A 114611-nucleotide genomic window follows, 5' to 3' on the forward strand; every position below is an offset into this window, starting at 1 on the left:
CGTGGTGTCGAAGGCGCACATCCAGCGCACCACCCCTGCCGCCTCGTCCCAGAAGTAGAACCGGAACCGCTTCTGCAACCGCTCGGCCACGTCGTGCGGGAGCCGGGCGAAGACCCCGTTGGCCTGCACCGGATGGAGGATCTCCACGCCGTGCACGGCCCGCACGCCCTCGGCGAGCCGCTGCGCCATCTCGTTGGCGTGGCGGGCGTTGCGCAGCCACAGGTCCTTGGCCAGCAGGGCCTCCAGCTGCACCGACACGAAGCGCATCTTGGAGGCGAGCTGCATGGACAGCTTGCGCAGGTGCTTCATACGGCCGACGGCGTCCTGGTCGATGACGACGACGGCCTCGCCGAAGAGCGCGCCGTTCTTCGTGCCGCCCAGGGAGAGGATGTCGACGCCGGCCGCGTTGGTGAACGTCCGCATCGGCACGTCCAGCGAGGCCGCCGCGTTGGCTATCCGGGAGCCGTCGAGGTGCACCTTCATGCCGTGGGCGTGGGCGTGGTCGCAGATCGCGCGGATCTCGTCCGGCGTGTACAGGGTGCCGAGCTCGGTGCTCTGGGTGATCGACACCACCTGCGGCATCGCCCGGTGCTCGTCCTCCCAGCCGTACGCCTGGCGGTCGATCAGCTCGGGGGTGAGCTTGCCGTCGGGCGTGGGGACGGTGAGCAGCTTGAGGCCGCCCATGCGCTCGGGCGCCCCGCCCTCGTCCACGTTGATGTGCGCGCTCTCGGCGCAGATCACCGCGCCCCAGCGGTCGGTGACCGCCTGGAGCGCGACGACGTTGGCGCCGGTGCCGTTGAAGACCGGGAAGGCCTCCGCCGTGGGCCCGAAGTGGCTGCGGACGATCCGCTGGAGGTTGCCGGTGTACTCGTCCTCGCCGTAGGCGACCTGGTGGCCGCCGTTGGCCAGGGCGAGGGCGGCCATCACCTCCGGGTGGGCGCCGGCGTAGTTGTCGCTGGCGAAACCGCGGACCTGCGGGTCGTGGTGGCGACGCGCGTCGGTCTTCGGTGGGTTCACGGCTTCTCGGTGAGCCACAGACGGTGTCCGTTCACTTCGGCGGCGGGCTGCTCCCAGACTCCGGCGATGGCCTCGGCCAGGTCCCGCACGTCCGTGAAGCCCGCGAACTTCGCGTTGGGTCGGTCGGCGCGCATCGCGTCGTGCACCAGCGCCTTCACCACCAGGATCACAGCCGCGGAGGACGGTCCGGCGGCGCCCCCCGCCTTGCGGAAGGCGTCGGCCAGCGCGAGCGTCCAGGCCTCGGCGGCGGCCTTGGCCGCGGCGTACGCGGCGTTGCCGGCGGTGGGCTTGGAGGCGCCGGCCGCGCTGATCAGCACGTACCGTCCGCGTTCGCTCGCCTGGAGGGCCTCGAAGAAGGCCAGCGAGGTGTGCTGCACGGTGCGGATGAGGAGCAGTTCGAGGAAGTCCCAGTCGTCGAGGCTGGTCTTGACGAAGGTCTCGCTGCCGCGCCAGCCGCCGACGAGATGGACGAGACCGTCGATCCGGCCGAACTCCTTCTCGATGTGGGCGGCCCACTCGCGGGTGGAGCGCAGGTCGAGCAGGTCGACCGGTTCACCGGTGACGGTGGCGCCGCCGGCCGCGTAGCGGGCCGCGTCGACGGCCTCCGCCAGGCGCTCGGGGTCGTTGTCGGCGGCGACGACCGTCGCGCCCGCCTCCGCGAGGCGGAGCAGTGCCGCCCGGCCGGCGGGTCCGCCCGCGCCGGCCACCGCGATCACCGCACCGCTGAGAGCCCCGTTCCCCATGTCCTTCGCCTCCTGGTCAGCCGTGTTCCCGGTACGGCGGTCGCTCACGCGGCGATCCGCTCGGCGCCGCCCGCCGTGATGCCCTTGGTGGAGGCGATCACGTTCTTCAGCTTCTTGGCCAGTGCCTCATAGAACATGCTCAGCGGAAACTCGTCCGGAAGCACGTCATCGACGAGTTTGCGCGGCGGCTGGGTCAGGTCCAGGGCGTCGGGGCCCTTGGCCCACCGGGATCCGGGGTGCGGGGCGAGGTAGGCGGAGACCAGCTCGTAACCGGCGAACCAGTGGACGAGCTTGGGGCGGTCGATGCCGTCGCGGTAGAGCTTCTCGATCTCGGCGCACAGTGCGTTGGTGACCTGCGGGGCGCGCTGCCAGTCGATGTGCAGCTTGTTGTCCGTCCAGCGGACCACGTCGTTGCGGTGGAGGTGGGCGAAGAGGAGCTGGCCGCCGAGGCCGTCGTAGTTGCGGACCCGCTCGCCGGTGACCGGGAAGCGGAACATGCGGTCGAAGAGCACCGCGTACTGCACGTCGCGGGCCTGCGGGACGCCGTCGGCCTGGAGCTTCACGGCCTCCTTGAAGGCGGTGAGGTCGCAGCGCAGCTCCTCCAGGCCGTACATCCAGAACGGCTGGCGCTGCTTGATCATGAACGGGTCGAAGGGCAGGTCGCCGTGGCTGTGGGTGCGGTCGTGGACCATGTCCCACAGGACGAAGGCCTCCTCGCAGCGCTTCTGGTCGTGGATCATCGCGGCGACGTCCTCGGGCAGCTCCAGGCCCAGGATGTCGACGGCGGCCGCGGTGACGCGGCGGAATCGGGCCGCCTCACGGTCGCAGAAGATGCCGCCCCAGGAGAAGCGTTCCGGCGCCTCGCGCACGGCGATGGTCTCCGGGAAGAGGACGGCCGAGTTGGTGTCGTAGCCGGCCGTGAAGTCCTCGAAGGTGATGCCGCAGAACAGCGGGTTGTCGTAGCGGGTGCGCTCCAGTTCGGCCAGCCAGTCGGGCCAGACCATGCGCAGCACGACCGCCTCCAGGTTGCGGTCGGGGTTGCCGTTCTGCGTGTACATCGGGAAGACGACCAGGTGCTGGAGGCCGTCGGCGCGGTGGGCCGCGGGCTGGAAGGCCAGCAGCGAGTCGAGGAAGTCCGGCACCTCGAAGCCGCCGTCGGCCCAGCGGCGCAGGTCCCGCACCAGGGCGTGGTGGTAGTCCGCGTCGTGCGGGAGCAGCGGGGAGAGCTCCTCGACGGCCTCGGCGACCTGGCGTACGGCGTGCTCGGCGTCGGCGCGCCCGGGGGCGCCCTCGGCGGAGAAGTCGATCGACCCGTCCTTCGACTGCCAGGGGCGGATCCGCTCCACGGCACCCTTGAGCACGGGCCACGCCGAGTGCTCCACCACCCTGGCCGCGGGAGGAACCTGATCCTCCGAACCCACCTGCACAAGAATTTCCGTCATGACCCATCCTCCACGGGAGAACCTCGCGTAGGAACACCGTATGCGGAGGGGCTTTCCTCCAGCAAGAGGATCATCCGGAAATTATCCTGCTCACACCCATGGTCACCGCGTTTTTTCCTGTCACACCCAGGATGCTCGACGACTTTCGTCAGGGCGTCGCGGGTAGGGGAACCGTCGGCGCAGACACATGTCCATGTCGGCCCGGGGCGACTAGGCTGCGGGCTCTTCCAGCGCCGCCGACGACGGAAGCGAGTCGAGTCGTGAACCTCCTCACCATCGGTCACCGCGGAGTCATGGGCGTCGAGCCCGAGAACACCCTCCGGTCGTTCGTCGCCGCCGAGCACGCCGGCCTCGACGTCGTCGAACTCGATCTGCACCTGAGCAAGGACGGCGCGCTCGTGGTCATGCACGACGCGGACGTGGACCGCACGACCGACGGGAGCGGGCCGATCGCGGACCACACGCTGGCCGAGCTGCGCGCCCTCGACGCGGGGCGCGGCGAGCGGGTGCCCGTCTTCGAGGAGGTCCTGGAGGCGGTGTCGCTGCCCCTCCAGGCCGAGATCAAGGACGTGCAGGCGGCGCGGGCGCTCGCCGCGGTGATACACGAGCGGAACCTGGTGGAGCGGGTGGAGGTGTCCTCGTTCCACGACGAGGCCGTCGCCGAGATCGCCCGGCTGGTGCCCGGCGTGCGCACGGCGCTCATCGGCAGCCGGTACGGCCTGGACATCGTGGACCGGGCGGTGGCGGTCGGCGCGGCGACCGTGTGCCTGAACATCCGGCGGCTCACCCTGGAGACCGTCGAGCACGCCCGCGCGCACGGCCTGCGGATCATCGGCTGGGTGGTCAACACACCGGACCACCTGCGGCTGGTGCGGGCCCTGGAGCTGGACGGCGCCACCACCGACCACCCCGGGACCAAGCGCGCCGGCCGCTTCACGGCGTGAGCCGCCCGGCGTCCCGTCGTGACGCGTCCCCGGCGGCCGTCAGGCCAGGGGCTTGACCAGCAGCTCGAACCGGAGGTCGTCGCGCTGCGGGATGCCGAAGCGCTCGTCGCCGTACGGGAAGGGCGTCGTCCGGCCCGTCCGGCGGTAGCCGCGGCGCTCGTACCAGGCGATGAGGTCCTCACGCACGGAGATCACCGTCATGTGCATCTCGGTGGCGCCCCACTCCGTGCGGGCCCGGCGCTCGGCCTCCGCCAGGACGCTCCGGCCCAGACCGGCGCCCTGCGCCGCGGGACTGACCGCGAAGAGGCCGAAGTAGGCGTGGGCGCCGCGGTGCTCGAGCTGGCAGCAGGCGACGGTCCGGCCGTCCCGCTCGGCGGTGATCACCAGTCCGTCGGGCGACGTGACGATGTCCAGCACGCCCTCGGGGTCGGTCCGCTGCCCGTGGAGGATGTCCGCCTCCGTGGTCCAGCCGGCCCGGCTGGACTCCCCGCGGTAGGCCGACTCCACGAGGGCGACGAGCGTGTGCACGTCGGCCTCGGTGGCATCGCGGAAGACGAGGTCGGTGGCGGTGGCGTCCATACGGGCTTCTCCGGGGTGAGCGGGGGGTGCGGCGCGGCTCGGGCTCCGCAGAGCCTAACTCTGTCCTAATCTCCGTATGCATGGTGCATGTACTCAGCAGCCGGATCCTCCTCCGCCCCGTCGACCCCGAGCGGTCCCGCGCCTTCTACGGCGAGCAGTTGGGCCTCCCCGTCTACCGCGAGTTCGGTACGGGGCCGGAGCGGGGCACCGTCTACTTCCTCGGCGGCGGCTTCCTGGAGGTCTCGGGCCGCTCGGAGGCGCCGCCGGACCCCGCCGTACGGCTGTGGGTGCAGGTCCCGGACGTCGCGGCGGCCCACGACGAGCTGCGCGCGAAGGGCGTCGGGATCGTCCGGCCGCCGGTGCGGGAGCCGTGGGGCCTGCTGGAGATGTGGGTCGCGGACCCGGACGGGACCCCGATCGTGCTGGTGGAGGTGCCGGCCGACCATCCCCTGCGGTACCGGCCGGGGATCTGAGGCCAGCGGATGCCGGGGCCGGGGCCCGGGCTTAGCGTGCTGGAGGGGGTGCTCCCTTCGGAAGGAACGCGATGAAGCTCGACGCGCCCGTGCCCGGCGGGCCCTGCTGGGCCGAGCTGGGCACCAGTGACCTGGAGGCGGCCCGGCGGTTCTACGGGGAACTGTTCGGCTGGCGGTGCGAGACGGATCCGCGGCAGGAGGCGGGCGGCTACACCGTCGCGTACCTCGGTGACGCGGCGGCCGCCGCGCTCAGCCCCCTGTACCAGGAGAGCCGGCCCGTCGCCTGGAGCGTCTCGTTCGCGGTCTCCGACGCCGATGTCACCGCGCGGCTGATCGAGGAGGCCGGGGGCAAGGTGCTGGTCGGCCCGATGGACGTGTTCGACGCGGGCCGTTTCGTGGTCGCCCTCGACCCGGGCGGCGCCGCCTTCCAGCTCTGGCAGGCGCGGGCCTTCCCGGGTGCCGGGGTGTTCGACGCGCCCGGCTCCCTGGGCTGGGTGGAGCTGATGTCCCGCGACCCGAGACGGGCGGAGACCTTCTACACGACGGTGTTCGGCTGGACCGTGCGCCCCTCGGAGCACTACACGCAGTGGGGCGTGGGCGGCGCGGACTTCGGCGGCATGGTCACGATGGACGACAAGTTCCCGCCCGAGGTGCCCCCGCACTGGCTGCCGTACTTCGCGGTCGCCGACGTGGACGCCGGCGCGGCGACGGCGGAGCGGGCGGGCGGCACGGCGCTGATGGAACCGACCTCGCTGCCGGACGGCCCGCGGATCGCGGTGCTGCGCGATCCGCAGGGCGCCGTGTTCGGGGTGTACCGGGCCGGTGACGAGGGCTAGTCGGCCACGGGCGGTGCCCGCCCCGGACCCTCCTCCGCGCCGGGAGGCCCCGCCGAGGACCGCGCCGGTGGTCCGCCGGCGGTCAGACCCGCAGCGCCTGCATGTGTCCTTCCAGGCGGCTCAGCAGGTCCCCGAGCAGCCCCGCCAGCTCGCCCTGCCGGTCGGCGTCGAGGGCGGACAGGACGGCGGTCTCGTAGGCGAGCTGCTCGGGCATGATGCCGTCGACCAGGTCACGGCCGGCGTCGGTGAGGCGCACATGGGCGACGCGGCGGTCGCGGGTGTCGCCCCGGCGCTCCACGAGGCCGCGTTCGGTCAGTTGCTTGAGGCGCTTGGTGACGGCGGCGCCCGACGAGAAGGTCTCGCGGGCCAGGTCGCCCGGCGTCAGCTCGTGACCGGTGCGGCGCAGCGCGCCGAGCAGGTCGAACTCGGGACGGCTCAGACCCGCCCGGCGCAGGGGGGCGTCCTCGGCCTGCTGGAGCAGGGCAGCGCAGCGGTTGACGCGCCCGATGATCTCCATGGGGGCGGTGTCGAGGTCCGGGCGGACGGACCGCCACTGCCGTACGACCGCGGCGACGGTGTCGCCGCCGGCCGGTTCCCCGGTTCCCCCGTGGCGGGCGGCGGCGGACCGTTCCCGTGCCGGGCCGTCCTCGCCGGCAAGCCGTCCCCGTGCTGCGCCGTCCCCGTCGGCAGGCCGTCCCTGCGTCGCCGTCATGGCCGTACGCCCTCCGCTCTCGTGCTGGTGTCCCGGGCCGGGAGGAGTCCCTGGCGCCGTACCGTAGCGGCGAGCGTACGGTGTCCGGACTGTTCGGCCGCGACGACCCTCTCCTGGGGCAGCGCCCGCTGCCACCATTCGCCGGAGGCCGCGTCGGCGGTGGCGCGCAGGTCGACCAGGGCGGCGGCCAGAGCACGGCGGGCGGACTCCAGGACGCCGGGGGCGGGACTCGGCTCGGCCAGCAGGCGGGCGGCCCGTTCGCGGGCGCGTTCGGCGGCCGTCAGGGCGTGTCCGAGGCGGTCGCCGGCGCGGCGGTTGGTGACGACGACCGCGGCGGCGAAGCCGACCAGGGCGCCGACGACGGTGTCCACGACCCGCTCGGTGATCAGCGTGCCCGCGTCCTGGTAGTGGGCGAACTCGCTGATGAGCAGGGCCATGGGGGTCACGCAGACGCTGCCGAGCCAGTAGTTGCGGCCGATCAGCGCCTCCGCGCCGAAGTTGAGCGCGACGCAGACGAGGACCAGGGCGGCCTGGTGGAGGTGGGCGAGCGGGACGAGCACGGCGAAGGCGAGGACCCCGACGAGGTTGCCGACGACGCGCTGGACGCCGCGGCTCCAGGTGAGAGTGAGGTTCGCCTGGTAGAGGGAGGCGGCGGTGACCAGGGCCCAGTAAGGGCGGCCGATACCGAGGGCGAGGGAGGCGTATCCGGCGAGGGCGCAGCCGAGGGCGGTGCGGACGGCGAGCGGGGTGAGCGGCCGGAGGCGGCTCCACAGCGGGGGCCGTCCGGCGGCCCGCTCGGCGTCGACGCCGAGCAGTTCGTCGTCTTCGCCGAGGCCGCCGCGCGCGGGGCCGCCGGGGCCGTCGTGCCCGGGGCGGCCGTCGGGGGACGCGAGGTCGTCGGGGCGCGGGACGCGGCCGGTGCCGCGCAGTGCGCGGGCCCAGGTGCGCAGGCGCTCCGGGTCGGTGTCGGCGGGGGCCGCGAGGGCCACCTCGGCGCCGATCACGAGCCTCTCCAGGGCGCGGTTCGTCTCCCCCTCGCGGGCCGACAGCAGGGTCTGCCAGGCGGCCTGGACGGCGGCCGCCGCGGCGGCGCGGGCGCGGGAGTGTCCGTCGCCGGTGCCGCGGGTGGCGGCGTACGCGGCGGCCGCGTCGAGGGCCTGGGCGGTGGCCCGGCGCTCGGGGCCGTGCGGGCGCAGCAGCCCGGGGGCCATGCCGATGAGCCAGGACCAGGCGCCCGCGGCGAGGGCCAGCCCCAGGTGGCCGGGGATCTGTCCCAGGGTCTGGGAGGCGAACAGCGACGCGGAGGTGATGAAGGTGAGCACGACGTTGCCGGGCGGGCCGAGGCGGGTGACGTCGCAGAGCACCTTCTGCGCGGCGGCAAGCAGGGCGCCGACGGTGACGAGGACGACGGCGTCCGTGGTGAGCGCGGCAGCGAGCAGGGCGACGGCCAGTCCGCCGGTCATGCCCAGCACGACCCAGGCGAGGACACGGGCGCGGACGGCGTACGGGCGGTTGTGGGCGTACAGCGCGCACAGGGATCCGGCCATCGTGTACATCGCCAGGTCGAGGCGGCCCAGCGCCAGCAGGATCAGGTTCGGCGGGGCGACCGCGGCGACCACGCTGAGAGCGGGCTTGAACCAGATGTCGGAGGGCCGGCCGAGGCGCAGCACACCGGCGAGCGGGAGTCGGGTCGCACTTCTCATGTCCACTAATTTAGCATGTGTTTTACTCGTAAAACATCAACCGTGACGCCCGTCACCCGGCGGCGTGCTCCGCCGAACGCTCCCCGCGTACCCCCTTGCGCTCGCGTGCGCACCGCGTGTCCTGGGCATCGCATCCCTCGACCGACCGTCGAGCGGGGAGGTGCGCGTGCACGGACCGGCTTCGCCCGGCTGGCTGCTGGTCGCGCTGTGTGCGGCGACCGGCGCCTACTGCCTGCTGCGGATGCGCAGCAGGGACGACGAGCAGCGCCGGGCCGCGGGCGGCGAGGCGCTCATGGGCTTCGGCATGGCGGTGATGGCGGTGCCCGCGGCGGTGTTCACCCCGCCGGAGTGGGCGTGGGGGGCGTACACGGCGGTCTTCGGCGCGGCCGCGCTGCACGCCCTGTGGGCGGCCCGCGGCGGTGTCCACCATCTGCACCACCTGGTGGGCGCCTCGGCCATGGTCTACATGGCGGTCGTGATGGCCGCCGCCCCCGCGGCCTCCACCGGCGCCGGCGGGCACGTCCACGGCGGCGCCGGGAACCCGCTGCTGACGGGCGTGCTGCTGCTGTACTTCACCGGGTACGTCCTCGTCTCCGGGGTGCGGCTGCTGCCCGCGGGGGCGGCGGCCGGAGGGACCCTCGCCTGGAGCGACCGGCCCGAACTGGCGCGGGCCTGCCGGCTGTCGATGGGGATCGGGATGCTCGCCATGCTGCTGACCATGTGAGGGGCCGGCCCGTCCGGCGGACTCACGGGGCGGACGTCGCCGGCCCGACGGACCGTGCCGGGTCCGGGCCGGGTCGGGCTGGGTCGGGCCGGGTCGGGCCGGGTCGGGCGGTGGTGGCCTGCGTCACTTGACGTGACAAGCCGTACCCCTGAGCGGTGCGCCGCTCATAGGGTGCTGTCCATGGTGGTCCCCGCGGTCCTGCTGCTGCTCGGCGTTCTGACCGCTGTCGTCGCTCCCCGGCCGCTCACCCGGGCCGACTGGCCGGACCGGGAACCGGTCGTCGCGCTGTGGATGTGGCAGTGCGTGGTGGCGGCGGTGCTGCTGTGCTGCGCGCTGTCGATGACGCTCAGCGCGGCGGCGGCGTGGCAGGCGGTGCGCGGGCACGTCTTCGCGCCGGCCCCGCGCGCGGTCGTCGAGGCGTACGCCCTGGGCCCGTCGGGCCCCTGGGCGGCGGCGACCGCGGTGGCCCTGGCGAGCGCCGGGCTGTGGAGCGGCGCGATGCTGGCGCGGGAAGTCGCGCGGGCGGGCTCCCGGCGCCGGCGCCGACGGGCCGAACTGCACGCGCGGGCACCGCTGTTGCCGGGCGAGGAGCCCGCGGCGGGACGGCTCGTGGTCCTGGAGGGCGAACGGCCCGACGCCTGGTGGCTGCCGGGAGGGGCGCCCCGGCTGGTGGTCACCACCGCCGCGCTGCGCCGCCTGAAGGGCCGTCAGCTCGACGCGGTCCTCGCGCACGAGCAGGGGCACGCCAGGGCCCGGCACGACTGGCTGCTGCACTGCTCCTCCGCGCTGGCCGACGGGTTTCCGCAGGTGCCGGTGTTCGCCGCGTTCCGGGACGAGATGCACCGGCTGGTCGAACTCGCCGCCGACGACACGGCCTCCCGGCGCTTCGGCCGGCTGACGACCGCGCTGGCGCTGGTGGAACTCAACGAGGACCGGGGCGTGTTCGGCCCCTCCCCCGCTCCGCGGGCGCACGTGCCGCAGCGCGTGCACCGCCTGCTCACGCCCCCGGACCGGCTCACCGCGGCCCGTCGGCTGCGGCTGACGGCGGCCGCCTCGCTGGTCCCCGTGATCCCGGTGCTGGTGACACTGGTGCCGGCGCTCCGGGCGCTCGGCTGACCCGGCGCGGGGCCACGGGCCGCCTTCCGGGTTGGCTTCGAACGCCGCTGTTCGGCAAGGATCACCTCATGCACGACCCGTACGCCGACTCCCCGCCCGCCCCGTCGCGCTTCCGCACCGCCGTCCGCGCCGGCCTCGCCCTGGGGCTGTGCTCCCTGCTGCTCCTGGTCCCGGTGTGGGCCGAGTGGCACCCCCTGCTCTCCGCCGACCGCGACATCTCGCGCACGACACACCGCTGGGCCGTCACCGAGCACGGCCTCACCCGGGTCTGCCGCGTCCTCAGCGACTGGGTCTGGGACCCGATGACGATGCGGCTGCTGTGCGCGGCCGTCGCGGCCTGGCTGGTGTGGCGGCGCTCGGCGTGGTGGACGGCGGCGTGGCTGGTCACGGTGTCGGCCGTGGGCACCGTCCTCCAGCAGGGCCTCAAGGCGGCGGTCGGCCGCGAACGCCCCCGCTGGCCCGACCCGGTCGACTCCGCCCACTACGCGGCCTTCCCCTCCGGACACGCCCTCACGGCCACGGTCGTCCTCGGCCTCCTGCTGTGGCTGCTGTACCGCCACGGCGTCCGCCCCGCCGTGTGGCGTACGGCGGTGGCGGTGGCCGTCGTCTCGGTGGCGGGCGTGGGACTGACCCGCGTGTGGCTCGGGGTCCACTGGCCCTCGGACGTCCTCGGCGGCTGGCTCCTGGGCATGACGCTGGTGGCACTGGCGATCGCCGCCCACCTGCGCTGGCGGCCGTGAACTCCTACCGGGCCGGCGGTCCCTGCGTGTGCCGCGACGCCGGGCTCCCGCTTTCGGGGAACGTCGACGCGGGGCGTCCGTAGGATCCGTGCCATGACCTCCGCCGTGCTGTTCGACTTCTCCGGGACCCTCTTCCGCATCGAGTCCGCGGAGTCGTGGCTGCGGGCCGTGCTCGACGCGGCGGGTGCCGAACTGACCGGGACGCACCTGGCCGCCGCCGCGCGGGCGCTCGAAGCGGCCGGTGCGCTGCCGGGTGGCGCGCCGCCCGGCCGGGTGCCCGAGGAACTGGCCGGGCTGTGGCGGGTGCGGGACGCGAGCGCCGAGGCGCACCGGGCCGCGTACACCGGGCTCTCCCGTCAGGTCCCGCTGCCCGATCCGACGCTCCACGACGCGCTGTACGACCGGCACATGACGCCGGCCGCCTGGGCGCCGTACCCCGATGCCCTGCCCGTACTGGGCGCGTTGCGCGAGCGCGGGATCCGGGTGGGCGTGGTGAGCAACATCGGCTGGGACCTCAGGCCGGTGTTCCGCGAGCACGGCCTCGATCCGTTCGTGGACACGTACGTGCTGTCGTACGAGCACGGCGTGCAGAAGCCGCACCCGCGGCTGTTCGCGACGGCGTGCGAGGCGCTCGGTGCCGATCCGCGGACGACGCTGATGGTGGGAGACGACCGGCGCGCGGACGGCGGGGCGGCGGCGCTCGGCTGCGCGGTGCACTTCGTGGACCACCTGCCGGCGGCGGAACGGCCGGACGGGCTGCGGCCGGTGCTGGATCTGGTCGGCTGAGACGCGTGGACCCGCGTCCGCCGTGGGCCCGGGGCCCGGTGGCCGCGGGCCCCTCGGCGGGGAGCACGCCGACTCTGGACGATCCCCCGTGTCGCCCAGAGAAGGCGGCCGCCCGGCCCGGCTCACGCACGGAACCGGCGGGGATGCGCTGAGTATAGTTGGCTGTCGGCCAGTCAACGCAGGAGTTACAGCATGTCCCCGCGCAGCGCCTCGGTCAATGAAGAATTGCGGCGGCGTTCCCGGGAGCGACTGCTGCACGCCGCCGTCGAGTTGGTGAGCGAGCGCGGGTACGAGGCGACGACGCTCGGCGACATAGCGGACCGGGCGGGTTCGGCGCGCGGACTGGTGTCGTACTACTTCCCCGGCAAGCGCCGGCTGGTGCAGTCGGCGGTGCACCGGCTGATGCACCGCACGCTGGAGGAGGCACTGGAGCGGGAGCCGCGCGCGGAGGACGGCCGGGAGCGCATGGCGCGGGCCATCGACGCCGTCCTGGGCCTGGCGCGGGACCGGACGGTGCTGATGCGCCAGCACATGGCGGGGCTGCTCCAGGCGGAGGGCTTCGTCCCGTGCACGGAGCAGCGGCGGCTCGCGGAGCTGCTGCGGGACACCGTGGCACGGCACGGATCGCGGGACGTCGACGCCGACTACCCCGTGCTGCGCGCCCTGCTGATGGGCTCCGTCTACGCGATGGTGCTGCCCGCCGCGGGGGTACCGCTCGCCCGGGTGCGGGCCGAGCTGTTCGCCCGTTACCGGCTCGGCTGGGAGCAGGGGTTCCCGCCGGACGCCGGGGCGCCCGGCGGGAACGGTGACGTCGACCTGTCCCGCTTCTTCGCGACGGGACGGCCCGCCGGCGATCAGCCGAAGTAGTCCGGCTGCGTCTGCACGTTGAGCTCGGGCAGGCGGACCCGCTGGGCCGGATCCGTGCGCCGGTCGTCGATCCGCAGCACGTCGAGGCCCTTGGCGATGTCGTTCGAGTAGATGTAGCCGTTGTAGTAGTACGCCGACCAGGAGCCGGCGGTGGTCAGCCGCTCGGTGTCCACCGGGCCGCGCTCGAAGTAGGCGATCTCCTTCGGGTGGGCGGAGTCGGTGAAGTCCCAGACGGAGACGCCGCCCTGGTACCAGGCCTGGACCATGAGGTCCCTGCCCTTGACCGGGATCAGTGAGCCGTTGTGCGCCACGCAGACCTCGGTGGCCGCCTGGGGCCGGTCGATCTTGAAGTAGCTGCGGAGGACGAGCTTGCGGTGGTCGCCCTTGCCGACGATGTCGTAGATGCCGTCGGCGCCCTTCTCCGGGCCGATCTCCGGGGTGCAGGTGGCCGCGCCGCCGCCGCCCAGTTCGTCGGTGAAGACGACCTTGTCCGCCGTCTGGTTGAAGGTCGCCGAGTGCCAGAACGCGAAGTTCACGTTGTCCTGGACCTGGTCGATGACCTTCGGGTTCTCCGGGTCCTCGATGGAGAACAGGATGCCGTCGCCCATGCAGGCGCCGGCCGCGAGGTCCTTCTCCGGGAGCACCGTGATGTCGTGGCAGCCGGTCGTCTTGGAGACGCCCGGGTTGGTGGGCCCGCCCGGGTTGCCGCCGCCGTCCGGTCCCGCACCGGGGAAGAGGACGGGGAAGTTCACGACCGCGGCCTGCTCCGGCGCCTTGCGCGGCACCTTGATGATCGAGATGCCGTCGTGCGGGGGCTGGCAGTCGGGGTAGGCGGCGTTGGGCGAGTACGAGGAGACGTACACGTAGACGTTCTTGCGCTCAGGCACCAGGGTGTGGGTGTGCGAGCCGCAGGCGGTCTCGACGGCGGCGACGTACCGCGGGTTCCGCTTGTCGCTGATGTCGAAGATCTTCATGCCCTCCCAGGAGGACTTCTCGGTCACGGGCTGCGTGGTGCTGTTGCAACTGCTGTCGCTGCGCGAGGAGTCGGTGGACAGGAAGAGCAGGTTGCCGGAGACGGAGATGTCGTTCTGCGAGCCCGGGCAGAGCACCTGGGCGACGGTCTTCGGGGACTTCGGGTCACTGATGTCGAAGACGCGGAAGCCGTCGAAGTTGCCGGCGAAGGCGTACCTGCCCTGGAAGGCGATGTCCGAGTTGAGGCTGCTGAGCGCGTCCTTGGGCACGTTGGCGAGGTGCTCGATGTTGGCGGAGTGGACGATCTCGTCCTGTCCCGGCACCTCTCCCGCGGCTATCGCCTCGGCCACCTCGGTCCGTACGTCCTGGGACACCTCGGGCTCCGCGGCCGGGCCGTCCCCCGGGTCGGGGGTCGCGGCCGCCGGGATGGCCGTGAGCAGTGCGGCCAGGATGCCGGCACAGGCCGCGACCACCGCCGACCGTCTGCGCCGCCTTCGGGGATCGTGTAACAGGGTCACTGCTTCCTCCCTTGCTGCCGTTCACGGGGAACGGTTCACGGTCCTCCGAAGTATCGTCTTCATCATGCACATATCAAGAGTTGGCAACACACTCGTCACGAAGGTCCGCGGCCGGCCGGGACAGGATTCGTGCTAGGACGGTCACGCATGCCCCTGCCCGCTCCCGACAGGGTGTCAGACCCGCCACGACAGGAGGTCGTTGTGCTCTTCCGCCGCGCGTCCCTCACCCGTGCCTCGCTGCCGGCGCTCGTCCTCGCGGGCTGTCTCGTCCTCGCGGGCTGCGACTCCGGGACGGACGGCACGCCCGAGGGGGCGGGCGGACCCTCGGTGCTCGTGCCGGGGAAGCCGGGCGAGGAGAACCGGACGCTGTCCGCCGAGGACGCCGCGGAGCAGCGCGCCGAGGACGACACCCCGAACTCGGCGGACGTCTCCTTCGCCCGCATGATGATCGAGCACCACGGCCAGGCCCTGGAGATGACCGCCCTCGCACCGAAGCAGGCGAACTCGGCGCAGGTCAAGGCGCTGGCCTCGCGCATCGCCGCCACCCAGGGGCCGGAGATCGAGGCCCTGCGGAGCTGGCTGTCGGCCCACGGGGAGGACGACGGGAGCACGGCGGACGGCGCGAGCCCGGGGAGCACGGCGGGGAACGGAAGCGCGGCGGACGGCGGGCACGATCACACCGCGATGCCCGGGATGGCCACGGAGGCGCAGATGGGGAAGCTGCGGGCGGCCCGCGGCAAGGCCTTCGACGAGCTCTTCCTCACCCTGATGATCACCCATCACGAGGGCGCGCTCACCATGGCCGCGGACGTCAAGGCGCAGGGGAACAACATCCGCGTCGAGGAGATGGCGGACGACGTGGTGGCGGAGCAGACGACGGAGATCACGCGGATGAGGGCGATGCTGTGACCCGCCGGCCCGCCGTCCCCCGCCGGGCCGGCGGGGGGGCGGGGGGGGACGGCCGGCCGACGGGGGACGGCACCGGCCGGGCCCGCATGCCTTCGCCGCAGAAGCGTGCAGTTTGTGGCACGCGGGCCGTGCCGGCGTGGGCCGGGGAGCGTGGCTCGGGGGGCCGGGGCTCGGGGGCCGGGGGCCGTGGCGCGTGGCTCGGGGGCCGGGGGCCGTGGCCCATGAGGTCCGTGGTCCATGAGGCCCGTGGCTCGTGGCTCGTGGGCCATGGCGCGTGCCGTGCCGGGGCCCGTGGGCCATGGCGCGTAGCGCGTAGCCCGGGGGCCTGTGGCCCGTGAGCCCCCGTGCCGCCGTAGCCCCGGCGCGTGCCGTGGCCCGGGGGCCCGTGAGCCGTGGGCCGTGGGCCGTGGCGCATAGCCCGGGGACCGGTGGCCCGTGGCGCGCAGTCCGGGGGCCTGTGCCCCGTGGCGCGTGGCCCGTGGGCCCGTGCCGCACGCCGCACGCCGCACGCCGCACGCCGCGAAGAAACGACCCGCCCAGCCCGCACGCCGCGTAACCGCGCGATCACCCCCCTCGCAGGCCGACACGCGCGTGTCCTCGGCGTCCGGTACCTGTCTGCGCGGCGGGAGCGGTGCCATGCTGGAAGCGTCAGCGCTCTCCTGCGCCTGCCGGGGGTAAGGAGTTCGGCCGTGCTCCGTGTCGCCGTCGTCGGCTCCGGGCCGAGTGGGGTCTACACCGCCCAGAGCCTGGTCCAGCAGGACCCCGAGGTGCTCGTGGACGTCCTGGACCGGCTGCCGTGCCCGTACGGGCTGGTGCGGTACGGCGTCGCCCCGGACCACGAGAAGATCAAATCGCTCCAGCAGAACCTGCGCACGGTGCTGGAGCACGAGCGGGTGCGCTTCCTCGGCGGGGTGCGGGTCGGGGCGGGCGGGGTGCCCGTCGAGCGGCTGCGGGAGGTGTACCACGCGGTCGTGTACTGCGTCGGCGCCGCGGCGGACCGACGGCTGGGGATCCCCGGGGAGGACCTGGCCGGCAGTTGGTCGGCGACCGACTTCGTGGCCTGGTACAGCGCCCACCCGGACGCCGTCGTCGACGGCTGCCTGTCGGGTGCCCGCTCGGCCGTGGTGATCGGCGTGGGGAACGTCGCGGTGGACGTCACGCGGATCCTGGCCCGGGGCGCGGCGGAGCTGACCGCCACCGACATGCCGCAGGCGGCGCTGGCGGCCCTGGCCGCGAGCGAGGTGACCGAGATCCACATGGTCGGGCGGCGCGGCCCCTCGCAGGCGCGGTTCACCACCAAGGAGTTGCGGGAGCTGGGCGGTCTGCCGGACACCGATGTGATGGTCGACGAGGCGGAGCTGGCGCTGGACCCCGCGTACCGCGACCCGTCCGCCCTGCCGGCGGCGCAGCGCCGCAACATCGAGGTGCTGCGCGGCTGGGCGGCCGCGCCGCCACGGGGCCTGCGGCGCCGGATCCGGCTGCGCTTCTTCCTGCGGCCCGTCGAACTCCTCGCGGCCGGCGGCCGGGTGCGCGCGGTGCGCTGCGAACGCACCGCTCCCGACGGGCTCGGCGGGGTGACGGGAACCGGCGTGCACGAGGACGTCGACGCACAGTTGGTGCTGCGGTCGGTGGGCTACCGCGGAGTACCGCTGGAGGGGCTGCCGTTCGACGCGGAGCGGGGTACGGTGCCGCATCTCGCCGGACGGGTGCTGCGCGACGGCGCCGTGGCGCCGGGCGAGTACGTGGCCGGCTGGATCAAGCGGGGCCCGACGGGTGTCATCGGCACCAACCGGCCGTGCGCGAAGGAGACGGTGACGTCCCTGGTGGAGGACGCCCCCGTCCTGCTGCGGCGGGAACTCGGGGAGCCGCTCGCCCTGTTGCGGGCCGCCGGGGCGGAGCCGGTCGAGTGGGCGGGATGGCTGGCCATCGAGCGCGCCGAGGCGGAGCTGGGGGCCTCCCTGGGGCGGGGCGTGGTGAAGCTGCCGGACTGGGCGGCCCTGCGGGCGGCGGCGGGCACGGCCGGGTCCGGCGGGCAGGACACACACCGGCAACACCGGTGAAATCAACAAACTGTTTAAGGCTCGTACGGTCTCGTGCTGTCCGGATGTCGCCACCCCCTCAAGCCCGCCCTCCCTCGCCGCCTTGGAGTGCCCATGCCCACGCCCCCACCCGTCCACCCCGTCGACGAAGTGCCCCCCGCACGGCAGTTGGCCGCCTTCGGCCTGCAGCACGTGCTCGCGATGTACGCCGGCGCGGTGGCCGTACCGCTGATCGTGGGCGGGGCGATGAAGCTGTCGCCCGCCGACCTGGCGTACCTGATCACCGCGGACCTGCTGATCTGCGGCATCGCCACGCTCATCCAGTGCGTGGGGTTCTGGCGCTTCGGCGTACGGCTGCCGATCATGCAGGGCTGTACGTTCGCGGCCGTGTCGCCGATGGTGCTGATCGGGACGACGGGCGGCGGACTGCCCGCGATCTACGGCTCGGTGATCGTCGCGGGACTCGCGATCGTGCTGCTGGCACCGGTGTTCGGCCGGCTCCTCCGGTTCTTCCCACCGCTCGTCACCGGCACGGTGATCCTGGTCATCGGCATCTCGCTGCTGCCGGTCGCGGGCAACTGGGTGGCGGGCGGCGCCGGTGCGGAGGACTTCGGGGAGCCGAGGAACATCGCGCTCGCCGCGTTCGTGCTGGCGGTGGTGCTCGGGGTGCAGCGGTTCGCGCCCGCCTTCCTCAGCCGGGTGGCGGTGCTGATCGGCATAGCGGTGGGCCTCGCGGTCGCCGTCCCCTTCGGCTTCACGGACTTCGGCGGGGTCTCGGACGCCGACTGGGTCGGGATCAGCACGCCGTTCCACTTCGGGGCGCCCGTCTTCGAGGCGTCGGCGATCATCTCGATGCTGGTGGTGGCCCTGGTGACGATGACCGAGACGACGGGTGACCTGATCGCGGTCGGCGAGATGACGGGCCGCAAGGTGGAGCCGCGCTCCCTCGCGGACGGTCTGCGCGCCGACGGTCTGTCGACCGTCCTCGGCGGTGTCTTCAACACCTTCCCGTACACGGCGTACGCGCAGAACGTGGGTCTGGTCGGCATGACCCGGGTGCGCAGCCGCTGGGTGGTCGCCGCGGCCGGCGGCATCCTCGTCCTGCTCGGTCTGCTGCCGAAGCTGGGCGCGGTGGTCGCGGCGATCCCGGCGCCCGTCCTGGGCGGCGCGGGCCTGGTCATGTTCGGCACGGTCACGGCGAGCGGGCTGCGCACCCTGGCCGAGGTCGACTTCAAGGGCAACCACAACCTGACGGTGGTGGCCGTGTCGGTGGCGATGGGCGTGCTGCCGGTCGGCGTCCCGACGCTCTACGAGAAGTTCCCCGACTGGTTCCAGACGGTGATGAACAGCGGGATCAGCGCGGGCTGCGTGACCGCGATCGTCCTGAACCTGCTCTTCAACCACCTCCCCGGCAAGAGCGGTCCGCCGGCCGCCGAGGCGGACGCGTCGACGACTGGGTCGACAGCTGGGTCGACGACTGCGTCGACGGCTGTGTCGACGGCTGCGCGGGCGGACGGCGGCGCCGACGCGGGCGTCGGGAAGTCCCGGGAGGAGGTCGCCTAGGCCGTCCGCCCGGAGCAGTCGCGGGAGAGCCCGTCGCCGTCGGCGGCGGGCTCTTGCCCGGCCTGCCGGCCTGCCGGCCTGCCGGCCTGCCGGGCTGCCGGGCTGCCGGGCTGCCTCAGCCGGGCGCGGCCGGTCGGACGGGCGTCCGCCCGTGGACCGCTTCCGTCAGCTCCCGCCGGTAGGCGGTGTACGCGGCGCGCAGAGCGGCGCCCGGCCAGTCGGCGGGCAGGAGTTCGGGCGGCAGGACGGGGTCGGCGAGCAGGTGCCGTACGGCGGCCGCGTGGGCGGTGAAGCGGTCGGCGGGCCGTTCGGCCCGCGCGATGTGCGCGAGCAGGGCCCGGGCCGTGCCTTCTGCGCCACCCGGCTCGGCGGCGACCGGGGGTACGCCTTCGGCACCCTCCCCGACGGCGCCGACCTCGACGGCATCCTGGAGCGGGCACCGACGGGCGGGCTCTGACGAGCGGACGCTGTGACGGACGGGCTCTGACCAGGCCATCTGCCCTGGGACACGCACCAGGGCCGTGCCGCACGACCGTGCCCCTCGAGGCGGGACCTCCTCATCGAAGCGGCGCCCCGTACCCTCCGGCGGGCGGCGCCCCGGGGGCCATCACCGCCGACGTGACCTGCGGCGACGCCGCTTCCGGAGGTGACTGTCAGTGGCGGGGTGCAGACTGGCCGTTGGCTGGGACAGCGCCGTCCCGTCCAGCACAGCGGAGGTGACCGGCATGACCGAGGTACTGCTCGCCGTGGGCACGCGCAAGGGCCTGTTCATCGGGCGCAGACGCACGGGCACATGGGAGTTCGACGCATCCCCCTGTTTCAACGCGCAGGCGATCTACTCGGTGGCCATCGACACCCGCGGTGACCGGCCGCGGCTGCTCGCCGGTGGTGACAGCGCCCACTGGGGCCCGTCGGTGTTCCACTCCGACGACCTCGGCCGGACCTGGACCGAACCGGCACGGCCGGCCGTGAAGTTCCCGCCGGACACCGAGGCCTCGCTGGAGCGGGTCTGGCAGCTGCACCCGGCGGCCGCCGAGCCGGACGTGGTGTACGCGGGCACGGAACCGGCCGCGCTGTACCGCTCCGAGGACCGCGGGGAGAGCTTCGAGCTGGTCCGCCCTCTGTGGGAGCACCCGACGCGGTCCCGGTGGGTGCCGGGCGGCGGCGGTGAGGGGCTGCACACGGTGCTCACCGACCGGCGCGACCCGAGGGCGGTCACGGTGGCGGTGTCGGCGGCGGGCGTGTTCCGCACCACCGACGGCGGCGCGAGCTGGACACCGTCCAACTCCGGTGTCTCCGCGGTGTTCCTGCCGGACCCGAACCCCGAGTTCGGGCAGTGCGTGCACAAGGTCGCGCGGGACGCGGCCACCCCCGACCGCCTGTACCTGCAGAACCACTGGGGCGTGTACCGCAGCGACGACGCCGGCGCGCACTGGACCGACATCGGCGAGGGACTGCCCTCCACCTTCGGATTCGCCGCCGCCGCACACCCCCGCCGGGGCGACACGGCGTACGTCTTCCCGATCAACGCCGACGCGGACCGGGTGCCCGCCGGCCACCGCTGCCGGGTCTTCCGCACGGCGGACGCGGGCAGGAGCTGGGAGCCGCTGTCGGCGGGACTTCCGCAGGAGGACCACTACGGCACCGTGCTGCGCGACGCGCTCTGCACGGACGACGCGGACCCGGCGGGCGTCTACTTCGGCAATCGCAACGGCGAGGTGTTCGCGTCGGCCGACGACGGGGACACCTGGCGGCAGTTGGCCTCCCACCTGCCCGACGTGCTGTGCGTGCGCGCCGCGGTGGTCGGGTGAGCCCTGCCGCCGCCGTAAGCCGTACGGCAGTAGGGTCCCTTCGACGAGGTCCGCGTCCTGATCGTCGGGCAGGCCCCCTACCCGACACCGGGACACACCGGTGGGAGCTACTTCTCCGTGTGCGCCGCCGAACCGTTGGAGTCCCCGAGCCCGGCCGAATAGATCAGAGGGTGGGTCTTCCGTCCCTGCATCCGAGCACGTGACAGGAAGCGTTCGCCAGGTGCTCGTCAGCCCTATCGGCTGTCTGCCCGGTGGCCGGACGCTTTGCCTGCCGGCCGGGGTGAGCCTCCGTGAGCACCACTCGCGCCTTCCCACGCGTCGTGATCTACGGTGTCATCAACCACGTACGACGGGGGAGGGGCCGTGGAGCAGGCAAGGACGGCGCTGGCCGAGCGGATCGCCGAGCGGAGAAGGGGAGTCGGTGACCCTCGGGCACTGGTCGGTGAGATGAGACGCTCGGTCCTGCTGGTGCCGACGGCCCATGGAGGGCTGTGGTCGGTGCGTTCGGGCGGTGTGCGGTGGATCTGCGGGTTCACCGACGAGGCCGCGCTGGCACGGTTCGCCCTGCGGCACGGGTCAGGTGGTCAGCCCATGGACTACGCGGCGCTGTTGGGCGCGCGTGTCGTGGACGAGGTCGTGCCGTCGCTGGACGAGCCCGCCGGTCTCGCCGTGGACATCGCCACGGAGGACGGGTCGATGTTCTTCCCGCCAGCCGTCGGCATCGTCCCGGACACGGTCGCCGTCGATGCCGGTCGGTCGGGCGAGGGGCGCGGGCATGGGTGGTGACGGTGCGGACCTGCATCTCGGCACGGAGGCCGTGGCCAAGTTCACGCAGGGCGTGGGCGCGACCATCGACCAGCTCGGTGAACTCGGTGGTGCCACCGGTTCGGTGATGGGAAAGGGCTTCTCGGAGCTGGCGATGACCGGGATGGAGGCCGGGCACCACGGCCTCTCGGTCGACTTCGAGGACTTCTGCGAGCGCTGGGAGTGGGGAGTGCGCGCCCTGGTGAGCGACGCCAGCGCGCTCGCGAACCGCCTCGGCCTGGCGGCGGGCACCCAGTGGGAGAACGACCAGTACGTCGCGGGCGCGCTGAAGGTGGGTGTCAACTCCGTGATGGGCGGCAATCCGCATGCCGGCGAGGAGGAGATCGCCCAGCAGGACTGGGGCGATGTGTTCACGCCGGACTTCCTCGACCCGGAGTGGAGCGCCGAGTCGTTCGACAAGGCCGATCAGGACATCACGCAGACCTGGAAGGACACCGGCCGCACGGTTCTCACCGAGGGCCAAGGCGGCCAGCGGTCGCAGATGGTCAACGACGCGCTGGGCATCTCCGACGACCAGTGGAGCCAGGCGCTGGACGAGACCTTCGGCCCGTCGCCGGAGGAGCGCGCCCAGCAGGCGCGGCAGCAGGGTGAGTCCGGGGAGAACTGACCGTGGGTATCGGCGACTTCATCAGTGACATCACGCCCGACTCGGTCGAGGACGTGGTCGAGGACGGCGTCGAGTGGGTCGGCAGCCGGGTCGAGGACGCCGGGAACTGGACGGCCGACCGTCTGGACGACGTCGGCTGGGAGTCGGGCGCGGACTGGGTGCGCGAGCAGTCACGTTCGGTCGCCAACCGGTTGGGCGCCGAGGTCGACGAGATGGATCTCGGGCAGACCGAGGACAAGACCGAACTGATCTACGGCAGCCCGGACGAGATCCGCTCCACCGCCGAGAAACTCCGCGGCTTCCGAAAGTCCCTCGACGATGCCGGCGACGGTCTCAGGGGCCTCGACTCGTCCGGGCTCAAGGGCGAGACGGCCGAGGCGCTGCGCACTGCGGTGAGCACCCAGCCGCCCAAGTGGTTCACCGGTGCCGACGCCTGTGAGAAGGCGGCCACAGCGCTGGAGGCGTTCGCCGGTACGGTCACCTGGGCGCAGGGGCAGGCGCAGACGGCGATCGACACGTGGAAGGAGGGGGTCAAGGCTTCTGAGAAGGCCGCCGACGCCCATCGCAGGAAGGTCGACGACTACCAGAGCGCGGTCGATCGTTCCTACGCCCAGCCCGCTGACAAGCGTGACCCGTCCGCGCTCCCGCCTTGCCCTGCCGACACGTTCGACGACCCCGGCAAGAAGCTGATGCAGGATGCGCAGGACATCCTCGCCGAGGCCCGCAAGCAGCGGAATGCGGCGGCGGAGACCGCGCGTTCCGCGATCCGGGCCGCCCGTGACCTGGCGCCGAAGAAGCCGTCCTACACCGAGCAGTTGGGCGACGGCATCCAGGAGCTGAAGATCATGGGTGACCATGTCGAGGGCGGCCTCATCAAGGGCACGGCCGGCATCCTGAACTTCGTCCGCTCGGTCGACCCCATGGACCCGTACAACATCACGCACCCGGCCGAGTACGCGATGTCCCTCAACAGTCTGGCCGCGGGGCTGGTGGTCGCCGCCAACGACCCGGTGGGCACCGGCAAGCAGATGATCAGCGACTTCATGAAGGACCCGGCCGAGGGCTTCGGCCGTCTACTGCCCGACGTCGCGCTGACCGTGGCCACCGGCGGAGGCGGCGCCGCGGTGAAGGGCGTGCGGATCGCCGAGGAGGCGGCCGACCTCGCACGGGCGCGCAGGCTGCTCGACGACGCCCCGGAGGGAACCCACAACCGTGTGGACGGGGAGCGCACCACCGACGGCTCCGACCCGGTGGACCTCGCAACGGGCCGGATGTTCCTGCCCCAGACCGATGTGGAGATCGCCGGTGTCCTGCCGCTGGTCTTCACCCGTCGTACCGAGTCCGGCCTCACGATCGGCCGCTTTCTGGGACCCTCCTGGTCGTCCACGGTCGACGAGCGGCTGGAGATCGATGCCGTCGGAGTCGTCCATGTCACCGCCGACGGCCTGCTGATCACCTATCCGCACCCAGTACCCGGCGACCCCACCCGGCCGGAGACGGGCGCCTCCCGCGCCCTCCTGGCCCGGGACGGGCACGGCGACTACACCGTCACCGACCCCGACACCGGCCTGACCCGCCACTTCACCGCCCCTCCCGGCAGCGAACCGGGTGGCGACGGAGCCGCCTGGCTGACCGGCATCACCGAACCCAACGGCCACACCATCACCGTCGACCGCACCGAGGACGGCCTGCCGCTGGCACTGATCCACTCGGCAGGCCACCAGGTGAAGCTGACCACCGCCGACGGCCGGGTCACCGGGCTCTTCCTGGCCGGTGCGGGAGAGGGAAGCGCGGATCTGCCCCTGATGGGCTACGGCCACGAGGACGGCAACCTCACCACCGTCACGAAGCCGTCGGGTGCCACCACCACCTTCCTCTACGACGACCGCTGCCGCGTCATCGCCTGGATCGACTCCAACGGAAGCCGCTACGACTACGTCTACGACGACCGCGACCGGGTCGTCGCCGAGGGCGGCGAGGCCGGCCACGTCCAGATCACCCTGACCTACACCGAACCGGATCCCGAGACCAGCCACCGCACCACCACCCTCACCACCGCCGAGGGGCACACGACCCGCCACCTGATCGGTGCGGGCTGCCGCGTCCTGGCCACCACCGACCCCCTCGGCCACACCACCCGATTCACCCACGACTCCCGCGGCAACCTGCTGACCCGCACGGACCCACTGGGCCGCACCACCGCGTACTCCTACGACGAGGAAAGCCGACTCGTCACGGTCACCCGCCCCGACGGCACCGAGCTCCGTGTCACACGCGGCCCGTCCGGCCTGCCCACGGAGCGTCACGACCCGGACGGCGCCCGATGGCTCCAGGAGTTCGACGAGCGGGGCAACCGCACGGCGCTCACCGATCCGGCCGGCCGCACCACCCGCCACGCCTACGACGAATCCGGTCTCCTGACGTCCGTCACCGATGCCCTGGGAGCCACCACCGTCGTGTGCTGCGATGCCGCCGGCCGCCCGGTTCAGGTGACCGACCCGGCCGGCGGCACCACCCGATTGGAACGCGACGCCCTCGGCCGTCTGGTCCGTATCTCCGATCCGGTGGGCGCCGTCACCCGCCTGGAGTGGCACGCCGACGGGCAGCTCGCCCGGCGCATGGGCCCCAACGGCGCCACCGAGTCGTGGACCTACGACGGCGAGGGCAACTGCCTCACCCATACCGACGCGGCGGGCGGGGTGTCCCGCTTCGAGTACACCCACTTCGACCTCCTCTCCGCCCGCACCCAGCCGGACGGCGCACGGTACGAGTTCGAGCACGACGCCGGCCTGCGGCTCACCCGGGTCACCGACCCGCAGGGACTCGCCTGGACGTACGGGTACGACCGGGTCGGCCGACTCGTCTCCGAGACCGACTTCGACGGCCGCACCCTCACCTACGGCCTCGACGCCGCCGGACAGCTCATCACCCGGACCGATCACCTCGGCGGCGTGGCCGCGTACACGTACGACGAGCTCGGCCGGTTGGTCCGCAAGGAGGTCGCGGGCCGGGTCACCGTCCACACCTACGACCGCGCCGGACGCCTTGTCCAGGCATCGAGTCCGGACAGCGAACTGGTGCGCCGCTACGACCGGTGCGGCCGCTTGAGGACCGAACTCGTCGACGGCCGCGCCCTGGACCACGCCTACGACGCCGCCAGCCGCCGGATCCGTCGCGCCACCCCCACGGGACTGGTCACGAACTACGCCTACGATGCCGCGGGCCGCCCCACCCGGGTGTCCTCCGGCGGCCACGACATCACCTTCACCCACGACGCGGCCGGACGCGAAGTGGAACGCGTCTTCGACGACATCGTCAGCCAGGCCTCCGCCTGGGACGAGACCGGCCGGCTGTCCGCCCAGCACCTCTCTGCCGGTTCCCGCACGCTCAACGAGCGTACGTACACCTACCGCGCCGACGGCCGTCTCACCGCGATGTCCGACCGGACGTCGGGGACGCGCACCTTCGACCTCGACCCGGTCGGCCGGGTCACCGCCGTCCACGCGCGCGGCTGGAGCGAGCGGTACGCCTACGACGCGAGCGGCAACCAGACCTCGGCCGCCTGGCCCGACTCGCACCCCGGCCACGAGGCCGCCGGCCCCCGCGCCTACACCGGCACCACCCTCACGCGTGCGGGTGACGTCCGCTTCGAGCACGACGCCCTCGGCCGCGTCACCCTGCGCCAGAAGACCCGGCTCTCCCGCAAACCGGACACCTGGCGCTACACGTGGGACGCCGAGGACCGCCTCACCTCCGTGGTCACCCCGGACGGCACCCGCTGGCGCTACCGCTACGATCCCCTGGGCCGGCGCACCGCCAAGCAGCGGCTGGCGCCGGACGGCGAGACCGTGGCGGAGGAGATCCGCTTCACCTGGGACGGCCTCACCCTCTGCGAACAGACCACCGTCTCCGGCGACCTGCCCCGTCCGGTGACGCTCACCTGGGAGCACCGCGGCCTGGTGCCCCTCGCGCAGACCGAACGCATCCTCACCCCGGACGCCCGCCAGGAGGAGATCGACCGGCGCTTCTTCGCCGTGGCCACCGACCTGATCGGCAGCCCCACCGAACTGGTCGACGAGTCCGGGCACGTGGCCTGGCACACCCGCACCACTCTGTGGGGAACCACTGCCTGGTCCCGCTCCAGCACGGCCTACACCCCGCTCCGTTTCCCCGGCCAGTACTACGACCCGGAGACCGGCCTCCACTACAACCTCTTCCGTCACTACGACCCGGAGACCGGCCGCTACACGTCCCCGGACCCGCTGGGGCTCTCACCGGCGCCGAATCCGGTCGCCTACGTGACCAACCCACACACCGTCTGCGACCCCTTCGGACTGTCGCCGTACCCGAACAGCGACGGCCCGACCATCGGCGAGTACACCTCCAAGGGCGAAGGGCAGGACCTCAAACGCTCTGCCATGGTGGGCGACGACCAGTGGAACTTCAACACCGGCCACGGGTACGACCGAGCCCACACCGGACCCGACGGAACCACGAACGATCTGCGCACCACCGACTTGAAGCCCGACCAGATCGAACAGGCGATCGTCTCCGACGTGTACGCGTACATCAAGGACGGCGGGGTCGTTCCCCGCCCCGGCCCCGGGTTCACCGGCCCACTCGACAGATCGGTGCAGATCGACGGGCACGACATCGGCTACCGGGTCATCCAGCGGCCCGATGGCGCCTACCAACTGTCCACCTACTGGCTCAACCCGTAGCGACCGGTTCCCGGTCCCGACACCGCACCGGCCGCCCGGGCGGCGCCGGGATCGACTGCTAAGGTCTGGGCGCCCGTACCGCCCGCGACCACCCCGGCCCTGCGGGACGCCGGAAGAAACCAGAAGAAGCCCCTCAGGAGAACCGACAGATGCCCGATCCGACCCACGCGGCCAGGAGCCTCAGCCAGGCGATCGACGGCGCCGACAGCCAGCAGGTCAACGAAGCGGCCCGTGACTACGTCGAGAAGCTCACGTTCGCGACGGCCGACGAGATCCTCGCCATGCTCCGGGACGTCCTCGCCGAGGACTGGATGGCCCTGCCGCCCTGGGCCCGGAATCTCGCCTACCGCCTGGCTTGCCTGCAACGTCCTGACGACCCACGACTGCTCCGGGAGGCGGCCGCGGACCTGCTGTGCTTCGGACCCGACTGGGACACGTTCGCCGAGGACCTCAAGAGACGTGCGGCAGAACTGGAGTAGGGCCTGGACCGACCAGCTCCAAGAACTCTCACTCACCCGGCTCGGGCACCGGACGGGCTGCAGAACCCGGCATCTCGCTGCCGGACACCCCACACCCCCGAGCCGACGACGATGACGGCATCCGGCTGCGCCTGGGCCCCGACACCCGCGGGTACCGCTACCTCAAGGAAGCAACGCGGGCCGTGCCTAGGGAAGTTGCCAGTCCACCGGCTGGGCACCCTGCCGCAGCAGCAGGTCGTTGGCCCGGCTGAACGGACGCGAACCGAAGAAACCCCGGTCCGCCGACATGGGGGACGGATGAGCCGACTCGATCGCCGGAAGATCCCCCAGCAGCGGGCGCAGATTGCGGGCGTCGCGGCCCCACAGGACGGACACCAGCGGCTTGCCGCGCGCGGCCAGTGCCCGGATCGCCTGCTCGGTGACCTCCTCCCAGCCCTTCCCGCGGTGCGCGCCCGGCTTGCGCGGGGCCGTGGTGAGCGCCCTGTTGAGCAGCAGCACCCCCTGCCGGGTCCAGGGCGTCAGATCGCCGTTCGACGGCCTGGGCACCCCGAGGTCGGAGTGCATCTCCCGGAAGATGTTCTCCAGGCTTCCCGGCAACGAACGCACCTCGGGCGAGACCGCGAAACTCAACCCGATGGCCATTCCCGGTGTGGGGTAGGGATCCTGGCCGACGATCAGGACGCGAACATCATCGAAAGGCTGTTGAAAGGCCCGCAGGACATTCGCTCCGGACGGCAGGTACGTCCGGCCGGCCGCTATCTCGGCCCGGAGGAAGTCCCCCATCGCAGCGATACGTTCGGCCGCAGGTTCAAGAGCCTTCGCCCAGCCTGCTTCAACAAGTTCATGCAAGGGTCGTGGTGCCACGGCGTCACCCTACTGGCAGGCACCGGGCTCCCGCACGATCGCAGACGCCCCCACGCGCGGACGCCGCAACCGGCGCTACTCTTGCTCCTCATCGAGGTCACCGAGCCGGCCCAGTAGATCGCCCAACCGGTCGCCGGGAAGGAGGGGAGCCTGTTGCATCCAGTGATCAAGCCACTCCGCCATGGCCATCACAAGCTGTCAGCCTCTCGTCGCCGGTCCCCGGATCTCGGAACTCACGCGCACGCGGTGGGCCTGTCGTTCTCGGTCGCGCCGGACGTGCGGCCGCTGCCCGGCAGCCTGATCAACATCTACCGGGAGCTGACCACCGACCTGGGCCTGCCCCAGCCGTCCGACGGCGATCTGACGCCCTGGACCCGGCAGGGGGTGCTGCTGCTCAACAGGGCGCTCACCACGGCCCCGCGCAAGCCGGGCGCGCACCGCGGGAAGGGCTGGGAGGAGGTCACCGAGCAGGCGATCCGGGCACTGGCCGCGCGCGGCAAGCCGCTGGTGTCCGTCCTGTGGGGCCGCGACGCCCGCAATCTGCGCCCGCTGCTCGGCGATCTGCCCGCGGTGGAGTCGGCTCATCCGTCCCCCATGTCGGCGGACCGGGGCTTCTTCGGCTCGCGCCCCTTCAGCCGCGCCAACGACCTGCTGATCCGTCAGGGGGGTCACCCCGTCGACTGGCGCCTGCCGTGACCGATCCCGCCGGCCCGCGCCCCTCCCCCGGCGTCCTCGCCGTGGACTCGGGCGGCTCCGGGCTGCGGGTCGCCCTCGGCACCGCCGGACACGGCGCGCCGGCGCGCCGCTCCTCCCGGGTGCCGGTGCGCACCTACGCGCGGGGCATCGACCCGGCACATCTGATGGAGCAGTTGACGCCCATGGTCCGGGCCCTGACGGCGGAGACCGGCGTCCGCCGTCCCGTCGCCGCGGCCGTCGGCGCCGCCGGGTTCGGCACCCTGGGCGAGGCACTGCGCGCCGAACTCCCGGCCGCGCTCGCCCGGGAGTTCGGCGTGCGCGGCATCGCCCTCGCCGCCGACGCCGTCACCGCCTACGCCGGCGCCCTCGGGTGCCGGCCCGGGGCCGTGGTCGCGGCCGGCACCGGCCTGATCGCCCTCGGCACGGACCTGACGGCGTGGCACCGGGCCGACGGCTGGGGCCACCTGCTGGGCGACTGCGGCGGCGGCGCCTGGATCGGGCGGGCGGGGCTGGAGGCGGCCCTGCGCGCCCACGACGGCCGGCCCGGCGGTTCCGTGCCGCTCCTCACCCGTGCCGAGGAGCGGTTCGGACCGATGCCCGGCCTGCCCGGCCTGCTCTACCCGCGCTCCGACCGGCCGGCCGTCCTCGCCTCGTTCGCGCCGCAGGTCGCCGCGTGCGCACCCGGCGACCCGGTCGCGGCCGGCATCCTGCGGGCGGCCGCCCGGCACATGGCCGACGCGGCCGCCGCCGTCTGCCCGACCGGCGGGGAGCCCCGAGTGGCCCTGACCGGCGGTCTGTTCCTGCTGGGCGACGCCCTGCTCGCCCCCGTGGAGGAGGAACTGGCACGGCGGCTGCCGCACGCGCGGCGGACAACGGCCGCCGGCGATCCGCTGGACGGCGCGATCCGGATCGCCGCCGACCTGGCGGCGGGCACGCTCACGCTGCCGGACGACGAGACCGTGCTGTACGTGGTGAACCGCACACCATGACACGAAAGGGGGATTACCCCCTCCGCGGGCAAGTCGCCCGGAAAACACGCTGATCACTTCTGATCCGTACGTAACTCATCAGACAAAAGCGGACGGATACCGCTCACCTGCACCCTCCCCGAACAGGGGAGCCCAGGAAGCCAGTAACATGCGGCGCCATGAGCTCCCCCACTGGGCCCGCGTCCGGCCTGCCTGTACGAATGCCGCGCCCCCGCCAGCCCGGGCGGCACCGCCGACCCGAGCCCCTGGCGGCTCCCGAGGGCGCGCCCGCGCTCGTCCTCGCCGTGCCGGGCACGCCGAGCGCCGCCACCCGCGGCCTCGCCGAGGAGATCGTGAGCATCGCCCGCTCGGAGCTTCCCGGCCTCGACGCGCGCATCGGGTACCTCGACGGGGACGACAGCGACTTCCCCAGCCTCCAGTCCGTGCTGGCGTACGCCGGTGAGGAGCGCACCGCCCGCTACGAGCAGGCCCTCGCCGCCGGGCTGGACGTCAAGGAGCCGGACGGCCCCGTCGCGGTCGTCGTGCCGCTGCTGGCCGGGCCGGACAGCGCACTGCTGCGCCAGGTCCGCCAGGCCGTCATGGACAGCCGGGTCGCCGCCGACCTGACCGACGCCCTCGGCCCGCACCCCCTCCTCGCCGAGGCGCTGCACGTGCGCCTGTCCGAGGCGGGCCTGGCCCGCGCGGACCGCGCGCGCCTGTTCACGGTGGCCACCGCCGCGGACGGCATCATCCTGGCCTCCGTGGGCGGCGACGAGGCCGTGCAGGCCGCCGGCATCACGGGCATGCTGCTCGCCGCGCGCCTCGCCGTGCCGGTGATGGCCGCGGCCCTCGACCAGGAGGGCTCGATCGCCTCCGTCGCCGAGCAGCTGCGCACGTCCGGCTCGCAGCAGCTTGCCCTGGCGCCGTACCTGATCGGTCCGGAGATCGACGCCTCGCTCATCGAGGAGGCGGCCAAGGAAGCGGGCTGCCCCGCCGCCGAGGCCCTCGGCCCCTACCCGGCCATCGGCAAGCTCGCCCTGGCCAAGTACACGACGGCCCTGGGCATCGCCCCCCAGCAACCGCAGGGAACGCCGGTCCGCTGACCGCCCGTTTCCGGCGGCCCCTGCGTCGCGCGTACGGGCCCACGGCACGTCCGTACGGGCCCACGGCACATCGCGGTTCGTCGCGGCACATCGCGGTTCGTCGCGGTTCGTGGTTCGTCGCGGTTCGTCGCAGCAGGTTGCAGGTCCTGGCAGATCGTGGCAGAGGGATCGCAGAACGCCGAAAGGGCCCGCTCCGGGTGCGGAGCGGGCCCTTCGTCGTGCGGGGCGGCCGGTGATGCGCTGTGTCCGACGCGCCCGACGTCCCCGGTGCGCCCGGTCGGGCGGGTGAGCGGGCGCCGGTCAGCCGAGCACCACGCAGGAGGCCGCCGCCACCTCGATCGAGCCGGCCCGGCGGGGCAGACCGGTGGCCGGGTCGAGGGCGAACCAGGTGACGTCGCCGGAGCGTTCGTTGGCGACGTAGAGGAATCCCGCGGAGACGGCGAGCGCGCGCGGCCAGTGGCCCCCGCACGGCACGGTGCCGACCAGGCGCAGCGCCTCCCCCTCGCCCTCCACGGCGAACACGGACAGCACGTCCTCGCCACGGGTGGCCGTCCACACGAACCGGCCGTCGGGCGAGACGGCGATGCCCGAGGGGTAGGCGTCCCCGGCGGGCGCGTCGGGCAGCACGGGGACCTCCACCAGCGGCTTCAGCGAACCCTCCGGGGCGTCCCAGCGGCAGGCGGTGACGCTCGGCGTGAGTTCGTTGACGACGTACGCGTACGAGCCGCCCGGATGGAAGGCCAGGTGACGCGGGCCGGAGCCGGGGCGCAGGGCGACCTCCCGGTGCAGCAGGGGGCTGCCGTCGCGCAGGTCGCACACCCGTACCGAGTCCGTCCCGAGGTCCACGCTGACCACCCAGCGCCCCGTCGGGTCCGGCTGGACCTGGTGGGCGTGCGGCCCCTGCTGGCGCTTCGTGTGCGGCCCGGATCCGCTGTGCCGCAGGACACCGGAGGCGGCCCGGGCCAGGGTGCCGTCCGCCCGGACCGGCACCGCGGTGACGCTCCCGGACCCGTAGTTGGCGGTCAGGACGTGGCCGTCGAAGACGCTGAGGTGCGTGGGGCCGTTGCCGTCGACCGGCACGGGCGCCCCCGCCGGCTCGGGGACGTCCCCGGTCACGCCGTACGCCACCACCGCGCCCTCGGCGGTCTCGCTCACCGCGTACAGCGTGCCGCCGGTCGGCGACAGGGCCAGGTACGAGGGGTCGGGGATGCCGTTCGCCCTGCTCAGGACGGTCAGCGCACCGCTGTCCGGATCCACGGCCGCCACCACGATCCCCGGCCCGCCGGCCGCGGTGAACGAACCGATGAACGCCCGCCCGGGCCGTCTGCCGACCTCCGCCACCGCTGTCCCCTCTCGTGTCGCCGCCGTCCCGGGGGCGACGGTAGCAGCCGACCTCACACGGTCTAGACCAAACGAGCCCGGGTCCGGACGGGTGTTTCCGCAGGCCCGCGGCGGGAGGCCCGATACGGGGCACGTCGAGGGCACCGACGGTCCGGGCGTGGCGCCGGACCCGGCCCGATCGTCCCGGCGTCGGCCCCGCGAGGGTCTTGAGGGTCTCCAGGGACTGGAGGGGCTGGAGGGCCTGGAGGGACGCGGGGCAGACGGGCCTCACGCCCCGACCAGCGGCTCCTCACGCCTGGCCCGCAGGGGGTGGGCCAGCTCCGCCAAGGCCCGCTCCAGACCGTCCAGGTGCGTGAGGGCGGATGCACCGCCGAGCGGCGGGCGGCGGTCGGCTGACCATGTCGGCGGGCGATCGGCGGGCGGCACCGGCGGGCGGTGGGCCAAGGCCATCGCCGAACGGTCGGCGTGCGGCACCGACGGACGGTCGGAGTACGGCACCGGCAGACCGTCGGCCAAGAGCACCGACGGACGGTCGGAGTACGGCACCGGCAGACCGTCGGCGTACGAGGTGGTCTGCGTGTGCGTGAGGTTCGGCTGCGGGCACTGCGCGCGGGCGGCCCGCTCCGGCCCGCCCACGGTCAGCGCCTCCACCGTGCCCTGCACACGCCGGCAGGCGGCGGCGAGGCGGGCGTCGTGGGAGGCCTCGGGGTCGGCGGCGACCGCGGCCAGGCCGCGGATCTCGCGGGCGCAGTCGTCGAGCAGGGCCAGGACCCGGCGGGCACGCCGCTTGCGGACGAGCACGGGGTTCAGCGGGTGGACGAGCGGGGCGACGGAGAGCCGTACCCGGCCGAGGAGCTGTTCGAGTTCGGCGACCCGTGCGGCGGGGTCGGCCTCCGGGTCGCCGGCGAGGCGTGCCGCGGCCTCCGCGGTGCAGGCGTGGACACAGCGCAGGGCACGCCGGATCCAGTCGTCGGTGACGGTGTGGGTGGTGACGGGCAGCACGAGCAGGACGGCCAGTACGGCACCGAGGGCGCCGACGCCGGTCTCCGCGACCCGCAGCGCCAGCAGGGCGGGGTCGAGGACGCCGAGGAGTCCGTAGAGCAGCTCGGCGAGCAGGGTCACCCAGAGCATCATCCAGGTGTAGGAGACGGCGGCGGTGTAGAAGATGCCGAAGACGCTGACGGCGGCCAGGGCGGCCGTGGGCACGCCGGCGCCGTTCACGGGGACGGCGACGAGCAGTCCGAGTCCGATGCCGAGGACCGTGCCGAGGACCCGGCGGAAGCCGCGCACCAGGGTCTCGCCGCGCGAGGTGGTGTTGACGAAGACCCACCAGGTGGCACCGACGGCCCAGTACCAGCGCTGGCCCGACACCAGCTGGCCCAGGACGAGGGCGAAGCCGGCGCCCGCCGTGGCCTGGGCCGCCTGACGGGTGGTGACGCGGACGAGTCCTCGGCCGCCCGGCGGCGCGGGAACGGGAGCGGGCGGCAGCCGGCGCTCGTAGCACCAGACCCCGAAGCGCACCGCCGCCGCGCTCAGCACGGACAGCACGACGGCCGCGCACAGCTCGGGCAGCCGGCCACCGGTCGCGTGCAGGAACTGGGCGACGAAGAACATCATGAACGCGAACACGCCGAGGCTGTGCCCGCGCGGCCCCCAGCGGCGCGCGTACACGCCCGCGCCGACGACGGCGAGGAAGGTGAGGTCGCGGGCCACCGGGTGGCCGTGCAGCAGGGCCGCGGCCGCCAGCACGGGCAGGCCGACGGCGGGCAGCAGCGCGGTGGTGACCGCCTGGCCGCGCACGGTGGCGTCGGTGACGGTGAACAGGGCGAGCAGCGCGGCGAGCCCGCCGGTGACGGCACCGGCCAGGGAGTGCCCGGCGAGGCCGCACACCACGACCGCCGACCCGATACCGAGGACGGCCCGCGCGGCGAACCGCAGCCGCGCCCGCCCCGGGTCCGGAGCCACGAACACCCTCTTCAGCACTGCTTCCCGCCCCTCCGTGACATCGGCACGCAAAAGGCGCCGCGGGGTCCGCAGCGCCATCGATGTCCCCATGACAGCATCCAGGCCACCACTGGCTCAAGTGTCTCCGTAGAAAGTGAGCCAATGGCGCACTGCTTCGCGCACAGGCAAGGCCATCAGCGGACCAACGGCCCAGGATCAAACGGCTCACCCACAGGGCGCGCCCCTGAGCCATTGGTACAGTCGCCGGAAGATCGCAGGCACGCAGACCGAGGAGGCCGGGCACCCCGTGGCCGTGGACGAGCTGGACACCCGCATCCTGCGCCTGCTGCTGGAGCAGCCGCGCACCAGCGCGCGCGAGTACGCGCGCCTCCTGGGCATCGCCCGCGGTACCCTCCAGGCCCGCCTCGACCGGCTGGAGCGGGAGGGCGTCGTCACCGGCACCGGCCCGTCCCTCTCCCCCGCGGCGCTCGGTCACCCGGTGCTGGCGTTCGTGCACATCGAGGTCACCCAGGGCCACCTCGACGACGTGGGTGACGCGCTGGCCGCCGTGCCGGAGATCGTCGAGGCGTTCTCGATCACCGGGGGCGGCGATCTCCTCACCCGGGTGGTGGCGCGGGACAACGCGCACCTGGAGGACGTCATCCAGAAGCTCATCAGCCTCCCGGGCGTGGTCCGCACCCGCACCGAGGTCGCCCTGCGCGAACGGGTGCCGCACCGCCTGCTGCCGCTGGTGGAGTCGATCGGCCGGTCCGCGGCCGGAAAGTGACCCCGAGCACGCCCGGCGGCCGGTCCGGCCGCCGGAGAGCGACCGCACACAAGGGCGGCCGATCCCGCCCACACCGTTGACGCTCCTCCGCGCCGCCTCTAACGTCTGGTCGATCTCTCGCACGCTGTCCGTGATATCGAACATACTGGCCTCCGGAGGAGCAGTACATGGCGCAGCCCCTCACCAGACGGACCCTCCTTCAGAGCGCGGTCCTCGCGGCCTCCGTCCCCGGCATCGCCGGCGGAGCCTCCGCGGCGTCCTCGGCGGCCACCGCCGCCCCGACCGCCGCGCTCCCGCCCCCGGCCGCCTGGACCCTGCTCCCCTTCGGCCTCGGCAGCGTCTCCCTCGGCCCCGGCGTCTTCGCGGACAAGCGCCGCCTGATGCTGGACCACGCCCGCGGCTACGACGTGAACCGGCTGCTCCAGGTGTACCGGGCGAACGCGGGGCTCTCCACGCTGGGAGCGGTCGCCCCCGGCGGCTGGGAAGGGCTCGACGGAGAGGCCAACGGCAATCTGCGCGGCCACTACACCGGCCACTTCCTGACGATGCTGTCCCAGGCCTACGCGAGCACCGGCGACCAGCTGTACGCCGACCGGATCGGGACCGTGGTCGGCGCGCTGACCGAGGTGCGCGAGGCGCTGCGGCACGACCCGGCCGTGCTGAGCGTCACCGGCAGGTTCGGTACGGCCGTGGAGAACGTCCGCGGCTCCTACCAGTACGTCGACCTGCCCGCCGGCGTCCTCGGCGGCGCGTCGGAGATCACCCTGGCCGCCTGGGTGAAGCCCACCCACGCCGGCGTCTGGGCCCGCGTCCTCGACTTCGGCGACGACACGACCCGCTATCTGTACCTGACCACGCGCAACGCCGGCGGGGTGCCCCGGTTCGCCGTCACCACCGGCGGGCCCGGCGCCGAGCAGGGCCTCGACGGCACCGCCCCGCTTCCCCTCGACGAGTGGAGCCACCTGGCGGTGACCCTCGCGGGAGGCACCGGCACGCTGTACGTCAACGGCACGGAGGTGGCCCGGAACACGGCCATGTCCCTCACCCCGGCTGCCCTGGGCACCCTCGCCCACCACTGGCTCGGCCGCTCCCACTACACCTCCGACCCCGTCTTCGCGGGCGCCTTCGGCGGCTTCGACGTGTGGTCGCGCGCCCTGAGCGCGGCGGAGATCGGCGGCCTGCGGAGCGTCCGCGGCACCGGCGACCTCGCCTCGTACGCCTTCGACGAGACGTGGGGCTCCACCTTCGCGGACGCCTCCGGGCACGGCCTGACCGCCACCCTGCGCCGCACCTGGGGCGGTCCCAGCCACCCCGGTTTCCTCGCGGCCTACCCGGAGACGCAGTTCATCGAGCTGGAGTCGATGACCGCCAGCGACTACACACGGGTGTGGGCGCCCTACTACACCGCGCACAAGATCCTGCGAGGCCTGCTGGACGCCCACCTCGCCACCGACGACGCCCGCGCCCTCGACCTGGCGTCCGGGCTGGGCGACTGGATGCACTCCCGGCTGTCACCCCTGCCCGAGGCCACGCTCCAGCGGATGTGGGGGCTGTTCTCCAGCGGCGAGTTCGGCGGCATCGTCGAGGCGATCTGCGATCTGCACGCGCTCACCGGCAAGGCCGAGCACCTCGCGCTCGCCCAGCTGTTCGACCTCGACCGGCTCATCGACGCGTGCGCCGCGAACACCGACATCCTGGACGGCCTGCACGCCAACCAGCACATCCCGATCTTCACCGGGTACGTCCGGCTGTACGACGCGACGGGCGACGAGCGCTACCTCACCGCCGCGAAGAACTTCTGGGACATGGTCGTACCGCACCGGATGTACGGCATCGGCGGCACCAGCACGGGTGAGTTCTGGAGGGCGCGGGACGTCGTCGCGGGCACCCTCAGCGCCACGACCGCCGAGACCTGCTGCGCGTACAACCTGCTGAAACTCAGCCGGCTGCTGTTCCTCCACGAGCAGGACCCGAAGTACATGGAGTATTACGAGCGGGCCCTGCTCAACCAGGTCCTCGGCTCCAAGCAGGACACCCCCGACGCCGAGAAGCCGCTGGTCACCTACTTCATCGGGCTCACGCCGGGACACGTCCGCGACTACACCCCCAAGCAGGGCACCACCTGCTGCGAGGGCACCGGCATGGAGAGCGCCACCAAGTACCAGGACTCGGTCTACTTCGCGGCCGCCGACGGCAGCGCCCTCTACGTCAACCTGTACAGCCCCTCCACCCTGACCTGGGCGGAGAAGGGCGTCACCGTCACGCAGAGCACGGACTTCCCGCGCGAGCAGGGCACCACGCTCACCGTCCGGGGCCGGACCGCGTCCTTCGCGCTGCGGCTGCGCGTGCCGTCCTGGGCGACCGCCGGGTTCCGGGTGACGGTCAACGGCCGCGGGGCCGGCGGCACCCCCACTCCGGGGAGCTACTTCACCGTGTCCCGGACCTGGCACGACGGGGACACCGTCCGCATCGAGGCGCCGTTCCGGCTGCGCGTCGAGAAGGCCCTGGACGACCCGTCCCTCCAGACCCTGTTCCACGGCCCGGTCCATCTCGTCGCCCGCGACGCCGCCACCACCTACCTGGAGTTCGGCCTCTACCGCAACGCGGCCCTCTCCGGCGACCTGCTGCCCTCCCTCACCCCCGTGGACGGGAAGCCGCTGCACCACACGCTGGACGGGACCGAGTTCGCCCCGTTCTTCGAGGGCACCGAGGATCCGACCCACGCCTACGTGCGCCGGGCCGAACCCCGGGTGGTCTTCGGCAACAGCGACTCCGGCGTGGCCAACCCCGCCAAGGCGGACGGCACCACCCTGCTCGACGAGGTCTGGGCGGGGGCGCCGTTCAGCGGCAAGGCGGCGCTGGTGGCCCGGGTGCGGAGCGTGGTGAACGCCTGGGTGGCCGACGGACTGCTCGGACAGGCCGACGGAGAGACGGTGGTGAGCACGGCGCGGAGCGCGACCTTCGTGCCGTGACGGATCGCGGATGACGGATGACGGATGACTGATCGCGGCTGGCGGATCGTGGATCGCGGATCGTGGATCGTGCGCTGACGTCGCCCGGTGCGCGGCCGTTACGACCGGCGGCGCGGCCTGCCGCCGCCGGTACCGCGCCGGCCGCCGCCCTGGGACCCGCCGGCGCGGCCGCGGGTCGCCCCACCCGCCGCGGCCTTGCGCGGGGCGCCACCGCCGGACTGCGGAGTCCGCCGTTCGCCCTTCCGCTCCTGCTTGCGGTCGCCCTTGCCGTCGCCGCTCCGCTCGCCCCCGCGCTCCACCGGTGCCTGCTGGGCCCGGCCGCGCGTGCTGTTGACGGTGCGGCCCCGGACGATGCCGATGAAGTCCTCGACCAGGTCGGTGGTCGCGTCCTCGGGCCACGACAGCGCGACGCTCGACTGCGGGGCGTCCACGACCGGGCGGTACGTGAGGTCGCGGCGGTGGTGCAGACGGGCCAGCGACTGGGGCACGACCAGGACGCCGATGTTCGCCGCGACCAGTTCGATCGCGTCCGCCGTGGTCGCCGGGCGCTCGAAGGCGGGCTCGCCGGGCAGCCGCTCCCAGCCGAGGACATCGTCGAGGGGGTGGAGAACCACCTCGTCGGCGAGGTCGGCGAGGGTCACCTCGTCCGCCGCGGTCAGCAGGTGGTCCTTGGGGACCACGACGACGCTCGTCTCGGTGTAGAGGGGGATCGCGCTGAACACCGTACGGTCCACCGGGAGCCGTACGAAACCGGCGTCGGCGGCCCGGTCGCGCAGCACGCCGGAGGCCTCCTCCGCCGTCACCTGGAGGAGGGCGAGGGGGACGTCGGGCAGGCGCTCCTCCCAGGTCCGCACCCACTTGGCGGGCGTCACTCCGGGGACGTACGCGAGCCGGAACGAGGGGGAATCCGCCGAGTCGGTCATCCCGCCAGGCTACCGGCTGTGGTCGGGGGCGCCGTCCGCGGCCGATAGTCTGGACGGCATGAAGTCGCACCAGAGCACCCAGACGATGAAGCCCGCGACCGCGGCGAAGAAGCTGGGTGTGTACCTCCCCGCCACCCCCGCCGAGTTCCAGGAGGGTGTCGTCTCGCGCGCCGAGCTCAACGAGCTCCAGGCGAACCCGCCGGCGTGGCTGCGCGCGCTGCGGGAGAGCGGTCCGCACCCCCGTCCGGTCGTGGCGGCCAAGCTGGGCGTGTCGATCGCGGGACTGGCCCGGGGAGGCGTCACCGAGGCGCTGACCACCGAGCAGATCGAGGCCCTCAAGACCGCCGGTCCCGAGTGGCTGGCGAAGGAACGCGCCACCCAGGCGGAGGTCCGCAAGGAGGCGGTCCGCCTCAAGCAGCGCAACGCCGAGAAGGCCGAGAAGGCGGAGCGGGCCGCGCGCACGGAGCGCTGACCCGGAACCCGGCCGACGGTTCGCGGGGCGCGGTACGCGGCCGACGGTCGGCGACCCGCGGTTCGCGACCCACGATGGCCCGCAGGGAAGAGACCCTCGACCGCGGCGCTCCCCGCGTGGTGCGGTCCGGCGCCCGGGTTCCTTCACCTGCGCCGTGGCGGGCCGACGCGGCGCTGTACCGTGCGCAGTGAGCCCCGGGAGTCGCTCGGGGGCCGTCGGGCTGACTACGATCTGGCCAGGTTCACCGACGTGGGTGTTTCGAGGTTGTTGGGGGTCGGGATGGTTGCTGGTCGTGTGGTGCGCTTCGACAGCCAGCGTGGTTACGGGTTCATCGCGCCCGACGACGGCGGCGAGGACGTCTTCCTGCACGTGAACGACATGCTGATGCCCGAGTCGCAGGTGCGGCGGGGCATCGTCGTGGAGTTCGAGATCGAGGACGGCGAGCGCGGGCCGAAGGCGTCCGGGGTGCGGCTCGCGCGGGGCGCGGACGGCAAGCCGCTGGCGGCCGACGACGACGTCCTGTGCGACGTGCTCAGCACGGAGGAGTTCACCCGGGACGTCACCGAGGCCCTGCTGACGGCGGCGCCCTCGCTCACCGCCGAGCAGATCCTCCAGGTCCGGGGTTCACTGGCCCAGTTCGCGAAGAACCACGGCTGGGTCGAGGGCTGAGCGTCCCGGCCGGGGCTCCCGGCCGGACGTTCCCTGTCGGCCCCGGCTCCGGTGGAGCCGGGGCCGGCACGGGTCGGTGCGCCCGCCGTCCCCGCCCGGGCGAGCGTGTACCGGCCGCGGGAGGTGCGGGCGGCCCCGGAGTGTTCCGGAGCGTCGGTGCCCCGGGCGTCGATGCCCGCATCAGGGCCCGCCTGTCGATCGCCTCGATGATCGAGGCGACGCATGCCGTCCGGCGCGTCTCCCGGAACACAATCAGATCGTCAGGACGCCTCCGACGGAACGTCGGCGGAACCTCGCCGGGACGCCGGGCGGAGCGAGCGGCTCCTGACCGGAACGAGCCCTCCGCGGGCTGCTGTCCGCTCATCGAGCCAGCCGCGCTCACCTCCGTTGACCTGGGACTTCGTCTCGGTGGTGCCGCGCATCGCCGTGCCGCCGCCTCGGCCCGGGACTCGTTGTCAGTGGCCTGTTCTACAGTTCCCGTCACTTGATCACTGCGGGTGCGGGAGGCACACATGGGGTGGGTGTCGGCCGGCGACTACGAAGTCGCCCTCGACGACGGCAAGGTGGTGTGCCGCAACGCGGCCGGGCGGCGGTTGAAGTCCGTACCGCCCAAGATCGCGGACGATCCGGCCGTGGTGGGCCTGCGTCAGCTCGTCGAGTGGCTGGAGCGGCACGAGCGCCAGTGCCTGTCCGACGTCGAGCGGTGGATGGTGCGCTCGCTGCCGGTACCGCTCACGGTCCTCACCCGGGTGTGGCCCGACCCGGCGTGGCGGGCCGCCCTGCGCGACCTCGTCGTCACGGGGGCCGACGGCGAGGTGGCCGGTTTCCTGCGGGACGCCGACCCCGAGCGCGGTCTCGGTCTGGTCGACCTGGACGGCGACACCGTCCGGATCGCACCGGACCTCGTCCGGCTCCCGCACCCGGTGCTCCTCGACGACCTGGAGGAACTGCGGGAGTTCGCCGTCGAACTCGGCGTCGAGCAGCGCGCCCAGCAGCTCTTCCGCGAGGTGTGGCACCGGCCCGCCGCACTCGACGCGGAGGCCGCCTCCGTCGAGGACTACGCGGGCGGGCTCTTCAAGCAGCTGCGGTTCCTGCACGGCCGGGCGGCGCAGCTCGGCTACCGCGTGCGCGGCGGCCACGCCGTGTGCTCCGTCCTGGAGGACGGCCGTGGCGTCGAGGCCCGGGTGTGGGTCGGTGACTACGACGGCTACGAGGAGACGGAGACCGGCCCGCTGGTCTTCACCGACGGCGCGGGGCGGGCACTGAAGCTCGGTCAGGTCGGGCCGGTGGCCTGGTCGGAGGGAATGCGCATGGCGGCCGCGCTGTACGCGGGCCGCGACATCGAGGACGAGGAGCAGGCGGCATGACGTACGACGAGACCACCACGGCCGCGCTGCTCGACGCCGGCGCCGTCCTGCCGCCGGGCACCACCGGCCGGGAGGACGCCGACGTCCTCACCGTCCGCACGTACACGCACCCCGTTCTGGACGACCGGCGGGTCGTGCGGCTGGTGGCGGGCACGCTCGGCGAGGCCGAGGACCTCGCCCTGGACTTCCTGGGGCTGGTCCGCGAGCCGGAGACGCCCGAGGTCGGCCAGGTGCGCCGGGAGACGCTCGGCTTCCCCGCCTGGGCGCTGGTCAACGACCCGGCCAACGGGCACCACGCGCTGGCCCTGGTCAAGGACGTCGAGCGGCTCGCCCGGCAGGCCAAGTCCCGCCCCGGCACCGCCAAGGAGGGCTTCGAAGCGCTCGGCACGAGGCTCGGCCGGGCCGTGCCGCACTTCCTGCCCACCTTCTACGAGCAGGCCGCCCGGGTCTTCCTCCAGCACGAGAACACCACCTACGCGGCCGCGTTCTTCGGCAAGGCCCGCGAGGCCGAGCGGGTGCACGCGCTGGCCGTCGACGAGGAGCGGCAGCGGGCCGTGTTCCTGGAGTTCGCCTTCGCCGGGGCGCTCACGGTCAAGGCGCTCAAGGAACACGTGAAGGCCCTCGCGGCACGGCTCAGCCCCGCCGACGCCTGGACGCAGTTCCGGCAGCTGACCGTGGAACGCTGCGCGGCCGGCATGCCGCCGTACGCCTCGCTGCCGCAGGACGCGCGCGGGCTGATCAAGGCCGCCGGGCTCGACCGGGTCACCGAGGAGTGCTCCCTGGTCGCCGACCTGCTCGCCTCCCCGGCGGCGGTCCGGGCGCCGGCGTCCTTCTGGAACACCTACCGGGCGGCCCTCGTCGTCCTGGCCGAACAGCAGCCCGCCGTACGGGCCCGGCTGCTGGAGATCATGCCGGCGGGCCTGGGCCGGTCCACCGAGGACGACGAGTTCTGGCTGGCGCTGCTCGCCGAGACCCGCGCCGACCTGCTGCTGACCGGGGACGCCGGGGCGACCGCCGACGGGGAGGACCCGGCGGCCGGTGTCGACCCGGCGGACTGGCTCAGCCGCTGGGCCCTGCACCGCAAGCACGGCTCGTCCGTCTCCGACCGCTCGCCGTCCACGCTCGCGCTCGTCGAGCGGATGGCGCCGCGGCTGCGCGCCCGGGGCCGCGCCGTGGACCTCTTCACGGGCCGCTGGCACGCCGGCGCCGACCTCGACCTGCTGGACCTGTGCGTCGCCCAGGGCGTACCCCTGACGCCGCCCGCGGCCGACCAGGACGTCTTCCTGCCGCTGAACCGCTGGTTGCAGGACACCCGGCCCGGCCGCCGCGATCTGACGGCCCTCGCGGCCGACCCGCGCCACCGGCGGCTGCTGTACCGGTCCGTCGGCACCCTGAGCGGCCACCGCCCCGAACCGGAGCTGCTGGACGGCCTGGCCGGGCACCCGGTCCTCGCCGACGTGCTGCGGGAGTGGCTGGACGACGCGGCCGAGGAGCTGACCGGCGCGGCCGGCCTGCCCGCGGCCCGTACGGCGCTCGACCGGCTGCGTCCGTTCCGGACGGTCGCCGCCCGGGTGAGCCCGGCCGCCGTCGCCAAGGTCGCCGCGCACCGGGCGGCGCCGCTGCTCGGCCGCACCCTGCGGGCCGGGATCCCCGACGAGCTGGGCTGGCCCGCCCTGGAGGAGGCGCTGGCGCGGCTCGACGCCGAGACCCGGAGCGGCCGCGACGACACCCTGGCCGTGGAGGAGGCCTGGCCCGCGCTGATCCTCTCCCGCCGGCACAAGGCGATCGTCGTCGGCCCGCAGGAGATCCTGCTGGAGCACGACCTGCGGCTGCCCACGGAACTGGACCGCTGGCAGCGTCCCGTCTTCCGGTACACGGACGGGGAACTGCTGGTCATGTGGCGGCAGGGCGGCAAGCAGTTCGGCTACTGGTCGGCCCGCCCCTCCGAGGTGTTCCCGCTCGGCGGCGAACAGCTCCCCCACTGGTACGGCAGCGGCGACGCGGGCGAGCCGTCGATCCCGCTGCCCGGGGGCGGCCGCGCCACCGGCGGCCGCGCCCTGCACGCCGGGGACACGGTCGTACCGCCCGGCCGTCCCGTCCTCGGGGACGGCACCTCGTACTGGCGCCAGGGCCGGGAGGGCCGCCGCCGCGTGTGGCTGGAGTACGACCCGGCCACCGGCACGCACGGACGTGCCTCGCTGCCCGCGTTCCTGCGGACCGGGATCCGCGAGGACACGACCCTGCTCCAGCAGCACTGCGCGGTGCTGCCGCTCCAGCCCGGTCTGGAAGACAGCCCGTTCGGCACGGACGGCACGGTCCTCGGCCGCTGGGTGCGCCGGGAGGGCACGGGCGCCGAGGCCCGTACGACCGCCGGCACCCCGGACGGGCGGACCGTCAGCCTGCCTGCGGGCCGGGTCCGGGATGCGGGCGTGCCGCTCGGCGCGCTGCGTCTGCCCGGCGCCGAGCCCATGGTGGTCGCCCTGCACCGGCACCTCGCCCTGTACACGGCGGACGAGGAGGCCGGCGCGCTGGAGTGGGGGCGGGTGACGCCCCTGGAGCGCGGCGGCGAGTTCGCCGCCGGTACGCGCCTCGTGCCGCCGGTCGACTTCTGGCACGCGCTGCGGCCCCGGGACGAGGAGGCGTCGGCGCTCCTGCGGGCCCTGGACGACGACCGGGCCGGGGAACTGCTGCGTGCGGGCGCCCGGGCCCTCGCGGAGCGGGCGGCGCTGGCGGCGGCAGCGGCCAAGGCGTCGGACGCGGGCGCGGCCGCGGCGGGCACGGCGGCCGGCACGGCGGCTGCGGGAACGTCGGCCGTGGGAACGGCGGCGGTGGGCGTGACGGCCACGGAGCAGGCCGTCCCGAGCGCCGACCGCGTGCTCCAGGACGCCGTCTCCCGTTGCCTGCCCGCGCTCACCGAGCCGCACCTGCTCGCCGGTGTCGCCTCCCTCGTGCGTGCCGTGGTGCGTCTGGAGGAGTCGACCGCCGCCTTCGTGGCGCCTCCGGTGGAGCGGCCGCAGGCCGACCGGCGGCGTACCGAGGGCATGTTCGGCGACTACCGCCCCGAGAACGGCGACGACCAGACCCTGCGCGAGGCCGTGGGCGGATTCGCGCACCTGCACGGCTGGGCGGGCAGCGACCCGCGCCACACCGTCCTGCGGCAGATCCGCGCCGTGAACCACGTGCTCTCCGGGAAGCCCGCCGACGGCAGGCCGCTGCCCGCGGGGGCCAGGCTCACCTCGGCCGCCGGCGGGTGGGACAGCGACGACTTCACCGTGCCGGGCATGGGGCTGATGTGGCCGTCCGTGCTGGACGCGCTGCGCCCGCTCGCCTACCGCGCCGCCTCCCCGACCGTCACGGAGGCGCACCGGGAGGCACTGCTGCTGCTGTTCGAGGCGATCACGGAGGGACCGCTGGCCGCACCGGGCGGCGCCCTGCGCGAGATCGTGCTGAGCGAGCCGTTGCCCAGGCAGGAGCGGTCCGGTCAGGTGCTGCGCCGGGACGGCCGCACCGTGGTCGTCCTCGACTGCCGGAACGTCGACACGCGGGGCGGGCGCGTGCACTGGCTCGCCCTGGACCACGATCCGGCGGGCGTGTTCGGCGCGGTCGCCCACTTCACGCTGGAGCGGGAGACCGCGCACCCGCCGGTGTTCGCCGCCGACGCGCTGGCCGCCGTGACCCGGCTGGTACGGGAGAAGGGGGCCGCGCCCTGGCAGGCGGAGGCGCCCGACGCCCTCGCCGCGGTGACCGGGGGCGGGCTGGGGCCGGTGCAGGCGGCCCTGCTGCTCGCGGGCAGGCCGGGACAGCTCACGGACGAGGTGATCGCCGCGACCGGCCTGAAGCCGCGGCAGAAGAACCAGGGCGACGCGCTGCTGGGCTCGCTCCCGGCCGACGACCTGGCGGCGCTGACCGGCGCCCTGCTCCCGGAGACCCCCGGGGACCTGTGGACCCGCGGACCCGACACGGACGCGGTGGGCCGCGTGTGGCAGGAGCGGCTCGGCGGGATCGTCCGGCTGCCCGAGGACCTCGCCGGTGAGCTGTCCCTCGCCGGCCTGCCCACGGTCTCCGCCGAACAGGTCCTCAATCCCGGGCGTACCCCCTGGCTCAGCCGCACCACGGTCCAGCGTCCCGACAAGGACGGCGACCTGGTCCCGGACGATCCCGACGCGCTGCCGGGACGGTACGACCTGACGCGTGGCGTGGCCGCGCTGGCGGGACTCGCCTACTCCCTGCCGTACGGTCACCCGCTGCGCGCCGCCCTGCCGGAGGGCCTGGCCGCGCTGCGCCGCCGGGTCGCCGACCCGGGGCTGCTGCTGGACCTCGACGTCACCTGGGCGGAGAACGGCGGGACGACCGCGGCCCAGCTGCGCGGGGCGTACGGTCTGCCGGCCGCCGGGGGCGCCGGCGCGGACGGCATGACGCGGCTGGGCGAGGTCCTCGTGCTGCGCCCCTGGTACGAGGACGAGGAGGCCGTCCTGGTGCGCCCGGCCGGACTCACCGGACCGGACGACGCCGTGTTCGGGCTCGCCGAAGGGCTGATCGGGGCGGGCCGCGGTGCTGGTCTGCGGGCGCTGCGGACGATCCTCGGCGACGATCTCGCCCGCGCCCTCGCCGCCGGTGGCGGCACCGAAGGGCCCGCCGGGTACGCGCAGGACCCCACGGTGAGCGTGCCGGAGCTGGTGTCCGAGGTCGCCGTGACGCACGGCCTCGGCGAGGACGCCGCCGCGCTGTACCTCCAGCTGCTGGCCCTGCCCGACCCCACGGACCGCAACTGCGCCCGCTGGACCGGCTGGAAGCCCGCCCGGGCGAAGAAGGCGCGCGCCGAACTCGCGGCCACCGCTCTCGTCGTCGAGGCCAAGCGGCCGCGGGCCGGACGCACCCTGTTCCTGCCGTGCGGCTGGTACGACTTCAAGGCGCCCGCGCTGCCGGTGGAGGTCTGGAAGGAAGGCCTGTACCCCGTCCGCGACCATTCCCTCGCCGTGCCCCTGGTGCCGGTGCCGGAGCTGTTCACCCGTGCGTGGGACCGCGTCCGCACCGGGGACGCCCCGGCCTACGAGGAACTCACCACCCGCGCCACCCGCAAGGGCCGCCGCCGATGACCGCCGTCCCGCCCCACCTGGAAGACACCACGTCGATGACCACCGCCCTCACCTCGTCCCCCGCCCGCCAGATCGTGCCGCCGGAGGAGCGGTACGCCGCCGAACTGGCCTTCCTCGCCGCCTACGACGACGGGCCGCGCCCGCCCGCCTGGCGGCTCACCCCGCGCGCGGTCGTCACGTTCGTCATGGGCAGCGACGGCCGGGCACTGAAGCTGCCCGAGGGAGCCGAGGTGCCCGAGGGCGTGCCGCGCCGCATGGCGGTCGAGGGCAAGTTCGTCGGCGACCGGGCACTGGTCGAGCGGTGTGTGGTGACCCTCGCGGGCGAGCGCGGTCTGCTGCTGGTCGGCGAGCCGGGCACCGCGAAGTCCATGCTGTCGGAGCTGCTGTCGGCGGCCGTGTGCGGCACCAGTGGCCTGACGGTCCAGGGCACCGCCGGCACCACCGAGGACCAGCTCAAGTACGGCTGGAACTACGCCCTGCTGCTGGCGCAGGGCCCCAGCCCGCAGGCGCTGGTGCCGTCGCCGGTGCTGACCGCCATGCGCCGGGGAGCCGTCGCCCGGGTCGAGGAGGTCACGCGCTGTCTGCCCGAGGTGCAGGACTCCCTGGTGTCGCTGCTGTCGGAGCGGCGCATCGCCGTGCCCGAACTGGCGGGCACGGACGACGCGTTGGCGCACGCGGCGCCCGGGTTCAACCTGATCGCCACGGCCAACCTGCGGGACAAGGGCGTCTCGGAGATGTCCGCCGCCCTCAAGCGGCGGTTCAACTTCGAGACGGTGGGCCCGATTCCGGACCTCGACGCGGAGACCGCGCTGGTGCGCGGGCAGGCGCGGGCGTCCGTGGAGCGGGCGGGGGCGCCGTTCCAGGTCGACGACGCCGTGCTGGAGGCCCTCGTCACCGCGTTCCGGGACCTGCGGGAGGGCCGGTCGGCGGAGGGCTGGGAGGTGGAGCGGCCGTCCACGGTGATGAGCACCGCGGAGGCGGTGTCCGTCGCGGGCGCGCTGGCACTCGCGGCGGCGTACTTCCCGGGGGACCACGACGTGCTCGGCCTGCTGCCGGGGCATCTGCTCGGGGTGGTCCGCAAGGACGACCCCGCCGACGCGGCCCGCCTGCGCGGCTACTGGGACGGCCCGGTGCGCCGGCGCGCCGAGCAGGGTTCCGCCACCTGGCGCACCCTGTGGGACCTGCGCGCGGTCCTGGAGGGCTGACGGCCGTGCCCCTCACCCCCAGCACCGGGTCTCCCGGTACCTCCGCCGACACACCGGCCGCCGCGCCCGGCGACGTGTCCCGTTCCGCCCGGTCCCCTCACGACGGGTTCCCCCTGCCCCTTGGGGCGGGGGGTGGCCCCGACGCGGCACTGGCCGCCCTCACCGGTCCGGCGGCGCCCTACCTGGTCGGCGTACGGCACCACGCGCCGTCGCTGGCCGCCGCGATGCCCGCGCTGCTCGACGGGGCACGTCCGGACGTGCTGCTCGTGGAGCTGCCGGCCGAGATGCAGGAGTGGCTGCCGTGGCTCGGGCACGAGGAGACACGGGCCCCGGTAGCGCTCGCCGCGGCCCCCGGCGACGGGGGCGGAGGGCCGGCGTTCTATCCGTTCGCGGACTTCTCGCCGGAACTGGCGGCCGTGCGCTGGGCCGCCCGGCACGGTGTGCCGGTGATCGCCTGCGACCTGCCGCTCGCGGACCGGGCGTGGGACGAGGGCCGCCGAGCCCCGGCGCCGGGCGCCGGCGGTCCCGGGCTCACCGCCGCCCTGCGGGCCGGGCTGACCGGCCGTCCCGGGGACGACCTGTGGGACCGGCTCGTCGAGGCCACCGCCCCCGGCTCCCCGCCCGAGGCGCTGCGCCGGGCGGCCCTGCTGACCGGGTGGGCGCTGCGCGAGGACGCGGCCGCCTCGGACGGAGTGCCCGCACTGGATCTGCGGCGGGAGCGGTGGATGCGGGCCCGGCTGGCCGAGGCCACCGCGCGCGGGGAGCGGGCCGCCGTGGTGGTCGGCGCGTTCCATGCCCCGGCGCTGGTGGGAGAGCCCGCGGACGAGGAGGCCGGAGCCGCCCCCGACGGGCGCCGGACGGTCTGGACGACCTCGCTGATCCCGTACACCTACGCCCTCCTCGACGAGCGCTCCGGCTATCCGGCCGGCATCCGGGACCCGGAGTGGCAGGACAGGGTGCTGCGCGCGGCGGGTGATCCGACGGCGCTGGAGGAGGCGCTGACGCGGGCCGCCGTGGAGATCTGCGCGGAACTGCGGAGTCTCGGGCATCCGTCGGGGCCCGCCGACGCGCGCGAGATCGCCCGCCTCGCCTCCGACCTCGCCCGGTTGCGCGGGCTGCCCGCGGCGGGCCGGGGCGAACTGGTCGAGGCCGTGCAGACGGTGCTGGCCCAGGGCGAGCCGTACGGGCGGGGGCGGGCCGTGGCGCGGGCGATGGAGCGGGTGCTCGTCGGCACGCGCACCGGGCGCCCCTCACCTCGGGCGCCGCGCAGCGGTCTCGCCCCGGCGGTGGAGGCCGAGGTCGCGGAGCTGGGCCTGCCCGGCCCCACGACGGGCGGTCCCGGCACGGCCCGTGACCTGCGCCTGGACCCGCTGCGGTCCGACCTCGACCGGCGCCGTGAGCTGCTGCTGCGCCGGCTGACGGTGTGCGGGGTGCCGTACGCGCAGGCCAGGGAGGTGGCCGGCGCGGGCGGGGCCGAGGCCCTCACCTCGCGCTGGGAGGTGCGCTGGACGCCCGCGACGGCGGCCATGCTGACCGCGGCCGCCGTGCGGGGTGTGACCCCGGCGCAGGCCGCCGAGGGCGTGCTGCGGGAACGGCGGCGCGCGGAGCGGGACGAGGGAGGTCCGACGGCCGCGCAGTGTCTGGAAGGGCTCGCGCGGGCGGCGGAGTGCGGTCTGCCCGCGCTCACCGACGAACGTCTCGACGACGTCGCCGAGTCCCTTCCCCCGGCGGGCACGCTCCCCGAACTCCTCGCCGGTCTGAGCCTGGTGGACCGGCTGCGCGCCGGTCACGTCCCCGGCCTCGGCGCCGACCCGGACCGTACGGCCCGGGCGGCCGCCACCGCCGAGCTGCTCACCTCCGCGGCGGTACGGCAGGTGGACGGCCTGACCGGGTCCGAGGACCCCGCCGACGCGCACGCCCTGCTCGAACTGGCGCACCGCGCCGACCTGCTGGGCGGCATCCGGCTCACCGACGCCCTCGCCCGGCTCGCCGCCGACGGCTCGCCCCTGATGCGCGGGGCCGCCGGGGCCGTCCGTGTCCTGCTCGGGCAGGAGGACGCCCGCGTCCTCGGCGACCGGGTGGCTTCCTGGGTGGACGGCGCCGTCGACCCCGACTCCCGCGCCGCGCTCACCGCCCGGCTCGGCGGGCTGCTCACCGCCGCGGGCCCGTTGCTGGAGGCGGCGGCGCCCGCGCTGGAACCGCTGCTCGACCGGGTCGCGGAACTGCCCGACCGGGAGTTCCTCGACCGGCTGCCGGCACTGCGGGGCGGTTTCGACACCCTGAGTCCCGCGGCGCGCGACCGGCTCCTGGCGGCCGTCGAGGAGCGTCTCGACACCGCACGCGTCGCCGACACCGACGGGATCGACCCGGCCGCGCTCGCCGTGTGGACCGGGGCGGACCTCGCCGCCCGCGGCACCCTGCGCTCGCTCGGCCTGCTGCCCGCACCGGGAGACCCCGGGGCCGGCACCACCACGGAAGGCGCCGCCGCGCCGTCGGCCGACGAGGACCGCCGCCTGGCGCCCGCCGACCGGTGGCGGCTCGTCCTGGGCCGCCGTTCCGACCGGCTGCCGGCGTCCGTGGCGCCGCTGGCGACCGCGCTGGACGAGCTGTACGGCAGCGGGCGCGGAGAGGGCAGCAGAGGCGATCTCACCGGGGCGGGGACCGGCGGCGGCCGGGAGGTGCCGTACCCGGGGGTGCGGGAGTGGTCGCAGGAGCTGGCCGCGCTGTTCGGGCCCGGTATCCGGGAGGAGGTGCTGGCGGCGGCCGCCGCGGCGGGCCGCAAGGACGTCCTCACCGAGCTGGACGCCGACAGCGTGCGGCCCTCGGTGGATCTGCTGCGGACCGTGCTCCGCCACGCCGGCGGGCTGCCCGAGGCCCGGCTGGCCGCGCTGCGCCCGCTCGTCCGGCGGCTGGTCGACGCCCTGACCCGGCAACTGGCCACCCGACTGCGTCCCGCCCTGCACGGCACGGCCCTGCCGCGCCCCAGCAGACGGCCCGGGGGCGGCCTCGATCTGGCCCGCACCCTGCGGGCCAACCTGGCGACCGCGCGCCGCGGCCCGGACGGCACCGTCCAGGTCGTCCCCGAGCGCCCGGTGTTCCGTACCCGGGCCCGGCAGGCCGCCGACTGGCGGCTGATCCTGGTGACGGACGTGTCCGGCTCCATGGAGGCGTCCACGGTGTGGGCCGCGCTGACCGCCTCGGTGCTGGCGGGGGTGCCGACATTGTCGACGCACTTCCTGGCGTTCTCGACGGAGGTCATCGACCTCACCGGGCACGTGGAGGACCCGCTGTCGCTGCTGCTGGAGGTCAGCGTCGGCGGCGGCACGCACATCGCGGCGGGGCTGCGGCACGCGCGCGAGCTGGTCACCGTGCCCTCGCGGACCCTCGTCGTGGTCGTCAGCGACTTCGAGGAGGGCTATCCGCTGGGCGGCCTCCTGGCGGAGGTCCGCGCGCTCGTCGGGGCGGGCTGTCACGTCCTGGGCTGCGCGAGCCTCGACGACACGGGCCGGCCCCGTTACTCCACGGGTGTCGCGGGCCGGCTCGTCGCCGCGGGCATGCCCGTCGCCGCCCTCAGTCCGCTCGAACTGGCCCGCTGGGTAGGGGAGAAGATCGCATGAGCCAGGACCTGTCGGGGGAGACGAGGCAGTCGGGGGAGGCGGGGGAGGCGCGGGACCGGACGGATCCGGCACCGCCGCCGCACCGGACGGAGCGGGGCCCGTCGGCTCCGGACCCATCGGCTCCGGACCCATCGGCTTCGGACCGATCGGCTCCGGACCCATCAGCTTCCGACCGATCGGCTCCGGACTCATCGGCTCCGGCCCCATCGGTTACGGACTCATCGGGTTCGGCCCCATCGGCTCCGGACCCATCGGTTACGGGCCGGTCCGCGGGCCAGTCGATTACGGGCCCGCCGACCGACCCGTCGTATCCGGAGCCGCCGACGGACGCGTCGCTTCCGGAGCCGACCGCGGAGGGGCCGGGCTCCGGGCTGCCACCGGTCGATCCGTCCGTCACCGCCGAACTCGTCGGGGCGCTCTCCCCCCGGCTCCGCAAGCGGCTGGACGCGGGCGTGGCCAAACTCGCGGCGCGGCCGGTCGTCCGTGCGGGCGACACCGTACGGATCGCCGTCGACGACGACACCGACCTCGTTCTGCACGCACCCGGCGGGACGGTGACCGCCGCGGACGCGATCCGGTGCGGGTGCCTGCTGGCCCCGGACTGTCTGCACCGTGCGGCGGCGGCGTCGGCCGCTCCGGTGGCCGAGGCCGCCGACGCCCCCGCCGACCCGCCCGTAGCCGCCCGTGCCGGCGCTCCGGCCGGAGCCCGTGCCGAAGCCCCGGCCGCGACCGCCGCGGAGGGGGACGGCCGGCGGACGGAAGCAGCAGGGCCCGAGAGCGGCCCGGACGCCCGAAGGGAGGAGCGGGCGGAAGCCGAGACCGCCACCGACGGCCGGCGCACCGCCGCACGGGCCGTGTACGAGGCGACGGCCGCCGTCCTCGAAGCGGGCACCGACGGGGCCGGCGCCGTGCTCCAGGCGGAGCTGCTGCGCGCCGCGCACACCGCTCGTCTGGCGGGCCTGCCCCGGGCCTCCGCCGCGGCGGTCTCCGTGGTCACCGGGGTGCGCGCGGCGCGCTCCGCCGACCCCGCGTACCGGCTCGCGGACCTGTCGGCCGCCGTGCGCGAGGTCCTGGACCTCACCCACCGGCTGCCGCGGGCCGACGGCCGCGAACTGGCCGACCTGCGGGGCACGGTGCGGCAGCCGTACCGCCCGGACGGTTCCCTGCGCCTGTACGGGCTCTTCTCCGAGCCCGTCCTGACGGCGACCGGGTACGCGGGCGCCGTCAGCTGGACCGCCGACGCCCAGGGACGCCTCTACACGGTCTCCGACGTGGCCCCGGGCGGCCCGGGGCGCGCGACCGGAGCCGCCGACCGGGCCGTGCGCATCGGCGACACCGCCCTGACCCACCGCGAACTGTCGCGCGCGGGCCTCGCGGTGTCCGGCGCGACCGTCTCGCCGACGGGCCGGCTCGGCGCGGGGGCCGGGGTGCGGGCGGTGCGCGCGGCCGGCGCGTCGTGGTACGGCGAGCCGCTGGACCGACTGTGGTCCGTCCCCGTCCCCGAGCAGGTGTCCCGGGCCCTGAAGGACGGTCACGACCTGCTGTTCCTCGATGTGACGCTGCGGGGCACGGTCCGGGAGACGGCCGGCGAGTGCCTGCTGGCCGACTGCGACGGCCTGGCCCTCCGCCTGGTCACGGCCCATGACGATCCCGCTCTCCCCTACCGCGACAACCTCCGTCTCCTGGCCGCCGCCGGGGGCAGCCGGCTGCGGATCGTCGCCCGCCTCGCCCCGGGGCCGCTCCCCCGCGCCCTGCTGCTCGCCGCCGAGCATCCCGGCGACCCCACCGCCCGGGTGGATCTGGGGCTGGACCGTCTCCAGCACGCGGACCTGCCCCCGGCGGCGGCCCCGTCGTCGGACGCGTCGGCGCCCGCGGTGGACGAGGCCCCCTTGCACCTGCTGCGCCGCCGCGTCCACCAGGCGGTGTCCGGGGGCCGCCGGGTGCTGGCGTTCCCCGGCAGCGGCGGGGCGGGCGACAGCGCGCGCCTGCGCCGCTGCGGCCTGGCCACGGCGGGCGATCTCCTGGACGCGCTGCACACGGCCGCCGCGGACCGTTCCCGTGACGTCTTCGGACGTCTGCTCCCGGCGGACACGGACCGGTTCTCCCGCGCCTGGCTGGCCGCCGCTCTCTACACGGAGGAGGTGGAGCGAGCACTGTGCGCGGCGGCATGGGGCGGATCCGTCCACGCCGCGTAGGCCGGTGGCCGCCGACAGGAACCGGACCTCCGCGGACGGGGAACCCGATGTCGGCGCCACATCGGCCCGCCCCGCCCCTTTAGGTCAGGATCTGTCCTCTATCGCTCCTAACGTGTTCCTCGTCCACGGAAGACGACCGACGGAGGCCGCAGACCATGAACACGCCGAAGCACCTGGAAGAGCCGAGCACCGTGACCGAGTCCGCTGCCACGGCCGAGCCGGCCGCCACGCCCACGACCGCCCCCGCCGCCGGCCTGCCGGCCGTCACCGGCGAGCGGGCGGACCTGCTGGAGTCACTGACCGCCCACCGCCGCTTCCTGCGCCTGACCACGCGTGACCTGACCGACGAGCAGGCGGCGCGGCGCACCACGGTGAGCGAGCTGTGCCTCGGCGGCCTGATCAAGCACGTCACCTCGGTCGAGCGGGGCTGGGCGGACTTCATCCTGAAGGGTCCGTCGGCACTGGGCGACTTCAGCAGCATGACCGAGGCGGACTGGGAGCGGCGCGCGAACGAGTTCCGTCTGCTGCCCGGCGAGACGCTCGCCGGGGTCCTGGCGGAGTACGGCCGGGTGGCCGGCCGTACGGACGAGCTGGTCGCCACCCTGCCGGACCTGGACGCGGCGCACCCGCTGCCGCCGGCCCCGTGGTTCGAGCCCGGCGCGCGGTGGTCGGCCCGCCGGGTGCTGCTGCACATCGTCGGCGAGACCGCCCAGCACGCCGGTCACGCCGACATCATCCGGGAGGCCCTGGACGGGGCGAAGAGCATGGGGTGAGCGGCCGGCGCGCCTCCCCGCGGGCCCCGTGCCGTACGGCCGTGTCGCCCCGCCGCTCCCTCCTCCGGCGGTCCCGCGGGAGGAGGGAGCTTAGGCTGGAAGCCTCGCCAGGCGTTCACGGCCGCCGCGGGCATCGTGCTCGCCGGCCGGGCCAGGGAGGCTGCGATGACGGATGCGTCGAGCGACCGGTACCCGCACGGAGACGCCCGCTGCCCGGAGGTCGCCGAGCACGGGCTGATCGGCGACCTGCGCACCGTGGCCCTGGTGGGGACGGACGGCACGATCGACTGGTACTGCTGCCCTTGTTTCGACTCCCCGAGCGTGTTCGCCTCGATCCTGGACACCGAGCGCGGCGGGGCCTTCACGCTGGGGGCCGCGGTTCCCGCCCGGACGAAGCAGTTCTACTTCCCCGACACCAACGTCCTGATCACCCGGTTCTTCACCGAGGACGGGGTCGGCGAGGTGCAGGACTTCATGCCGGTGACCGGCCGGGGCGAGGTCGAGGCGGAGCGGCACCGGCTGATCCGGCGGGTGGTGTGCGTGCGCGGCTCCCTGCCGTTCCGGGTCCGCGTCGCACCGCGGTTCGCCTACGGTGCCCGTGCGCACACCCTCCGGATGGCCGATGACGTGGCGGTCTTCGCCTCCGACGACCTGTCGTTGGCGCTGACCGCCACGGTGGCCATGGAGACCGACGGGCGGGACGCTCACGCGGAGTTCAAGCTGGTCGAGGGCGAGTCGGCGGTGTTCGCGCTCGACCAGGTCGGCGGCGAGGTGACCCCGCGCGGATGTGCGCGGGCCGAGGCGGAGGAGCAGTTCAACGCCACGGTGGCGTACTGGCGGCACTGGCTGGCCGCCTCCCGGTACCGGGGCCGCTGGCGGGAGATGGTGCACCGTTCGGCCCTCACCCTGAAACTGCTCACCTACGCGCCCACGGGGGCGATCGTCGCCGCGCCGACCACGAGCCTGCCGGAGCAGCTGGGCGGTGACCGCAACTGGGACTACCGCTACGTCTGGGTGCGCGACGCGGCCTTCTGCGTGTACGCGCTGCTGCGGCTCGGCTTCACCGACGAGGCCGAGGCGTTCATGGAGTTCGTGACCCGGCACATCAGCCCGGGTGACGGAAGGCCCTCCGGCCCGCTTCAGATCATGTACGGCATCGACGGGCGCACGGACCTTCCGGAGTCCGAGCTCACCCATCTCGGCGGTCATCACGGCTCGGCGCCGGTGCGGATCGGCAACGCCGCCGCGGAGCAGCTCCAACTCGACATCTACGGGGCGCTGATCGACTCGATCTACCTCTACGACAAGTGGGCGCGGCCCGTCTCCAGCGACCAGTGGGACGACGTGTGCGCCCTCGTCGATTGGGTCTGCGACCACTGGGACCAGCCGGACGAGGGCGTCTGGGAGACCCGCGGCGGCCGTAAGAACTTCCTGTACTCGCGGTTGATGTGCTGGGTGGCCATCGAGCGGGCCATCCGGATGGCGCACCGGCGCGGCCTGCCCGCGGACCTGCCCCGATGGCAGGAGTGCCGGGACGCGATCTACCGGCGCATCCACTCCCGTGGCTGGTCACCGGGCCGCCGGGCCTTCGTGCAGCACGAGGACGGGGAGGTGCTGGACGCGGCCGTGCTGATGATGCCGCTGACGAAGTTCATCGCGCCGACCGACCCGAAGTGGCTGTCCACGCTGGACGCGCTCACCCACGACCTGGTGTCGGACTCCCTCGTCTACCGCTACGACCCGCTGGCCAGCCCCGACGGGCTGCACGGCGCCGAGGGCACCTTCTCCATCTGCTCCTTCTGGTACGTGGAGGCCCTCGTGCACGCGGGCCGGCTCGACGAGGCACGGCTCGCCTTCGAGAAGATGCTGACGTACGCCAACCATCTGGGTCTGTACGCCGAGGAGATCAGCCACACCGGGGAGCAGCAGGGCAACTTCCCCCAGGCGTTCACGCATCTCGCGCTGATCAGCGCGGCGTTCAACCTGGACCGGGCGCTGGGCTGACGGGCGACGGGTCGCCCGGCGCCCGGCGCCCGGGGGGACGCCGGTCCGGGACGACGCCGCGCGACGCCGATCAGCTCAGGAAGCTCAGCCGCACCTTGCGCTCGGGGTTGTCCTTGTTGGTGTCCACCAGGCACACCGACTGCCAGGTGCCGAGTTCCAGCCGCCCGCCCAGGACCGGCAGGGTCGCGTGGGGCGGGACGAAGGCCGGCAGGACGTGGTCGCGGCCGTGGCCGGGGCTGCCGTGGCGGTGCTGCCAGCGGTCGTCGGCGGGGAGCAGGCTGTGCAGCGCGGCGAGCAGGTCGTCGTCGCTGCCGGCACCGGTCTCGATGATCGCGATGCCGGCCGTGGCGTGCGGGACGAAGACGTTCAGCAGGCCGTCGCGGCCGGCGGCGGCGTCCTGGAGGAAGGCCTCGCAGTCGCGGGTGAGGTCGACGACCCGCTCCCGGGAGCCGGAGGCGATGTGCAGTACTCGGGTGGTGAACGCGTCTGACATGTTCCCATCCTGACCCACGCACCGGTCCCCACACCCCGGCGACCGCCCCGCTGTCCTGTTGTCCCGCTGGTTCCGCTGGTTCCACTAGTGCCACTGGTGCCGCTGGAAGATCCGCTGCCCCGGCGCTGTTGGTAGAAGCGTGAACGACATGCGTGAGGTCGAGGTGGTGGTGATAGGCGCCGGCCAGGCGGGACTGGCCGGCGCCTATCACCTTCGGCGTACCGGATTCGCGCCGGAGCGCGACTTCGTGGTGCTGGACCACTCGCCCGGACCCGGCGGCGCCTGGCAGTTCCGGTGGCCCTCACTGACGTACGGCAGGGTGCACGGGATGCACGCGCTGCCCGGTATGGAGCTGACGGGCGCGGATCCTCGGCGGCCGTCGTCCGAGGTGATCGCGGCGTACTTCGACCGCTACGAGCGCGCCTTCGACCTGCGCGTACGGCGCCCGGTGGACGTGCGGTCCGTACGTGAGGGGGACGGCGGGCGGCTGCTCGTGGAGACCTCCGACGGCCCTTGGGCGACGAGGGCCCTGATCAACGCGACCGGCACCTGGGACCGGCCGTTCTGGCCGCGCTACCCCGGCCAGGAGACGTTCCGCGGACGTCAGCTGCACACCGCGCGGTATCCGGGCCCGGAGGCGTTCGCCGGGCAGCGGGTGGTCGTGGTGGGCGGCGGGGCGTCCGGTACGCAGCATCTGCTGGAGATCGCCCCGTTCGCGGCCGCCACCACCTGGGTGACACGGCGCCCGCCCGTCTTCCGCGAGGGCCCCTTCGACGAGAACGCCGGCCGTGCCGCGGTCGCGCTCGTGGAGGAACGCGTGCGCCAGGGGCTGCCGCCGCGGAGCGTCGTCTCCGTGACCGGGCTGCCGCTGAACGACGCGATCCGGCGGGGGCTGGCGGACGGAGTGCTGGACCGGCTGCCCATGTTCGACCGGATCACCCCGGACGGCGTGGAGTGGCGCGACGGGCGGCGGGTGGCCGCGGACGTCATCCTCTGGGCGACCGGCTTCCGGCCCGCCATCGATCACCTGGCGCCGTTGCGGCTGCGCGAACCGGGCGGCGGGATCCGGGTCGAGGGCACGCGCGCGGTCGCCGACCCTCGTATCCACCTCGTCGGCTACGGGCCGTCGGCGAGCACGATCGGAGCCAACCGGGCCGGTCGTGCCGCCGTACGCGACATCGGACGGCTGCTCGCCGGACGCTCGCAGGAGCCGGCCGCCGCCTGACGTCCGTCGCGCGCCCCGATGCCCGCCCCCGGGACCGCCGGGCCGCCGGAGCGCGTCGTCACCGGGATTTCGACGGGTTCGTCGCGACCGGTGCGCTCTGCTGGTGTCTGTTGAACTCGGCGACGTTGCGCTGGTGTTCCGCGTAGTCCGACGTGAAACGCGTGTCGCCCGGCTTGACCGTGACGAAGTACAGCCAGTCGCCCGGGGTCGGGTTGATCGCGGCACGCATCGCGTCCCCGCCGGGGCTGTCGATCGGCGTCGGGGGCAGACCCATGCGCTGATAGGAGTTGTAGGGGCTCTCGATGCGGGTGTCCCGCTCCGTCGTGTTCACCGAGAAGCGGTTCAGCGCGTAGTTGACGGTGGAGTCCATCTGCAAGGGCATACCGCGCTCCAGGCGGTTGAAGACGACCCGGGCCACCTTGCCCATGTCCGCCTTGGTGGCGGCCTCGGCCTGGACGATGCTGGCGACGGTCACCGCCTGGTACACGTTCATCGCGTTGCGCTGGGCTCCGGCGGCGATCGGCGCTCCGTTGAACTTCTCGTTCGCCGCGTCGACCATCCGCGTCAGCAGCGCCTGCGGCGTCGGCTTCCTGCCCAGCGGATACGTCGCCGGGAAGAGGTAGCCCTCCGGGTTGCCCTCGGCGTCGATCGGGAGCCTCAGGTTGGCCGTGGGCACGGTCTTCCTGGTGGTGCCGGCGGGCAGGGCGAGGGCCTTGTCGACGGCCGCGTAGATCTGGTTCGCCCGCCAGCCCTCCGGGATCACCAGGGAGGTCGGTCTCTTCTCCTCGTGGCTGTCCGGACTCAGCAGCGGCACCGCCACGGCGGTGCCGGCCACGACGGCTCCGGTCGCGATGAGGGCGAGACGGCCCCGGCGCGTCAGTCGAATCGTGCTCCGTGGCGGAGTGTTCATCTGCATGCGGGCACGGTAACCCGCATATCGTCAGGAAATCGGCATAACCTGGCGTATCGTCATCTTGTCGGCTCCAGCCGGGCGTCCCGCCGCACCAGGGCCGCGTACCGCCCGTCCCGCGCCAGCAGTTGCTCGTGCGTCCCCCGTTCGGCCACCCGGCCGGCGTCGAGGACCACGATCTGGTCGGCGCCGCGGACGGTGGACAGCCGGTGCGCGATGGTGAGCGTGGTGCGGTTCGCCGAGAGCGCGTCGATGGCCTCCTGGACAGCGCGCTCGGTGCGGGTGTCCACGGCGCTGGTCGCCTCGTCGAGGATGAGGACGGGCGGGTCCCGCAGGATGGTGCGGGCGATGGCCAGGCGCTGCTTCTCCCCACCGGAGAAACGGTGGCCGCGCTCGCCGACGACCGTGTCGTACCCGTCGGGCAGGGCGGCGATGTGGTCGTGGATCTGGGCCGCCCGCGCCGCGGCGTACAGCTCCTCGTCGGTGGCGTCCGGCTTGGCGAAGCGCAGGTTCTCCGCGACCGAGGCGTGGAAGAGGTACGTCTCCTGAGAAACGACGCCGACCGCGCGCGCCAGGGTGTCGAAGTCCAGGTCGCGGACGTCGACGCCGTCGAGGGTGACCCGGCCGCCCGTCACGTCGTACAGGCGGGGGACCAGATACCCCAGCGTGGACTTGCCGGCGCCGGTCGGGCCGACGATCGCGAGGCTTCCGCCCGCCGGCACGGTGACGTCGATGCCGTCGAGGACCGGTCCGCCCTTGCCGTCGTACCGGAACGTGACGTCCTCGAAGCGGACCTCGCCCCGGACGTTGTCGAGGTGGAGCGGGTTCGCGCGTTCGGTGATGTCGACGGGGAGGTCGAGGTACTCGAAGATGCGCTGGAAGAGGGCGAGCGAGGTCTGGATCTGCACGCCCGTCGACAGCAGACTGACCGCCGGGCGGAACAGTCCCTGCTGGAGCGAGACGAAGGCGACGATGGTGCCGAGGGAGACGTCCGGGCCGCCGAGCTGGAGGGCCAGTCCCGCGGTCCAGTAGATGAAGGCCGGCATGGCGGACATGACGATGCCGATCACGGCCATGCGCCAGCGGCCGGCCATGTTCGACCGCACCTCGAGGTCGACCAGGCGCTCGGACTCTCCGGCGAAGGACTGCGTGAGCGAGTCGGCGCGGCCCATCGTGCGGCCGAGCAGGATGCCGCTGACGGACAGGGACTCGGTGACGGTGGCGGCCATGGCGGCCATCTGCTTCTGACGCTGGGTGGTGATCTTCCGGCGTTCGTTGCCGACCCGGCGGCTGATCCACACGAAGACCGGCAGCAGGAGCAGGGACACGACGGTCAGCCGCCAGTCGAGGGCGACCATGGCCACGATCGTGGCGACGACGCTGGTGAAGTTGGAGACCAGGGAGGTGGCGGTGGAGGTGACGGTCGCCTGCATGCCTCCGATGTCGTTGGCGATGCGCGACTGCACCTCACCGGTCCGCGTACGCGTGAAGAACGCGAGCGACATGCGCTGGAGACGGCCGTAGACGGCGGTGCGCAGGTCGTGCATGACACGCTGGCCGACCGTCGTGGAGATCAGGGTCTGGAGGACACCGAAGACCCCGGCGAGGACGGCGCTGAGGATCATGCCGAGGGCGAGCAGGCTCAGCAGGCCCGTACGCCCCTGGGGGAGGGCGACGTCGAGCGTCTCCTTGAGCAGGAAGGGCGTGGCCACCGAGACCAGCGAGGAGGCGGCGACCAGCAGGCCGACGACTGCGAGCCGGCCGCGATAGGGGCGGAAGAGCTTGAGGATGCGGCGCACCTGACGCGGCTGCTGCTCGGCGCCGGTGGGCGGGGTCCAGGAATCTGGCGTGTCGGGGTGCATGGGCTCCTTCGGGAGGTCGATCGGGAGGACTCGTGGAGCGTAGCTCATTGTTACCTATATTCACAATGAACGGCATCCTGTTATTGTTCCCGCATGACCACCCCCGATCCCGACGGCCTGCTCGCCGAGCAGTTGCTGCGGCTCACCCGCCGGGTGCACCGCATCCAGAAGCGCCACCTGGAGCACTCCGACATGGGTGTCACCCCGGCGCAGTCCCGCCTGCTGCGCACCCTCGCCCACTTCAGCGAGCCACCGCGCATGGCGGACCTCGCCGAGCGCCTCGAGGTCGTGCCGCGCGCGGTGACCACGCTCGTCGACGGGCTGGAGGCGAGCGGAAAGGTGCGCCGGGTGCCGGACCCCACGAACCGACGGGTGATACGGATCGAGCTGACGGACGCGGGCCGCGAGACGCTCGGCGAGCTGCGCCGGGCCCGCCAGGCAGCGGCGCGGGAGATGCTCGCACCGCTGACGGACGTGGAGCGGGCGGTACTCGGGAAGTTGCTGGACACGCTCATCGACGGGACCGCGGCTCCCCGCTGTTGAGCGGGCTCGGAGGACGGACGGGGGCTCCCGTCGGCGGCTCGGCCCCGGACACGGGAGGCATGTCCGTGCGGGCCGACCGGATCCATGCGGTGCCGCGGAAAACCGGTTGATTCCGACCAGCCTCCGACGGGAACCTTGCACGGTTTGCTGCCGCCGCTCTCGCGGGCACTCCCCTGGTCCGCGTTCCCCCCTCCCCTCCTGACACGAGCCACTGGGACGTCATGCAGATCCAAGACCTTCCGTACCCCGACCCGGGTGTGCCGGACGTACGCTCCGGGCCCCGCTTCCTGTGGTGGCTCGGCCGCAATCAGTCGGGCGGTCAACTCAAGTCACTGGCCTGGGGACTGCTGCACTTCGTGGCCGTCTCGACGCTGCCGTTCTGTGTCGGGTTCGCCGTCGAGGCAGTCGTCGACCGCTCCGGTTCGCGACTCGCCCTCGCCGGCGGGCTGATGGCGCTGGCCGGTGTCGCCACCGCCGTCGGAGACACCTTCCTGCACCGCGCCGCCGTCACCAACTGGATCACCGCGGCCGCCCGCGTCCAGCAGCTTCTCGCCCGCAAGACCTCGCGGTTGGGCTCCGTGCTGAGCCGGCGGGTCGCCGCCGGCGAGGTGGTGGCCGTGTCCACGGGTGACGTCGAGAAGATCGGCTGGTTCGTGGAGGCCGTGTCGCGGTTCACCGCCGCGGCCCTCACCGTCGTGCTGGTCTGCGTCGGCCTCGTGGTCTATCAACCCGCCCTGGGGCTGGTGGTCGCCGTGGGCCTGCCCGTCCTCGCCGTCGCGGTGCTGCCCCTGCTGCCCCGCGCCACCCGCCGGGCCGACTTCCAGCGCGAGAAAGCCGGACGCGCCACCGAACTGGCCTCCGACACGGTGGCCGGCCTGCGGGTGCTGCGCGGCATCGGCGGCGAGGAGCTGTTCCTCGACCGCTACCGCCACGCCTCCCAGGAGGTCCGGCACGCGGCCGTGCGCAGCGCCCGCATGTGGTCCCTGATCAGCGCCATCCAGGTGATGCTGCCGGGGCTGCTGCTGATCGCGGTCGTCTTCCACGGCGTCCGCCTGGCCCGCGAGGGCCGGATCTCCGTCGGGGAACTGGTCACCGTCTACAGCTCCGTCACGGTCCTGACCTATCCCCTCAGGCACTTCGAGGAGATCGCGATGGCGTACTCCTTCTCCCGCCCGTCGGCCAGACGCGCCGCCCGCGTCCTGTCACTGGAACGCGCCACGGAAGCTGCCGGAACCCGCCCGCCGGACCTCCCCTCCGGCGACCTGTACGACCCGGCCACGGGGCTGCTCGCGCCGACCGCCCGCCTCACCGCGGTGGTGTGCGGCGACCCTGACGCCGCCGGACGGCTGGCGGAACGCCTGGGCGGACACGCCACACAGGACGGCCCGTCGGTGCTGCTCGGCGGGGTTCCGCTCGACGAACTGCCGCTCGACTGCGCCCGCACCGCCGTCCTCGTCCAGGACAAGGACCCGGTGCTGCTCTCCGGATCGCTGCGCGACCTGTTCGACGTGCCCGCCTCGGGTGACGTCGACACGGCGGCGGCGCTGGCGGCCGCCCAGTGCGGGGACGTGCTGGAGGCGCTCGTCCAGGGGTCGCTGGACGCCGAGGACCCGATGGACGCGCGGATCACCGAACGCGGCCGGTCGCTGTCCGGCGGCCAGCGCCAGCGGCTGGCCCTGGCCCGGTCACTGTTCACCGACCCGGACGTCCTCGTCCTGGACGAACCCACCTCCGCCGTCGACTCGCACACCGAGGCGCGGATCGCCGAGGGCCTGCGAGAACTGCGCGCCGGACGCACCACCGTGCTGTTCACTTCCTCCCCGCTGCTGCTGGACCGGGCCGATCAGGTCGTCCTCGTCCACGAGGGCCGGGCCGTCGCGGTCGGTGTGCACCGCGAGCTGCTGCACGCCGACCCGCGCTACCGCGCCGTGGTGACCCGGGAGACCGACGAGGAAGCCGCTCTGAGCGGTGTGCTCACGGCATTCGAGAAGAACGAGCTGCAAGAGATCGAGGAGACCGCATGATCGGCGTGGCGCCCCCGGCGTACGACCCGGCGGCACCGACCGCGGCCACCACACTGCCGGTCGGCGCCCCCGCCACCGTGCGGGCCTACGTGGGGGACCTGTTCCGCCGGCACCGGCGCGCCTTCCTGGTCCTCGTCGCCGTCAACACGATCGCCACCATCGCCTCGATGATCGGTCCATGGCTCCTGGGCGACCTCGTGGAACGGCTGTCGGACGGGGCACGGGACCTGCGTCTGGAGCTGACCGCCACGCTGTTCCTGCTCGCCCTGGTCGTCCAGGCCGCGTTCGTCCGGCAGGTGCGGCTGCGCGGCGCGATGCTCGGCGAGCGGATGCTGGCCGACCTGCGCGAGGACTTCCTCGTCCGGTCGGTGCGGCTGCCACCGGGCGTGCTGGAGCGGGCCGGGACGGGCGACCTGCTGTCCCGCATCACGACGGACGTGGACCGCCTGGCCAATGCCATGCGCGAGGCGGTGCCGCAGCTGACCATCGGCGTGATGTGGGCGGTGCTGCTGCTCGGCGGGCTCGTCGTCACGGCACCGCCCCTGGCGCCCGCCGTGCTCGTCGCGGTGCCGCTGCTGGTGGCCGGCTGCCGCTGGTACTTCCGGCGGGCGCCGGCCGGCTACCGGTCGGAGGCCGCCGGATACGCCGCCGTCGCCGCCGCCCTGGCCGAGACCGTGGACGCCGGACGCACCGTGGAGGCCCACCGCCTCGGTGAGCGCCGTGTCGGGCTGTCGGACCTGCGGATCCAGCAGTGGACGGCCTGGGAGCGGTACACGCTCTGGCTGCGCTCGGTGCTCTTCCCCGTCATCAACCTCGTGCACGTCACCGTCCTGGGCTCGGTCCTCATGCTGGGCGGGGCCTTCGTCCTCCAGGGCTGGATCGGGGTCGGCGAGCTGACGACGGCCGCGCTCCTCGCCCAGATGCTCGTCGACCCCGTGAACCTGATCCTTCGCTGGTACGACGAGCTGCAGGTGGCGCAGGTGGCGCTGGCCCGGCTCGTCGGCGTGCGCGACATCGAGCCGGACGCCGGGGACTCCGCGCTGGAGCCGGACGGACGGGACGTGCTCGCCGACCGGGTGCACTTCGGTTACCGCGAGGGCGTCGACGTGCTGCGCCAGGTTTCGCTGGAAGTCGCCCCCGGCACCCGACTGGCCCTGGTCGGCCCCTCCGGCGCCGGCAAGTCCACACTGGGCCGGCTGCTCGCCGGCATCTACGCGCCGCGCGAGGGCCGAGTCACCCTGGGCAAGACCGAACTGTCCCGGATGACCGCCGAACGCATCCGCTCGCAGGTGGCGCTGGTCAACCAGGAGCACCACGTCTTCGTCGGTTCGCTGCGCGACAACCTCCGCCTCGCACTCCCCCACGCCCGGCTGCACCCCGGCGAGGACACCTCGCAGGGGGCCGAGGACGCCGAACTGTGGTCCGCCCTGGCCTCGGTCGACGCGGAGAGCTGGGCGCGGGCCTTGGACGACGGTCTGGACACCGAGGTCGGCTCGGGCGGGGTCGCGCTCACCCCGGCGCAGGCCCAGCAGATCGCGCTGGCCCGGCTCGTGCTGGCCGACCCGCACACGCTGGTCCTCGACGAGGCGACCTCGCTGCTCGACCCGCGTGCCGCCCGTCACCTGGAGCGGTCCCTGGCCCGTGTCCTGGACGGCCGTACCGTCATCGCCATCGCCCACCGCCTGCACACCGCCCACGACGCCGACGTCATCGCCGTCGTCGAGAACGGCCGCATCAGCGAGCTGGGCAGCCACACGGAGCTGGTCGCGGCGGACGGCGCCTACGCGGCCCTGTGGCGGTCCTGGCACGGGTGAGGACCGTGACACCGGATGCGCCGTCCGTCGGTGCGGAAGGAACGGTGGCGCCGGAGGACGGGGCGGGGTGGGGCCGGGGCCGACGGGACCGTCCCGGGCCCGAGGCGGAGCGGGCTTCGGAAGGCGTTCGGCGCACGGCGGCCGGGCCGGGCCCGGCACCCCGGCCCGGGCTCGGCCTCCCCGGCTGCCGTTGCGCCCCCCCGAAGCGGGGTGGAACGCTGGAGAGCGGCAGCCGTGTGGACGGCAGCGGGCCGGTCCGTCCGAGAACGTCCTGATCCGTCCATGCTCTGCCGCCCCCGGCCCGCGCCCCGAGCGGTGGTGTTCCATCGCCGGCCGTGGTGAGGACGGGCCCGTCATCCCCTGGAGGAACCCGTGAACAGCGCCGAAGGATGGGGGGACGACGTCTACCAGCCCGACGCGTCCGAGATCCAGGACGACGCGGGTCTGCTCGACGCGGAGGACACGCTCGTGGACGACGGTGTCGACGACCCGCTGGACCGGGGCTGGTCGCCACCGGAGAGGCCGTGGGCCGTGGAGCACACCGGCGTGACGGCCGCGGAGCGCCGACAGGGCGAGACCCTCGACCAGCGGCTCGCGGAGGAACTGCCCGACCTCGCCGCCCCCGACGGCGACGGTCTCGGAGACACCGACGGCACCGACGGGGAACTCCTGGACAATGAGGTGGGCTCCGCCCGCTCCGGCCGGCTGGTGGCACCGGACGAGGGGGCCCACGAGGACGAGGAGAGCGCCCTGGTCGCCACCGATGTGGGCATCGACGGAGCGGCCGCCTCCGCCGAGGAGGCCGCGATGCACATCGTCGACGAGGACTCTCTGCCCGGCTGACCCGGCCGTCCCCGGTCCGTCCCGCCCGCCCTCACCGCGCGGGGAGCACACCGGGCAGGGCCCGCACGCAGGGCCGTCGTCCGCTGCGAGTGCCGCCGCGGAGAGGGCCCGGCGAGTTGAGCCGCCCCCGCCCACGGCGGGATTCAGATGACGTTGAGAGCGACCGCGCCGCCCACGCCTCCGAGGACCATGAAGACCGGCATCAGCACCTTCAGTTCGACCCAGCTGCCCGCCCTGAACCGCATGGCCTTGGGCGGCCCCAGGGGGTACCAGCGCTTGCGCCCGATCGGGATGGGCCACAGGACCGGGCAGCCGGAGACGGTCAGCGCGTCCCCGATGTCGTGCACCAGGGCCCCCAGCAGAATCGGCAGCCCCAGCCACAGGTACTCCTGGCCGGGGTCCGTGAACAGCCAGCCCGCGCCGTTGCCGGGCTTGTCCAGGACGCCGGCGAGGATCCAGGCGCTCGTCGCCGCCAGCAGCCACACCAGCACATCGCTGCTGGAACCGCGGGCCGCCCGCCACAGCAGACCCTCGATCGCCAGGACCATGTGCACGAAGAGGATCGCCAGGACGGCCCAGCGGCCACCGGTGATCGCCAGTGCCGAGGCACCCGCGCCGATCATGACCGCCCACAGCCAGGTGTGCGTGAGCGTCCGGTGCCCCCCGGAGCGGCGCGGGTCGCCCTGCTTCTTCGTGGCCTTGTAGACGGCGTAGGAGAGCTTGTCGACGATCTCGCACAGCCAGCGCGAGACGGGGCCGAAGGCCCGGGAGATCGTGGCCGCCTTGTGGTCGAGGTCCGGGGCGAGCGCGGCACCCGCACATATCAGCGCACCCGCCAGCAGCACCGGCCACGGCATCGTGTGCCCGGCCGCCGCGGCCGCGGCACCGACGCCGAGCCAGGCGGCGGCGCCCGACAGTGAATGTGCTGGTCCCATCATGGCCGTTGCCCGCCCTGTTCCTCGTTCGCCGCTGTCCAGTTGACCGGGTGCGATGACGCTCCGTCGGCGCCCCAGCGTAGCGGCCGTGATCTTCGGCCGGGCATCCGATTCCCCCCTCGGGCTCCGGGGCAGGCAAGATGGGGTCGTGACCCTCATCGATCAGCTGCCGCCGACCGCAGATCCCGACGCCCTCTACGACGCCTTCGAGTCCTGGGCCCAGGAGCGCGGTCTCACGCTCTACCCGCACCAGGAGGAGGCGCTGATCGAGGCGGTCTCCGGCGCGAACGTGATCGTGTCGACGCCCACCGGCTCCGGCAAGAGCATGATCGCGGCGGGTGCGCACTTCGCGGCCCTCGCCCGGGACGAGGTCACCTTCTACACGGCGCCGATCAAGGCGCTGGTGTCGGAGAAGTTCTTCGAGCTGTGCAAGCTCTTCGGCACGGAGAACGTCGGCATGCTGACCGGCGACGCCTCCGTCAACGCCGACGCCCCGGTCATCTGCTGCACCGCCGAGGTGCTGGCGTCGATCGCCCTGCGCGACGGCAAGGCGGCGGACGTCGGCCAGGTCGTCATGGACGAGTTCCACTTCTACGCGGAGGGCGACCGCGGCTGGGCCTGGCAGATCCCCCTTCTGGAACTGCCCCAGGCGCAGTTCGTCCTCATGTCGGCCACGCTCGGCGACGTCTCCTTCTTCGAGAAGGACCTCACCCGGCGCACCGGCCGCCCCACCGCGGTGGTCCGTTCGGCGACCCGGCCCGTACCGCTGTCCTACGCGTACCAGTACACACCGCTCACGGAGACGCTCACCGATCTGCTGGAGACCAAACAGGCTCCCGTCTACATCGTGCACTTCACCCAGGCGCAGGCGGTGGAGCGGGCGCAGGCCCTGATGAGCATCAACATGTGCTCGCGGGAGGAGAAGGAGCAGATCGCCGAGCTGATCGGCAACTTCCGCTTCACGACGAAGTTCGGCCGGAACCTCTCGCGCTACGTGCGGCACGGCATCGGTGTCCACCACGCCGGCATGCTGCCCAAGTACCGGCGTCTGGTGGAGAAGCTCGCCCAGGCCGGTCTGCTGAAGGTCATCTGCGGTACGGACACGCTCGGCGTCGGTGTGAACGTGCCCATCAGGACGGTGCTGTTCACGGCGCTGACCAAGTACGACGGCAACCGTGTGCGCACGCTGCGGGCGCGGGAGTTCCACCAGATCGCGGGCCGGGCCGGACGGGCCGGCTTCGACACGGCGGGTTTCGTGGTGGCGCAGGCGCCGGAGCACGTCATCGAGAACGAGAAGGCGCTCGCCAAGGCCGGTGACGACCCGAAGAAGCGCCGCAAGGTGGTGCGCAAGAAGGCGCCGGAGGGCTTCGTCGGCTGGACGGAGAACACCTTCGACAAGCTCATCGAGTCCGAGCCGGAGCCGCTGACGTCCCGCTTCCGGGTGACGCACACGATGCTGCTGTCCGTGATCGCGCGCCCCGGAAACGCCTTCGACGCGATGCGGCACCTGCTCGAGGACAACCACGAGCCGCGCAGGCAGCAGCTGCGGCACATCCGGCGCGCGATCGCGATCTACCGTTCGCTGCTGGACGGCGGGATCGTGGAGAAGCTCGACCAGCCGGACGCCGAGGGCCGGATCGTCCGCCTCACCGTGGACCTCCAGCAGGACTTCGCGCTCAACCAGCCGCTGTCCACTTTCGCGCTGGCCGCGTTCGAGCTGCTCGATCCGGAGTCGCCTTCCTACGCGCTCGACATGGTCTCGGTCGTGGAGTCCACCCTCGACGATCCGCGCCAGATCCTCGCCGCCCAGCAGAACAAGGCGCGCGGCGAGGCGGTCGCCGCGATGAAGGCGGACGGTGTCGAGTACGAGGAGCGCATGGAGCGCCTCCAGGACATCAGCTACCCCAAGCCCCTGGAGGAGCTGCTCTTCCACGCGTACAACACGTACCGCAAGAGCCACCCGTGGGTCGGGGACCATCCGCTGTCGCCGAAGTCGGTGATCCGGGACATGTACGAGCGGGCCATGTCCTTCACCGAGCTGGTGTCCCACTACGAGCTGGCCCGCACCGAGGGCATCGTGCTGCGGTACCTGGCCGGCGCGTACAAGGCGCTCGACCACACGGTTCCGGACGACCTCAAGTCCGAGGACCTGCAGGACCTGATCGAGTGGCTGGGCGAGATGGTCCGCCAGGTCGACTCCAGTCTGCTGGACGAGTGGGAGCAGCTCGCCAACCCGGAGGAGATGACCGCCGAGGAGGCGCAGGAGAAGGCCGACGAGGTCAAGCCGGTCACCACCAACGCGCGCGCCTTCCGCGTCCTCGTCCGCAACGCGATGTTCCGCCGTGTGGAGCTCGCCGCGCTCGACCAGGTCGACGAACTGGGCGAGATGGACGCCGAGTCCGGCTGGGACGCCGACGCGTGGGGCGAGGCGATGGACAAGTACTGGGACGAGTACGACGACCTCGGTACCGGCCCGGACGCCCGTGGCCCCAAGCTGCTGGTCATCGAGCAGGAGCCGCAGAACGCGCTGTGGCGCGTCCGCCAGATCTTCGACGACCCCAACGGTGACCACGACTGGGGCATCAGCGCCGAGGTGGACCTCACGGCCTCCGACGCGGAGGGTCGCGCGGTCGTCCGCGTCACCGACGTCGGCCAGTTGTGAGTACGGGCCGAGGCAGAGAAGCAGGCACAGGAGAAACACACCGATGACGAACCCGGCCGAGAGGCTAGTCGACCTGCTCGACCTGGAGCAGATCGAGGTCAACATATTCCGCGGCCGCAGCCCGCAGGAGTCCCTGCAACGGGTCTTCGGCGGCCAGGTGGCGGGCCAGGCGCTGGTCGCGGCCGGCCGGACCACGGACGGCGACCGGCCCGTGCACTCGCTGCACGCGTACTTCCTGCGCCCGGGCCGGCCGGGCGTGCCGATCGTGTACCAGGTCGAGCGGGTGCGCGACGGGCGGTCGTTCACCACGCGCCGCGTCACCGCCGTGCAGCAGGGCCGCACGATCTTTAATCTGACCGCCTCCTTTCACAAGCCCGAGCAAGGTCCGTTCGAGCACCAGTTGCCGCCGGCCCGTGAGGTCCCGGACCCGGAGACGCTTCCGACGGTCGCCCAGGAGGTCCGGGAGCATCTGGGCGGGCTGCCCGAGCAGCTGGAGCGGATGGCACGTCGGCAGCCCTTCGACATCCGGTACGCGGACGGGCTGCGCTGGAGCCCCGAGGAGATCAAGGACGCCGAGCCGCGCAGCGCGGTGTGGATGCGCGCGGTCGGTCCGCTCGGCGACGATCCGCTCGTGCACACCTGCGCGTTGACGTACGCCAGCGACATGACGCTGCTGGACGCGGTCCGTCTCCCGGTCGAGCCCCTGTGGGGTCCGCGGAACTTCGACATGGCGTCGCTGGACCACGCCATGTGGTTCCACCGGCCCTTCCGCGCGGACGAGTGGTTCCTGTACGACCAGGAGTCGCCGATCGCGACAGGTGGCCGTGGGCTGGCCCGTGGGCGGATCTACGACGTGCACGGCCGTCTGCTGGTGTCGGTCGTCCAGGAGGGCCTGTTCCGGACCCTGTAGGACCGGTGTGCCCGCCGGAGACAGGTGCGTCAGGTGCTTCTGCGGCGGAGCCGGCCCAGCAGACCGCTCATGAGCCGGCGGGGCCGGTGCCGCTCCGACTGCCGCGGGTCCGCCGTCGGGCGCGCGTCCAGCGTCGGGTGCGCGCCCAGCACCGGGTGCGCGTCCAGGACCGGGTGCGCGTCCAGGACCGGCCGCGGGTCCGCCGTCGGTCGTGGAGGGACCGGGATACGCCCCGCCGCGTGTGCCTGCGGCTTCGGTTCCGGTAGCGGTTGCGGTTTCGGCGAGGGCCGTGGCGCGGGCTGATGGGCACGGGCCTCGTCCAGGGCTTGCAGCAGGTCGGACCGGAGCCAGTCGATCTCGTCGGGGGCGTCCGCCGTCACGATCTTCTCGATGAGACGAGCCGCCGGGGAGCCGGGCGCTCCGTGGGCCGGCGGCCCCGGGCGGAACCGGTTCAGATGGGAGCGGTCGTAGGGGTCCTCGACGATCTCGGCGATGTGGGCGGCATCGAGGAGAGAGGCCACGGCTGCCGCTCGCTGCCAGGGACCGTCGGCCTGCCGCAGCAGGAAGCCGAGACGGCGGCCCCGCCAGTTGCGGGGGCGCAGGTCGAGACCCTCCGCCACCTGCTGCCGCAGGGCTCGGGGCGTCCGGCCGGTGAGCAGCGGGGCGTTGTCCTCATCGGCGGCGAACTGTCGTAGCTCCTCGGCTAGATACAGCCAGACGACGGCCCGGTAGCGGTTCAGATAGAACCTCACAGGTACCACGAGACCCAGGCGCGCCAGGCGTGTGAACCGGGTGGGCGCCACTTCCATGACGGCCGCCCCCTCGGCGGTGCCGACGGCCTCGACGCTCCTGCGGAGTGCCTCGGGGAAGCCGGGCGCGGCGCGTAGCCGGTCGAGCTCGGTGCGGGGGACCCGGCGTCCCCCTCCCCCTTCGTCGGGCACGGTCCTGATCCGGCCGAGGTCCACGGCGAGTTCGAACTCGCTTCGTTTCATGCCCAGTTCCCTCGCCGCTCGGCCGAAGGCGGTGAAGGGGGCGTGGGGTCGGGTGGTGGTGTCGCCTGACATGGCCGGTCTCCCCCGTGGAGTGGTGGGCCCCGCGCCGTCCGCGATGGCCTCGGAAAAACCGTAGCCGGATTCGCGGATCCCGTGGCAAGCCTGTGGACAACTCCATGGAACGGGAGAGAAGAGCAGGTCAGAGGTCTGTCGGTGGAGTGCGCTCGGGGTGGCGGGCGTCCACCGCGAGGTGCTCGCCGACCCGGTTGACGAGCAGCGCCATCTCGTAGGCGATCTGGCCCATGTCGGCATCCACCCCGCTGAACACGCACAGGCAGCTGCCGGCACCGGCCGCGGTGACGAACAGCACCGCGTCATCGAATTCGACCATCGTCTGGCGGACCTGACCCGCGCCGAAGTGGCGTCCGGATCCCTTGGCGAGGCTGTGGAGGCCGGACGAGACGGCGGCGAGGTGTTCCGCGTCCTCCCGGCGCAGCCCCGTGCTGGCGCCCGCCACAAGCCCGTCGTTGGACAGGACGAGCGCGTGCCGTACGTGGTCGACCCGTTCGGTCAGGTCGTCCAGCAGCCACCCCAGCGTCTGCTTCTGCGCCATGTTCCCTCTCCCCGTGTGAGGATTCCCCGTGTGCTGTCCCCGCCCGTCGGGTGGCTCCGCCCGTCGGGTGGCTCCGTCCGCCAGCCTTCCCCACCACCGGCCGGCGGGCAAGGAGGATGAGGGCATGGCACAGAAGATGACCGATGAGGAATGGCGGGCGTTCGTCTCGCACGGCACGCGCACCGCGAAACTGTCGACGGTGCGTGCGGACGGACGTCCGCACGTGACGCCGGTCTGGTTCCTGCTCGACGGGGACGAGGTGGTCTTCACCACAGGCGCGAACACCGTGAAGGGACGCAACCTCGCCCGGGACGGCCGGGTCGCCCTGTGTGTCGACGACGACCGGCCGCCGTTCGACTACGTGGTGGTGCAGGGCGTGGCCGACGTCTCGGACGACCTGGACGAGGTCCGCGGCTGGGCGACCCGGATCGCGGCGCGGTACATGGGCGAGGAACGTGCCGAGGAGTTCGGCGCCCGCAACGGTGTTCCGGGGGAACTGCTGGTTCGCGTCGGGATCGACAAGGTGCGCGCCGAGAAGGCGGTCGCGGCCTGACCCGACGGTGGTGACGGCTCAGCTCACGGAGTCGAGCAGCCGGGCGGTGTGCACCCGCCCGGCGTACTCGACGAGCCGGATCAGTACCTCCTTGCCCGAGGCGCGGTCGCGGGCGTCGCACAGGACGACGGGGGTGCCCTGGTCGAGGTCGAGGGCGCGTGCGACCTCGGGCGCGCTGTAGGTCCGCGCTTCCGGGAAGCAGTTGACGGCCACCACGAACGGGATGTGCCGGTGCTCGAAGTAGTCGACCGCGGGGAAGCAGTCCGCCAGGCGGCGGGTGTCGGCGAGGACGACGGCACCCAGGGCGCCCTGGGACAGCTCGTCCCACAGGAACCAGAAGCGGTCCTGGCCCGGGGTGCCGAAGAGGTACAGGGAGAGGCCGGAGCGGATGGTGATCCGGCCGAAGTCCATGGCGACGGTCGTCGTGACCTTCCGGTCCACACCGTCGGTGTCGTCCACCGTCCGGCCCACCTCGCTGAGCAGTTCCTCGGTGCGCAGCGGCTTGATCTCGCTGACCGCCCCCACCAGGGTGGTCTTGCCCACGCCGAAACCGCCGGCGACGAGGATCTTCAACGCCAGCAAGGACGCGTCGCCACCTGGGGCGTCCACCTGTTCGGAGACCATGGATCACTTCTCTCGGGAGTTCGGGAAACCGGTCGACGGGGGTGCGGGGGTGCGGGGGATCCAACGCTCGTCTAGAGGGCCCGCAGCCCGTCGATGACCTCGCGCAGGATGCGTTCGTCGGGCAGTTGCGCGGGGGGCACCGGGCGGTTCACGGTGACGCAGCCCCGTTCGAGCAGGTCACCGAGGAGCACCCGCACGACGCCCACGGGCAGTTCGCAGCCCGCCGCGAGTTCCGCCACGGACTGGGTCTCCGCACGGCACAGGGCGACGAGGGCGCGGTGTTCCGGGCCGAGCCCGGCGCCGTCGGCCCCCGGGGCGCCCGGGTCCAGGGCGACCAGGGCGATCAGGTCGAACCGGACTCCGGTGGGGCCGGGTCTGGTGCGTCCGCCCGTCACGGCGTACGGGCGGACGAGCGGTCCGGCGTCCGTGTCGTACCACTGGCTGCCCGGCCGGCAGGGGGCGTCGGTCACGTCCTCGGTCATCGCGCGGGTCGCCTCTCGCCTCATCCTGCGGCGGGCGGTCGTGCGGAGCGGCGCGGCGGCGCGTGGAGGTGCTCGCCGACGCGTTTGACCAGCCGTGCCATCTCGTACGCGACCAGACCGATGTCGGCGCTCACGGCGGTGAGGACGGCGAGGCAGGAGCCCTCGCCCGCAGCGGCGACGAACAGGAAGCCGTCGTCCATCTCCACCATGGTCTGCCGGACACCGCCGGCGCCGAAGTGCCGGCCCGCGCCCTTGGCGAGGCTGTGGAAGCCGGAGGCGACGGCGGCGAGGTGCTCGGCGTCCTCCCGGCCCAGGGCGGTGGAGGCGCCGACGGCGAGGCCGTCGGCGGACAGCACCACGGCGTGCCGGACCTCGCTCACGCGGGTCACCAAGTCGTCCAGCAACCAGTCGAGTTCGCCGGACGCCCGGGCCGCTCTCGTGCTCGGGTCCTGGATCATGCGGGGCCTCCTTCGCTGCTGTCGCCGCCCGGTGCGGGATCAGGGGTGGCGCCTCGGCCGGGTTGCCGTCCGCCCCCGCGCGCCCAGCCCTCCCGGTACGCGGCCATCCGGTCCCGTACGAGTTCCGGCGTGCGCCCGTCGTCGCCGCGCGGGCCGGACACCGGGACCGGCTCCGGGGGGCGAGCGTGTCGCAGTGGGGGGGCCAGGTGTGCCTGCCGTATCCGGCGCGGCAGGTCGTCCGACGCGTCGAAGTCGTCCGGTGGTCGGTGCAGGCGCAAGGCGGTGACTCCGGGGGGAGGAGTGTCGGCCGCCGCCGGTTCGGCCGCGGCCCGGACGGGAGCGACCAGCGCCGGCCGGTCGGCCGTGGCGGGTACGGCGTCCTGGTTCCGGCCGTCTGCGGGCACGCGCGCGTACCCGCGTTCGGCCGGCCGTGGTGCCTCCGCCGGCTCGTCGGCGGATCGTTCCGGCGTAGCGCCGTGCAGCAGGGCGGTGGGCAGCAGGACGACCGCCGTGGTGCCGCCGTAGGGCGAGGTGCGCAGGTGGACCTTGACGCCGTGGCGTGCGGCGAGTCTGCTGACCACGAACAGGCCGAGCCGGTCGCTGTCGAACAGGTCGAGCGCCTCGGACTGCGCGATGCGCAGGTTGGCACGGGCGAGGCTCTCCTTGCCCATGCCGAGACCCCGGTCCTCGACCTCGACGGCGTAGCCGTTGCCGACGGGCTCGCCGGTGACCCGCACGCGCGTGTGCGGGGGCGAGAACTGGGCGGCGTTCTCCACCAGTTCGGCCAGCAGGTGGGTGAGGTCGGCCACGGCCGAGCCGATGACGGCGGCCTCCGGGAACTGCCGGACCTCCACGCGCGCGTAGTCCTCCACCTCGGAGACGGCGGCGCGGACCACGTCGATCAGCGGGACGGGCATGCGCCAGGCCCGGCCGGGGGCGGCTCCGGAGAGGATGATCAGGCTCTCCGCGTGGCGCCGCATGCGCGTGGTGAGGTGGTCGAGCCGGAAGAGGTCGCCCAGTTCGTTCGGGTCGTCCGAGCGGCGTTCCATGCTGTCCAAGAGGCTGAGCTGGCGGTGGACGAGGATCTGGCTGCGGCGGGCGAGGTTCACGAACACTCCGGAGATGCCACTGGCGAGCTCGGCGCGTTCCGCGGCGGCCCGCAGGGCGGCGCGGTGCACGGTGCCCAGGGCCTCGGCGACCTGGCCGGTCTCGTCCTCGGCGGACGGCCCGGGCGGTGCCTCGGCCTCGATGTCGATCTCCTCGCCGGCCCGCAGCCTGCGCATGGCCTCGGGCAGTTTGCGGCGGGCGATCCCCAGGGCGCCGTTGCGCAGGCCCACCAAGTCCACGACGAGTCCGCGGCCGATGCGCACGGAGATGACGAGCGAGGTGGCGACGGCCACGAGTCCGAGCAGCAGTGCCGCTCCGGCCGGGGTGAGCAGTCCCCGGGTGAAGGGGTCGGCGCGGTCGGCGGTTCGGTGTGCCGCGGCCGTCTCGACGGTCCGCATGCCGTCCTGCACGCGCGCGTGGGCCGTGCTCCAGGTCGTCTCCGGCGCTGCCGCGAGGGCCTTGGCCCCGGGTCCGTGGGCGAGCACCTTCTCTTCGACGGCGTTCACGGCGGCGTAGGCGTTGCCCGCGGCCAGCTCTCGCCAGGCGATGCGTTCGGACCCGCCGAGGTCTGCCGCGGCCGACTCGGTGAGGACGCGGCGGGAGGCGACCGCGCCGGTGAACAGCCGCAGGCGCGGCCCGTCCAGGCGTCCGGCCAGGCGGGCGCTGCCGAGCACGACGTCCTCCTGCGCCAGGGCCTCGCCCGCGCGGGCGAACTCGAGCAGCACGCGCGCGTCGGAGCCGAGTTCGGCGTCCTGGATGCCGGAGAGCGACCCGCCGACGGCGAAGGCGGCCGCGACCGTCCGCGTGTACCCGTCGTACGTCTGCGCCCAGTCCGCCGTGCCGTCGAGCACCGCGGGCCGCAGCGAGCGCAGCTCCTCGGCTTCGGAGACGAACGCCTCCAGGCGCCGGGCGACCTCGCCGGGCAGGTCCTGGGCGTCGGCGACGGTGCTGTCGTCGTCGAGCCGCAGTGCGGCCACCGCGCGGTCGGTGCGTTCGCCGAGCTCCCGCAGGTCGTCCCGGTGTCCGGCGGCCGGATCGGTGGCATGGCGTACGGCGGCCGCACGTTCGGTCTGCAGCGCGGTCACCGCGGTCGCGACCGGAGATCGGACCTCGGTGTCCACGCGGTGCGCCTGGCGCAGTCGGGAGACGTCCTGTGCGGTGCTGACGGTGGCGTACGCCCACAGGGCCAGCAGGGAGACGACGGGCACCATCAGCAGGCAGACGATCCTGGCACGCACGGTGCGCGGCCGTATCCGCCGGCGGCCCGCGCGCGCGGGTGAGGTGCCGGCCGGCGTGCCCGGCTCTTCGTACGGTCCCTCGTCGGCGGGTGGTCCGGCGTGGGCACGTCGTCCGCGCACGGGGGGCGGCGTTCCGGCGCCGTCCGTGGGGGTCCTCCGGGGTGTGCGCATGGCCTCCTCGTTCGGGAGTGGTTCGGGGGCGTGCCGTCCGGGCCCGTCACAGGGTGCGGGCCGGTCGGCGGCTCGCGGCGTGCTCCGCCGGCTGCTGCGCGGAGGCGGACGCCGCGCGCTCTCCCGTGGTGGGCGACAGCGCGACGAAGGCCGAGGTCAGGAAGAGGTAGGAGCCGAGGCCGACGGCGAGGGGGAAGACGAACTGCATCGCCGTGGCCCCGGGCAGGGCTTCACCGGAGGGTGTGACGCGTACGTCCACCGCGAGCATCCCGGTGTAGTGCATGCTGCTGACCGCCGCGCCCATGACGAGCGAGGCGAGGGTGACCGCGACCGGCGACTCGATGTTGAGCGCCGCCCAGAGGGCCGCGGTCGCCGCGACGACGGCGATCACGACGGAGACCGCGACCAGGACCGGGTCGTAGGTCACGTCGCCGTGCAGCCGGACCGCCGCCATGCCCAGGTAGTGCATGCTCGCCACGCCGAGTCCGGTGGTGAGACCGCCGAGCAGCAACGCGCGCGTGCGGTCGCGGCCGTAGCCGACGGCGAAGACTCCGGCGCAGACGACGAGCATGGCGACGAGGAGGCTGAGCACGGTCAGGGGGACGTCGTAGCGGATGTCGGTGCCGCCGACGCCGAAGCCGAGCATGGCCACGAAGTGCATGGTCCAGATGCCGGTGCCGATCGCGGAGGCCGCCGTGACGAGCCAGTTGCGGCGGGAGCGTCCGCTGGAGCCCAGCGCGCGGACGGTGCAGCGCAGCCCGAGGGCGGCTCCGATGCAGGCCATCGCGTACGACAGCACGGGGGTCAGCCAGCCGAAGGCCGCGTGGTCCAGGTGTCCCATGGCTCCGGGACGCTAGTGGGGGCACAGGGGCACAAAGGGGGCGCATTTCGAAAGGTGCCGCAAAATGACGGGGAATTGCGCCGGACCGATCGGCTCGCGCTCGAACGTGTGCACCGCGACGTCCTCCGTGCCGGTGAGGGATCATGCGGCACATGAGCGACGACCACACACACGTCCAGGAGTTCTTCACCGCGCGCGCGGCGGCCTGGGACAGCCGTTTCCCCGACGACGGTCCCGCCTACGCGGCCGCTGTCGCCGCACTCGGTCTGCGGCCGGGTGATCGCGTGCTCGACGCGGGCTGCGGCACCGGACGCGCCCTGACGCCCCTGCGTGCGGCCGTGGGAGATGCGGGTGAGGTCGTCGGGGTCGATCTGACCCCGGCCATGCTGGAGGCGGCCGTACGGGCGGGACGGGACCGCGACGGGCGGCTGGTGCTCGCCGACGTGGCCGCCCTGCCCCTGGGCTCGGCGGCCTTCGACGCCGTGTTCGCGGCGGGGCTCGTCTCCCACCTGCCCCGCCCGGCGGAGAACCTCCGGGAGCTGGCCCGTGTCGTGCGCCCGGGCGGCACCCTCGCGCTGTTCCATCCGATCGGCAGGGCGGCACTCGCGGCACGCCAGGGCCGGCGGATCACCCCGGACGACCTTCGTGCGGAGCCGCATCTCCGTCCCTTGCTGGCCGGCTCCGGATGGCGCCTGACCTCGTACGTCGACGAGGACACCCGCTTCCTGGCCCTGGCCGTCCGGGAGGTGTGAAGGTCGTGTGCGACCACCGGTCGCAGGGCTCGGGCGCCCGTGGGCTCACCGCCGGGCTCGCCGTGAAAGCGGGCGGAAGCGGCGCGGGGACCCGGCTCACCGCGAGGCCGGACCGTCGACATGCCGTACGGGGCAGCCGCCCGCGCCGGGCACCGGGCGGGTGCCCAGCTCCTGAAGCCGGTAGCCGTCCGGGTAGCTCTTGATCTCCCAGTTCTGCCGTGCGAAGTGCGGTGCCCGGCGCGGTGGCAGCAGCCGGACGGCGCGTCCACGCGCGCGTACCGCCCGGCGGACCAGGGAGCGGACGGCGGGGGCCGGAGGCGGGTAGCGGAAGGCCTTCAGGAGCGGTTCGTCGAGCAGGGCGAGGGTCGCGGTGCGCAGCACGGGGGCGAGCGGCCGCGGGTACCAGGAGGCCATCAGGCCGAGCGTGGCGTCCGAGACGCGCCGAGCGCCCTCGTCCCAGGCGAAGTGGGCCGCCTCGTAGGCGTCGAGGCAGGCTTCGAACTCCTCGTACGTCTCGGGGATGTCCTTGATGCCCATGCGCTCGCCGAGGGTGCGATAGTGCACGGTGGAGGCGATGGTCTCGTGGCGGGAGAGCCTGCGCCAGCCGTAGGAGTCGATCCAGCGCTTGGGCATCACGACGAACGTGCAGAGCACGTACCTCATGTCGTCGTTGCCGATGTCGTAGCTGCGGTGCATCTGGTTGATGCGGCGGACGGCCGTACGGCCCTGTTCGCTGTCGAAGCCGTGCTCCACGACGGCGTCGAGGAGCAGCGAGGTGTCGTCGTAGCGTTTCTGGGTGCGGTCCGTGAGTTCCGCCGTGCGCGCCAGCAGCCGGCCGATGCTCGGCACGGCGTAGGTGCGGTAGAGAGCCAGTTCCAGGGCTCGCGTGAAGTCCCAGGGGAATTCGTACGCCGCGGTGAGCCGGTAGATCTCGGAGGCCTGCTCGTAGGGGTCCATCGTCCGTATGCGTGCGAGCCGCTCGAAGCGCTTCACCGCGCCGTCCCCCTTCTGTCATCGGAATTCCAACTCTACGGTCGTCAGCGGGGGATGAGTGCCCGGCAGGGGGAATCACCCAGGGGGAAGGTGGTGGTCGGCATGGTCGACGAGGTGCGCAGGACGTGGGAGAGAGTTCTCGGCGCGGTGCGCGCACCGGCGCGCACACGTGGGGAGCGGTCCGCCGGCGGGGGCCGGATCCTCGGCGGCGGCAAGGACGCCGACGGGCGGGGATCCAAGGGCGGCAGGCGGCACAACCTCTTCGAGGCGGCCGCGGCGTACGTCTCGGCCTGCGCGGAGGACGACCAGGACGGCATCGAGGAAGCGGCGGGCTGGGTGTCGCCGGAGGCGCTCTCCTTCGGGGTCAACGAGCTGGCCTGCCGTGCGGTCATCGCGCTCGCGCGGGAGCGCGACGAGTCGCCGCGGGCGGTCGCCCGCGCGCTGCTCGGGCTGCCGGCCGCCTGAGCGCCGGGGCGGCGAACCGGGGCTGTTCGGCCTTGTCCGGCCGGAGAACGGCAAGCTCCAGGTGTGTCGGGGAGTCGTGACAACCGCGTTGCCACCCCACTAGGGTGCGCGCCGTTGACGAAACCTGTGGGGAGGCTGAGATGGCCGGGACGGACGAGGACGCCGTCGCCGCCGCGGACGACGCGCTCTACGTGCTCACGGCGGTGCTGCTGACGCCGGCGCAGTTCCCGAGTGTGCTGGGCGACGACTACCCGGAGGCCTGCGCGGTGCTCGGCCTGGCACCGTTCGCCGACGGTTACGGTCTGGTGCTGGGCCAGGACGGCGCGGGCGCGCGGTGGACGGTCGTCATCGACGACGTGTCGCTGGTGGCCGTGGCCGTCGCGTCGTGGGACTGCGGCATGGAGTACGACCTCTCGCCCGACGAGCGCACGGTGGTCGCCGCCCTGCCGGGCTGGCCCCTGGAGGTGGCCGTCGCGGCTCCCGGCGTACCCGCCCCGCACGACCCCGCCCCCGAGGGCGAGGACGGTCCCACGCTGTCCCCACCGGACACGAGTACCTGGGGTCCCGCACAGCGGCGGCTGGGAGCGGACGAGATAGCGCTCCAGTGGACGCTGTGGCGCGAGCAGATCGACGACGCAGCGTTCACGGCTCGCCGGGAGGCCTCCGGGGAGGAGACACCGGGCGCGAGCGCGGGCGGGGGCGGCGGGGCGAGCACGGGCGAGGGCGTGGGGGCAGGTGCGGGCGGGGGCGGTGAAGACGGCAAGGGCGGTCCGAGGGGGCACAGCGGCGTCCGGCGCGTCCTCGCGGAGGCGCGTGCCTATGTGGAGTCACCGCCCCCGCTGGGCCGTGTGCGCTCGTCGTTCGCCCCGGGGGACGCGCGCACGCTGCGGGCCGACGGCCCCGGCTGGTCGCTGGTGGCCCGGACCGACGACATCGCGTTCGTGCTGCTCGACGACGAGCCCGGCGAGGTGCTTCCCGTCGGCCGGGGACCCGAGCTGCCGGGCCTGCTGGAGGCACTCGACAAGATGGCGGTCCGGCCCAGCTGAGCCGCCGCGCGGAGCCGTGCCGCGGCAGCCGTACCGCACTCGCGTGGTGGCTGCCTCATCGCGCCTACGGGACCGAGCGCCGCTGAGGGCGGGGGCCGCGGCCCGGCCCCCGCCCTCTCAGCGACCGAGCTCCTTGCGTGTGACGCGGCGCAGCCTGCGCCGTTGTGAGGGATCCAGCGCCAGGTAGGCCGCCGCCGGAACACCCAGCACGATCAGCAGAACCGCCCACCAGGGCAGCCAGATCAGCAGTAGGAGCCCTACCGCCACACCCCCTGCGGCGATCTTCGCGTTTCTCGACATGTGCGTCGCCTCCTTCGCGGCCACTGCCGCTCTCTGCTCTGAAAACGGGTCCGTGCGGTGCACGGTTCCACCGGCGTCCCTGAGACGTCCCTGACATGCACCCCTTAGACGCCCCTGAGAGGGCCTGCTCCCCCACCATCGGACCACTCGGCCGCGCAGGGCGCGCGTCCGGCCTGGATGTGCCGGCGCCCGGGCCGACGGACGGCCGACGCCCGGTGTTCACCAGCGCGTCGTGCGGCGTTCCGCGGATGGCCCAAGCCTGGCGGCTGTCACCGAACCCGCCCCTCAGGAGGCCCGATGTCCCCGCACGCCCCCGGCCGGCGCCGCGTCCACCGATCCGTCGCGGCGGGCGTACCGCTCGCGGTACTGGCCGCGCTGGCCACGGCCGGACCGGCCGCCGCGCACACACCGCCGGGAGAGGCGTACGTCACCCGGACCGCGACTCTCGGCGACATCCCGCTCGGGGCGTTCAGCAACTCTCTGCTCCCGGGCACGGTGGCCGACGACCGCGGGGTGGACCTCGGCGGCATCGGCAGCGACATCTACCCGGCGGACCGCGCGGGCGAGTTCTGGACGGTCACGGACCGGGGCCCCAACGGTCAGATCAAGGTGGACGGAACCAAGCGCCGTACGTTCCCCGTGCCCGGCTTCGACCCGGCGATCGTCCGGATCCGGGTCACGGGCAGCACGGTGAAGGTCCTGGGGGCTATCCCCCTGACCACGTCGTCCGGGAAGCCCGTCACCGGCCTGTCGAACCAGGCGGGGCGGGACGAGGCGCCCTACTCCTACGACGCGAGCACCCCGCTGTCGTACGACCCGAACGGGCTGGACACCGAGGGCATCGTGCGGGCCTCGGACGGGAGTTTCTGGCTCGTCGACGAGTACGGGCCGTCGCTGGTGCACGTCTCCGCGCGCGGGGAGGTCCTGACGCGCTACGTGCCCGAGGGGCTGGGTCTCGAGGGCGCCGACTACCCGGTCGTGGAGGCGCTGCCCGCGGTCCTGCTGAACCGGAAGATCAACCGCGGCTTCGAAGGGCTGGCACAGCTGCCGGGCGGTGACCTCGTGCTGGCGGTGCAGAGCCCGCTGTCGCTGCCGGACCAGGACGCGGGAGAGGCCTCGCGCACCGTGCGTCTGCTGCGGTTCTCGCCCGGGAAGAAGGCGGTCACCGCCGAGTACGCGTACCGCTTCGATCCGGTGGACGTGGTCGACCCGAGCGAGGACGACACCTCCGAGCTCAAGATCTCGTCCGTGGTCGCGGTGGGTGGCGACCGGCTGCTGGTCGAGGAGCGGACGGACAAGGCGGCGCGCCTGCACCTGGTACGGCTGGACCGCCGGGCGAACATCCTCGGCGGCCGCTGGGACGACGAGGCGACGTCGCCCTCGCTCGAGCAGCTCGACGATCCGGCCGCGTCGGGTGTGCCGGTCCTGTCCAAGCGGCTCGTCGTCGACCTGGGCACGGTCGCCGGGGTGCCCGGGAAGATCGAGGGCGTCGCGCGCGTGGACCGCGACACGCTCGCCCTGATCAACGACAACGACTTCGGGATGACGGACGGCACCGAGGCGTTCGACGCACAGGGCCGGCTGGTCGACAGCGGCGTCGAGACGACGGTGACCTACGTGCGGCTGCCGCGGGGGCTGTGACGTAGGCCGGCCGGTCCACGGCTGCGGGGACGCGTCGTGCGGCGGACACGCGCGTGAGGATCCCCTCCGCTTGCGCGAGAGGGGCCGAACCAGTTGCGGGGCCCCTCACGAGGACACCTTGCGCCCGTGTGTCGCGCGACGGCCCTGCGGCCCCGCTACCGGAATTCATTCGCAGTGCATCGGCCTTCAGACCGGTGGTGAAGCGAATCTGACAGTGGCGACGCGGAGCGGCGCAGACTCAGGTCCGGCGGCGCCGGACACCGCGGTTCGTCGCCTGCGGCGTGGAGCGTCGCGAGTGCCTCTTCCGGCGGAGCCGGGCGGTGCTCACATGGGCTGGTTCTGCTGTTCGATATACTGCCTGACCACGGAGAGCGGGGCACCGCCGACGGTTCCGGTGACATAGGACCCGGACCAGAGCATGTCGGCCCGCCAGTAGTGGCGCACCAGGTCGGGGAACTCCTGACGGAGGCGGCGGGAGGAGACGCCCTTGAGGGAGTTGACCAGCTTGCTCACGGCGACCTTGGGCGGGAAGTGCACCAGCAGGTGGACGTGGTTGCCCTCGCCGTTGAACTCCACCAGGTCGCACTCGAAGTCCGTACAGCCGACCGCATGATCTCCTCCATCCGCCTCAAGTGGGCGTCGGCGAACACCTCGGGCCGGAACTTGGTCACGAAGACCAAGTGAACATGCATCACGAAAACACAGTGGCGACCAGTTCTGATCTCCTGCATCTCACCCATAACCCAAGTATCTAGGGTGACGGTCATGCAGCTCAGGTACAGCTTCCGCCTGTACCCGGACACCGGTCAGCAGAGCGCGTTGGCGAAGGCGTTCGGGTGCGCCCGTGTCGTGTTCAACGACGCGGTCCGCGCCCGTGAAGACGCCCGAAAGGCCGAGCAGCCGTTCCCGACGGCCGGTCAGCTGTCCCGGAAGCTGATCACCGAGGCGAAGCGGACAGCCGAGCGGTCCTGGCTCGGCGAGGTCTCCTCGGTGGTGCTCCAGCAGTCCCTGCGGGACGCCGAGAGCGCGTACCGCAACTTCTTCGCCTCCCTCAAGGGCACGCGCAAGGGACCGAAGGCGGGATCACCACGGTTCAAGTCCCGCAAGGACACCCGGCAGTCGATCCGGTTCACCGCCAACGCCCGCTGGAACATCACCGACAGTGGCCGCCTGAGCCTGCCGAAGATCGGCGCGGTAAAGGTGAAATGGTCCCGAACCCTGCCCACCTCGGTCACCGTCGTCAAGGACGCGGCCGGGCGGTACTTCGCCTCCTTCGTCATCGACACCGACCCCGCCGCCGACGTGACCCGGATGCCGCAGACCGACCGCACGATCGGTATCGACCTCGGCCTTACCCACTTCGCGGTCCTCTCCGACGGCACGAAGATCGACTCCCCGCGCTTTTTGCGGCGCGCGGAGAAGAAGCTGAAGAAGGCCCAGCGGGAGCTGTCCCGCAAGCAGAACGGATCAAAGAACTCGGCCAGGGCCCGCCTCAAGGTCGCCCGCGCCCACGCCACAGTTGCTGACGCTCGCCGCGAGTTCCATCACCAGCTCTCCACGAAGCTGATTTCCGACAACCAAGGGATCGCTGTGGAGGACCTGTCGGTGGCGGGACTGGCCCGCACGAAACTGGCCAAGTCCGTGCACGACGCCGGATGGTCCTCGTTCATCAGCATGCTCGAGTACAAAGCGGAACGGTACGACCGCACCCTGGTCAAGATCGGCCGGTTCGAGCCGACCTCCCAGACCTGCTCCGCCTGCGGTGTCAAGGACGGACCCAAACCCCTGAACATCCGGGAATGGATCTGTACTGCCTGCGGCACCGTCCACGACCGGGACACCAATGCCGCGATCAACGTGAAGACGGCCGCCGGACTGGCGGTATCGGCCTGCGGAGCGCCGGTAAGACCAGGAGCGATCCCGGCACAGCGCGAAGAAACAGGAAGCCACGGATTCCCGACCGAACCCCGTGCCGCGTAGCGGCACAGCAACGATCGAGAAGACCAGAATCCTCAGGCTTCAGCCCGAGAGCAAGTCAAGGCAGCAGTTCGTCCAGGGACGGCAGGAGCGACTCGAGGTCACTGGGCACTTCGCTGGGCAGTGCGGTCGGCAGCTCGGTGGGCAATGCGGTCGGCAACTCGGTCGGCAGTCCGCTGGGCAGCCGGGTGGGCAGGTCGCTGGGGAACCCGCTGGGCAGCTCGGTCGGGAGGCTGAGGGACGGCGCGGGCGAAGAGCTGGTGCCCGCCGGCGGGTCCTCGTCCGGCGAGTCGTCGCCTCCCGAGGCCATCAGCACCACGGCGGCCACGGCAATGGCGGCCGCCAGGAGGGCGAGCACCACGAAAAGGGGTTTTCCGCGCCTCCCGGAGCCGCCGGGCGGGCCCGGCGGCGACGAGGGTGGAGGGGGCGGAGGGGGCGGCCAACCGGCCCCTCCCGTGCCGTGCTCGGGGCCGGAGCCCGAGGGAGGCGGTCCGAAGCCGCCCGGAGGCGGCGTGTCACCCGGCGGTCCGGGCGGCTGGGGCGGTACGGGCGGCATGGCCATGGTGTCCAGCGTCGCCCGCGACCGCCCAGGGCGCGACCCCCTTACGGGACTTGATACACCTTCATGCCCCGGAGCGGACGATTCCGGCGTATCCGATGAAGGGACCGCCGCCACGACGGTACGCGGCCGCCGTCGAAGCAGGGTCCGGCGCCGGGACGCAACAGCGTCCGGCGTTGGGACGCATCAGGTTCCGACGCCGGGACGGAGCAGAGGCCGACGGCACGCGCGCGTGTGCGGCACGGCACCGCGCGGGTGCGAGCCCCCGCGCGCACGAGCCCCGGCGGCGGCATACGCCCGTGTGAGCGCCGGAGACCGCCTCCGAGCCCGCGTGGGTGCGGTCGGAGACGGGCCCGGGCCCCTACACCCGCGCGCGCGTGCGGTCAGCCCCGGGCGCCGAGGAGGTGGTCCATGGCGAGCTGGTCCAGGTGCTCGAAGGCCATGCCACGGGCGGCGGCAGCCTCGACGTCGAACTCCTCGAACGCGGAGCGGTCGGCCAGCAGGGCCTCCAGGCCGTCGGCGGCGGTGGCCTGGGCGAGCTGGTCCAGACGGGCGTCGCGCAGGGCCTGCTGGACCTCGGGGTCGTTGCGGAAGGCGGCCGCGCGCTCCTTCAGGATCAGGTAGTTGCGCATGCAGCCCGCGGCCGACGCCCACACCCCGTCCAGGTCCTCGGTGCGCGGCGGCTTGAAGTCGAAGTGGCGCGGGCCGGTGTAGCCGGCGCTCTCCAGCAGGTCGACCAGCCAGAAGGCGGAGCGCAGGTCGCCGGCGCCGAAGCGCAGGTCCTGGTCGTACTTGATGCCGGACTGGCCGTTGAGGTCGATGTGGAAGAGCTTGCCCGCCCACAGCGCCTGGGCGATGCCGTGCGGGAAGTTCAGGCCCGCCATCTGCTCGTGGCCGACCTCGGGGTTGACGCCGTAGAGCTCCGGGCGCTCCAGGCGCTCGATGAACGCGAGGGCGTGGCCGACGGTGGGCAGCAGGATGTCGCCGCGCGGCTCGTTCGGCTTGGGCTCGATGGCGAAGCGCAGGTCGTAGCCCTGGGAGGTGACGTACTCGCCGAGGAGGTCGAAGGCCTCCTTCATGCGGTCGAGGGCGACGCGCACGTCCTTGGCGGCACCGGACTCCGCACCCTCACGGCCACCCCAGGCGACGTAGGTCTTGGCGCCGAGCTCGGCGGCGAGGTCGATGTTGCGGATCGTCTTGCGCAGGGCGTAGCGGCGCACGTCGCGGTCGTTGGCGGTGAACGCGCCGTCCTTGAAGACGGGGTGGGTGAAGAGGTTGGTGGTGGCCATCGGCACGGTCATGCCGGTGGTGTCCAGCGCCTGGCGGAAGCGCTTGATGTGCTCCTCGCGCTCGCTGTCGGACGAGCCGAAGGGGATCAGGTCGTCGTCGTGGAAGGTCACGCCGTAGGCGCCCAGCTCGGCCAGGCGCTGCACCGTCTCGACCGGGTCCAGGGCGCGCCGCGTGGCGTCGCCGAACGGGTCCCGTCCCTGCCAGCCGACGGTCCACAGACCGAACGTGAACCTGTCGTCGGGGGTGGGCTGGTAGCTCATGCCACGGCTCCTTGCTTGAAGACTGTCTTGCCGACTATTTCGTCATGGCCGTTTACAAATTAGTATGCGGACGCATCTCTGGGAAGACAGATCCCGCAGAGCCGCGGAAAAACTTGAGGAGAGCCCGATGTCAGCAGCCGAGGGTCCGCTCGTCGTCGGCGTGGACACATCCACCCAGTCCACCAAGGCGCTGGTCGTCGACGCGGCCACCGGGCAGGTCGTCGCGAGCGGTCAGGCGCCGCACACGGTGTCCTCCGGCGCCGGCCGGGAGAGCGACCCGCGCCAGTGGTGGGACGCGCTGTGCGAGGCGCTGCGCCAGTGCGGTGACGCGGCGCACGAGGCCGCCGCGGTGTCGATCGGCGGACAGCAGCACGGTCTGGTGACGCTGGACGGGCGGGGCGAGCCGGTGCGTCCGGCGCTGCTGTGGAACGACGTGCGTTCGGCCCCGCAGGCCCGTCGGCTGACCGAGGAGCTGGGCGGCGCGACGTTCTGGGCGGAGCGCACCGGGTCGGTCCCCGCCGCCTCGTTCACGGTGACGAAGTGGGCCTGGCTCGCCGAGAACGAGCCGGAGGCCCTGCGCGCCACGAAGGCCGTCCGCCTCCCCCACGACTACCTCACCGAGCGTCTCACGGGTGAGGGCACGACCGACCGCGGTGACGCCTCCGGCACCGGCTGGTGGGCGTCCGGGACCGAGGCGTACGACGAGGAGATCCTCGCCCACGTGGGCCTCGACCCGGCGCTGCTGCCGCGCGTGGTGCGCCCCGGTGAGGTGGCGGGCACGGTGCGCGACAGCCACGGCCTGCCGTTCTCCAAGGGCACCCTGGTGGCCCCGGGCACCGGTGACAACGCCGCGGCCGCGCTGGGCCTCGGCCTGCGCCCCGGGACACCGGTGCTGAGCCTCGGGACCTCGGGCACGGTGTACGCGGTGGCGAAGCGGCGCCCCGCCGACCCGACCGGCACCGTGGCCGGCTTCGCCGACGCCCACGGCGACTGGCTCCCCCTGGCCTGCACGCTGAACTGCACGCTCGCCGTCGACCGTGTCGCGGCCCTGCTGGGCCTGGACCGGGAGGCCGTGGAGCCCGCCGCGGAACTCACACTCCTCCCCTACCTGGACGGCGAGCGCACCCCGAACCTGCCGAACGCCTCCGGCCTCCTGCACGGCCTGCGTCACGACACCACCGCCGGGCAGCTCCTCCAGGCCGCCTACGACGGCGCGGTCCACTCCCTGCTCGGCGCGCTCGACCTCGTCCTCGACGAGGACGCGGACCGCTCCGCCCCCCTGCTGCTGATCGGCGGCGGCGCCCGCGGCACGGCCTGGCAGCAGACCGTACGGCGGCTGTCGGGACGGCCGGTGCAGATCCCCGAGGCCAAGGAGCTCGTCGCGCTGGGTGCGGCGGCGCAGGCGGCCGGACTGCTGACCGGCGAGGACCCGGCGTCCGTCGCCCGGCGCTGGAACACGACGCGGGGCCCGGTGCTGGACGCCGTGGAGCGGGACGAGGCGACGCTGGCCAGGATCGCCGGGGTACTCTCCGACGCGGCCCCGCTGCTGGAGCGGGCCACGGACACCCACTGAGAGTCGACCGACGGCATGACCGCACCGCTGCACGAGGGGCGCCCGGCCGGGCCGGGGCGTGCGCTGCCCGACACCCAGCAGGGCATGCGCCGCCGCAACCTGGCCCGGGTGATGCACGCCGTCAGCGCCGAGGGGCCGCTCTCGCGGGCGGCGGTCGCCTCGCGCATCGGTCTGACCCGGGCGGCGGTGTCGACCCTCGTCGACGAACTCATACGCTCCGGTCTGCTGGAGGAGCTGGGCCCCGAGCGGCCCGGCCGGGTGGGCCGGCCGGGGTCGGCGCTCGCCGTCAGCGGTCGCGGCCCGGCGGGGATAGGCGCCGAGGTCGGCGTCGACCACCTCGCGGTCTGCGCCGTGGACCTGCGCGGTGACGTGCGGGTGCGCGCCGAACGGCAGGGCACGAACCGGGGCCGCCCGCCGGGGCCGGTCGTCGAGGAGCTGGCCCGGCTGGTGCGTGAGGTCGCCGCGGAGGCGGAGGCCGAGGGGCTGTGGCCGGCCGGCCTCGCCGTCGCCGTTCCCGGTCTGGTGGCGCGCGACGCCCGCACCGTCGTCCGCGCCCCCAACCTGGGCTGGCAGGACGTCGACCTCGGCGCGCTGCTGCCCGGGGAGTTCCCGCTTGCCGTGGACAACGAGGCCAACTTCGGCGGGCTGGCCGAACTCTGGCTGGGGTCCGGTACCCCACGCGACTTCCTGCACGTGTCGGCCGAGATCGGCATCGGCGCGGCACTCGTCGTGGACGGCAGTCTGCTGCGCGGCACCCGCGGCTTCGCCGGCGAGCTCGGCCACGTCCCGGTCCGGCCCGACGGGCCCCGATGCGTGTGCGGCGGACGCGGCTGCCTGGAGCAGTACGCCGGTGAGGAGGCGGTCCTGCGCGCGGCCGGCCTCGCGCCGGGCGAGGGCCGGGTCGGCCTGCTGGCCGGCCGCGCGGCCGACGGCGACGAGGACGTACGACGGGCCCTGCGCGAGGCGGGAACGGCCCTCGGTATCGCCCTGACCGGGGCGCTCAATCTCCTGGACCCCGAGAGCGTCGTGCTCGGCGGTGCTCTGTCCGGCCTCGCGCCCTGGCTGCTGCCGTCCCTGGAGGCCGAACTCGCGCGCCGCACGGCGGGCCCGCCCTGTCCGGTGTCCGTGTCGCGACTGGGCCCCGAAGGTCCGCTGCTCGGGGCGGCGCACTCCGTGGTGCGGACCGTGCTGGACGATCCGGCGGCGGTGGCGGGGCGAGCCTGAGCCCTGCGGTTTCCCGGCGCCCCGGCCGGTGAACGGGCGTGGCGTCAGCGGTTCCCGCGGCTCGGACGGCCACCGCGGTGTGCGCCGGCGGGGCGGCGCGGAGACTCCGCGACCGCGGCGGCCGCAGGCACCCGCGCGGCCACAGTGACCGGAACTCCCCGTTCGAGTGAGCGAGTTGTCCACAGTTCCGGACTCGTCCACGGAACCCGGCGGTGGCCCCCCGCATCCCGGCCGGCCGCCGTAACGTGATCACGCGGGCGCAGCCCGGCCTCCCCCCTCACACCAGCCCCCTCCGCGCAACCGTCCACGCCCGCGGCCTCGTCCCCGCCTCCGACAGCCGTGTCCCCTGAAGGGAGCCGTGCAGCATGACCGACTTCAGCGTCACGACCGCCTCACGGAGCATGACCACGCGGTCCGAACCGGCCGCGACCGTCCCGGCGTTCGGCGGCTTGCCGCAGCCGGCCCCGACTCGTGGCCATGCCGCGCGCCGGAAGCGTCGCCGGGCACCGATCACATCCGTGCCACCTTCCATAGCCCGTACGTGAACAGAGGTACGCAACCCCGACGGCCGAGTTCTCGTTGGCACACCATGTGCGACACCACCGACCCATGCGTGGCCGGGCTCCGCGTGCACTGGCCGGCTAAGCGTCAGACGGACCACGGAGCACAGCGCGGCGGCGGGACACGGCGGCTCCGCTGACGGAGTCCGCGGCACCCCCTCGCGGCTGAGGCCCCGTGACCGGCCGGCATCGCCCCCCCGACCGCCCCCCCCTATCCCCTGTTCCCCTGCTCCCCCACTGCACCGCTGCCCCACTGCCCCGCTCCCCAGAAAGGCATCACCCCGTGGAACGAGCAAGCCTCCTGCCCGGCAGGCGACGGATCCTGAAGGGCGCCGTCCTCGCGGCCGTCCCCTACGCCCTGCTGCCGGACGCCCGGGCCGACGCCCAGGACGCGGCCGTCGACTACGCCTCGGCCCAGTGGCAGCCCGCGACCCCTTCCAACTACACCGCGTCGGACCGCCCCGCCGCCCACACCGTCGACCGCGTCGTGATCCACGTCACACAGACCACCTACGCCAAGACCCTCGCGGTCTTCCAGAACCCGAAGAAGAGGGTGTCCGCGCACTACGTCGTCCGTTCCGCCGACGGCAAGGTGGCGCAGTGCGTGCGTGAGACCGACATCGCCTGGCACGCGGGCAACTGGGAGTTCAACACGCGCAGCATCGGCATCGAGCACGAGGGCTGGGTGGACGAGCCGTCCTACTTCACCGACGCGTTGTACGAGCGGTCCGCCCGGCTGACGTCGTCCGTCTGCGACCGCTACGGCATCCCGAAGGACCGCACCCACATCATCGGCCACCACGAAGTGCCCGGGACGGACCACACGGATCCGGGTCGCCACTGGGACTGGGGACGTTACCTCAGACTCGTCGCCTCCGTCCGGCCGTAGCGACGCGGCGGGCGGACGCGTCGTCCCGCCTTCGGCGCGACCCCGGTCCGAACGGTTGTCGGCGAGCGCACCCGGAGTGACGATGTCCCCAGTCGCATCGCCTTCCGGGAGGCCGAGTTGACCGATCCCTGGGTGGCCCTGGAGCCGGGGGCCGACCCTGCCGAGCGCGTAAGGGTTCTGCGGCGGGCGCACGAGACGTTCACCGCCGCCGGCACGGTGGCGCGGCCGGTGCGGGCCGTGGTGGCCGACTCGTGGCGGCGCTCGGCGCGGGCGGGCGTCGGGCCCGACGGCACCGCGAGTGTCGAGCTGACGGACGGCGATCTGGGCGTCTACCGGGCCGAGCACCCACTGGCGCGGGTGATGCCGCTGTTCCGGGAACTCCTGGGTCCGTTCGCCGCCGACGGGGAGCATCTCGTCGCGGTGTGCGACGCGTACGGCAGGCTCCTGTGGGTGGAGGGTCATCCGGCGACGCGGCGGAGGGCGGGGCGGATGAACTTCGTGCCCGGTGCGCGGTGGGCGGAGAGCGCGGTCGGGACGAACGCGCCGGGCACGGCGGTCGCCGTGGACCGGCCGGTGCAGGTGTTCGCTGCCGAGCACTTCATCCGGCGGGTGCAGCCGTGGACGTGCGCGGCGGCCCCCGTGCACGATCCGCGGACCGGGCGGGTGCTGGGTGCGGTGGACATCACCGGCGGGGACCGGCTCGCCCACCCGCACAGTCTGGGCTTCGTCCAGGCGGTGGCCCGGGCGGCCGAGTCCCATCTCGCGCTGCTGGCCCCCGAGCCGGCGGACACCGCTCCGCCCGTGCTGGCCGTGCTGGGGCGGGACGAGGCAGGTCTGACCATGGGCGGCCGTCGGCTCCGGTTCAGCCGGCGGCACAGCGAGATCCTGGTTCTGCTGGCCCGGCACCCGGAGGGCCTGACCGGCGACGAGTTGTCGTGCGCGCTGTACGAGAACGAGTCGGTGACGCCGGTGACGCTGCGCGCCGAACTCGCCCGGCTGCGCGGGGTGCTGGGGCCGGGACTGCTGGCCTCGCGTCCCTACCGGCTCACCGTTCCCGTCGAGTCGGACGTCTCCGCCGTCGAACGCCGGCTGGCGTCGGGCGCGGTCACGGCGGCGGCGTCGGCGTACGCCGGGCCCCTGCTGCCGGCGTCGCGGGCACCGGCGGTGGTGCGGCTCAGGCACCGTACGGCCGACGCCGTGCGTGCCGCGCTGATCGCGCGCGCCGACCCGGACCTGCTGGCGGACTGGGCGCACGCGCCGTGGGGCGAGGACGACGTCGACGTGTGGCGGGCACTGGCGGCGACCCGTCCGACGGCGGCGGTCCGGGCCCGCCTGGCGGCTCTGGAGTCGGAGCTGGCACTACCACCGGGACGTCCGGGCCGACGGCCCGGCATCCACCCCCCGCGCTGACCGCACAGTTGCCTGCCGACGTCAGTTCGCCCCGCCCCGCCCGACAGCTCACCGATCTCCGTGATCACAGGGCCCCGCGTCCACGCGGGCACCGGCATCCGCCACCGGTGGCCGCCCAACGCTGGGCGAGTGTGTCGGGATTGATCGGCGTGACGTGGGTGACGGCGGTGCGGGCACGGGCGAGGAACGACTTCTCCCCGTCGTCGACGCCGTAGTCGATGGTGATGACCGGTACACCGGCACTCCGCGGATCTGATATCCGGGCCCCCGTGAACTGCTGCCCCGGTCCAGCCGTCGACGCAACGTCCTCGCAACGTCCGCTTCCCTAGCCTCCGGCGGAGAGCTGTCCAAGGGCGGGCAGCACTGCTCAGGGAGGCAGGCACCATGACCCGTTACGCGGCGCCCGGTACCGAGGGCGCGATCGTCTCCTACCAGGACCGCTACGACCACTTCATCGGCGGCGAGTACGTGCCGCCGGTCCGGGGCCGGTACTTCGAGAACCCGTCCCCGGTGAACGGGCTGGCGTTCACGGAGGTGGCCCGCGGTTCGGCCGAGGACGTGGAGCGGGCGCTGGACGCGGCGCACGCGGCCGCGCCGGGCTGGGGCAGGACGTCGACCACCGAGCGCTCCGACATCCTGCTCAAGATCGCCGACCGCATGGAGGCACATCTGGAGCCCCTGGCCGTCGCGGAGAGCTGGGAGAACGGCAAGCCGGTCCGTGAGACGCTGGCGGCGGACATCCCCTTGGCCATCGACCACTTCCGGTACTTCGCCGGCGCGGTCCGCGCGCAGGAGGGGACGCTCAGCGAGGTCGACGCCGACACGGTGGCGTACCACTTCCACGAGCCGCTCGGTGTCGTCGCGCAGATCATCCCGTGGAACTTCCCGATCCTGATGGCCGCGTGGAAGCTCGCGCCGGCCCTCGCGGCGGGCAACGCGGTCGTCATCAAGCCCGCCGAGCAGACGCCGGTGTCGTTGCACTACTGGATGAGCCTGATCGCGGACCTGTTGCCGCCCGGGGTGGTGAACATCGTCAACGGCTTCGGCGAGGAAGCGGGCAAGCCGCTCGCGTCCAGTCCGCGGGTGGCGAAGGTGGCGTTCACCGGCGAGACCTCCACGGGCCGGCTGATCATGCGGTACGCCGCGGAGAACCTGAAGCCGGTCACGCTGGAACTGGGCGGCAAGTCGCCGAACATCTTCTTCGACGACGTGTGGGACAAGGACGACGACCTGCGCGACAAGGCGCTCGAAGGCTTCACGATGTTCGCGCTGAACCAGGGCGAGGTGTGCACCTGCCCGTCCCGAGGTCTGATCCAGCGCGGCAACTACCCCGACTTCCTGGCCGCGGCCGTCGCCCGCACCGAGCTGATCAAGCCCGGACACCCCCTCGACACCGACACGATGATCGGCGCCCAGGCCTCCGACGACCAGCTCAAGAAGATCCTCTCCTACATCGACATCGGCCGGCAGGAGGGCGCCAGGATCCTCACCGGCGGGGAACGGGCCGAGTACGACGGAGAGTTGAAGGGCGGGTACTACGTCCAGCCGACCGTCTTCGAGGGCGACAACCGCATGCGGATCTTCCAGGAGGAGATCTTCGGACCGGTCGTCTCGGTGGCCTCCTTCGACGACTTCGACGACGCCATCAAGATCGCCAACGACACGTCGTACGGCCTCGGGGCCGGTGTCTGGACGCGGGACATCAACACGGCGTACCGCGCGGGCCGGGCGATCCAGGCCGGCCGCGTCTGGACCAACTGTTACCACGCCTACCCGGCCCACGCGGCGTTCGGCGGGTACAAGCAGTCCGGGATCGGGCGGGAGACGCACAAGATGATGCTGGAGCACTACCAGCAGACGAAGAATCTGCTGGTGTCGTACTCGCCGAAGAAGCTGGGCTTCTTCTAGGAGCTGAGAATGGGCGCCTGACCTGGGCATTCGCCCGTCAGGCGCCCTTCAGGGCACACAACTGAGAGGTGAGCCGAAATACGACTCTGCTCCCGGTTTATCCCGCTGGTGTCCCACCTCTGACCAACTGCCGCTCCGTCCTGCTCGGCGCGCGCACTCCGCACGGTCGACCCCGGACGCAAGCCAGAACGACATGCCTGCGTGGCGCAGGTCGTACGGCCGCTTCGCCAACTCAAGGGCATACTCGTCGAGGCATGAAAAGTGCCGCTGTCAGTCCAGTCCTGGCCGGCCGTGACGACACCGCCTTCGAGATTCAGAAGCCCCCAAGAGCTCGGCGCGGCGCAACTCGCTGAGCAGGGCGGCGTGCAGGCGGGGCCATACACCGGCCTCGGTCCGGTCCCGCAGCCGGCGCCAGGCCGTCACCCCGGAGCAGCCCACCGTCTCCGAGGGGACATCGCGCCAGGCGACACCGGTGCGCAGCACGTACAGGACGCCGGCGAGCGCCGTCCGGTCGGGAACACGCAGTCGCCCCGGATAGCGGCGGGGACGCGGCGGAGCTGACGGCGGCGTACGGGCGGGTGGAACGGTGGCTCGGGCTCGACGGTCTACGGAGCGACGGGTCCTGGGCGTTCATCTGGAGGCGCGGCTTCATCGGTGAGGCGTCCTTCCGGCTTGCCAAGGAGACCCAGTCGCAGCGGCGGGCACTGGTGGAGCGGCTGTTGGCGGATCTGCCCCACGCTCAGGAATGCGACCTGGCCGCCCCCGAACAGTGGGAGGCTGCGCTGATCGACGTGCTGCTGTCCCAGCCTGCCGCCCGTCTGCTGCGCAAGCTGGAACTGCGCCTGACCGACTACCACCACTCCGCGGAACGCGCCGCGGTCGCGCTGTCGCGTCGGCCGTGGCCCCGGCTGGAGAGCCCGTACTTCGGCCACGGCTTCGCCACGCTCTTCGCCTTCCATGAGACGTCGACAGGAAACCGGGTCAAACCCGAGAAGTACCTGCATGACCCAGTGGTGTCCAAGGAAGTGGGGCAGGCGCTGTGGAGGTCGCTGCCCGCACTGCGCACGCTGGAACTCGAAGGCGCCTTCCTGTTCGACGATGTGCGACACGACGCGTTGACGCATCTGCGGACCCGGGGTGCCGTCCTCTCGGACGGCTCCTTGTTCTCGTTCGCCACACCGGCGCTGGTCTCGCTGGAAGCGGAGATCGATTGCGACGTCCATGGTGTCGTGCCGACCAACGCCATCCTCGATGGCCTCGAAGCCTCCTGGTATCCCCGGCTGAGAAGCCTTGATCTGAGCCGGGCGTCCTTCGCCCCTGACGCGGCCGGCGACTTCGTCGTCCTCGCGGAGCATCCGATACTTCCTCAGCTCGAACACCTCGACATGAGGGAGTTGGTGATCGCGGACACGGACGAAGACAGGGAGCCGTTGGCCGTCCTGGCCGAACTGGCCCCACGGTACGCCCACCTCGAACTGCGGACTCGGTCGCCGAACTGTCCGGGGAGGAGACCGCGCAGCGTACGTCGAACTCCATGTCGGTGGCCTGGGCTATCTGCTCGCGTCCGCCGAACTCGCCGATATGGGCGGTGCCCACGTTGAGGACCAGGCCGACCGAGGGCGGGGCGGTACCGGTGAGGTGGGTGATGCGGCGATGCCGCGAGGGTCCCGATCTTCCCGAGCGGTCGGGACCTTCGTGCTGCCGGGCGCCGTGCGTGCATGCGCGGAGAGTTGGATTGGCGGGGCTGCCGGACCGGTGGGCCCCACCACGATGTGCCGGTCCGGCAGCCGGGAGCGCAGGTACCGGACGGCGCCGGCGCTCTCCCTGGGGATGCGGTGCAGGAGGCGACGGAGGCCGTGCCCGCCGTCGATCTGCTGCTCGACCGCTCCCGCCCCCCCTGGCCGAGGCCGTCGAATCCGGCAAGGTTGCCCTCGTGGGCCTCTCGTACCGGCTGGCCGAAGGCGAGGCCCACGTCGTCACCGCTCGTGGGATCGATGTACCGGCGCACCCGTCCTGACGCCGCTCGACCGTCCCGGCGGCGACATCACCTTCCGGACGAGCGCCCACCCGGGGAGCCTGGCTCTCGTCCCGAGCGGGACCGGCGCGGTGAGAAAATGCGCGGGTGACGGCAACGAACGATGACATCGAGAAGGCGGCGGGTGTGCTGCGCGCCGGAGGGCTGGTGGCCCTGCCTACCGAGACCGTCTACGGTCTGGGCGCCAACGCGGAGGATCCCGCGGCGGTCCGCCGGATCTTCGCGGCGAAGGGCCGTCCGCCCTCCCACCCCCTCATCGTTCACATCGCCGGAGCGGAGCAACTCGGCGACTGGGTGGAAGAGGTACCGGAGACGGCACGTGTGCTGGCCAAGGCATTCTGGCCGGGCCCGCTCACGCTGGTGCTGCGGCGCGGGAGGCGAGTGCCCCTGGAGGCGACCGGCGGACTGGAGACGGTGGCCGTGCGTGTGCCCGACCACCCCGTCGCTTTCGCACTGCTGTCCGCGTTCGGCGGCGGCATCACGGCTCCGTCCGCGAACCGGTTCGGCTCGGTCAGCCCCACCACCGCCGCCCACGTCCAAGCAGAGCTCGGGGATACCGTGGACTTCGTCCTGGACGGCGGTCCCTGCCAGGTCGGCGTCGAATCGACCATCGTCGACGTCACCGCAGACGTCCCAAGCATCCTGCGGCCCGGCGGGGTGACCGCCGAGGACCTCGAAGCGGTCCTGGGCTACCCGCCCGCCACGCCTTCGGCCAGCCCCGTCCGGGTCCCGGGCCAGCATCCGTCCCACTACGCGCCGCGGGCACGGGTCGTCCTCGTCGAGCCTGAGAAGGTCGTCGCCGAAGCGGAACGCGCGCAGGAGCAGGGACACCAGGTGGGAGTGTTCCTGCCGGCCGCCTTCGCCGACGCCCCGGTGAAGGCGCACGCCGTGGCGACGGTCCCCGCCTCCATGTCCGCCTACGCCCACGAGCTGTACGGGTTCCTGCGCGCCTTCGACCAGCAAGGCTGCGACGTGATCATCGCGTCCCTGCCCGTCGAGGAGGGGCTCGGCGTCGCGGTCGCCAACCGGCTCCGCCGCGCTGCAGGCCCCCGCCCCTCGGACATGGACCTCACCGCCCCCGGAGCCTGATCGGCTCGAGGGCGCTCGGCGGCACACCGAGTCCGGTGCCGCTCGGGCACGCGGACGGTGAGCATGCGGCGCTTCCGCCGGGTATGCCGCCCCCAGGGGAGACTGATACAGGCGCACCTGATCGCGGGCGGTGTTGATGCTGAGCCGGGGAAAGAGGGTGCTGGCTGTGGCTGACCGGAGCGGTGATGGCCGGCGGATGCTGGAAGGGCTGCCGGCCGCCAGCCACCTGATGCCTCTGGAACTGCTGCCTGTCCGCGTGGCCGAGCACGCCGGAGCAGCCGGCCTGACCGAGGTGCTGATCTACGTAGGGGACGTGCAGCGCAACGCGCTGCGGCTGCTGACCGGGTCCGGCAAGGACGCGGGCGAGGCAGCGGAGGGTCAGGAAGCCGAGCTGCGCGTCACCACGGCCGCAGACACCGACCAGGTGCGGCGGGACATGGTGGCGCTGGCGTCCCTCCTCGCGCCGATCCTGGTCGGCAAGCGCGGGCACAGCGACTCCTGCGCGCGGCTTACGCGCACCCAGCCGATGAACATCGCCGCCGAGACGCAGTGGCAGCTGATGCCGCCACGCACTTACGCCGACGGGCGAGTGGTGATCTCCGCAGCCATGGAGCCCGCCTACCGCATCGGCGGCGACGCCTTCGACTACGCGACGGCCGGACCGGTCGTGCACCTGTACTCGCCCTCCTCCAAGACGCCGTCGAGGCCGGGGACGTCCTGCCGCGTCATCTCGCGTACCTCACCGACCGGGTTCTGGTCGCGGCCGGCGAGCCCCAGGTGTACGGGCCCCAGTACACCAACGACCCAGACGGGGAGAACCTGCGCCCGTACCCCGTGACCGACCCCGGCCGGCTCGACGCACGGCGTGCCGCCGCAGGTCTGGAGCCGGCCGCGGAGTACGACCGGCGCATGCACGGCCACGGCCCCGATGAGGCTGCCTGAAGCCGCCCGGGGCACGGCGACAACCCGAAGCCCCAGCAGCAACAACCGGGGCCGGATGAAGGCCGTCCCCGGCCCGCGCCGATGCACCGCCCGAACGAGCCAGCTCGGACACCGGGACAAGCACTGGCGCCTCCCGCTCGGCCGCCGTACGTGACGAGCCTGGCCGGGTATGTCAGTGGGCGCTGTCAGGATGGCGGTATGACGATCACGGATGTGGCGCGCCACGGCGTCGACGAGCAGCGGATCGATGACGCCCTCCAGCGAGGGGTGCGCCGGGCGGTCGGGCACTGGTCCGACATACGGCACAGCGGACGGCCGCTGCGCGAGGGACTGCGGACGATGCGCGGCGACCTCCTCGACCTTGCGGCCGCCCGCAGCCTGGAGGACCCCGCCCTCGGCGCCCCGCAGTCGCGCAGGGTGCTGCTCACCGCGGCGGAGTGCGCCCTCGGGGAGCTGGCGCTGGGCTGCTTCCCCGGCGGCGACTGGGACGTCCCCCTCCCCCTCGTCGACGAGACGCTCACCAGCGAGGAGCTGCGCTACGAAGAGGACCGCGAACCTGCCTCGCTGTCCACCACCGCCCGGACCTGGGTCGAGGCCTTCGCCCTGTGCGTGATCAGCGGCCTGGTGTGGCAGCGCGACCGGGTGATCGGTCCGCTGCTCCACGAGGACTACGCGCCGGCCATCCGTGACGGAGTGCCCTACTCGAAGCGGGAGTCGGTGTCGGCCCCGGCCGACCGCGCCGAGATGGACGCCCTGTGCGGATACCTGACGGTCGTGCACGGCCCGGTTCCCGGCGCCGTCCCCGGCACCGTGCCGCTGGAGAAGCCCGGTCCCGAAGCACAGGCCCGCGCCGCCGGCCGGCTCGACACGGCCGGCACTCTCAGCCCGGACCAGCGCCTGCTGCGCATCCTGCTCGCCGACGACCAGCCCGCCTTCGAACGCGCCCTGACCGCCCGGCTCCTGGAACACCGCAAGAGCGTCGGCGCCGGCCCGGCCCCACGCACCCTGCTGCCGGTGAGGACCATCGCGGTGTCCGCGCTCGCCTCCCAGGCGCACGGATGGCAACTGAGCGTCCACTCCCCCTACCTGCCCGACTCCCTGCTGCACGCTCCGCAGCCCTGAGGTGCGTGCCCGCCATGAGCGGCCGGCGATCTACCTCTAGTAACTCAGGCACCCGGCCGCTGCCTGGCCCCAATCACCCTGGCCGGCGCCCTCGTCTGGCTGACACGTGACCGGCGAGAGGGAGGTCTTCTCCGTGGGGTGCCTGCGGCCGGCGGTCCGCGGCCCATGCGACGAGCCCGTTCCCGCGAGCCGACCGGAACCGAATGCGGGCGGCAGGATTCCGGGAGCCGCGCACATGTGGGAACCGTGCGCAGTGGGCAGAGCGCAGGGGCGGGCCCGATCAGTTGGCCGACGTGTTCGGTGTCATCTCGGCCGCCTCGGTGATGGCGCGTTGTCTGAGATCGCCGGACAGCTGCATCGTGACGGCGGCCAGGACGTCGTCCCCGCCAACAGTCCGCCCGTCCCCGCGGCGGGTGGACAGGGCGAGGAGGGGGTCCTTGAGCAGCGGGGCCGGGGCTGGCTCGCCCGGCACCACCGGACTGACTGTCCCGAACTGCTTGACCCCGCCCTCGCGGACGACCTTGGCCGCGTCCCGGGCCAGGGCCGTCAGGAACACGCTCGCGATTCCGTCCAGGTCGCGGACCATCGCCGGGACCGCCCTCACCCTCCGGCTCCTCAGCAGCCTTCTCACCCCGGCCTCGAACCGGTGGGCGCCGGCCACACCACTCGGTGTACGCGCCCCGCGGCGCTCACGAAGAGACACGAGCGCACCATCGGCGTTGCGCACCTCGCCCATCAGGCCGTGGAAGGTCGGGCTGTGCAGGTACCACGCCGATCCCACCTCCACCTCGACGTTCCGGTCGATCGCCGAGATGAGGTCCTTGGGCATCAGCCTCTTCCTGGCCTCCTCGGCCGCCGCGCTTCTCGCGCCGTCGATGATCTCCGTCAGCACGGTCCGCGTCACCGACGCGGCGGCCCACGCGGCCGGCCGGGAGACGTGCAACGAGGTCACGTCCCTGAACACCGCTTTGACGAGGTGAGGCTGGAACGGCAGGTCGGTCACGAGGGAAGCGGTCTGCGGACCGCTGCGCTCGGTGGGTAGGGGGCGTGTGGTCATCGAAGAAGGTGCTTTCTGCTGTCGAAGGGTTCGATGATGCTGCCACCTGGGTCTGACAGTGGCAGTTGCCCGGTTGCGGTCGCAGGGCACCGTCGGCGCGGGCGTGGCCGGTGTTTCATGGCGGCGCGCCTTCGAGGAGGGCGGCCTTGAGCGCGGCTCGTGGCTGTCGGGGGAGTCATGCGGGTGAGTGGGAGGTGGTGGCCTCGCGGCTGATGGCCCGGTATCGGGTCGTCGCGGTCGATCAGCGCGGGCACGGCGCGAGCGAGCGTCATCCGTACGCGCCGACATCCACCTCAGCCTGTCCCAACTCGTCTGCGGCATCATCTGCTTGAGACGACTCCGAACTTCATTCTGCAACAATCAGTTACTGATCGTTGCAGAATGAGGTCGCGGTGCCGGCTGGGGATCTGCGGTGGTCCGAGAGGGAGGGCGGGCAGTCAGGGCTGTTCGGTCCGTGTTCGTCCCGGCTCACGCAACCCGCGCAAGCGCTGGGCAGTCCTACTGGATCCCGAGATCGGTACAACGGTCTTGCCGGCGTGTGGGCGCACGGGCAGGAAACGGGCATCCGAACGCTTGACCGGGGAGAGGGATGGCGAACCTGTGGTGACGTGCAGCCGGCACTCCAGAACGCATGGCGTGCCCGCCCTGGCGCCGGACACACATTCCCGTAACGGATGCAGAGTCGCTTGAACCGGTGCAGCCGGGCGAAGGCACGCTCGACCACCCGGCGACCCTCCGGCTCCGGCACTGAAAGTGATCCAGAACCACTTCTCAGCCGTCGCCGACACACCGCCCCCTCGCCGGTCAGACCGGGGCGTCCTTCTGCTCGACCGCTCGGCGCCGGGCATCCCCCGGCTGTCGGGCTGGGCTCACTTGCCGGCGATGCTCCACGTACCGTCGCCGTCCTCGGCGGTGCTGCCGAGGGCGGTCCACTCGGCGTCGTCGAGGCCGAGTGCCGCACGGAGGTAGGCGGAGATCGCATCGGCAAGGAGGGCGACGCGGGCCGGGTCCTCGTCGGTGGTCTCGGCGACCGCTTCGCCGGCGATGCCGCCCATGGTGTGCTCGGCCTCGGCGATGGTGAGGAGGCTCTTGGGGGCCGGGCTGAGATGGTAGGCGTCGGTGAACCACTCCGGCCCCCGGGTGGACAGCTGCGACTGGTCCTTGCCGCCCGCGACGACCAGGGCCGGGGTGCCCATGGTGGAGAAGTCCGGCCTCATGAACGGGAGGTTCTCGGCGGCGAACGGGGTGAGGGTGTCGCCGGTCCCGGTCGCGGCGATCAGCACGCCGGCCGACACCGAGGGGTGGGAGAAGTCCTCGCCGGGAACGCCGTCGGCGTCGAGTACGCGGGCGCCGAGGAGGGCGCCCGCGGTCTGGGCACCCCAGGAGTGGCCGACCACGGCGACGCGCTCACGGTCGACGCGGGTCTCCAGGCCCGCCTGGGCCAGGATGTCGCCGAGGTTGTCGAGGATCGCGTGGAGATCGGCTATCCGCACACGCCAGATGGTGGCGAAGCGCGGGTCGTCCCAGCCGATTGCGTTGCGGCGGGAGTCCAGGTGGGTGGGCTGCACCACGACGAATCCGGCGGCGGCCCACCGGTCGACGAGGGGCTCGTACCCGTCCAGGGACCACGCGTTGCCGTGGGAGAAGACGATCACGGGCAGGTTCTGGTCCGACCGGGGGGCGGTGACCTTCACCTGTAGGTCGAGGCCGCGGCCAGGCGCGGGAACGGGGATGGGCTTGACCGAGACGATCTGCCGGCCGAGGGGGCGGAAAGACATGGGAGACCTGTGCTTTCTCTGCGCAGCGACTCTGCCATACTTTGGCGGAGCGACGTTCCGCCAATTTAGCGGAACAATGTTCCGCAAGCAATGGGAGTCATCCGTGTCGGAGTCGATCGGGGTACGCCAAGCACAGGCGCAGCGCACCCGCAACGGCGTACTGGAGGCTGCTGCGGCGGTCTTCGTCGAGCAGGGCGTCCAAGCGCCTGTCCGTGACATCGCCGAACGAGCCGGCGTCGGCGTCGGCACGGTCTACCGGAACTTCCCGACCCGCGCGGACCTCGTCACCGCCGTGTATCGGCACCAGATCGACGCTTGCGCCGCTCTCGCGCCCCGGCTCCGTGAGGAGTCCGCCTCGCCGTTCACCGCGCTGACCCGGTGGACGGACGCGTTCGTGGACTTCCTCGTGACCAAGCACGGTCTCGGCGCGGCGCTGGGGTCCGGAGACCCGGGGCTGGAGAACCTCCACGCCCTCATGCTCGACACCCTGGTCCCGGCCTGCGCGACGCTGCTGGACGCCTGCGCCGCCGACGACGAACTTCGCCCCGGTGTCACCGCCTACACGCTCATGCGCGCCATCGGGAACCTCTGCATCACCGGCCCCGACTACGATCAGGCCGACGCCAAACGCATGGTCGCCCTCCTCCTCACCGGATGTCGCAACACGGCATGACAACAGGCCCGGCGCCCGTGCCCGCCCGAGCCCGCCACGCCGGTCTCCGTCCACAGCGCATCCGCAGCGTGGACTACGGGTGAATCCACTGCCCCGAACCGGCCCTGGTTCTGCTGCGCCACGCCGAACAGCCTTGCGTGGCCGGCCGGCACGGCAGCCGGGCTGCTGCCGCGCGGCCATGAGCCGCATCCTCATCAAGCTCGATCAGCGTGAACTGATCACACGCGAGCCCCACCGGGCGGACCGCCATGCCGCACCCATCGGCGTGACCCCTGCCGGTGCCGCATTCCTGGACGAGGTGTTGCCCCGGCAGCTGTCGCTCGATGCCGGACTTCCCTCGCAGTTGGGGTGAGAAACGGGAAGCCGTTGTCCAAGCCCTGGACGCCCTCATCGCGACGCCGGCCACCTGACGGAAGGGCGTGGTGGCCCACCGGAAACCGCGCGCAGCATGCGGCGACCCCGTACGAGTAAGGGGGTTCCTCGGCGCCGGGGCCTGCGGTTCCAGCGGGTGGTGCCGCCGGCACCGGCTCGCCCGCAGGGTGGAGGGCATCGTCGGCGAGTGGGCCGCGAGGTGCCGGCCGCGATCATCTTCGTGGCCACCTCGGGCTCACCGGAACCAACTGCCACCGGGCTTCGGCCTGTCGGGAGTGACCGTCTTCCGCCGGTTCACCGAGTGGACCGAGGCCAGAGCGTGGTCCAAGCCGCACCGCCTGGTCCTGGTGCGGGACAGGCGGGCACGCTCGGCGTAGGTTCAGATCGACTTGAGGACTCGGATTCGGTCGGTCATGGCGCGCCGCGCGACGTCGGAGTTGAAGGCGATGGAGTCGAATTCGTGCGGGGCGCCGGGGTGCAGGTGGAATTCGACCGGCACGCCGGCGCGGCTGAGTTTGGTGGCGTAGGCGGTGTCCTCGTCGCGGAAGACGTCGAGCTGGCCGACCTCGATGTAGGCGGGCGGCAGGCCGGTCGCGTCCTCGAGCCGGGCGGGAGCCGCCGTCGCCGGGACGTCGGGCCCGCCGGCGGTTGCACCGAGCAGGGCCGGCCAGGCGGTGAGGCTGTCGTCGTAGGACCACAGGAGATGGGGCGCGATGTGCGGGTCCGGGGTGGTGGTGCGGTCGTCGAGCATGGGCATGAGCAGGATCTGGCGGGCGATCTTCGGTCCGCCGCGTTCGCGGGTGAGGATCGTCAGCGCCGCTGCCATGCCGCCGCCGGCGCTGTCGCCCATCACGCCGATCCGGTCGGGGTCGACGCCGAGTTCGCCGGCGTGCTCGTGCAGCCAGCGCAAGGCGGCGTAGGCGTCTTCGAGCGGGGTGGGGAAGGGGTGTTCGGGAGCGCGGCGGTACTCGACCGACAGCATCGGCACGTCGCTGGTGGACACGTAGCGGGCGACGGGCCCGTCGAACAGGTCGACGTGGCCGAAGATGTACCCGCCGCCGTGGAAGAACAGCACAGCGGGGCCCGTGGCCGCGCCTTCCTTGGTGTACCAGCGCATTCTGATCCGGGCGCCGTCGTCCGCGGTCGCGTAGTGCTCGCTGGTCTTGACGTCGTCCGGGATCGGCTGAGCCGTTCCCGCGGCGCCGATGATCGGCTCCCACAGCGCGCGGCGCGCCGCAATGTCGCCTACAGCCGGTGGTGCTACGTCTGCCATTGCGCCGGCCATGGGGGCCAGCGCCGCGGCGATCTCGAGGTCCAGGCTGAGTGCCATGGCCCTTTCCTTTCGGTGGTGGATCGGGGTCAGGCGGCGGACGGGACGACGATGACCTTGCCGTGCAGCGCGCCTTGGGCGGCACGTGCGTGGAGCGCGGGCAGCTCGGCCAGCGGCACCCGCTCGGCGATGTCGACGCGCAGCTCACCGCGGTCGATCAACGCCGCGAGCTGCGCCAGCCGGCCGGCGTCGCTGCGGACGAACAGGTCGACGCCCCGCACATCGCGCTCCTCGTCGCTGGGGGCGGGCATCCACACAGTGGTGTTCACGAGCACCCCGCCGGGACGGACGAGGGTGACCAGCGCGGCCAGTTCGGCCGGGTCGACCGGTGCGAGGTTGAGTGCGACGTCGACCGGTTCGGTCACCACCGCGGTCACGCCGGTGGTGGTGTGGTCGATGACTTCGTCGGCGCCGGCGGACCTGACCGCTTCGCTGCTGCGCGGGCTGGCTGTGGCGATGACGTGGGCACCGGCGTTCTTGGCCAGCTGCACGGCGTAGCCGCCGACCGCTCCGCCGGCGCCGTTGATCAGAATGCGTTGCCCGGCCGTCAGTTTGCCGTGGTCGAACAGCGCCTGGTACGCGGTGAGGCCCACGAGCGGCAGTGCGGCGGCATCGGGCAGCGGGACGCTCTTGGGAGCTGGTGTCAGGACCTCGGCCGGCGCGAGGACGTACTCCGCGGCGGCACCGTTCCCGTCCATCGGCAGGAAGCCGATGACGTCGTCGCCGACCGTGATGCCGTCCACGCCCTCGCCCAGCGCGTCGATGGTGCCGGCGACGTCGATGCCGGGGGTGTGGGGCAGCACCACCGGGATGGGGCCGCGCATGAAGCCGCCGCGGATGTTGCCGTCGACGGGGTTGAAGGATGTCGCGGCGACGCGGATCCGGACCTCACCGGCGCCGGGGGCGGGCTGCTCCACGTCCTCGTAGCGCAGGACGCCGGGGTCGCCGTACTCGTGGAAACGCACTGCCTTCATGTCGGTTCTCGCCTTCACTTCGATGTGAGTTGCTTCGAATTCGAAGCAACTGCCGTGATGGTATCGCTGCTTCGAATTCGAAGCAAGTGGGGTCGGTCATGGCCGGCGCGAGCGGATCGCCGCGGCGAGTTCGGCGGCGGCTCGGCTGATGCAGGCATGCAGCCGCCCCGCATCGCCGCGAGCCGCGGTCCCCCAGTCGGCGGGGTCCGCGACGACGACCGTGGGCACGGGGTCGGCGTGCACGCCGGTCAGGCGCCCGCGTATCACCTGCGCGAGGTCGGGTGGCTGCCAGCGGGAGCCGCTGTCGAGCGCCAGCAGCACCGGCATGCCGGAGAGGACTCCGTTCCCGAGGACGGCGAAGAACGAGTCGAACACCTCGCTCGGGGATGCGGCGAGCACCGGGGTCGTCACCACCAGCCCGTCGGCCGCCACGACCGCCGCGATCGCCTCCCGCAGATCGAGGCTGGCGCGGCCCTGGGCGGAGTGCTGGGCGAGGTCGGCCGCCAGCCGGTGCAGCTCCAGCACCTCCACCTCGGCGCGCGCGCCGCCAGCCGCCAGTGACCGGCACACAGCCTCCGTGACCCGGTCCGCGAGCAGACGAGTCGGACGCGCGTAGCCTTCGCCGGCGCTCACGACGGCCAAGGACACCGGGCTCCACGCGGCGGTGATCATCCCGGCATCGTGTTCATGGATTCTTCCCTGCGGCCGGGCTGTGGCGCCGTCACCGCGCAGGGCCGAGGACGACGCTGCCGGACAGTTCCGCGGCTTCGGTGAGCAGCTGCGCGGGGATCACGCAGCCCTCCGGGCGTGGCTCACGAAGGTCACGGCCCGCGTGGCGGGACATCTTCCGCAGCCTTCCGGGAGCCGAGATGAGCAGTAGGTCTGCCTTCTCGGAAGTGATGCGGCAGCCGTGCGGGATGCGCCGGGGCAGGAAGACGATGCCGCCCTCCTGCAACTCGTGCTCCTCGTCGCCGGCCACGCCAGCGCCGATCCGGACAGGAGCAGGAAGACCTCGTCCTCGTTGGTGTGTACGTGGAACGGCGGCGCTTCGCCCTTGCCGGCGTCGAAGCGGCCGACGGTCAGCTGCCCACCGGTCACCTCGGTGCCGGGCAGGGCGCTGAAGGCGCTCCCGCCGATCCGCTCGCGTTGCTGCCGGCCCTCATGTGGTGCGAGACAGGGGATGCTCATGGCCGGTCCTCGGGATCCGTGGGCGGCGGCGCCGTCCTCCTTTCCGCAACCCTGCGCCGCGCCACTGCCCGTTTTCCATGTTCTGCGGTGCTCAGTCGGGCCCAACGCTGCCCGCACCGTGCGCGCACGAGGTCGCGGCATCGGGCCGATGAAAGCCTGGCGTCCGCCCGATCCACCCGCCGGGGACGGCCCCGCAATGCGCGCAGGCGTTCAGTTCCAGCTTCGCCTGGGGTGGCTGGAACGGCGGCAGGCCACACTCTTCGAATTCGAAGCAGTAGACTCCGGTCATGCCCGATTCACCGCCGTCGCTCGACCCCGTGCAGCTCGGCGCCTACTTCGACCTCGTCGAAGTGACCAGCCTGCTCCGGCATGCGGTCGAGCAGCAGCTGCGCGAGAGCGGCGATCTCAGCTATGTGCAGTTCCAACTGCTGGCCCGCCTCGGAGACTCGCCGACGGGCAGCCACCGCATGACCGACCTGGCCGACGGCGTCGTCTACAGCCGCAGCGGCCTGACGTACCAGGTGGGTCTGCTCGAGAAGGAGGGCCTGGTCGTCCGCGCTCCCTCACTGGACGACGAGCGGAGCATCACCGTCACCCTCACCGATGCCGGACGTGAGCTGCTCGCGAAGGTGCTGCCGGGTCACGTCGAGGTGGTCAACGGCCTCCTGTTCGCACCGCTCTCGCCCGACGACGTCCAGGCTCTCGCCGATCTGCTGGCGCCGGTGCGCGACCACATGCGCTCGACGCCGCCCCGCTCGGCCGCATCTCGCCGCCGCCGCAAAGGCGGAGCGTAAGGACTCGTCAGGCCTCGCAGCCCCGGCGACCGCAGCGGATCAGGACACGGCAGGAGGCCGGGCAGCCCGCAGTCGCCGGTGCACCGGAACGGGATCGGAAGGCTGAGTCGTCAGGTTGATCGGCGTGCGAACTGCGCCGGTGTCACCTGGTACTGCTTCTTGAAAGCGCGGATGAAGTGGCTGCTGTCGGTGAAGTGCCAGCGCGCGGCGGCCTCGGAGACGGTGAGGCGTGATCCGGGGTCGGTGAGTGCCGTGGCTGCTTCCTCCAGGCGTCGGCGGCGTATGTAGGCGCTGAACGACTCGTCCAGACTCGCGAAGGCCCGCTGCAGGGTGCGCAGGGAGACGTGCAGGTGCGCGGCCACGGTGGTGGGCGACAGGTCGGCGTCGGCGAGGCGGGCGTCGGCCAGGTCCTTGGCCGCTTGGGCCAGCGCCGGGGTGAAGGCGGGCTCGCGGTCGTCGAAGTGGTCGAGGACCAGCCCCTTGGCCAGTTCGAGCAGGGCGTTGCGGGACGCGTGCGCGGCTGCCGGGCCGAGGTCGCTCACGGTCCGCTGGACCATGGTGGTGTGCGCCATGAGGATCTGCGCCGCGGGTGAGGTGGCCTGCCCGGCGCATGGTTTCCCGGTGACCAGGGACCGCAGGGCCTCACCGGGGAAGATGAAGATGCGGGTGCCGATCTCGGATGTGGTGTGGAAGTGGTTCTCCGCCACGACGTGGTGCATGAAGTAGGTGCCGGCCGAGACACAGGCGTCACCGCCCTGGTCGTGCGGGTCCTGTAGGGTCATCGCACCTCGCAGCCCGACGTACAGCCTGATGTGGTCGTGCTCGTGCGTACCGACCGACTGGGTGCTCACCGATGAGGAGGCCCAGAGTTCGTTGACGGCGGTGTCCTGCAGGGTCACCGAGCGCATGGTCCCCCGGAAGCCGTCGACCGTGGACGTGCTGAACTCCGGCAGGGGGTACAGGTCTCCCATGCGGTCGTTCCAGGTGCCGACGAACGACTCCCATGTTCCCCGGCCGGAGCCGGTACAGCCGGCATCGGCGGTGAACGTGCCCACCTTGCCGCTCGTTCCCAAGAAACGCGGTCTGCTGCTCATGTGTCCTCTGCGCCGACGAACATGCCGCCAGGCTCCCATCCGGTGTCGCAAACGTCCCGTGGCCCAGCCGACGAGTCGAAAACAGGAGGCTCAGCGGGCCAGCAGGTGCTGGATCGCCGCTGCGATCTCGTCGGGTGCCTCCTCGGCCATGCGGTGTCCCGCTCGGGTCAGCCGGTGGTCCGGGTCCGGCGCCCACGCCTTCCGCACCCCGGCAGCGTCGTAGCCCAGTTGCGCGCCCCAGTCCTGCTGGACGACCGTCACGGGCATGGCCAACTACGATCCGGCGTCCAGGTCCGCCTGGTCGTGTATGACGTCGATGCCCGCCGAGGCCCGGTAGTCCGCGACGATCGACGTCACTGCCGCGGCGCTCGCCCGCAGGTGTTCGGCACGCACCTCCTCGGGCATGGCGGCCGGGTCGTTGGCCCAGGCGTCGAGGAACGAGCCGAAGAACGCGTCCGCACTGCCTGCGATCATCGCCTCCGGCAGGCCCGGCGGCTGCGCCATCAGGAAGAGGCGGTAGCCGACCGCCGCCGACACGCCATGCAGGACGTTCCCCATGTCGAGCGTCGGCACGATGTCGAGGATGCCCAGGTGCGTGACGGTCTCCGGGTGGTCCAACCCCGCCCGGAAAGCGACCAGGGCGCCGCCGGGAATGGTGAGCGTCATGAGAGATCATCCTGTCGAGTCGGGGACGTGACCGGATCAGCTTGGGCGACGGCGATCAGCAGCCGATCAGTACGGTCGGGCACCGCCGGCCCCTGGCACGGAGGATGGGGGGCATGCGCATCGACGTGCTCGGTGCGGTGCGTGCCCTCCGTGACGACGGCAGCCCGGCTGACCTGGGCGGACCCCGCCATCGTGAGGTACTCGCCCGGCTCGTCGCCGCCGAGGGACGGATGGTCACCACCGGCACCCTTGTCGATGACCTGTGGACCGATCCGCCGACCCGCGCCGTGGGCGCTCTGCGTACGTTCGTCGCCGCGCTGCGCCGCGCCCTCGAACCCGACCGGCCGCCCCGCAATCCGCCACGCGTCATCGTCACCGAAGGTCCCGGCTACGCGCTGCGCCTCCCGCGCGAGGACGTGCACGTCCATCGGTTCCAGGACACGCTGGCCCGAGCCCGCCGCAGCCCCGACGCGGCGGGCGACCTCGGCGCGGCACTCGCGACCTGGCGCGGACCCGCCTACGCCGAGGTCACCGCCTACGCCGAGGTCACCGGCTCCGCATGGGCGCAGCGCGAGCGGACCCGGCTGGAGGAGTTGAGGTGGGAGGGGGTGGAACTGCGCGCCCGTATCCTCCTCGACTCCGGTGAAGGGGCCGATCTCGTCGCTGAGCTGGGTGCCCGCGTCGCCGAACAGCCGGGGCGCGAGCCGGCCTGGGGGCTGCTTGCCCGCGCGCTGTACCGCGCGGGCCGTCAGGCCGACGCGCTGGCCACCCTCCGCCGCGCCCACTCGATGCTCGTCGCCCCACTCGGACTCGCCCCCAGTGCCGGCCTTCAGCGCCTGGAGACGGACATCCTCAACGGGTCCGCGCTCCCCGAAGGAGCACGTACCACGTGGACCGGCCATGGTGTCCGGCTCGGCCCGCGCACCACCGTGGATCTGGCCCGCACCCTCGCACTGGCGGGTGGCGACGCCCTCGTCCGCTCGCGGCGCGACCGCCTCGCGGCCATCCAGGCGGCGGAACGCACGGGAGATCTCTCCCTGACCGCCCGGATCATCGGCGCCTACGACGTGCCCGCCATCTGGAGCCGGGCCGACGACCCCGAGCAGTCCCGCGCCGTCGTCGCAGCTGCCGAGCGCACGCTCACCGCGCTCGGCCCGGACGGCCCCGCCGACCTGTCCGCCCGCCTCCTGGCCACGATCGCCACCGAGAGCCGCGGCGCCACTCTGCCCGGGACCGAACGGAAGCGCGCGCAGCAGGCGGCGAGTCACGCCGAGGAACCGGCACGGAACCCGGCCGGTCCCGCCCTGCCGGCCTTCGCCCTCGACGGGGTGTTCCTGTAGTCCTTCACCCACCCCGGTCTCGCAGCGGCACGAGACAGGACCGGCGCCGAGATCCTCGACCTGGCCACCCGGCACGAGCTGCCGAACTTCGCCGTACTCGGCCGACTCGTCCGCCTGCGATCCGCCTCGGCCCTCGGCGACCTCCACGCCGCGACCTCGCACGCCCATGCAGCCGACCAGCTCGCCGCCGCCACCGAAGCGCCCCTCGTCTGCGTCCACACCGGGTGGTTCAGGGCCCGGGCCACGGCCGCCCGCGGCACCGAACCCGGCGGACCGACCGCCGCCACGGCCGCAGCGCGCTACCGCGCTGCCGCGCTGCCGAAGACGCCCTCCGGACGGCCGGAATGCCAGGGCTGCACCGCGGCCTGTCCCCGCTCGCCCTCCTGGGACTGCGCCTGCTGCACGACCGGCCCGCGCCCACCGACCCGCACCTCGACCGGGGACCGTACCGACCCTGGGCGCGCCCCCTCGTGTTCCTCGCCCAGGACCGGGGCGAGGAGGCCCGAACCGCGCTCGCCGCGGTGCCCGAACCACCGTGTGACCACATGCGAGAGGCCATGTGGTGCCTGACCGCCCGCGCCGCCGTACACCTCGGCGAACGCGGAATCGCCGCGCACGCCGCGGCCGCCCTGCGCGATGCCTGCGGTCAGTGTGTCGGCGGCGGCCTCGACGCCACGCGGCCGATGAACATGTCGCCGGAATCCCATCCGGTGTCGCCAACGTACGCGCTTCCTCCGCACGGCCGTTCCTACTCTTGGCTGCAATCCAACCGTTGACGATCTTCCGCCCGCGGGTGCCGCCGGCCGCGCCGCCGCCCTGCCCGCCGGCACCGCCGGCACCGCCGCGGCGCACTGCCCGGTGGCGAAGTCGTCGTCGCACCGGCGACTGATTCCCCCCTGACCGACCTTCAAGGAGACAACCGCGATGATTCCCGATGACGATCCGTCCCGGTCGCTGACCGTGGCGCACCCGGACGACCCCGGCACGACGTATGTCTCGCTGGTGGGCAACACGTACGCCATGCTGGTCACCGGCGAGCAGACCGACGGCCGGTACTGCCTGATCGACATGCGCGTGCCCGACGGCGGCGGTCCGCCGCCGCACCGGCACGACTTCGAGGAGATGTTCACGATCCTCGAGGGCGAGATCGAGTTCACCTTCCGCGGCGAGAAGCACACGGTGCGGGCCGGGTCCACGATCAACGTTCCGGCCAACGCGCCGCACAACTTCCGCAACGTCTCGGGTGCGCCGGCCCGCATGCTGTGCATGTGCACCCCCGCCGGCCAGGACGAGTACTTCCTGCGCATCGGCGATGTCGTCGCGGGCAGGGACGCACCGCCGCCGCAGTTGTCGGAGGACGAGCTCATGGAGCGTCGCCGCCGTGCGGCCGAGCTGGCCGCGACCTACCGAAGCGAGTTCCTCTAGCCCGCAGGGCCGGCCGGCCCGGGCGGCCCGCCTCCAAGAGTTCGACGTGGCCTGGGACCGGCACACGGGCCCGGGCCCGGGCCGGTCACGGATGCGGCCGTGTCAAGTGGTGTGACCGTGATGAGCAGTCCAGCGGCGCGACCGTGGACAGGCCGACTGTCACTGCTATCTCCGAGGAGCACAGATTGGGAGCGGTGAGACTGGCGGACCGGCTGGCCGCGGCACGGGCCGGTGCGCTCGTGGGCAGAGAACCGGAACAGGCAGTGCTCGACCGGATGCTGTCGGGCGCGGCGGACACCCCGCCCGTGGCCTACCTGCACGGTCCCGGTGGCATCGGCAAGACCTCGCTGCTGCGCTACGCCGCGTGGCAGGCCGAGCTCAGCGGCCGCCGCGTGGTGCACGTGGACGGCCGCTTCCTCGACGCCGATCCGCGCCGGCTGGAGGAGGCCGCGGCCCCGGCGTGCACCGAACCCGGCACGGTGCTGCTCATCGACACCTTCGAACAGTGCCAGCCCCTTGAAGCGTGGCTGCGCGAGACTCTCCTGCGGCGGCTCGCCGACCATGCGATCGTGATCCTGGCCAGCAGGATCGCCCCCGACGTCGAATGGTCGCTGGACCCTGGATGGGCGCAGCTGTTCACCGCGTTGGCCGTGCGGCCGCTGGACGCCGCCCAGTCCCACGCCCTGCTCGCCGCGCGGGGTGTCCCCGCCGAGCAGCGCGGCCCCTTCGTCACCTTCGCCGGAGGCAGCCCGCTCGCCCTCTCACTGGCCGCCTCCGCGCCCGCCCCGCCGCCCGGCACACCGTGGGAGCCGACCGGCGACGTCCTGACAACCCTGGTCGAGCGGCTCGTGGGCGACCTGCCCAGCGCCGTCCACCGGCGCGCCCTCGAGGTCGTCGCACAGGCGTACGTCACCCGCGAGCCGCTGCTGCGCGCAGTGCTGGGCGACGAGGACACCGACACGGTGTTCTCCTGGTTGCGTCAGTTGCCCTACATCGAGGCCACGCCCGAAGGGCTGCACCCGTACGACGCGGTGCGGGCGACCCTCGAGGCCGACCTGCGCTGGCGGGACCCCGAGCGCTACGACGACGTCCGCGTCCGCGTCTCACGCGCAGGTCTACAGGCCGTACGCGGCGCCGCCGAGGACGACGCGCTGCTGCGGGTCGCGGAGTGGATGTTCCTCTTCCGTCATCAGGGGGGTCCGGACGATCTGTACAACTACCGGACGTACCCGCACATCGAAGACACTCCGCTCCGGCCCGAGGACGTGCCCAGCGTGTTGCGCATGGCCGAGGAGGCGGAGGGCCCGGCATCGGCAGCCGCGGTCGCGCACTGGGTGCGCCGCCAGCCCGAGGCCTTCCGCGTCCACCGCTACGCGGGCTCCTGTGCGCCCGTGTCGTTCATGGCCATCCTGCGGCTGGACGCACCACTGGCCGAGGACCGTGCCGCAGACCCGGTGATCGCGGCGGTCTGGGACCTCGTGGAGGCGGCGGCCGCCCTCGGGCCGGGCGAGCATCTGGGCATCCGGCGCTTCGCGGTACAACCCGGCGGGCACCAGAGGCCCTCACCTCTGATGGAGCTCACCAGCCGGCGCACCATCGGCGAGGAGATGAGGACCCACGGACGCGCGGTGACCTTCACCGTCTTCGAAGACGTCGACCGGTGGGGGCGCTACCTCACCGAGGCCGGGATGCCGGAACTCGCGGCTGTGGACGTCGGCGGGCGGCTACAGCACATCTTCGGCCGGGACTGGCGACGGCAATCAGTGGAACAGTGGGTGCAACACCGGGCTCGCGCAGCGGTCACACCCGTGACGACATGGCCCACAACTGTCGCCACGAGTGGCCCGGGCGCCCAGTTGCCGCGCGCGGCGTTCGCGGAAGGCGTGCTCGAGGCGCTGCGCACCTGGCACGCCCCCCGCGAATTCGCCACCAGCGTCCTGCTGCACTCACCTCTCGTGCTGCGTGGCTCGCCCGACCCGGCCGCTGACCTTCGCGGCGCCATCATCACCGCCCTCGACGCGATACAGACCGACCCCGCGGGCGTCAAAGCCCATGAAGCTCTCACCGCCACTTACATCACGGCCTCCCGCACCCACAAGGTCGCCGCCCGACGACTCGGGGTGCCCTACGGCACCTACCGGCGCCACCTCGCCCTGGCCAAGGAACGCCTCATCGAACAACTGCTGCGGCACCCGGCCATGACATCCACACCGATCCAGCCGCACTCGCTACCGGAGGAGCGAGGTCTCCGCGGAACCTCTGGGCAAGACGGCCTCGGCGGTCACCAGCACACCCCCACGGCCACCCAGGACCTCGCCGAACTACCGGTGACATTCTGATCAGGGGCAACAGATCAGTGCACCAGTACGTCGATCACGCTGGTCAGCTCCGGCTTTCAAGATCCCCGGCCTACCCCGGCGGCACGGTGCAGAAGGTCGAGGCCGACGACTCCAGCCGTCCCAA

Annotated in this window: 89 protein-coding genes and 9 pseudogenes (1 of these 98 only partly in view); 61 read left to right on the forward strand and 37 right to left on the reverse strand. The window is 73.1% G+C overall.

Features of this window, described 5'->3' with window-relative positions:
- The 3 genes in view from ACZ3KJ_RS18560 to ACZ3KJ_RS18570 are tightly spaced (at most 44 nt apart) and all read right to left on the reverse strand, a layout consistent with a single transcriptional unit that may run on beyond the window.
- Positions 1 to 1017, reverse strand: the 5' portion of a protein-coding gene (locus ACZ3KJ_RS18560; RefSeq protein ID WP_467528176.1) for a threonine aldolase family protein. 54 nt of this gene lie to the left of the window's left edge; the window shows 1017 of its 1071 coding nt (coding positions 1-1017); it begins with the start codon at positions 1015 to 1017; its stop codon lies off the left edge, out of view.
- Positions 1014 to 1760 carry an SDR family NAD(P)-dependent oxidoreductase gene (locus tag ACZ3KJ_RS18565; protein WP_467528178.1) on the reverse strand — a complete coding sequence of 249 codons (747 nt, stop codon included), beginning with the start codon at positions 1758 to 1760 and terminating at the stop codon, positions 1014 to 1016. The genes ACZ3KJ_RS18560 and ACZ3KJ_RS18565 overlap by 4 nt, the downstream gene beginning before the upstream one ends.
- Positions 1761 to 1804: 44 nt before the next feature.
- Positions 1805 to 3202, reverse strand: a complete 1398-nt coding sequence (locus ACZ3KJ_RS18570; RefSeq protein WP_467528180.1) for a DUF6421 family protein — start codon at positions 3200 to 3202, stop codon at positions 1805 to 1807.
- A 260-nt stretch (positions 3203 to 3462) separates the two neighbouring features.
- Between ACZ3KJ_RS18570 and ACZ3KJ_RS18575 the strand changes: the two genes are divergently transcribed.
- Complete coding sequence (locus ACZ3KJ_RS18575; RefSeq protein WP_467528181.1) at positions 3463 to 4146, forward strand: glycerophosphodiester phosphodiesterase; 684 nt, start codon at positions 3463 to 3465, stop codon at positions 4144 to 4146.
- Positions 4147 to 4185: 39 nt separating this feature from the next.
- On the opposite strand, the gene ACZ3KJ_RS18580 is transcribed toward ACZ3KJ_RS18575, so the two are convergent.
- The gene (locus tag ACZ3KJ_RS18580; RefSeq protein ID WP_467528183.1) at positions 4186 to 4725 is read right to left on the reverse strand and encodes a GNAT family N-acetyltransferase; all 540 of its coding nucleotides are present in this window, start codon (positions 4723 to 4725) and stop codon (positions 4186 to 4188) included.
- Positions 4726 to 4805: 80 nt separating this feature from the next.
- Between ACZ3KJ_RS18580 and ACZ3KJ_RS18585 the strand changes: the two genes are divergently transcribed.
- Positions 4806 to 5198 (forward strand): VOC family protein, encoded by a 393-nt coding sequence (locus ACZ3KJ_RS18585; protein ID WP_467528184.1) that lies wholly within the window; start codon positions 4806 to 4808, stop codon positions 5196 to 5198.
- Between the two features lie 71 nt (positions 5199 to 5269).
- Complete coding sequence (locus ACZ3KJ_RS18590) at positions 5270 to 6034, forward strand: VOC family protein (RefSeq protein WP_467528186.1); 765 nt, start codon at positions 5270 to 5272, stop codon at positions 6032 to 6034.
- Between the two features lie 82 nt (positions 6035 to 6116).
- On the opposite strand, the gene ACZ3KJ_RS18595 is transcribed toward ACZ3KJ_RS18590, so the two are convergent.
- Together ACZ3KJ_RS18595 and ACZ3KJ_RS18600 are read right to left on the reverse strand one after the other, a co-directional pair.
- Positions 6117 to 6746, reverse strand: coding sequence for a MarR family winged helix-turn-helix transcriptional regulator (locus ACZ3KJ_RS18595; protein WP_467528188.1), 630 nt, complete (start codon positions 6744 to 6746; stop codon positions 6117 to 6119).
- Entirely contained in the window at positions 6743 to 8449 is a 1707-nt protein-coding gene (locus tag ACZ3KJ_RS18600; RefSeq protein WP_467528190.1) for an FUSC family protein, read from the reverse strand. The genes ACZ3KJ_RS18595 and ACZ3KJ_RS18600 overlap by 4 nt, the downstream gene beginning before the upstream one ends.
- A 166-nt stretch (positions 8450 to 8615) precedes the next feature.
- On the opposite strand from ACZ3KJ_RS18600, the gene ACZ3KJ_RS18605 reads away from it, so the two are divergent.
- The 5 genes from ACZ3KJ_RS18605 (at position 8616) to ACZ3KJ_RS18625 (ending at position 12682) form a co-directional block, all read left to right on the forward strand.
- Positions 8616 to 9173, forward strand: coding sequence for a DUF5134 domain-containing protein (locus ACZ3KJ_RS18605; RefSeq protein ID WP_467528192.1), 558 nt, complete (start codon positions 8616 to 8618; stop codon positions 9171 to 9173).
- A gap of 180 nt (positions 9174 to 9353) precedes the next feature.
- Positions 9354 to 10289: a M56 family metallopeptidase gene (locus ACZ3KJ_RS18610; protein WP_467528193.1), complete on the forward strand. Its 936-nt coding sequence runs from the start codon at positions 9354 to 9356 to the stop codon at positions 10287 to 10289.
- Between the two features lie 68 nt (positions 10290 to 10357).
- A complete protein-coding gene (locus ACZ3KJ_RS18615) occupies positions 10358 to 11029 on the forward strand; it encodes a phosphatase PAP2 family protein (RefSeq protein WP_467528195.1) in 672 nt (223 codons plus the stop codon).
- 93 nt (positions 11030 to 11122) lie between these two features.
- A complete protein-coding gene (locus ACZ3KJ_RS18620) occupies positions 11123 to 11815 on the forward strand; it encodes an HAD family hydrolase (protein ID WP_467528197.1) in 693 nt (230 codons plus the stop codon).
- Positions 11816 to 12007: 192 nt separating this feature from the next.
- Positions 12008 to 12682, forward strand: a complete 675-nt coding sequence (locus tag ACZ3KJ_RS18625; protein ID WP_467528199.1) for a TetR/AcrR family transcriptional regulator — start codon at positions 12008 to 12010, stop codon at positions 12680 to 12682.
- Here ACZ3KJ_RS18625 and ACZ3KJ_RS18630 read toward each other — a convergent pair.
- Positions 12670 to 14172 carry an LVIVD repeat-containing protein gene (locus tag ACZ3KJ_RS18630; RefSeq protein ID WP_467528200.1) on the reverse strand — a complete coding sequence of 501 codons (1503 nt, stop codon included), beginning with the start codon at positions 14170 to 14172 and terminating at the stop codon, positions 12670 to 12672. The two genes, ACZ3KJ_RS18625 and ACZ3KJ_RS18630, sit on opposite strands and share 13 nt — an antisense overlap.
- Before the next feature lie 201 nt (positions 14173 to 14373).
- Here ACZ3KJ_RS18630 and ACZ3KJ_RS18635 point away from each other — a divergent pair, with 201 nt between their 5' ends.
- The 3 genes from ACZ3KJ_RS18635 to ACZ3KJ_RS18645 all read left to right on the forward strand — a co-directional run bounded on the left by ACZ3KJ_RS18635 (position 14374) and on the right by ACZ3KJ_RS18645 (position 18683).
- Positions 14374 to 15081, forward strand: coding sequence for a DUF305 domain-containing protein (locus ACZ3KJ_RS18635; protein WP_467528201.1), 708 nt, complete (start codon positions 14374 to 14376; stop codon positions 15079 to 15081).
- A gap of 689 nt (positions 15082 to 15770) precedes the next feature.
- Entirely contained in the window at positions 15771 to 17141 is a 1371-nt protein-coding gene (locus tag ACZ3KJ_RS18640) for an FAD-dependent oxidoreductase (protein WP_467528202.1), read from the forward strand.
- A gap of 93 nt (positions 17142 to 17234) precedes the next feature.
- Positions 17235 to 18683 carry a nucleobase:cation symporter-2 family protein gene (locus ACZ3KJ_RS18645; RefSeq protein ID WP_467528203.1) on the forward strand — a complete coding sequence of 483 codons (1449 nt, stop codon included), beginning with the start codon at positions 17235 to 17237 and terminating at the stop codon, positions 18681 to 18683.
- A gap of 115 nt (positions 18684 to 18798) precedes the next feature.
- On the opposite strand, the pseudogene ACZ3KJ_RS18650 reads toward ACZ3KJ_RS18645, so the two are convergent.
- A pseudogene (locus tag ACZ3KJ_RS18650) lies at positions 18799 to 19029 on the reverse strand (PaaX family transcriptional regulator C-terminal domain-containing protein); the annotation flags it as partial.
- Positions 19030 to 19339: 310 nt separating this feature from the next.
- Here ACZ3KJ_RS18650 and ACZ3KJ_RS18655 point away from each other — a divergent pair.
- The 6 genes and pseudogenes from ACZ3KJ_RS18655 to ACZ3KJ_RS18680 all read left to right on the forward strand — a co-directional run bounded on the left by ACZ3KJ_RS18655 (position 19340) and on the right by ACZ3KJ_RS18680 (position 27126).
- On the forward strand, positions 19340 to 20494 hold the full coding sequence (locus ACZ3KJ_RS18655) for a WD40/YVTN/BNR-like repeat-containing protein (protein WP_467528205.1): 1155 nt from the start codon (positions 19340 to 19342) through the stop codon (positions 20492 to 20494).
- Positions 20495 to 20530: 36 nt separating this feature from the next.
- Positions 20531 to 20614 (forward strand): annotated as a pseudogene (locus ACZ3KJ_RS18660) (uracil-DNA glycosylase); the annotation flags it as partial.
- Positions 20615 to 20857: 243 nt separating this feature from the next.
- Positions 20858 to 21280, forward strand: coding sequence for a hypothetical protein (locus tag ACZ3KJ_RS18665; protein ID WP_467528207.1), 423 nt, complete (start codon positions 20858 to 20860; stop codon positions 21278 to 21280).
- Entirely contained in the window at positions 21270 to 21926 is a 657-nt protein-coding gene (locus ACZ3KJ_RS18670) for a hypothetical protein (protein WP_467528208.1), read from the forward strand. The genes ACZ3KJ_RS18665 and ACZ3KJ_RS18670 overlap by 11 nt, the downstream gene beginning before the upstream one ends.
- 2 nt (positions 21927 to 21928) lie before the next feature.
- Positions 21929 to 26647, forward strand: coding sequence for a putative T7SS-secreted protein (locus ACZ3KJ_RS18675; protein WP_467528210.1), 4719 nt, complete (start codon positions 21929 to 21931; stop codon positions 26645 to 26647).
- 149 nt (positions 26648 to 26796) lie between these two features.
- Positions 26797 to 27126: a hypothetical protein gene (locus tag ACZ3KJ_RS18680; RefSeq protein ID WP_467528211.1), complete on the forward strand. Its 330-nt coding sequence runs from the start codon at positions 26797 to 26799 to the stop codon at positions 27124 to 27126.
- A 186-nt stretch (positions 27127 to 27312) separates the two neighbouring features.
- Here ACZ3KJ_RS18680 and ACZ3KJ_RS18685 read toward each other — a convergent pair whose 3' ends face one another.
- A complete protein-coding gene (locus ACZ3KJ_RS18685; protein ID WP_467528213.1) occupies positions 27313 to 27990 on the reverse strand; it encodes a uracil-DNA glycosylase in 678 nt (225 codons plus the stop codon).
- A 231-nt stretch (positions 27991 to 28221) separates the two neighbouring features.
- On the opposite strand from ACZ3KJ_RS18685, the pseudogene ACZ3KJ_RS18690 reads away from it, so the two are divergent.
- From ACZ3KJ_RS18690 to ACZ3KJ_RS18700, 3 genes and pseudogenes are all read left to right on the forward strand, one after another.
- Positions 28222 to 28686: pseudogene (locus ACZ3KJ_RS18690) on the forward strand (uracil-DNA glycosylase); the annotation flags it as partial.
- Positions 28683 to 29675 (forward strand): N-acetylglucosamine kinase, encoded by a 993-nt coding sequence (locus ACZ3KJ_RS18695; protein ID WP_467528214.1) that lies wholly within the window; start codon positions 28683 to 28685, stop codon positions 29673 to 29675. The pseudogene ACZ3KJ_RS18690 and the gene ACZ3KJ_RS18695, both read left to right, overlap by 4 nt.
- A gap of 158 nt (positions 29676 to 29833) precedes the next feature.
- Positions 29834 to 30757 (forward strand): sirohydrochlorin chelatase, encoded by a 924-nt coding sequence (locus ACZ3KJ_RS18700; RefSeq protein ID WP_467528216.1) that lies wholly within the window; start codon positions 29834 to 29836, stop codon positions 30755 to 30757.
- 300 nt (positions 30758 to 31057) lie between these two features.
- Here the strand turns inward: ACZ3KJ_RS18700 and ACZ3KJ_RS18705 are convergent, their stop codons facing one another.
- Together ACZ3KJ_RS18705 and ACZ3KJ_RS18710 are read right to left on the reverse strand one after the other, a co-directional pair.
- The gene (locus ACZ3KJ_RS18705) at positions 31058 to 32098 is read right to left on the reverse strand and encodes a lactonase family protein (protein ID WP_467528218.1); all 1041 of its coding nucleotides are present in this window, start codon (positions 32096 to 32098) and stop codon (positions 31058 to 31060) included.
- Between the two features lie 267 nt (positions 32099 to 32365).
- Complete coding sequence (locus ACZ3KJ_RS18710) at positions 32366 to 34081, reverse strand: FUSC family protein (RefSeq protein WP_467528220.1); 1716 nt, start codon at positions 34079 to 34081, stop codon at positions 32366 to 32368.
- Positions 34082 to 34349: 268 nt separating this feature from the next.
- On the opposite strand from ACZ3KJ_RS18710, the gene ACZ3KJ_RS18715 reads away from it, so the two are divergent.
- Both ACZ3KJ_RS18715 and ACZ3KJ_RS18720 read left to right on the forward strand, forming a co-directional pair.
- Positions 34350 to 34829: an Lrp/AsnC family transcriptional regulator gene (locus ACZ3KJ_RS18715; RefSeq protein ID WP_467528222.1), complete on the forward strand. Its 480-nt coding sequence runs from the start codon at positions 34350 to 34352 to the stop codon at positions 34827 to 34829.
- Between the two features lie 167 nt (positions 34830 to 34996).
- The gene (locus ACZ3KJ_RS18720) at positions 34997 to 37801 is read left to right on the forward strand and encodes a beta-L-arabinofuranosidase domain-containing protein (protein WP_467528223.1); all 2805 of its coding nucleotides are present in this window, start codon (positions 34997 to 34999) and stop codon (positions 37799 to 37801) included.
- A 98-nt stretch (positions 37802 to 37899) separates the two neighbouring features.
- Here the strand turns inward: ACZ3KJ_RS18720 and ACZ3KJ_RS18725 are convergent, their stop codons facing one another.
- Positions 37900 to 38724, reverse strand: coding sequence for a LysR family substrate-binding domain-containing protein (locus tag ACZ3KJ_RS18725; RefSeq protein ID WP_467528224.1), 825 nt, complete (start codon positions 38722 to 38724; stop codon positions 37900 to 37902).
- A 58-nt stretch (positions 38725 to 38782) separates the two neighbouring features.
- On the opposite strand from ACZ3KJ_RS18725, the gene ACZ3KJ_RS18730 reads away from it, so the two are divergent.
- The 9 genes from ACZ3KJ_RS18730 (at position 38783) to ACZ3KJ_RS18770 (ending at position 56122) form a co-directional block, all read left to right on the forward strand.
- Complete coding sequence (locus ACZ3KJ_RS18730; protein WP_467528226.1) at positions 38783 to 39196, forward strand: DUF5997 family protein; 414 nt, start codon at positions 38783 to 38785, stop codon at positions 39194 to 39196.
- 279 nt (positions 39197 to 39475) lie between these two features.
- Positions 39476 to 39865: a cold-shock protein gene (locus ACZ3KJ_RS18735; RefSeq protein WP_401697972.1), complete on the forward strand. Its 390-nt coding sequence runs from the start codon at positions 39476 to 39478 to the stop codon at positions 39863 to 39865.
- Between the two features lie 512 nt (positions 39866 to 40377).
- The gene (locus tag ACZ3KJ_RS18740; protein WP_467528228.1) at positions 40378 to 41232 is read left to right on the forward strand and encodes a DUF4132 domain-containing protein; all 855 of its coding nucleotides are present in this window, start codon (positions 40378 to 40380) and stop codon (positions 41230 to 41232) included.
- Positions 41229 to 46328, forward strand: coding sequence for a hypothetical protein (locus ACZ3KJ_RS18745; protein ID WP_467528230.1), 5100 nt, complete (start codon positions 41229 to 41231; stop codon positions 46326 to 46328). Before ACZ3KJ_RS18740 ends, ACZ3KJ_RS18745 begins: the two co-directional genes overlap by 4 nt.
- Positions 46329 to 46363: 35 nt before the next feature.
- A complete protein-coding gene (locus ACZ3KJ_RS18750) occupies positions 46364 to 47533 on the forward strand; it encodes an ATP-binding protein (RefSeq protein WP_467528603.1) in 1170 nt (389 codons plus the stop codon).
- Positions 47534 to 47538: 5 nt separating this feature from the next.
- On the forward strand, positions 47539 to 51150 hold the full coding sequence (locus tag ACZ3KJ_RS18755) for a vWA domain-containing protein (RefSeq protein WP_467528232.1): 3612 nt from the start codon (positions 47539 to 47541) through the stop codon (positions 51148 to 51150).
- 371 nt (positions 51151 to 51521) lie between these two features.
- A complete protein-coding gene (locus ACZ3KJ_RS18760; RefSeq protein WP_467528605.1) occupies positions 51522 to 53345 on the forward strand; it encodes a hypothetical protein in 1824 nt (607 codons plus the stop codon).
- A gap of 155 nt (positions 53346 to 53500) precedes the next feature.
- The gene (locus tag ACZ3KJ_RS18765) at positions 53501 to 54118 is read left to right on the forward strand and encodes a DinB family protein (RefSeq protein ID WP_467528233.1); all 618 of its coding nucleotides are present in this window, start codon (positions 53501 to 53503) and stop codon (positions 54116 to 54118) included.
- 165 nt (positions 54119 to 54283) lie between these two features.
- Positions 54284 to 56122: a glycoside hydrolase family 15 protein gene (locus ACZ3KJ_RS18770; RefSeq protein WP_467528235.1), complete on the forward strand. Its 1839-nt coding sequence runs from the start codon at positions 54284 to 54286 to the stop codon at positions 56120 to 56122.
- Positions 56123 to 56192: 70 nt separating this feature from the next.
- Here the strand turns inward: ACZ3KJ_RS18770 and ACZ3KJ_RS18775 are convergent, their stop codons facing one another.
- The gene (locus ACZ3KJ_RS18775) at positions 56193 to 56615 is read right to left on the reverse strand and encodes a secondary thiamine-phosphate synthase enzyme YjbQ (protein ID WP_467528236.1); all 423 of its coding nucleotides are present in this window, start codon (positions 56613 to 56615) and stop codon (positions 56193 to 56195) included.
- Between the two features lie 148 nt (positions 56616 to 56763).
- Here ACZ3KJ_RS18775 and ACZ3KJ_RS18780 point away from each other — a divergent pair, with 148 nt between their 5' ends.
- Complete coding sequence (locus ACZ3KJ_RS18780; RefSeq protein WP_467528607.1) at positions 56764 to 57840, forward strand: NAD(P)-binding domain-containing protein; 1077 nt, start codon at positions 56764 to 56766, stop codon at positions 57838 to 57840.
- Between the two features lie 58 nt (positions 57841 to 57898).
- On the opposite strand, the gene mltG is transcribed toward ACZ3KJ_RS18780, so the two are convergent.
- Together mltG and ACZ3KJ_RS18790 are read right to left on the reverse strand one after the other, a co-directional pair.
- Positions 57899 to 58756 (reverse strand): endolytic transglycosylase MltG, encoded by an 858-nt coding sequence (gene mltG, locus ACZ3KJ_RS18785; RefSeq protein ID WP_467528238.1) that lies wholly within the window; start codon positions 58754 to 58756, stop codon positions 57899 to 57901.
- A 53-nt stretch (positions 58757 to 58809) separates the two neighbouring features.
- Positions 58810 to 60612, reverse strand: coding sequence for an ABC transporter ATP-binding protein (locus tag ACZ3KJ_RS18790; protein ID WP_467528240.1), 1803 nt, complete (start codon positions 60610 to 60612; stop codon positions 58810 to 58812).
- A 93-nt stretch (positions 60613 to 60705) separates the two neighbouring features.
- Here ACZ3KJ_RS18790 and ACZ3KJ_RS18795 point away from each other — a divergent pair, with 93 nt between their 5' ends.
- From ACZ3KJ_RS18795 to ACZ3KJ_RS18810, 4 genes are all read left to right on the forward strand, one after another.
- Positions 60706 to 61155: a MarR family winged helix-turn-helix transcriptional regulator gene (locus tag ACZ3KJ_RS18795; RefSeq protein ID WP_467528242.1), complete on the forward strand. Its 450-nt coding sequence runs from the start codon at positions 60706 to 60708 to the stop codon at positions 61153 to 61155.
- Positions 61156 to 61376: 221 nt separating this feature from the next.
- Positions 61377 to 63179, forward strand: coding sequence for an ABC transporter transmembrane domain-containing protein (locus ACZ3KJ_RS18800; RefSeq protein WP_467528244.1), 1803 nt, complete (start codon positions 61377 to 61379; stop codon positions 63177 to 63179).
- Positions 63176 to 64993, forward strand: coding sequence for an ABC transporter ATP-binding protein (locus tag ACZ3KJ_RS18805; RefSeq protein ID WP_467528245.1), 1818 nt, complete (start codon positions 63176 to 63178; stop codon positions 64991 to 64993). Before ACZ3KJ_RS18800 ends, ACZ3KJ_RS18805 begins: the two co-directional genes overlap by 4 nt.
- Positions 64994 to 65365: 372 nt before the next feature.
- Positions 65366 to 65836: a DUF5709 domain-containing protein gene (locus ACZ3KJ_RS18810; protein WP_467528247.1), complete on the forward strand. Its 471-nt coding sequence runs from the start codon at positions 65366 to 65368 to the stop codon at positions 65834 to 65836.
- A 143-nt stretch (positions 65837 to 65979) separates the two neighbouring features.
- Here the strand turns inward: ACZ3KJ_RS18810 and ACZ3KJ_RS18815 are convergent, their stop codons facing one another.
- Positions 65980 to 66774, reverse strand: a complete 795-nt coding sequence (locus ACZ3KJ_RS18815) for a metal-dependent hydrolase (RefSeq protein ID WP_467528249.1) — start codon at positions 66772 to 66774, stop codon at positions 65980 to 65982.
- 145 nt (positions 66775 to 66919) lie between these two features.
- On the opposite strand from ACZ3KJ_RS18815, the gene ACZ3KJ_RS18820 reads away from it, so the two are divergent.
- Together ACZ3KJ_RS18820 and ACZ3KJ_RS18825 are read left to right on the forward strand one after the other, a co-directional pair.
- Positions 66920 to 69433, forward strand: a complete 2514-nt coding sequence (locus tag ACZ3KJ_RS18820) for a DEAD/DEAH box helicase (protein WP_467528251.1) — start codon at positions 66920 to 66922, stop codon at positions 69431 to 69433.
- Positions 69434 to 69476: 43 nt separating this feature from the next.
- Positions 69477 to 70343, forward strand: a complete 867-nt coding sequence (locus tag ACZ3KJ_RS18825; protein ID WP_467528252.1) for an acyl-CoA thioesterase — start codon at positions 69477 to 69479, stop codon at positions 70341 to 70343.
- A gap of 29 nt (positions 70344 to 70372) precedes the next feature.
- Here the strand turns inward: ACZ3KJ_RS18825 and ACZ3KJ_RS18830 are convergent, their stop codons facing one another.
- Together ACZ3KJ_RS18830 and ACZ3KJ_RS18835 are read right to left on the reverse strand one after the other, a co-directional pair.
- Positions 70373 to 71407, reverse strand: a complete 1035-nt coding sequence (locus ACZ3KJ_RS18830; RefSeq protein ID WP_467528254.1) for a DUF6397 family protein — start codon at positions 71405 to 71407, stop codon at positions 70373 to 70375.
- Between the two features lie 127 nt (positions 71408 to 71534).
- The gene (locus ACZ3KJ_RS18835; protein ID WP_389516631.1) at positions 71535 to 71948 is read right to left on the reverse strand and encodes a roadblock/LC7 domain-containing protein; all 414 of its coding nucleotides are present in this window, start codon (positions 71946 to 71948) and stop codon (positions 71535 to 71537) included.
- A 124-nt stretch (positions 71949 to 72072) separates the two neighbouring features.
- Here ACZ3KJ_RS18835 and ACZ3KJ_RS18840 point away from each other — a divergent pair, with 124 nt between their 5' ends.
- Positions 72073 to 72501, forward strand: coding sequence for a PPOX class F420-dependent oxidoreductase (locus tag ACZ3KJ_RS18840; RefSeq protein WP_467528256.1), 429 nt, complete (start codon positions 72073 to 72075; stop codon positions 72499 to 72501).
- A gap of 18 nt (positions 72502 to 72519) precedes the next feature.
- Here ACZ3KJ_RS18840 and ACZ3KJ_RS18845 read toward each other — a convergent pair whose 3' ends face one another.
- From ACZ3KJ_RS18845 to ACZ3KJ_RS18865, 5 genes are all read right to left on the reverse strand, one after another.
- Positions 72520 to 73125: a GTP-binding protein gene (locus ACZ3KJ_RS18845; protein WP_467528258.1), complete on the reverse strand. Its 606-nt coding sequence runs from the start codon at positions 73123 to 73125 to the stop codon at positions 72520 to 72522.
- 71 nt (positions 73126 to 73196) lie between these two features.
- Entirely contained in the window at positions 73197 to 73607 is a 411-nt protein-coding gene (locus ACZ3KJ_RS18850) for a DUF742 domain-containing protein (RefSeq protein ID WP_467528259.1), read from the reverse strand.
- 20 nt (positions 73608 to 73627) lie between these two features.
- Positions 73628 to 74065, reverse strand: a complete 438-nt coding sequence (locus tag ACZ3KJ_RS18855) for a roadblock/LC7 domain-containing protein (RefSeq protein ID WP_467528261.1) — start codon at positions 74063 to 74065, stop codon at positions 73628 to 73630.
- Positions 74062 to 76581: a sensor histidine kinase gene (locus ACZ3KJ_RS18860; RefSeq protein ID WP_467528262.1), complete on the reverse strand. Its 2520-nt coding sequence runs from the start codon at positions 76579 to 76581 to the stop codon at positions 74062 to 74064. The genes ACZ3KJ_RS18855 and ACZ3KJ_RS18860 overlap by 4 nt, the downstream gene beginning before the upstream one ends.
- Positions 76582 to 76627: 46 nt before the next feature.
- On the reverse strand, positions 76628 to 77422 hold the full coding sequence (locus ACZ3KJ_RS18865) for an MHYT domain-containing protein (protein WP_467528264.1): 795 nt from the start codon (positions 77420 to 77422) through the stop codon (positions 76628 to 76630).
- A gap of 152 nt (positions 77423 to 77574) precedes the next feature.
- On the opposite strand from ACZ3KJ_RS18865, the gene ACZ3KJ_RS18870 reads away from it, so the two are divergent.
- The gene (locus ACZ3KJ_RS18870) at positions 77575 to 78174 is read left to right on the forward strand and encodes a class I SAM-dependent methyltransferase (RefSeq protein WP_467528265.1); all 600 of its coding nucleotides are present in this window, start codon (positions 77575 to 77577) and stop codon (positions 78172 to 78174) included.
- 96 nt (positions 78175 to 78270) lie between these two features.
- Here the strand turns inward: ACZ3KJ_RS18870 and ACZ3KJ_RS18875 are convergent, their stop codons facing one another.
- Entirely contained in the window at positions 78271 to 79167 is an 897-nt protein-coding gene (locus tag ACZ3KJ_RS18875; RefSeq protein WP_467528266.1) for an oxygenase MpaB family protein, read from the reverse strand.
- A gap of 102 nt (positions 79168 to 79269) precedes the next feature.
- Here ACZ3KJ_RS18875 and ACZ3KJ_RS18880 point away from each other — a divergent pair, with 102 nt between their 5' ends.
- Positions 79270 to 79632, forward strand: coding sequence for a hypothetical protein (locus ACZ3KJ_RS18880; RefSeq protein ID WP_467528268.1), 363 nt, complete (start codon positions 79270 to 79272; stop codon positions 79630 to 79632).
- Positions 79633 to 79772: 140 nt separating this feature from the next.
- Positions 79773 to 80678, forward strand: coding sequence for a hypothetical protein (locus ACZ3KJ_RS18885; RefSeq protein ID WP_467528270.1), 906 nt, complete (start codon positions 79773 to 79775; stop codon positions 80676 to 80678).
- A gap of 117 nt (positions 80679 to 80795) precedes the next feature.
- Here the strand turns inward: ACZ3KJ_RS18885 and ACZ3KJ_RS18890 are convergent, their stop codons facing one another.
- On the reverse strand, positions 80796 to 80978 hold the full coding sequence (locus ACZ3KJ_RS18890; protein WP_467528608.1) for a hypothetical protein: 183 nt from the start codon (positions 80976 to 80978) through the stop codon (positions 80796 to 80798).
- 297 nt (positions 80979 to 81275) lie between these two features.
- Between ACZ3KJ_RS18890 and ACZ3KJ_RS18895 the strand changes: the two genes are divergently transcribed.
- Positions 81276 to 82619, forward strand: coding sequence for an esterase-like activity of phytase family protein (locus ACZ3KJ_RS18895; RefSeq protein WP_467528272.1), 1344 nt, complete (start codon positions 81276 to 81278; stop codon positions 82617 to 82619).
- A 324-nt stretch (positions 82620 to 82943) separates the two neighbouring features.
- On the opposite strand, the pseudogene tnpA reads toward ACZ3KJ_RS18895, so the two are convergent.
- Positions 82944 to 83359: pseudogene (tnpA, locus tag ACZ3KJ_RS18900) on the reverse strand (IS200/IS605 family transposase).
- A 25-nt stretch (positions 83360 to 83384) separates the two neighbouring features.
- On the opposite strand from tnpA, the gene ACZ3KJ_RS18905 reads away from it, so the two are divergent.
- Complete coding sequence (locus ACZ3KJ_RS18905; RefSeq protein WP_467528273.1) at positions 83385 to 84599, forward strand: RNA-guided endonuclease InsQ/TnpB family protein; 1215 nt, start codon at positions 83385 to 83387, stop codon at positions 84597 to 84599.
- A 55-nt stretch (positions 84600 to 84654) separates the two neighbouring features.
- Here ACZ3KJ_RS18905 and ACZ3KJ_RS18910 read toward each other — a convergent pair whose 3' ends face one another.
- Both ACZ3KJ_RS18910 and xylA read right to left on the reverse strand, forming a co-directional pair.
- Positions 84655 to 84957, reverse strand: a complete 303-nt coding sequence (locus ACZ3KJ_RS18910; RefSeq protein ID WP_467528275.1) for a hypothetical protein — start codon at positions 84955 to 84957, stop codon at positions 84655 to 84657.
- A gap of 581 nt (positions 84958 to 85538) precedes the next feature.
- On the reverse strand, positions 85539 to 86705 hold the full coding sequence (xylA, locus tag ACZ3KJ_RS18915; RefSeq protein ID WP_401698019.1) for a xylose isomerase: 1167 nt from the start codon (positions 86703 to 86705) through the stop codon (positions 85539 to 85541).
- A gap of 127 nt (positions 86706 to 86832) precedes the next feature.
- On the opposite strand from xylA, the gene xylB reads away from it, so the two are divergent.
- From xylB to exaC, 5 genes are all read left to right on the forward strand, one after another.
- On the forward strand, positions 86833 to 88278 hold the full coding sequence (gene xylB, locus ACZ3KJ_RS18920; RefSeq protein WP_467528277.1) for a xylulokinase: 1446 nt from the start codon (positions 86833 to 86835) through the stop codon (positions 88276 to 88278).
- A gap of 15 nt (positions 88279 to 88293) precedes the next feature.
- Positions 88294 to 89502, forward strand: coding sequence for an ROK family protein (locus tag ACZ3KJ_RS18925; RefSeq protein ID WP_467528279.1), 1209 nt, complete (start codon positions 88294 to 88296; stop codon positions 89500 to 89502).
- Between the two features lie 843 nt (positions 89503 to 90345).
- A complete protein-coding gene (locus ACZ3KJ_RS18930) occupies positions 90346 to 90951 on the forward strand; it encodes an N-acetylmuramoyl-L-alanine amidase (protein ID WP_467528281.1) in 606 nt (201 codons plus the stop codon).
- A 117-nt stretch (positions 90952 to 91068) separates the two neighbouring features.
- On the forward strand, positions 91069 to 92361 hold the full coding sequence (locus ACZ3KJ_RS18935; protein WP_467528283.1) for a GAF domain-containing protein: 1293 nt from the start codon (positions 91069 to 91071) through the stop codon (positions 92359 to 92361).
- 384 nt (positions 92362 to 92745) lie between these two features.
- Positions 92746 to 94269: an acetaldehyde dehydrogenase ExaC gene (gene exaC, locus ACZ3KJ_RS18940; RefSeq protein ID WP_467528284.1), complete on the forward strand. Its 1524-nt coding sequence runs from the start codon at positions 92746 to 92748 to the stop codon at positions 94267 to 94269.
- Between the two features lie 333 nt (positions 94270 to 94602).
- Here exaC and ACZ3KJ_RS18945 read toward each other — a convergent pair.
- A pseudogene (locus ACZ3KJ_RS18945) lies at positions 94603 to 94824 on the reverse strand (transposase); the annotation flags it as partial.
- Positions 94825 to 94847: 23 nt separating this feature from the next.
- Between ACZ3KJ_RS18945 and ACZ3KJ_RS18950 the strand changes: the two are divergent.
- The 4 genes from ACZ3KJ_RS18950 to ACZ3KJ_RS18965 all read left to right on the forward strand — a co-directional run bounded on the left by ACZ3KJ_RS18950 (position 94848) and on the right by ACZ3KJ_RS18965 (position 99457).
- Positions 94848 to 95870 carry a hypothetical protein gene (locus ACZ3KJ_RS18950; protein ID WP_467528285.1) on the forward strand — a complete coding sequence of 341 codons (1023 nt, stop codon included), beginning with the start codon at positions 94848 to 94850 and terminating at the stop codon, positions 95868 to 95870.
- A 521-nt stretch (positions 95871 to 96391) separates the two neighbouring features.
- Entirely contained in the window at positions 96392 to 97393 is a 1002-nt protein-coding gene (locus ACZ3KJ_RS18955; RefSeq protein ID WP_467528286.1) for an L-threonylcarbamoyladenylate synthase, read from the forward strand.
- A 549-nt stretch (positions 97394 to 97942) separates the two neighbouring features.
- Positions 97943 to 98335, forward strand: a complete 393-nt coding sequence (locus ACZ3KJ_RS18960) for a DUF6624 domain-containing protein (protein ID WP_467528288.1) — start codon at positions 97943 to 97945, stop codon at positions 98333 to 98335.
- A gap of 198 nt (positions 98336 to 98533) precedes the next feature.
- Positions 98534 to 99457 (forward strand): immunity 49 family protein, encoded by a 924-nt coding sequence (locus ACZ3KJ_RS18965; protein ID WP_467528290.1) that lies wholly within the window; start codon positions 98534 to 98536, stop codon positions 99455 to 99457.
- Between the two features lie 280 nt (positions 99458 to 99737).
- Here ACZ3KJ_RS18965 and ACZ3KJ_RS18970 read toward each other — a convergent pair whose 3' ends face one another.
- Positions 99738 to 100514, reverse strand: coding sequence for a hypothetical protein (locus ACZ3KJ_RS18970; protein ID WP_467528292.1), 777 nt, complete (start codon positions 100512 to 100514; stop codon positions 99738 to 99740).
- Between the two features lie 146 nt (positions 100515 to 100660).
- Here ACZ3KJ_RS18970 and ACZ3KJ_RS18975 point away from each other — a divergent pair.
- Positions 100661 to 100789, forward strand: a pseudogene (locus ACZ3KJ_RS18975) (alpha/beta fold hydrolase); the annotation flags it as partial.
- 594 nt (positions 100790 to 101383) lie between these two features.
- Here the strand turns inward: ACZ3KJ_RS18975 and ACZ3KJ_RS18980 are convergent.
- On the reverse strand, positions 101384 to 102292 hold the full coding sequence (locus ACZ3KJ_RS18980; protein ID WP_467528293.1) for an alpha/beta hydrolase family protein: 909 nt from the start codon (positions 102290 to 102292) through the stop codon (positions 101384 to 101386).
- 103 nt (positions 102293 to 102395) lie between these two features.
- Between ACZ3KJ_RS18980 and ACZ3KJ_RS18985 the strand changes: the two genes are divergently transcribed.
- The 3 genes and pseudogenes from ACZ3KJ_RS18985 to ACZ3KJ_RS18995 all read left to right on the forward strand — a co-directional run.
- Positions 102396 to 102965, forward strand: coding sequence for a TetR/AcrR family transcriptional regulator (locus ACZ3KJ_RS18985; RefSeq protein ID WP_467528295.1), 570 nt, complete (start codon positions 102396 to 102398; stop codon positions 102963 to 102965).
- Between the two features lie 178 nt (positions 102966 to 103143).
- Positions 103144 to 103317 (forward strand): hypothetical protein, encoded by a 174-nt coding sequence (locus ACZ3KJ_RS18990; RefSeq protein WP_467528297.1) that lies wholly within the window; start codon positions 103144 to 103146, stop codon positions 103315 to 103317.
- Positions 103318 to 103413: 96 nt separating this feature from the next.
- Positions 103414 to 103684 (forward strand): annotated as a pseudogene (locus ACZ3KJ_RS18995) (transposase); the annotation flags it as partial.
- 32 nt (positions 103685 to 103716) lie between these two features.
- Here the strand turns inward: ACZ3KJ_RS18995 and ACZ3KJ_RS19000 are convergent.
- The 4 genes from ACZ3KJ_RS19000 to ACZ3KJ_RS19015 all read right to left on the reverse strand — a co-directional run bounded on the left by ACZ3KJ_RS19000 (position 103717) and on the right by ACZ3KJ_RS19015 (position 106620).
- On the reverse strand, positions 103717 to 104667 hold the full coding sequence (locus ACZ3KJ_RS19000) for an alpha/beta hydrolase (protein WP_467528298.1): 951 nt from the start codon (positions 104665 to 104667) through the stop codon (positions 103717 to 103719).
- 29 nt (positions 104668 to 104696) lie between these two features.
- Complete coding sequence (locus tag ACZ3KJ_RS19005; RefSeq protein ID WP_467528299.1) at positions 104697 to 105641, reverse strand: NADP-dependent oxidoreductase; 945 nt, start codon at positions 105639 to 105641, stop codon at positions 104697 to 104699.
- Between the two features lie 96 nt (positions 105642 to 105737).
- Entirely contained in the window at positions 105738 to 106313 is a 576-nt protein-coding gene (locus ACZ3KJ_RS19010) for an NAD(P)H-dependent oxidoreductase (protein WP_467528301.1), read from the reverse strand.
- A 49-nt stretch (positions 106314 to 106362) separates the two neighbouring features.
- On the reverse strand, positions 106363 to 106620 hold the full coding sequence (locus ACZ3KJ_RS19015; RefSeq protein WP_467528303.1) for a cupin domain-containing protein: 258 nt from the start codon (positions 106618 to 106620) through the stop codon (positions 106363 to 106365).
- A 496-nt stretch (positions 106621 to 107116) separates the two neighbouring features.
- Here ACZ3KJ_RS19015 and ACZ3KJ_RS19020 point away from each other — a divergent pair, with 496 nt between their 5' ends.
- Positions 107117 to 107623 (forward strand): MarR family winged helix-turn-helix transcriptional regulator, encoded by a 507-nt coding sequence (locus ACZ3KJ_RS19020; RefSeq protein ID WP_467528305.1) that lies wholly within the window; start codon positions 107117 to 107119, stop codon positions 107621 to 107623.
- Between the two features lie 110 nt (positions 107624 to 107733).
- On the opposite strand, the gene ACZ3KJ_RS19025 is transcribed toward ACZ3KJ_RS19020, so the two are convergent.
- Together ACZ3KJ_RS19025 and ACZ3KJ_RS19030 are read right to left on the reverse strand one after the other, a co-directional pair.
- Positions 107734 to 108717 (reverse strand): helix-turn-helix domain-containing protein, encoded by a 984-nt coding sequence (locus ACZ3KJ_RS19025; protein WP_467528307.1) that lies wholly within the window; start codon positions 108715 to 108717, stop codon positions 107734 to 107736.
- Between the two features lie 90 nt (positions 108718 to 108807).
- Positions 108808 to 109362 (reverse strand): annotated as a pseudogene (locus ACZ3KJ_RS19030) (alpha/beta hydrolase); the annotation flags it as partial.
- A 134-nt stretch (positions 109363 to 109496) separates the two neighbouring features.
- On the opposite strand from ACZ3KJ_RS19030, the pseudogene ACZ3KJ_RS19035 reads away from it, so the two are divergent.
- The 3 genes and pseudogenes from ACZ3KJ_RS19035 to ACZ3KJ_RS19045 all read left to right on the forward strand — a co-directional run bounded on the left by ACZ3KJ_RS19035 (position 109497) and on the right by ACZ3KJ_RS19045 (position 114487).
- Positions 109497 to 111499: pseudogene (locus tag ACZ3KJ_RS19035) on the forward strand (AfsR/SARP family transcriptional regulator).
- Positions 111500 to 111647: 148 nt separating this feature from the next.
- Positions 111648 to 112148, forward strand: a complete 501-nt coding sequence (locus ACZ3KJ_RS19040) for a cupin domain-containing protein (protein WP_467528309.1) — start codon at positions 111648 to 111650, stop codon at positions 112146 to 112148.
- 194 nt (positions 112149 to 112342) lie between these two features.
- The gene (locus tag ACZ3KJ_RS19045) at positions 112343 to 114487 is read left to right on the forward strand and encodes an ATP-binding protein (RefSeq protein WP_467528610.1); all 2145 of its coding nucleotides are present in this window, start codon (positions 112343 to 112345) and stop codon (positions 114485 to 114487) included.
- Positions 114488 to 114611: the final 124 nt, after the last annotated feature.

Source organism: Streptomyces sp. NPDC003248 (assembly GCF_055563235.1).

What these genes read in the sequence shown, in the direction of transcription:
- ACZ3KJ_RS18565 (WP_467528178.1), bottom strand. Translation starts at nt 1,760, where the DNA reads ATGGGGAACGGGGCTCTCAGCGGTGCGGTGATCGCGGTGGCCGGCGCG.
- ACZ3KJ_RS18570 (WP_467528180.1), bottom strand. Translation starts at nt 3,202, where the DNA reads ATGACGGAAATTCTTGTGCAGGTGGGTTCGGAGGATCAGGTTCCTCCC.
- ACZ3KJ_RS18580 (WP_467528183.1), bottom strand. Translation starts at nt 4,725, where the DNA reads ATGGACGCCACCGCCACCGACCTCGTCTTCCGCGATGCCACCGAGGCC.
- ACZ3KJ_RS18585 (WP_467528184.1), top strand. Translation starts at nt 4,806, where the DNA reads ATGGTGCATGTACTCAGCAGCCGGATCCTCCTCCGCCCCGTCGACCCC.
- ACZ3KJ_RS18590 (WP_467528186.1), top strand. Translation starts at nt 5,270, where the DNA reads ATGAAGCTCGACGCGCCCGTGCCCGGCGGGCCCTGCTGGGCCGAGCTG.
- ACZ3KJ_RS18595 (WP_467528188.1), bottom strand. Translation starts at nt 6,746, where the DNA reads ATGACGGCGACGCAGGGACGGCCTGCCGACGGGGACGGCGCAGCACGG.
- ACZ3KJ_RS18600 (WP_467528190.1), bottom strand. Translation starts at nt 8,449, where the DNA reads ATGAGAAGTGCGACCCGACTCCCGCTCGCCGGTGTGCTGCGCCTCGGC.
- ACZ3KJ_RS18610 (WP_467528193.1), top strand. Translation starts at nt 9,354, where the DNA reads ATGGTGGTCCCCGCGGTCCTGCTGCTGCTCGGCGTTCTGACCGCTGTC.
- ACZ3KJ_RS18615 (WP_467528195.1), top strand. Translation starts at nt 10,358, where the DNA reads ATGCACGACCCGTACGCCGACTCCCCGCCCGCCCCGTCGCGCTTCCGC.
- ACZ3KJ_RS18620 (WP_467528197.1), top strand. Translation starts at nt 11,123, where the DNA reads ATGACCTCCGCCGTGCTGTTCGACTTCTCCGGGACCCTCTTCCGCATC.
- ACZ3KJ_RS18625 (WP_467528199.1), top strand. Translation starts at nt 12,008, where the DNA reads ATGTCCCCGCGCAGCGCCTCGGTCAATGAAGAATTGCGGCGGCGTTCC.
- ACZ3KJ_RS18645 (WP_467528203.1), top strand. Translation starts at nt 17,235, where the DNA reads ATGCCCACGCCCCCACCCGTCCACCCCGTCGACGAAGTGCCCCCCGCA.
- ACZ3KJ_RS18670 (WP_467528208.1), top strand. Translation starts at nt 21,270, where the DNA reads ATGGGTGGTGACGGTGCGGACCTGCATCTCGGCACGGAGGCCGTGGCC.
- ACZ3KJ_RS18680 (WP_467528211.1), top strand. Translation starts at nt 26,797, where the DNA reads ATGCCCGATCCGACCCACGCGGCCAGGAGCCTCAGCCAGGCGATCGAC.
- ACZ3KJ_RS18700 (WP_467528216.1), top strand. Translation starts at nt 29,834, where the DNA reads ATGAGCTCCCCCACTGGGCCCGCGTCCGGCCTGCCTGTACGAATGCCG.
- ACZ3KJ_RS18720 (WP_467528223.1), top strand. Translation starts at nt 34,997, where the DNA reads ATGGCGCAGCCCCTCACCAGACGGACCCTCCTTCAGAGCGCGGTCCTC.
- ACZ3KJ_RS18725 (WP_467528224.1), bottom strand. Translation starts at nt 38,724, where the DNA reads ATGACCGACTCGGCGGATTCCCCCTCGTTCCGGCTCGCGTACGTCCCC.
- ACZ3KJ_RS18730 (WP_467528226.1), top strand. Translation starts at nt 38,783, where the DNA reads ATGAAGTCGCACCAGAGCACCCAGACGATGAAGCCCGCGACCGCGGCG.
- ACZ3KJ_RS18735 (WP_401697972.1), top strand. Translation starts at nt 39,476, where the DNA reads ATGGTTGCTGGTCGTGTGGTGCGCTTCGACAGCCAGCGTGGTTACGGG.
- ACZ3KJ_RS18740 (WP_467528228.1), top strand. Translation starts at nt 40,378, where the DNA reads ATGGGGTGGGTGTCGGCCGGCGACTACGAAGTCGCCCTCGACGACGGC.
- ACZ3KJ_RS18745 (WP_467528230.1), top strand. Translation starts at nt 41,229, where the DNA reads ATGACGTACGACGAGACCACCACGGCCGCGCTGCTCGACGCCGGCGCC.
- ACZ3KJ_RS18750 (WP_467528603.1), top strand. Translation starts at nt 46,364, where the DNA reads ATGACCACCGCCCTCACCTCGTCCCCCGCCCGCCAGATCGTGCCGCCG.
- ACZ3KJ_RS18765 (WP_467528233.1), top strand. Translation starts at nt 53,501, where the DNA reads ATGAACACGCCGAAGCACCTGGAAGAGCCGAGCACCGTGACCGAGTCC.
- ACZ3KJ_RS18770 (WP_467528235.1), top strand. Translation starts at nt 54,284, where the DNA reads ATGACGGATGCGTCGAGCGACCGGTACCCGCACGGAGACGCCCGCTGC.
- ACZ3KJ_RS18775 (WP_467528236.1), bottom strand. Translation starts at nt 56,615, where the DNA reads ATGTCAGACGCGTTCACCACCCGAGTACTGCACATCGCCTCCGGCTCC.
- ACZ3KJ_RS18780 (WP_467528607.1), top strand. Translation starts at nt 56,764, where the DNA reads ATGCGTGAGGTCGAGGTGGTGGTGATAGGCGCCGGCCAGGCGGGACTG.
- mltG (WP_467528238.1), bottom strand. Translation starts at nt 58,756, where the DNA reads ATGCAGATGAACACTCCGCCACGGAGCACGATTCGACTGACGCGCCGG.
- ACZ3KJ_RS18790 (WP_467528240.1), bottom strand. Translation starts at nt 60,612, where the DNA reads ATGCACCCCGACACGCCAGATTCCTGGACCCCGCCCACCGGCGCCGAG.
- ACZ3KJ_RS18795 (WP_467528242.1), top strand. Translation starts at nt 60,706, where the DNA reads ATGACCACCCCCGATCCCGACGGCCTGCTCGCCGAGCAGTTGCTGCGG.
- ACZ3KJ_RS18800 (WP_467528244.1), top strand. Translation starts at nt 61,377, where the DNA reads ATGCAGATCCAAGACCTTCCGTACCCCGACCCGGGTGTGCCGGACGTA.
- ACZ3KJ_RS18805 (WP_467528245.1), top strand. Translation starts at nt 63,176, where the DNA reads ATGATCGGCGTGGCGCCCCCGGCGTACGACCCGGCGGCACCGACCGCG.
- ACZ3KJ_RS18815 (WP_467528249.1), bottom strand. Translation starts at nt 66,774, where the DNA reads ATGATGGGACCAGCACATTCACTGTCGGGCGCCGCCGCCTGGCTCGGC.
- ACZ3KJ_RS18825 (WP_467528252.1), top strand. Translation starts at nt 69,477, where the DNA reads ATGACGAACCCGGCCGAGAGGCTAGTCGACCTGCTCGACCTGGAGCAG.
- ACZ3KJ_RS18830 (WP_467528254.1), bottom strand. Translation starts at nt 71,407, where the DNA reads ATGTCAGGCGACACCACCACCCGACCCCACGCCCCCTTCACCGCCTTC.
- ACZ3KJ_RS18835 (WP_389516631.1), bottom strand. Translation starts at nt 71,948, where the DNA reads ATGGCGCAGAAGCAGACGCTGGGGTGGCTGCTGGACGACCTGACCGAA.
- ACZ3KJ_RS18840 (WP_467528256.1), top strand. Translation starts at nt 72,073, where the DNA reads ATGGCACAGAAGATGACCGATGAGGAATGGCGGGCGTTCGTCTCGCAC.
- ACZ3KJ_RS18845 (WP_467528258.1), bottom strand. Translation starts at nt 73,125, where the DNA reads ATGGTCTCCGAACAGGTGGACGCCCCAGGTGGCGACGCGTCCTTGCTG.
- ACZ3KJ_RS18850 (WP_467528259.1), bottom strand. Translation starts at nt 73,607, where the DNA reads ATGACCGAGGACGTGACCGACGCCCCCTGCCGGCCGGGCAGCCAGTGG.
- ACZ3KJ_RS18855 (WP_467528261.1), bottom strand. Translation starts at nt 74,065, where the DNA reads ATGATCCAGGACCCGAGCACGAGAGCGGCCCGGGCGTCCGGCGAACTC.
- ACZ3KJ_RS18860 (WP_467528262.1), bottom strand. Translation starts at nt 76,581, where the DNA reads ATGCGCACACCCCGGAGGACCCCCACGGACGGCGCCGGAACGCCGCCC.
- ACZ3KJ_RS18865 (WP_467528264.1), bottom strand. Translation starts at nt 77,422, where the DNA reads ATGGGACACCTGGACCACGCGGCCTTCGGCTGGCTGACCCCCGTGCTG.
- ACZ3KJ_RS18870 (WP_467528265.1), top strand. Translation starts at nt 77,575, where the DNA reads ATGAGCGACGACCACACACACGTCCAGGAGTTCTTCACCGCGCGCGCG.
- ACZ3KJ_RS18880 (WP_467528268.1), top strand. Translation starts at nt 79,270, where the DNA reads ATGGTCGACGAGGTGCGCAGGACGTGGGAGAGAGTTCTCGGCGCGGTG.
- ACZ3KJ_RS18885 (WP_467528270.1), top strand. Translation starts at nt 79,773, where the DNA reads ATGGCCGGGACGGACGAGGACGCCGTCGCCGCCGCGGACGACGCGCTC.
- ACZ3KJ_RS18890 (WP_467528608.1), bottom strand. Translation starts at nt 80,978, where the DNA reads ATGTCGAGAAACGCGAAGATCGCCGCAGGGGGTGTGGCGGTAGGGCTC.
- ACZ3KJ_RS18895 (WP_467528272.1), top strand. Translation starts at nt 81,276, where the DNA reads ATGTCCCCGCACGCCCCCGGCCGGCGCCGCGTCCACCGATCCGTCGCG.
- ACZ3KJ_RS18905 (WP_467528273.1), top strand. Translation starts at nt 83,385, where the DNA reads ATGCAGCTCAGGTACAGCTTCCGCCTGTACCCGGACACCGGTCAGCAG.
- xylA (WP_401698019.1), bottom strand. Translation starts at nt 86,705, where the DNA reads ATGAGCTACCAGCCCACCCCCGACGACAGGTTCACGTTCGGTCTGTGG.
- xylB (WP_467528277.1), top strand. Translation starts at nt 86,833, where the DNA reads ATGTCAGCAGCCGAGGGTCCGCTCGTCGTCGGCGTGGACACATCCACC.
- ACZ3KJ_RS18925 (WP_467528279.1), top strand. Translation starts at nt 88,294, where the DNA reads ATGACCGCACCGCTGCACGAGGGGCGCCCGGCCGGGCCGGGGCGTGCG.
- exaC (WP_467528284.1), top strand. Translation starts at nt 92,746, where the DNA reads ATGACCCGTTACGCGGCGCCCGGTACCGAGGGCGCGATCGTCTCCTAC.
- ACZ3KJ_RS18965 (WP_467528290.1), top strand. Translation starts at nt 98,534, where the DNA reads ATGACGATCACGGATGTGGCGCGCCACGGCGTCGACGAGCAGCGGATC.
- ACZ3KJ_RS18970 (WP_467528292.1), bottom strand. Translation starts at nt 100,514, where the DNA reads ATGACCACACGCCCCCTACCCACCGAGCGCAGCGGTCCGCAGACCGCT.
- ACZ3KJ_RS18980 (WP_467528293.1), bottom strand. Translation starts at nt 102,292, where the DNA reads ATGTCTTTCCGCCCCCTCGGCCGGCAGATCGTCTCGGTCAAGCCCATC.
- ACZ3KJ_RS18990 (WP_467528297.1), top strand. Translation starts at nt 103,144, where the DNA reads ATGAGCCGCATCCTCATCAAGCTCGATCAGCGTGAACTGATCACACGC.
- ACZ3KJ_RS19000 (WP_467528298.1), bottom strand. Translation starts at nt 104,667, where the DNA reads ATGGCACTCAGCCTGGACCTCGAGATCGCCGCGGCGCTGGCCCCCATG.
- ACZ3KJ_RS19005 (WP_467528299.1), bottom strand. Translation starts at nt 105,641, where the DNA reads ATGAAGGCAGTGCGTTTCCACGAGTACGGCGACCCCGGCGTCCTGCGC.
- ACZ3KJ_RS19010 (WP_467528301.1), bottom strand. Translation starts at nt 106,313, where the DNA reads ATGATCACCGCCGCGTGGAGCCCGGTGTCCTTGGCCGTCGTGAGCGCC.
- ACZ3KJ_RS19020 (WP_467528305.1), top strand. Translation starts at nt 107,117, where the DNA reads ATGCCCGATTCACCGCCGTCGCTCGACCCCGTGCAGCTCGGCGCCTAC.
- ACZ3KJ_RS19025 (WP_467528307.1), bottom strand. Translation starts at nt 108,717, where the DNA reads ATGAGCAGCAGACCGCGTTTCTTGGGAACGAGCGGCAAGGTGGGCACG.
- ACZ3KJ_RS19040 (WP_467528309.1), top strand. Translation starts at nt 111,648, where the DNA reads ATGATTCCCGATGACGATCCGTCCCGGTCGCTGACCGTGGCGCACCCG.